108 protein-coding genes and 1 pseudogene (2 of these 109 only partly in view) are annotated in these 113234 nt (G+C 61.2%); 37 read left to right on the top strand and 72 right to left on the bottom strand.

What is annotated here, in order from left to right; genetic code table 11:
* From HJB84_RS03615 to HJB84_RS03595, 5 genes are all read right to left on the bottom strand, one after another.
* Positions 1 to 399, bottom strand: the beginning of a protein-coding gene (locus HJB84_RS03615) for a folate-binding protein YgfZ (RefSeq protein ID WP_221115290.1). 474 nt of this gene lie to the left of the window's left edge; 399 of the gene's 873 nt are visible here — the first part of the coding sequence; the start codon lies at positions 397 to 399; its stop codon lies beyond the left edge, outside the window.
* 100 nt (positions 400 to 499) lie between these two features.
* Entirely contained in the window at positions 500 to 1246 is a 747-nt protein-coding gene (locus HJB84_RS03610) for a hypothetical protein (RefSeq protein WP_221115289.1), read from the bottom strand.
* Between the two features lie 18 nt (positions 1247 to 1264).
* Positions 1265 to 1522, bottom strand: a complete 258-nt coding sequence (locus HJB84_RS03605) for a hypothetical protein (protein WP_003578293.1) — start codon at positions 1520 to 1522, stop codon at positions 1265 to 1267.
* A 103-nt stretch (positions 1523 to 1625) separates the two neighbouring features.
* Positions 1626 to 2069 (bottom strand): TIGR02301 family protein, encoded by a 444-nt coding sequence (locus tag HJB84_RS03600; protein ID WP_207583629.1) that lies wholly within the window; start codon positions 2067 to 2069, stop codon positions 1626 to 1628.
* 71 nt (positions 2070 to 2140) lie between these two features.
* Positions 2141 to 2566 carry an NUDIX hydrolase gene (locus HJB84_RS03595; RefSeq protein WP_207583630.1) on the bottom strand — a complete coding sequence of 142 codons (426 nt, stop codon included), beginning with the start codon at positions 2564 to 2566 and terminating at the stop codon, positions 2141 to 2143.
* A 129-nt stretch (positions 2567 to 2695) separates the two neighbouring features.
* On the opposite strand from HJB84_RS03595, the gene HJB84_RS03590 reads away from it, so the two are divergent.
* Together HJB84_RS03590 and HJB84_RS03585 are read left to right on the top strand one after the other, a co-directional pair.
* Complete coding sequence (locus HJB84_RS03590) at positions 2696 to 3016, top strand: YnfA family protein (RefSeq protein WP_207583631.1); 321 nt, start codon at positions 2696 to 2698, stop codon at positions 3014 to 3016.
* 41 nt (positions 3017 to 3057) lie between these two features.
* Positions 3058 to 3822, top strand: a complete 765-nt coding sequence (locus HJB84_RS03585; RefSeq protein ID WP_207583632.1) for an SOS response-associated peptidase — start codon at positions 3058 to 3060, stop codon at positions 3820 to 3822.
* Between the two features lie 287 nt (positions 3823 to 4109).
* Here HJB84_RS03585 and HJB84_RS03580 read toward each other — a convergent pair whose 3' ends face one another.
* From HJB84_RS03580 to HJB84_RS03560, 5 genes and pseudogenes are all read right to left on the bottom strand, one after another.
* On the bottom strand, positions 4110 to 4256 hold the full coding sequence (locus HJB84_RS03580) for a hypothetical protein (RefSeq protein ID WP_207583633.1): 147 nt from the start codon (positions 4254 to 4256) through the stop codon (positions 4110 to 4112).
* A 279-nt stretch (positions 4257 to 4535) separates the two neighbouring features.
* Complete coding sequence (gene pssA / locus HJB84_RS03575) at positions 4536 to 5381, bottom strand: CDP-diacylglycerol--serine O-phosphatidyltransferase (RefSeq protein ID WP_003587548.1); 846 nt, start codon at positions 5379 to 5381, stop codon at positions 4536 to 4538.
* A gap of 121 nt (positions 5382 to 5502) precedes the next feature.
* Positions 5503 to 6216, bottom strand: a pseudogene (locus HJB84_RS03570) (phosphatidylserine decarboxylase); the annotation flags it as partial.
* A 118-nt stretch (positions 6217 to 6334) separates the two neighbouring features.
* Entirely contained in the window at positions 6335 to 8212 is a 1878-nt protein-coding gene (locus tag HJB84_RS03565; protein WP_207583635.1) for an ABC transporter ATP-binding protein/permease, read from the bottom strand.
* Between the two features lie 210 nt (positions 8213 to 8422).
* Positions 8423 to 10444 (bottom strand): LysM peptidoglycan-binding domain-containing protein, encoded by a 2022-nt coding sequence (locus tag HJB84_RS03560; protein WP_221115288.1) that lies wholly within the window; start codon positions 10442 to 10444, stop codon positions 8423 to 8425.
* A gap of 154 nt (positions 10445 to 10598) precedes the next feature.
* On the opposite strand from HJB84_RS03560, the gene HJB84_RS03555 reads away from it, so the two are divergent.
* Positions 10599 to 11222 (top strand): TIGR00730 family Rossman fold protein, encoded by a 624-nt coding sequence (locus HJB84_RS03555; protein WP_018241422.1) that lies wholly within the window; start codon positions 10599 to 10601, stop codon positions 11220 to 11222.
* An 18-nt stretch (positions 11223 to 11240) separates the two neighbouring features.
* Here HJB84_RS03555 and rarD read toward each other — a convergent pair whose 3' ends face one another.
* The 7 genes from rarD to cysS form a co-directional block, all read right to left on the bottom strand.
* A complete protein-coding gene (gene rarD / locus HJB84_RS03550; RefSeq protein ID WP_207583637.1) occupies positions 11241 to 12155 on the bottom strand; it encodes an EamA family transporter RarD in 915 nt (304 codons plus the stop codon).
* 173 nt (positions 12156 to 12328) lie between these two features.
* Positions 12329 to 13945, bottom strand: coding sequence for a citramalate synthase (gene cimA / locus HJB84_RS03545; protein ID WP_221115287.1), 1617 nt, complete (start codon positions 13943 to 13945; stop codon positions 12329 to 12331).
* 87 nt (positions 13946 to 14032) lie between these two features.
* Positions 14033 to 14995: a prolyl aminopeptidase gene (pip, locus tag HJB84_RS03540; RefSeq protein WP_207583639.1), complete on the bottom strand. Its 963-nt coding sequence runs from the start codon at positions 14993 to 14995 to the stop codon at positions 14033 to 14035.
* Positions 14992 to 15468 carry a GFA family protein gene (locus HJB84_RS03535; RefSeq protein WP_207583640.1) on the bottom strand — a complete coding sequence of 159 codons (477 nt, stop codon included), beginning with the start codon at positions 15466 to 15468 and terminating at the stop codon, positions 14992 to 14994. Before HJB84_RS03535 ends, pip begins: the two co-directional genes overlap by 4 nt.
* On the bottom strand, positions 15465 to 15953 hold the full coding sequence (locus HJB84_RS03530; protein WP_221115286.1) for a GFA family protein: 489 nt from the start codon (positions 15951 to 15953) through the stop codon (positions 15465 to 15467). Before HJB84_RS03530 ends, HJB84_RS03535 begins: the two co-directional genes overlap by 4 nt.
* The gene (locus tag HJB84_RS03525) at positions 15950 to 16426 is read right to left on the bottom strand and encodes a GFA family protein (RefSeq protein ID WP_221115285.1); all 477 of its coding nucleotides are present in this window, start codon (positions 16424 to 16426) and stop codon (positions 15950 to 15952) included. The genes HJB84_RS03530 and HJB84_RS03525 overlap by 4 nt, the downstream gene beginning before the upstream one ends.
* A 64-nt stretch (positions 16427 to 16490) precedes the next feature.
* Entirely contained in the window at positions 16491 to 17882 is a 1392-nt protein-coding gene (gene cysS, locus HJB84_RS03520; protein ID WP_221115284.1) for a cysteine--tRNA ligase, read from the bottom strand.
* 353 nt (positions 17883 to 18235) lie between these two features.
* Between cysS and HJB84_RS03515 the strand changes: the two genes are divergently transcribed.
* On the top strand, positions 18236 to 18985 hold the full coding sequence (locus HJB84_RS03515) for a GH25 family lysozyme (protein WP_207583644.1): 750 nt from the start codon (positions 18236 to 18238) through the stop codon (positions 18983 to 18985).
* Between the two features lie 2 nt (positions 18986 to 18987).
* On the opposite strand, the gene HJB84_RS03510 is transcribed toward HJB84_RS03515, so the two are convergent.
* The 4 genes from HJB84_RS03510 to radA all read right to left on the bottom strand — a co-directional run bounded on the left by HJB84_RS03510 (position 18988) and on the right by radA (position 23555).
* Positions 18988 to 19728 carry an SDR family NAD(P)-dependent oxidoreductase gene (locus HJB84_RS03510; RefSeq protein WP_207583645.1) on the bottom strand — a complete coding sequence of 247 codons (741 nt, stop codon included), beginning with the start codon at positions 19726 to 19728 and terminating at the stop codon, positions 18988 to 18990.
* Between the two features lie 77 nt (positions 19729 to 19805).
* Positions 19806 to 21296, bottom strand: a complete 1491-nt coding sequence (gene purF, locus HJB84_RS03505; protein WP_207583646.1) for an amidophosphoribosyltransferase — start codon at positions 21294 to 21296, stop codon at positions 19806 to 19808.
* A 150-nt stretch (positions 21297 to 21446) separates the two neighbouring features.
* Positions 21447 to 22064 (bottom strand): CvpA family protein, encoded by a 618-nt coding sequence (locus HJB84_RS03500; protein ID WP_164008666.1) that lies wholly within the window; start codon positions 22062 to 22064, stop codon positions 21447 to 21449.
* 90 nt (positions 22065 to 22154) lie between these two features.
* The gene (gene radA / locus HJB84_RS03495; RefSeq protein ID WP_221115283.1) at positions 22155 to 23555 is read right to left on the bottom strand and encodes a DNA repair protein RadA; all 1401 of its coding nucleotides are present in this window, start codon (positions 23553 to 23555) and stop codon (positions 22155 to 22157) included.
* A gap of 165 nt (positions 23556 to 23720) precedes the next feature.
* Here radA and HJB84_RS03490 point away from each other — a divergent pair, with 165 nt between their 5' ends.
* A complete protein-coding gene (locus HJB84_RS03490; RefSeq protein WP_221115282.1) occupies positions 23721 to 24356 on the top strand; it encodes a LysE family translocator in 636 nt (211 codons plus the stop codon).
* An 8-nt stretch (positions 24357 to 24364) separates the two neighbouring features.
* Here HJB84_RS03490 and alr read toward each other — a convergent pair whose 3' ends face one another.
* From alr to HJB84_RS03455, 7 genes are all read right to left on the bottom strand, one after another.
* The gene (alr, locus tag HJB84_RS03485; RefSeq protein ID WP_405048987.1) at positions 24365 to 25537 is read right to left on the bottom strand and encodes an alanine racemase; all 1173 of its coding nucleotides are present in this window, start codon (positions 25535 to 25537) and stop codon (positions 24365 to 24367) included.
* 87 nt (positions 25538 to 25624) lie between these two features.
* Entirely contained in the window at positions 25625 to 27121 is a 1497-nt protein-coding gene (locus HJB84_RS03480) for a replicative DNA helicase (protein WP_207584280.1), read from the bottom strand.
* A 328-nt stretch (positions 27122 to 27449) separates the two neighbouring features.
* Positions 27450 to 28028, bottom strand: a complete 579-nt coding sequence (gene rplI, locus HJB84_RS03475) for a 50S ribosomal protein L9 (protein WP_207583650.1) — start codon at positions 28026 to 28028, stop codon at positions 27450 to 27452.
* A gap of 22 nt (positions 28029 to 28050) precedes the next feature.
* Positions 28051 to 29037, bottom strand: coding sequence for a DUF2232 domain-containing protein (locus tag HJB84_RS03470; RefSeq protein WP_221115281.1), 987 nt, complete (start codon positions 29035 to 29037; stop codon positions 28051 to 28053).
* Between the two features lie 148 nt (positions 29038 to 29185).
* Entirely contained in the window at positions 29186 to 29434 is a 249-nt protein-coding gene (gene rpsR, locus HJB84_RS03465; RefSeq protein WP_003547038.1) for a 30S ribosomal protein S18, read from the bottom strand.
* A gap of 14 nt (positions 29435 to 29448) precedes the next feature.
* Positions 29449 to 29907 (bottom strand): 30S ribosomal protein S6, encoded by a 459-nt coding sequence (gene rpsF / locus HJB84_RS03460; RefSeq protein ID WP_207583651.1) that lies wholly within the window; start codon positions 29905 to 29907, stop codon positions 29449 to 29451.
* Between the two features lie 334 nt (positions 29908 to 30241).
* Positions 30242 to 31285 carry an aldo/keto reductase gene (locus tag HJB84_RS03455; RefSeq protein ID WP_221115280.1) on the bottom strand — a complete coding sequence of 348 codons (1044 nt, stop codon included), beginning with the start codon at positions 31283 to 31285 and terminating at the stop codon, positions 30242 to 30244.
* A 214-nt stretch (positions 31286 to 31499) separates the two neighbouring features.
* Here HJB84_RS03455 and fabD point away from each other — a divergent pair, with 214 nt between their 5' ends.
* From fabD to gmk, 7 genes are all read left to right on the top strand, one after another.
* Positions 31500 to 32444, top strand: coding sequence for an ACP S-malonyltransferase (fabD, locus tag HJB84_RS03450; protein ID WP_207583653.1), 945 nt, complete (start codon positions 31500 to 31502; stop codon positions 32442 to 32444).
* A 54-nt stretch (positions 32445 to 32498) separates the two neighbouring features.
* Complete coding sequence (gene fabG, locus HJB84_RS03445; RefSeq protein WP_207583654.1) at positions 32499 to 33236, top strand: 3-oxoacyl-[acyl-carrier-protein] reductase; 738 nt, start codon at positions 32499 to 32501, stop codon at positions 33234 to 33236.
* 285 nt (positions 33237 to 33521) lie between these two features.
* Positions 33522 to 33758 (top strand): acyl carrier protein, encoded by a 237-nt coding sequence (locus HJB84_RS03440; RefSeq protein ID WP_003547058.1) that lies wholly within the window; start codon positions 33522 to 33524, stop codon positions 33756 to 33758.
* A 93-nt stretch (positions 33759 to 33851) separates the two neighbouring features.
* Positions 33852 to 35114 (top strand): beta-ketoacyl-ACP synthase II, encoded by a 1263-nt coding sequence (fabF, locus tag HJB84_RS03435; protein WP_207583655.1) that lies wholly within the window; start codon positions 33852 to 33854, stop codon positions 35112 to 35114.
* 175 nt (positions 35115 to 35289) lie between these two features.
* The gene (gene mltG, locus HJB84_RS03430; protein ID WP_207583656.1) at positions 35290 to 36507 is read left to right on the top strand and encodes an endolytic transglycosylase MltG; all 1218 of its coding nucleotides are present in this window, start codon (positions 35290 to 35292) and stop codon (positions 36505 to 36507) included.
* Positions 36508 to 36525: 18 nt separating this feature from the next.
* Positions 36526 to 37413, top strand: coding sequence for a YicC/YloC family endoribonuclease (locus HJB84_RS03425; protein WP_207583657.1), 888 nt, complete (start codon positions 36526 to 36528; stop codon positions 37411 to 37413).
* A 3-nt stretch (positions 37414 to 37416) separates the two neighbouring features.
* Positions 37417 to 38079, top strand: a complete 663-nt coding sequence (gene gmk / locus HJB84_RS03420) for a guanylate kinase (protein WP_207583658.1) — start codon at positions 37417 to 37419, stop codon at positions 38077 to 38079.
* A gap of 127 nt (positions 38080 to 38206) precedes the next feature.
* Here the strand turns inward: gmk and HJB84_RS03415 are convergent, their stop codons facing one another.
* The 4 genes from HJB84_RS03415 to HJB84_RS03400 all read right to left on the bottom strand — a co-directional run bounded on the left by HJB84_RS03415 (position 38207) and on the right by HJB84_RS03400 (position 41228).
* Positions 38207 to 38998 (bottom strand): amino acid ABC transporter ATP-binding protein, encoded by a 792-nt coding sequence (locus HJB84_RS03415; protein WP_207583659.1) that lies wholly within the window; start codon positions 38996 to 38998, stop codon positions 38207 to 38209.
* Entirely contained in the window at positions 38995 to 39663 is a 669-nt protein-coding gene (locus HJB84_RS03410; RefSeq protein ID WP_207583660.1) for an amino acid ABC transporter permease, read from the bottom strand. The genes HJB84_RS03415 and HJB84_RS03410 overlap by 4 nt, the downstream gene beginning before the upstream one ends.
* Complete coding sequence (locus HJB84_RS03405) at positions 39660 to 40301, bottom strand: amino acid ABC transporter permease (protein WP_164008695.1); 642 nt, start codon at positions 40299 to 40301, stop codon at positions 39660 to 39662. The genes HJB84_RS03410 and HJB84_RS03405 overlap by 4 nt, the downstream gene beginning before the upstream one ends.
* A 99-nt stretch (positions 40302 to 40400) precedes the next feature.
* A complete protein-coding gene (locus HJB84_RS03400; protein ID WP_207583661.1) occupies positions 40401 to 41228 on the bottom strand; it encodes a transporter substrate-binding domain-containing protein in 828 nt (275 codons plus the stop codon).
* Positions 41229 to 41452: 224 nt separating this feature from the next.
* On the opposite strand from HJB84_RS03400, the gene HJB84_RS03395 reads away from it, so the two are divergent.
* The 3 genes from HJB84_RS03395 (at position 41453) to HJB84_RS03385 (ending at position 44576) form a co-directional block, all read left to right on the top strand.
* Complete coding sequence (locus HJB84_RS03395) at positions 41453 to 42196, top strand: UTRA domain-containing protein (RefSeq protein ID WP_207584281.1); 744 nt, start codon at positions 41453 to 41455, stop codon at positions 42194 to 42196.
* The gene (locus HJB84_RS03390) at positions 42193 to 43125 is read left to right on the top strand and encodes a LysR family transcriptional regulator (protein WP_207583662.1); all 933 of its coding nucleotides are present in this window, start codon (positions 42193 to 42195) and stop codon (positions 43123 to 43125) included. Before HJB84_RS03395 ends, HJB84_RS03390 begins: the two co-directional genes overlap by 4 nt.
* Before the next feature lie 113 nt (positions 43126 to 43238).
* Positions 43239 to 44576, top strand: a complete 1338-nt coding sequence (locus tag HJB84_RS03385) for an LLM class flavin-dependent oxidoreductase (protein WP_207583663.1) — start codon at positions 43239 to 43241, stop codon at positions 44574 to 44576.
* Here HJB84_RS03385 and HJB84_RS03380 read toward each other — a convergent pair whose 3' ends face one another.
* Positions 44577 to 45740 (bottom strand): aminotransferase, encoded by a 1164-nt coding sequence (locus HJB84_RS03380; RefSeq protein WP_207583664.1) that lies wholly within the window; start codon positions 45738 to 45740, stop codon positions 44577 to 44579.
* 129 nt (positions 45741 to 45869) lie between these two features.
* On the bottom strand, positions 45870 to 46919 hold the full coding sequence (gene speB, locus HJB84_RS03375) for an agmatinase (protein ID WP_221115279.1): 1050 nt from the start codon (positions 46917 to 46919) through the stop codon (positions 45870 to 45872).
* A gap of 696 nt (positions 46920 to 47615) precedes the next feature.
* Between speB and HJB84_RS03370 the strand changes: the two genes are divergently transcribed.
* Both HJB84_RS03370 and hisC read left to right on the top strand, forming a co-directional pair.
* Positions 47616 to 48167 carry a flavin reductase family protein gene (locus HJB84_RS03370; RefSeq protein WP_221115278.1) on the top strand — a complete coding sequence of 184 codons (552 nt, stop codon included), beginning with the start codon at positions 47616 to 47618 and terminating at the stop codon, positions 48165 to 48167.
* Positions 48168 to 48237: 70 nt separating this feature from the next.
* Positions 48238 to 49365, top strand: a complete 1128-nt coding sequence (gene hisC / locus HJB84_RS03365; RefSeq protein WP_221115277.1) for a histidinol-phosphate transaminase — start codon at positions 48238 to 48240, stop codon at positions 49363 to 49365.
* 115 nt (positions 49366 to 49480) lie between these two features.
* Here the strand turns inward: hisC and rsmA are convergent, their stop codons facing one another.
* From rsmA to HJB84_RS03330, 7 genes are all read right to left on the bottom strand, one after another.
* Complete coding sequence (gene rsmA / locus HJB84_RS03360) at positions 49481 to 50341, bottom strand: 16S rRNA (adenine(1518)-N(6)/adenine(1519)-N(6))-dimethyltransferase RsmA (RefSeq protein ID WP_207583668.1); 861 nt, start codon at positions 50339 to 50341, stop codon at positions 49481 to 49483.
* A complete protein-coding gene (gene pdxA / locus HJB84_RS03355; RefSeq protein WP_207583669.1) occupies positions 50341 to 51369 on the bottom strand; it encodes a 4-hydroxythreonine-4-phosphate dehydrogenase PdxA in 1029 nt (342 codons plus the stop codon). The genes rsmA and pdxA overlap by 1 nt, the downstream gene beginning before the upstream one ends.
* Positions 51370 to 51375: 6 nt before the next feature.
* Positions 51376 to 52320 (bottom strand): peptidylprolyl isomerase, encoded by a 945-nt coding sequence (locus HJB84_RS03350; protein ID WP_207583670.1) that lies wholly within the window; start codon positions 52318 to 52320, stop codon positions 51376 to 51378.
* A 188-nt stretch (positions 52321 to 52508) separates the two neighbouring features.
* Complete coding sequence (locus HJB84_RS03345; protein WP_207583671.1) at positions 52509 to 54836, bottom strand: LPS-assembly protein LptD; 2328 nt, start codon at positions 54834 to 54836, stop codon at positions 52509 to 52511.
* Complete coding sequence (gene lptG / locus HJB84_RS03340; protein WP_207583672.1) at positions 54836 to 55924, bottom strand: LPS export ABC transporter permease LptG; 1089 nt, start codon at positions 55922 to 55924, stop codon at positions 54836 to 54838. Before lptG ends, HJB84_RS03345 begins: the two co-directional genes overlap by 1 nt.
* Positions 55921 to 57102: an LPS export ABC transporter permease LptF gene (lptF, locus tag HJB84_RS03335; protein ID WP_207583673.1), complete on the bottom strand. Its 1182-nt coding sequence runs from the start codon at positions 57100 to 57102 to the stop codon at positions 55921 to 55923. Before lptF ends, lptG begins: the two co-directional genes overlap by 4 nt.
* A 100-nt stretch (positions 57103 to 57202) precedes the next feature.
* On the bottom strand, positions 57203 to 57976 hold the full coding sequence (locus HJB84_RS03330) for a phosphatase PAP2 family protein (RefSeq protein WP_221115276.1): 774 nt from the start codon (positions 57974 to 57976) through the stop codon (positions 57203 to 57205).
* Between the two features lie 144 nt (positions 57977 to 58120).
* Between HJB84_RS03330 and HJB84_RS03325 the strand changes: the two genes are divergently transcribed.
* On the top strand, positions 58121 to 59611 hold the full coding sequence (locus HJB84_RS03325; RefSeq protein ID WP_207583675.1) for a leucyl aminopeptidase: 1491 nt from the start codon (positions 58121 to 58123) through the stop codon (positions 59609 to 59611).
* Positions 59611 to 60060, top strand: coding sequence for a DNA polymerase III subunit chi (locus tag HJB84_RS03320; protein ID WP_221115275.1), 450 nt, complete (start codon positions 59611 to 59613; stop codon positions 60058 to 60060). The genes HJB84_RS03325 and HJB84_RS03320 overlap by 1 nt, the downstream gene beginning before the upstream one ends.
* Before the next feature lie 158 nt (positions 60061 to 60218).
* Here the strand turns inward: HJB84_RS03320 and HJB84_RS03315 are convergent, their stop codons facing one another.
* The 6 genes from HJB84_RS03315 to HJB84_RS03290 form a co-directional block, all read right to left on the bottom strand.
* Positions 60219 to 61145 (bottom strand): Gfo/Idh/MocA family protein, encoded by a 927-nt coding sequence (locus tag HJB84_RS03315; protein ID WP_207583677.1) that lies wholly within the window; start codon positions 61143 to 61145, stop codon positions 60219 to 60221.
* 94 nt (positions 61146 to 61239) lie between these two features.
* Positions 61240 to 63282, bottom strand: a complete 2043-nt coding sequence (locus HJB84_RS03310; protein ID WP_221115274.1) for a prolyl oligopeptidase family serine peptidase — start codon at positions 63280 to 63282, stop codon at positions 61240 to 61242.
* Positions 63283 to 63351: 69 nt separating this feature from the next.
* Positions 63352 to 64191, bottom strand: coding sequence for a polysaccharide deacetylase family protein (locus tag HJB84_RS03305; RefSeq protein WP_221115273.1), 840 nt, complete (start codon positions 64189 to 64191; stop codon positions 63352 to 63354).
* A 173-nt stretch (positions 64192 to 64364) separates the two neighbouring features.
* Positions 64365 to 66248 carry an ABC-F family ATP-binding cassette domain-containing protein gene (locus HJB84_RS03300; RefSeq protein ID WP_221115272.1) on the bottom strand — a complete coding sequence of 628 codons (1884 nt, stop codon included), beginning with the start codon at positions 66246 to 66248 and terminating at the stop codon, positions 64365 to 64367.
* 85 nt (positions 66249 to 66333) lie between these two features.
* Positions 66334 to 67383: a diguanylate cyclase gene (locus HJB84_RS03295; RefSeq protein WP_221115271.1), complete on the bottom strand. Its 1050-nt coding sequence runs from the start codon at positions 67381 to 67383 to the stop codon at positions 66334 to 66336.
* A 140-nt stretch (positions 67384 to 67523) separates the two neighbouring features.
* Positions 67524 to 68033: a DinB family protein gene (locus HJB84_RS03290; RefSeq protein ID WP_221115270.1), complete on the bottom strand. Its 510-nt coding sequence runs from the start codon at positions 68031 to 68033 to the stop codon at positions 67524 to 67526.
* A 139-nt stretch (positions 68034 to 68172) separates the two neighbouring features.
* Between HJB84_RS03290 and HJB84_RS03285 the strand changes: the two genes are divergently transcribed.
* Together HJB84_RS03285 and ndk are read left to right on the top strand one after the other, a co-directional pair.
* Entirely contained in the window at positions 68173 to 68862 is a 690-nt protein-coding gene (locus tag HJB84_RS03285) for a glutathione S-transferase family protein (RefSeq protein WP_221115269.1), read from the top strand.
* Positions 68863 to 68941: 79 nt separating this feature from the next.
* Complete coding sequence (gene ndk, locus HJB84_RS03280) at positions 68942 to 69364, top strand: nucleoside-diphosphate kinase (RefSeq protein WP_179610847.1); 423 nt, start codon at positions 68942 to 68944, stop codon at positions 69362 to 69364.
* A gap of 88 nt (positions 69365 to 69452) precedes the next feature.
* Here ndk and HJB84_RS03275 read toward each other — a convergent pair whose 3' ends face one another.
* Positions 69453 to 69956 carry a hypothetical protein gene (locus HJB84_RS03275; protein ID WP_221115268.1) on the bottom strand — a complete coding sequence of 168 codons (504 nt, stop codon included), beginning with the start codon at positions 69954 to 69956 and terminating at the stop codon, positions 69453 to 69455.
* Positions 69953 to 70498 (bottom strand): CGNR zinc finger domain-containing protein, encoded by a 546-nt coding sequence (locus HJB84_RS03270; protein WP_221115267.1) that lies wholly within the window; start codon positions 70496 to 70498, stop codon positions 69953 to 69955. The genes HJB84_RS03275 and HJB84_RS03270 overlap by 4 nt, the downstream gene beginning before the upstream one ends.
* Before the next feature lie 65 nt (positions 70499 to 70563).
* Between HJB84_RS03270 and HJB84_RS03265 the strand changes: the two genes are divergently transcribed.
* Positions 70564 to 71460, top strand: a complete 897-nt coding sequence (locus HJB84_RS03265; protein ID WP_207583685.1) for a branched-chain amino acid ABC transporter permease — start codon at positions 70564 to 70566, stop codon at positions 71458 to 71460.
* Between the two features lies 1 nt (position 71461).
* Here the strand turns inward: HJB84_RS03265 and HJB84_RS03260 are convergent, their stop codons facing one another.
* The 5 genes from HJB84_RS03260 to HJB84_RS03240 form a co-directional block, all read right to left on the bottom strand.
* Complete coding sequence (locus HJB84_RS03260) at positions 71462 to 71923, bottom strand: molybdenum cofactor biosynthesis protein MoaE (RefSeq protein WP_221115266.1); 462 nt, start codon at positions 71921 to 71923, stop codon at positions 71462 to 71464.
* 261 nt (positions 71924 to 72184) lie between these two features.
* Positions 72185 to 72439, bottom strand: coding sequence for a molybdopterin converting factor subunit 1 (gene moaD, locus HJB84_RS03255; protein WP_207583687.1), 255 nt, complete (start codon positions 72437 to 72439; stop codon positions 72185 to 72187).
* Positions 72436 to 73026, bottom strand: coding sequence for a CDP-diacylglycerol--glycerol-3-phosphate 3-phosphatidyltransferase (gene pgsA, locus HJB84_RS03250; protein WP_164008748.1), 591 nt, complete (start codon positions 73024 to 73026; stop codon positions 72436 to 72438). Before pgsA ends, moaD begins: the two co-directional genes overlap by 4 nt.
* A gap of 211 nt (positions 73027 to 73237) precedes the next feature.
* Positions 73238 to 75280 carry an excinuclease ABC subunit UvrC gene (gene uvrC / locus HJB84_RS03245; RefSeq protein ID WP_207583688.1) on the bottom strand — a complete coding sequence of 681 codons (2043 nt, stop codon included), beginning with the start codon at positions 75278 to 75280 and terminating at the stop codon, positions 73238 to 73240.
* Positions 75277 to 76044 carry an SDR family oxidoreductase gene (locus HJB84_RS03240; protein WP_207583689.1) on the bottom strand — a complete coding sequence of 256 codons (768 nt, stop codon included), beginning with the start codon at positions 76042 to 76044 and terminating at the stop codon, positions 75277 to 75279. The genes uvrC and HJB84_RS03240 overlap by 4 nt, the downstream gene beginning before the upstream one ends.
* A gap of 365 nt (positions 76045 to 76409) precedes the next feature.
* On the opposite strand from HJB84_RS03240, the gene HJB84_RS03235 reads away from it, so the two are divergent.
* The gene (locus HJB84_RS03235) at positions 76410 to 77045 is read left to right on the top strand and encodes an outer membrane protein (protein WP_207583690.1); all 636 of its coding nucleotides are present in this window, start codon (positions 76410 to 76412) and stop codon (positions 77043 to 77045) included.
* Positions 77046 to 77147: 102 nt separating this feature from the next.
* On the opposite strand, the gene HJB84_RS03230 is transcribed toward HJB84_RS03235, so the two are convergent.
* Complete coding sequence (locus HJB84_RS03230; protein WP_207583691.1) at positions 77148 to 77744, bottom strand: glutathione S-transferase; 597 nt, start codon at positions 77742 to 77744, stop codon at positions 77148 to 77150.
* Between the two features lie 60 nt (positions 77745 to 77804).
* Complete coding sequence (locus HJB84_RS03225) at positions 77805 to 78677, bottom strand: 23S rRNA (adenine(2030)-N(6))-methyltransferase RlmJ (protein ID WP_207583692.1); 873 nt, start codon at positions 78675 to 78677, stop codon at positions 77805 to 77807.
* A 16-nt stretch (positions 78678 to 78693) separates the two neighbouring features.
* Here HJB84_RS03225 and HJB84_RS03220 point away from each other — a divergent pair, with 16 nt between their 5' ends.
* Both HJB84_RS03220 and HJB84_RS03215 read left to right on the top strand, forming a co-directional pair.
* Positions 78694 to 80898 carry a molybdopterin-dependent oxidoreductase gene (locus tag HJB84_RS03220; RefSeq protein WP_221115265.1) on the top strand — a complete coding sequence of 735 codons (2205 nt, stop codon included), beginning with the start codon at positions 78694 to 78696 and terminating at the stop codon, positions 80896 to 80898.
* Positions 80895 to 81485, top strand: coding sequence for an NUDIX domain-containing protein (locus HJB84_RS03215; RefSeq protein ID WP_207583694.1), 591 nt, complete (start codon positions 80895 to 80897; stop codon positions 81483 to 81485). Before HJB84_RS03220 ends, HJB84_RS03215 begins: the two co-directional genes overlap by 4 nt.
* A 67-nt stretch (positions 81486 to 81552) precedes the next feature.
* On the opposite strand, the gene HJB84_RS03210 is transcribed toward HJB84_RS03215, so the two are convergent.
* Together HJB84_RS03210 and HJB84_RS03205 are read right to left on the bottom strand one after the other, a co-directional pair.
* Positions 81553 to 82851 carry an NAD(P)/FAD-dependent oxidoreductase gene (locus HJB84_RS03210; RefSeq protein WP_221115264.1) on the bottom strand — a complete coding sequence of 433 codons (1299 nt, stop codon included), beginning with the start codon at positions 82849 to 82851 and terminating at the stop codon, positions 81553 to 81555.
* Between the two features lie 4 nt (positions 82852 to 82855).
* Positions 82856 to 83476 (bottom strand): PadR family transcriptional regulator, encoded by a 621-nt coding sequence (locus HJB84_RS03205; RefSeq protein ID WP_259669589.1) that lies wholly within the window; start codon positions 83474 to 83476, stop codon positions 82856 to 82858.
* Positions 83477 to 83697: 221 nt separating this feature from the next.
* Between HJB84_RS03205 and HJB84_RS03200 the strand changes: the two genes are divergently transcribed.
* Together HJB84_RS03200 and HJB84_RS03195 are read left to right on the top strand one after the other, a co-directional pair.
* Positions 83698 to 84867, top strand: coding sequence for an alpha-D-ribose 1-methylphosphonate 5-triphosphate diphosphatase (locus HJB84_RS03200; RefSeq protein ID WP_207583697.1), 1170 nt, complete (start codon positions 83698 to 83700; stop codon positions 84865 to 84867).
* A 363-nt stretch (positions 84868 to 85230) separates the two neighbouring features.
* On the top strand, positions 85231 to 86325 hold the full coding sequence (locus HJB84_RS03195; protein WP_221115262.1) for an acyltransferase: 1095 nt from the start codon (positions 85231 to 85233) through the stop codon (positions 86323 to 86325).
* Positions 86326 to 86459: 134 nt separating this feature from the next.
* Here HJB84_RS03195 and purN read toward each other — a convergent pair whose 3' ends face one another.
* Positions 86460 to 87131: a phosphoribosylglycinamide formyltransferase gene (gene purN, locus HJB84_RS03190; RefSeq protein ID WP_207583698.1), complete on the bottom strand. Its 672-nt coding sequence runs from the start codon at positions 87129 to 87131 to the stop codon at positions 86460 to 86462.
* A complete protein-coding gene (gene purM, locus HJB84_RS03185) occupies positions 87128 to 88201 on the bottom strand; it encodes a phosphoribosylformylglycinamidine cyclo-ligase (protein ID WP_221115261.1) in 1074 nt (357 codons plus the stop codon). The genes purN and purM overlap by 4 nt, the downstream gene beginning before the upstream one ends.
* A 246-nt stretch (positions 88202 to 88447) precedes the next feature.
* Between purM and HJB84_RS03180 the strand changes: the two genes are divergently transcribed.
* From HJB84_RS03180 to ppx, 4 genes are all read left to right on the top strand, one after another.
* Positions 88448 to 89572: an AI-2E family transporter gene (locus HJB84_RS03180; RefSeq protein WP_221115260.1), complete on the top strand. Its 1125-nt coding sequence runs from the start codon at positions 88448 to 88450 to the stop codon at positions 89570 to 89572.
* Positions 89565 to 90278 carry a DnaA regulatory inactivator HdaA gene (gene hdaA / locus HJB84_RS03175; protein WP_221115259.1) on the top strand — a complete coding sequence of 238 codons (714 nt, stop codon included), beginning with the start codon at positions 89565 to 89567 and terminating at the stop codon, positions 90276 to 90278. The genes HJB84_RS03180 and hdaA overlap by 8 nt, the downstream gene beginning before the upstream one ends.
* 66 nt (positions 90279 to 90344) lie before the next feature.
* A complete protein-coding gene (locus HJB84_RS03170; protein ID WP_221115258.1) occupies positions 90345 to 92549 on the top strand; it encodes an RNA degradosome polyphosphate kinase in 2205 nt (734 codons plus the stop codon).
* An 11-nt stretch (positions 92550 to 92560) separates the two neighbouring features.
* Positions 92561 to 94081 (top strand): exopolyphosphatase, encoded by a 1521-nt coding sequence (ppx, locus tag HJB84_RS03165; protein WP_221115257.1) that lies wholly within the window; start codon positions 92561 to 92563, stop codon positions 94079 to 94081.
* 298 nt (positions 94082 to 94379) lie between these two features.
* On the opposite strand, the gene HJB84_RS03160 is transcribed toward ppx, so the two are convergent.
* The 4 genes from HJB84_RS03160 to HJB84_RS03145 form a co-directional block, all read right to left on the bottom strand.
* Complete coding sequence (locus HJB84_RS03160) at positions 94380 to 95738, bottom strand: esterase-like activity of phytase family protein (protein WP_221115256.1); 1359 nt, start codon at positions 95736 to 95738, stop codon at positions 94380 to 94382.
* A 105-nt stretch (positions 95739 to 95843) separates the two neighbouring features.
* Entirely contained in the window at positions 95844 to 96905 is a 1062-nt protein-coding gene (locus HJB84_RS03155; RefSeq protein ID WP_221115255.1) for an adenylate/guanylate cyclase domain-containing protein, read from the bottom strand.
* A 132-nt stretch (positions 96906 to 97037) separates the two neighbouring features.
* Positions 97038 to 98183: a ribonuclease D gene (gene rnd, locus HJB84_RS03150; RefSeq protein WP_221115254.1), complete on the bottom strand. Its 1146-nt coding sequence runs from the start codon at positions 98181 to 98183 to the stop codon at positions 97038 to 97040.
* A 159-nt stretch (positions 98184 to 98342) separates the two neighbouring features.
* Positions 98343 to 99731, bottom strand: coding sequence for a multicopper oxidase family protein (locus HJB84_RS03145; protein ID WP_207583707.1), 1389 nt, complete (start codon positions 99729 to 99731; stop codon positions 98343 to 98345).
* Between the two features lie 257 nt (positions 99732 to 99988).
* Here HJB84_RS03145 and aspS point away from each other — a divergent pair, with 257 nt between their 5' ends.
* Positions 99989 to 101779 (top strand): aspartate--tRNA ligase, encoded by a 1791-nt coding sequence (gene aspS / locus HJB84_RS03140; protein WP_221115253.1) that lies wholly within the window; start codon positions 99989 to 99991, stop codon positions 101777 to 101779.
* Between the two features lie 62 nt (positions 101780 to 101841).
* Here aspS and HJB84_RS03135 read toward each other — a convergent pair whose 3' ends face one another.
* Positions 101842 to 103011 carry a serine hydrolase gene (locus tag HJB84_RS03135; protein WP_221115252.1) on the bottom strand — a complete coding sequence of 390 codons (1170 nt, stop codon included), beginning with the start codon at positions 103009 to 103011 and terminating at the stop codon, positions 101842 to 101844.
* A 66-nt stretch (positions 103012 to 103077) separates the two neighbouring features.
* On the opposite strand from HJB84_RS03135, the gene HJB84_RS03130 reads away from it, so the two are divergent.
* Positions 103078 to 103719, top strand: a complete 642-nt coding sequence (locus HJB84_RS03130) for a TetR/AcrR family transcriptional regulator (protein WP_207583710.1) — start codon at positions 103078 to 103080, stop codon at positions 103717 to 103719.
* An 88-nt stretch (positions 103720 to 103807) separates the two neighbouring features.
* On the opposite strand, the gene HJB84_RS03125 is transcribed toward HJB84_RS03130, so the two are convergent.
* Positions 103808 to 104995, bottom strand: a complete 1188-nt coding sequence (locus HJB84_RS03125; RefSeq protein WP_221115251.1) for a hypothetical protein — start codon at positions 104993 to 104995, stop codon at positions 103808 to 103810.
* Between the two features lie 235 nt (positions 104996 to 105230).
* Here HJB84_RS03125 and parC point away from each other — a divergent pair, with 235 nt between their 5' ends.
* Positions 105231 to 107486: a DNA topoisomerase IV subunit A gene (gene parC / locus HJB84_RS03120; protein ID WP_207583712.1), complete on the top strand. Its 2256-nt coding sequence runs from the start codon at positions 105231 to 105233 to the stop codon at positions 107484 to 107486.
* Positions 107487 to 107709: 223 nt separating this feature from the next.
* Entirely contained in the window at positions 107710 to 108168 is a 459-nt protein-coding gene (locus HJB84_RS03115) for an SRPBCC domain-containing protein (protein ID WP_207583713.1), read from the top strand.
* On the opposite strand, the gene HJB84_RS03110 is transcribed toward HJB84_RS03115, so the two are convergent.
* From HJB84_RS03110 to hemB, 6 genes are all read right to left on the bottom strand, one after another.
* On the bottom strand, positions 108158 to 108547 hold the full coding sequence (locus HJB84_RS03110; protein WP_221115250.1) for a type II toxin-antitoxin system death-on-curing family toxin: 390 nt from the start codon (positions 108545 to 108547) through the stop codon (positions 108158 to 108160). The genes HJB84_RS03115 and HJB84_RS03110 overlap by 11 nt on opposite strands.
* Complete coding sequence (locus tag HJB84_RS03105; RefSeq protein ID WP_221115249.1) at positions 108547 to 108768, bottom strand: AbrB/MazE/SpoVT family DNA-binding domain-containing protein; 222 nt, start codon at positions 108766 to 108768, stop codon at positions 108547 to 108549. Before HJB84_RS03105 ends, HJB84_RS03110 begins: the two co-directional genes overlap by 1 nt.
* Positions 108769 to 108825: 57 nt before the next feature.
* Positions 108826 to 109713 (bottom strand): DMT family transporter, encoded by an 888-nt coding sequence (locus HJB84_RS03100; protein WP_207583716.1) that lies wholly within the window; start codon positions 109711 to 109713, stop codon positions 108826 to 108828.
* A complete protein-coding gene (locus tag HJB84_RS03095; RefSeq protein WP_207583717.1) occupies positions 109714 to 110490 on the bottom strand; it encodes an arginyltransferase in 777 nt (258 codons plus the stop codon).
* A 207-nt stretch (positions 110491 to 110697) separates the two neighbouring features.
* On the bottom strand, positions 110698 to 111156 hold the full coding sequence (locus tag HJB84_RS03090; protein ID WP_207583718.1) for an RDD family protein: 459 nt from the start codon (positions 111154 to 111156) through the stop codon (positions 110698 to 110700).
* Positions 111157 to 111228: 72 nt separating this feature from the next.
* A complete protein-coding gene (gene hemB, locus HJB84_RS03085) occupies positions 111229 to 112242 on the bottom strand; it encodes a porphobilinogen synthase (RefSeq protein ID WP_207583719.1) in 1014 nt (337 codons plus the stop codon).
* Positions 112243 to 112470: 228 nt separating this feature from the next.
* On the opposite strand from hemB, the gene HJB84_RS03080 reads away from it, so the two are divergent.
* Positions 112471 to 112908, top strand: a complete 438-nt coding sequence (locus HJB84_RS03080; RefSeq protein ID WP_207583720.1) for a DUF6163 family protein — start codon at positions 112471 to 112473, stop codon at positions 112906 to 112908.
* A gap of 128 nt (positions 112909 to 113036) precedes the next feature.
* Positions 113037 to 113234, top strand: partial view of a transcriptional regulator LdtR gene (gene ldtR / locus HJB84_RS03075; protein WP_007626316.1) — the 5' portion only. It continues 318 nt past the right edge of the window; only the first 198 of its 516 coding nucleotides appear in the window; its start codon is at positions 113037 to 113039; its stop codon lies beyond the right edge, outside the window.

Raw genomic sequence — 113234 nt, 5'->3', positions numbered from 1 at the left:
CGTGACGCCCGCCTTGGCGAAGCGACTGTCCCGGGCGCCCTGGCTGCCCCGGGCGCCCTGGGCGCCCTGGCTGGCGTCGGCATCATCGCCCCAGCAAACGGTGACGCCCTCCTCTGCGCGAAGGGCAAGCGTGACGGCGGCACGCAGCTTGTACATCGTCAGTCGCTTCAGCAGGCCATCGCGCTGGCTGGCGTCCGTTTCGATCGTATAGCCATCGCCCTCCTGCCAGATCATGAAGTCGAACAGGATCTTGCCTTGCGGCGTCAGCAGCGCCCCGGGCCGCACCTCGTCGGACCCGAGCGAGATGATATCGGTGGTGATCAGATTCTGCAGGAAGGATTGGGCTTCCGCACCGCTGACAAAGAGCAATGCGCGGTCTTTCAGGAATACGGCTGGCATGGCGGAACCTGTCGCGTTGGTCATCGCTCACAGGTATGTCTTCATGAGGGGGATCGCAAGCGCCTCATGCGAAACGCGAGAGGAGCAAGCGAGGTGGGCGTCAGTCGCCCGCCGTGAAGAATTTCCATTTGCCCTGAGGCGTAATGCCGAGGCGGTAGAAATTATATCCGCCGAATTCCTGCATGTCGGAAAGATCGCCGGCGGTGACGATGCGCAGTAGCTCGACGCGCTCCGGCGGCGTCAGCGACTTCAAGTCCTTCTCGGCAAAATACGGCCACACATACATATCGTCTGCCGTACCCTGGCCGACATGCACGAAGCCGGTCGAGATGATGTCGAGCATGATGGCGAGGATCTCGTCTCCGTCAGGGTCGCCCGAAAGATCCTTTAGCGTGCCGATCGGATCGTCTGTGGGCTCACCCACCGTCACCTGCGTCTGCTCAGTGCCGGCGCCCATCAGCGGCCGCAGCCGTTCGAGATCGCCGGAGGCGGCCGCCTCGACGATTTGCTCGCGCATCTTGCGAACCGGCTCGGGTACCTTGCTGATGTCGTAAATCACTTCGGCGGGCTTGGCAGCATCCTGGGCGCCTGGCGTCTTGTCGACACCCTGATTATTCTGGCTGTTGACCAGCGGATCCGCCATGGGAACGCCGGGAGCGGCTCCGCTTTGCGGTTGGCTCTGTCCCTGAGCGGCCGGGGCGTCGTTGGTGGGCTGGCCTGGGACCTTGTGCAGTTCGGAAAGCGCGTACGCTGCCGGCGCGAGGAAAACATTGCCGGCGGCGAGGCTGAACGCAAGCAGCACCGGCGCGAGCGGAATTCGCGATACTTTCTCTTTACCGGTGCGCATCAAACTCTCTGATAATAATTATTGCAGGGTGCGGTTCGCGGAGAATTCGCCGGCAAGCATGCGCTCACGGAGCGAATCCAGCAGGGCCTCTGCGCTGCTTTCCCCGTGCAATCTGATGGTCTCCCGCAGTGCATGCGCAATGGCGGCATCAGCGATGATTTCAGGCTCGATTCCGTCCGCCATGCCGTCGGCCCAAGCCTCGTTCTGGTACTCCAGAGCCGCCTGCATCTTTTCGTGGACGATCATGTCGTCGATCTCGTTGAGGCTTGCTTCCATTGTCTTTTCCTCAGAACTTCTCATGTCTTACTGCACCGTTAACAACACTAACAGCCTTTTCCCAAAACGACACGTCCGCATGCGAAAACAGGTTAATTAAACGTCAATTTCCAAAACGCGAGGTAATTTCTGTGGCGAGTGTTGCACCTTCGTTACGGTAGCGCTCTTCTGCCACGATGGCCGCTGCGGTGCAATCCGTATAGACGGAGGCGAACGCGCGGTAGCCGCGATTGAAGGCTGCAGTCAGCCTTTCCTTGCGCAGCTGCTCGTTGCCGGTCTCCGAATCGAGCAGCTGCTGCATGCCGTTGCGCCACTCGTCGGCGTCTGCCGCCTTGCAGAGCGTTCTCAAATAATGCACCGAACCCAACACCTCGGCGAGCCGCGCCAGCTTGTCGTCATAAGGCACGATCACGGCGGGCGGCGGCGTAATCTCCTCCTGTGGAGGCGGCGAATTCTTGCCCTGCGCCATGGTCGGACCGGCCAGGACGAGCAGGGACAAGAAAATGCGTCGAACGGGAATCATGCTCTCAGTTGATACGTTGAGCATGACGGCAACAAGGCGGGCCTGAGAGTTTCCACTTCTATTCGCCGCCCGCCAGGACATGATGCCCAAAAGCGTCAGCGGTTTTCGGCATCCTGTTCTAGCCGCTCGGCGCATTCGAGCACGCTCTGCGGTACGGGCAATCGCCGGATTTCCTCCACCGTGTACCAGCCGACGGCGGCCGCATCGTCGGCGGCTTCCGCCACCACATCCCTATCCGCCTCGACCCGGAAGACCGAGAGCAGGAAATGGCTGTTGACGCTGCCATCGGCCGCATGGGTCTTCAGATCATAGGTCGAAAGCAGCCGCGGATTGCGTGCCGAAATGCCGGTCTCTTCACCGAATTCTCGCAAGGCCGTTTGCTCCGGGGTCTCGCCAGGTTCAGCGCGTCCGCCGGGAAAGGCATACATGTCGGCGGAAGGCGGATTGCGCCGCAGCACCAGCAGGAATCGTCCGTCGCGTTCAAGAATGGCGGATGAGGCGGCTTTGGCGGTGGAGGTCATCGGGGCTGCTCTTGGGGCTCTTGGCTCGGATCGCCCATCCTATCCGATGAACCGATATTTGCATGCCGCCGCTGCTTGGCTTCCCCAGTTTTCGCTGGGATAGTGGTGACGGATTCGAAAGGTGCTTTCGTGACCTACATCATTTACGCCTTCGCCGCCGTCTTCGAGATCGCCGGGTGTTTTGCCTTCTGGGCGTGGCTGAAACTCGAAAAGCCGATCTGGTGGCTGGCGCCGGGCATGGTCTCGCTGGCGCTTTTTGCCTGGCTTCTGACGCTGGTGCCGAGCGAGGCGGCCGGCCGCACCTTCGCGGCCTATGGCGGCATCTACATCGTCGCCTCGCTGCTCTGGCTTTGGCTGGTCGAAAGCCGCATGCCTGATCGTTACGACATCGGCGGGGCGTTGATCTGCCTTGCCGGGACGAGCATCATCCTCTTTGCGCCGAGAGGCTGAAGCGCCTTGACCGGACTCAGGCCCGGTGAAAAGACAAGCCGATGTGTGGACGTTTTGCCCTGACAATCACTAGCGCCGGCCTGCGCGACATTTTCTCCGGTCTGGATTTCGACGAATTTCCGGCGCGCTACAATATTGCGCCGACGCAGCCGATTCTCGTCGTCATTTCAGGCGAGGGCAGGGAGCAGGGCAGCAACTTGGCCGACCGGCGCGCCGTGCTCGTGCGCTGGGGCTTCACGCCGGGCTGGGTCAAGGATCCGAAGGAATTTCCGCTGCTGACCAATGCCCGCTCCGAGACCGCGATCGGCAAGGCTTCTTTCCGGGCGGCCATGCGCCATCGCCGCGTGCTCATCCCGGCCTCCGGCTTCTATGAATGGCATCGTGCATCAAAGGATAGCGGTGAGAAACCGCAGGCCTATTGGATCAGGCCGCGTCAAGGCGGGGTCGTCGCTTTTGCCGGCCTGATGGAGACATGGTCCTCGGCTGATGGTTCCGAGGTCGATACCGGCGCGATCCTGACGACATCAGCCAACTCAGGCATATCCTCGATCCACGATCGCATGCCGGTCGTCATCAAGCCCGAAGACTTTTCGCGCTGGCTGGATTGCAAGACGCAGGAACCGCGCGAGGTGGTCGACTTGATGCGGCCCGTTCAGGACGATTTCTTCGAGGCCGTCCCGGTCTCCGACAAGGTCAACAAGGTCACTAATATGGGGCCTGACCTGCAGCAGCCGGTCGTCATCGAAAAGCCGCTGAAGGCTCCCGAGAAGCGAAGGCCTGACGACGACCAGCTCAGTTTCTTCTGAAGCGGCATCCGCCATTTTTCACTTGGCGGTATAACCGCTTGGTTCGTCTTGTGCGTTGGAGGAGGTTTTGGTGCGGCTTGCTGCAACCGCTCCACGTCAGACCCGCCGCACGGCGGGTTGGAGGATGGCGTGGTCGGCATCGTCTGAGGCTTCCGGCGATAAATCTCAGCATCCGCTTCGTCAGCGGTACCTAACGCATGTCACCCAAAATCACTGCTGTTTTGGGATGACGACATGCGGAGAACCAGACTTGAAGCGCACCGAAGTCCGGTTGGAAGTGTAGCACCTCAAGCGGATTTCTTGACGGTGCCCGGCTTGTTCTTTGCCATCAGCGATGCTGCGACAACGGCCTTCAGGCCAACCGGGCGATAGTTGGCGCTGAGATCAGGCTTGGACGGCTGCTGTTCGCTGCTAATACTCTTTTTCGAGGTCACGATACTCTCCTTACGTGGTTCTTCCCTGGGCATTTTATGATTTGCTGTTTCGTCATAAATAGCGACAAAACAGAGACGCATCCCATCAGGATTTGTAAACGAGCACCATAATTCGCGAGGCTTAACTGAAGCCTACGTTGGTTAATACTTACTGAAGACAGCGGTTCCAACTAAAGTGCGCAGCGGTTTTCGCCGGAGAATCGCGCGTAGCGGTTATCCCGTGGGTGAGAACGTAGAGAGAAGATTTCCCAGGTCAGAAAAATCAGAAATGCGCGGAGATCAGATGTGCCGGCCGATATCGTCGTCGCCGACACCAGGTTCCTCGATCGTCAGCGTCCCATATTTCCGGCGCCATTTCCGTGCGCCGAAGGGAAGCGATATAAGGTAGGCAGCAACGGTAAAGACCATCACCTCCCAGGTGTAGCTCATCAGCAGAGCCACATAGAGCACGACGCCGAGCATCATCGGCAGCACGAGATCGCGCCGCAACCGGTTGCCTTCCGATTTGCCCGACCAGACCGGCAGCCGGCTGATCAGCAGGAAGGCGATAACGACCGTATAGATCGACGAAACATAGGCGAAGGTGCGGTCCGTCGCCAGGCCGAGGAAGCCGAGATAGACCGGCAGCAGCACTAGCATGGCGCCAGCCGGCGCCGGCACGCCGACGAAATATTCCGATTGCCAGCTCGCCTTGTTCTCACGTTCGGCCATGACGTTGAAGCGGGCAAGCCGAAGCCCGGCGGCGATCGCGTAGATCAGGGCGGCGATCCAGCCGAGCGAGCGCGCCTGGTCGAGCGCGAAGACATAGACGACGAGGGCGGGTGCGACGCCGAAATTGACGATATCGGCAAGCGAATCCATTTGCGCGCCGAACTTCGAGGTCGCCTTCATCAGCCGGGCCACGCGCCCGTCGATGCCGTCGAGGAAGGCGGCCACCAGTACCATGGAGACGGCGAGCTCGTAACGGTTCTCGAAAGCCAGCCGGATGCCGGTCAGCCCGGCGCAGATCGCCAGAATGGTGATGAGGTTCGGAAAGACGAGACGGAGCGGGATTTCGCGCAGGCGCGGGCCGCGGGCGGAATCATCCGGACCATTGGGCTCGAAAGGCGGAAAGGGCGTTTCCATATCGCGTTCCAATCTGAACCTGGAGCATGTCGCGCAAAACTGTGCAGCGGTTTGCGATAACGACAGGCGTAAAACAATGGGCTTAAGCGCCAAGAGCGAATCTGAAAGATCGCGACGCGCTTTAGCTGCGGCGGCTGATGACGGGACCCTTGGCGGAGGCAAATTCGGCGATAACAGTTTCCCCGGCAATCGCCACTTGGCCGAGCGAGACGCGTGGCGCGGCACCGGCCGGCAGGAACACGTCGAGCCGCGACCCGAAACGGATCAGCCCGAAGCGCTCGCCGGCATCTAACGGTTCGTTGGGGTTTGCCCAGCAGAGGATGCGCCGTGCCACGAGACCGGCGATCTGGACCACACCGATCTGGCCGTGCCGGGTTTCGATCACCAGCCCGTTGCGTTCATTGTCCTCGCTCGCCTTGTCGAGCTCGGCGTTGACAAAGCTGCCGGAGCGGTAGTTGATGCTGACGATGCGCCCGCGCATCGGCGCCCGGTTCACATGGCAATTGAAGACGTTCATGAACACCGAGATGCGCAGCATCGGCTCGGAGCCGAGATTGAGTTCCGCCGGCGGGGTCACCATCTGGATCGCCGAGACTTTGCCGTCGGCGGGAGAGATCACCAGATCGTCGTCCTGCGGGGTCACCCGTTCGGGATCGCGGAAGAAATAGGCGCACCAGAGCGTGAAGATCATGCCGATCCAGAAGAGCGGCTTGAAGATCCAGCCTAGGATCAGCGACGCGACGAAGAAGGCGGCAACGAAGGGATAACCCTCCTTGTGCACGGGGACGATCGTGTTGCGAACCGTGTTGAACAGGCTCATGCTGCCGGTCTCCTTGCGTTTGCGTTTCTCGCTGGTTAGCGAAAAACCGTCTCCGGGGCAATGCTATGGCCCGCGCCCTGGTTCCGACGCCGGGGTTCTGAACAACAAAAGCCTGTCGGTGCCCTATCCCGGCTCAGCTTGCCGGGGCAAGCCGCGCAATCACGCCGAGGTCGTCGCTTTCTCGCACCTGCTTCAGATGTTCCTCCGCCTGTGTCGCCTCGCGTTGGCGGTTCCACATCGAGGCGTAGAGACCGTTCATTTCGAGCAGGGCGGCATGCGTCCCGCGCTCGGCGATCTCCCCGCTTTTCAGCACGATGATTTCGTCGGCGCCGATGACGGTCGAAAGCCGGTGGGCGATCACCAGTGTCGTGCGGTTCTTCGACACCACGTCGAGCGCGGTCTGGATTTCCCGTTCCGTCGTCGTATCGAGCGCCGATGTCGCCTCGTCGAGGATCAGGATCGGCGGCGCCTTGAGGATGGTGCGGGCGATCGCCACCCGCTGCTTCTCGCCACCCGAAAGCTTGAGCCCGCGTTCGCCGACCTTGGTCTCGAATCCCTCGGGCAGCGTCTCGATGAAATGGGCGATCTGCGCTACCTCGGCTGCCGCAAAGACCTCGCCTTCGCTGGCCGATGTGCGGCCGTAGCGGATGTTATAGGCGACCGTGTCGTTGAAGAGCACGGTATCCTGCGGCACCATGCCGATCACTGAGCGCAGGCTCTTCTGCGTCACTGTGCGGATGTCCTGGCCGTCGACGGTGATTACGCCGCTCTGGATATCGTAGAAACGGTAGAGCAGCCGCGACAGCGTCGATTTGCCGGCGCCCGAAGGACCGACGACGGCAACTGTCTTGCCGGCTGGAACATCGAAAGAAATGCCCTTCAGGATCGGACGGGCCGGGTCGTAGGAAAAGTGCACGTCCTTGAAGGCGATCGCACCCTGGCCGATCCGAAGCTCGGTCGCATCGGACGTGTCTTTGACCTCGGCCTTGACCTCAAGCAAGTCGAACATCTGCTCGATGTCGGTCAAGCCCTGGCGGATTTCGCGGTAGACGAAGCCGATGAAATTGAGCGGCGCGGAAAGCTGCAGCAGCATCGAATTGACGAAGACGAAATCGCCGACCGTCTGCTCGCCGCGCTGGACGGCCAGCGCCGACAGCACCAGCATGATGGTCGTGCCGATGCCGAAGATGACGCCCTGGCCGAAGTTCAGCCAGCCGAGCGAGGTCCAGACATCGGTCGCCGCCTTCTCGTAGCGTTCCATCGATTTGTCGAAGCGTTTTGCCTCCATCTCTTCGTTGCCGAAATATTTGACGGTCTCGAAATTGAGGAGGGAGTCGATTGCCTTGGTGTTGGCGTCGGTATCGCTGTCGTTCATTGACCGGCGGATGGCGATGCGCCAGTCGGATGCTCGGATGGTGAACCAGATATAGGCCCAGACAGTGAAGCCGGTGACGGCGAGATAGGAGAAGCCGTAGCCCCACCAGAAGATCGCCGCCGTCAGCAGGAATTCAATGACTGTCGGGACCGAATTAAGGATCGTGAACCGCACGATCGTCTCGATGCCCTTGGTGCCGCGCTCGATGATGCGCGAGAGACCGCCGGTCTTGCGCTCCAGATGGAAGCGCAGCGACAACTCGTGCATGTGCACGAAGGTCCTGTAGGCGAGCTGACGCACCGCATGTTGCCCGACGCTGGCAAACAGCGCGTCGCGCAACTGGTTGAGGCCGAGCTGAATCAGCCGGGTGATGTTATAGGCGATCACCAGGGCGATGGCGCCGGCCAGCAGCGGCGGCACCGAGCCGGCCAGATCCATCCTGCCGTTCAGCGCATCGGTCGACCACTTGAAGAAATAGGGGACGAGCAGCAGGACGAACTTGGAAATCAGCAGGAAGACCGAGGCCCAGACCACGCGCATCTTGAGGTCCGGCCGGCCGGCCGGCCACATATAGGGCCAGAGGTTGAGAAGCGTCTGCAGCAGGTTGGATTCCGAGACTGTCTTACCGTTTGCCATGCTTGTCTCCAGCCCGGATGGGCTTGCGGCGATTGCCGCGCTTCGATGCCGGCAAGAGCACGGAACCGGGACGTGCCCGAAAGCACTCGCCGCAACCCGCAGCCGCCATCGCCAGATAGGGTGTCGGGCAGACGAATACAACAAATGCGGAGTTCAGGAAAAGACAGGCCGGGCGGTTCGCCCGCCCGGCTTCGTCATCTTGTCTGGCGTTTAGAGGTGTTGGCCGGAAAGGCGCTTGCGGTGCAGCTCTTCGGCATTCGGCAACACATCCTTCGGCAGACCGAAAATCTGACCGGGACGGATGCGGTCTGGATCGACGATCTTGTCTTCGTTGGCGATGTAGATCGTCGTGTAACGAACGCCGAGGCCATAGGTGCGGCGCGAGATCTGCCACAGCGTGTCGCCGCGGCGAATGATGACCGCCGCGTTGTTTGCCGTCAGCGGCGCCTGTTCGATCGTCTTCGGCTGATTGCCTACGACATCGTTTGCAGAGGTCACCGCCGGGGCGGGCGTGGCGGTAAGTTCAGCGATCATGCCACCCAGCCTGTCGAGTGCCGCGCCGACGGACTTCGCGTCCCCAGGCAGGCTCTGCAGCAGCGTCAGCGCATTGCCGGCGACCTGAGAGGCGGCGCCGGACGCTTGCTTGAAGGCATCGGATGCATCTGCCGACGCGCGGAAATCGGCGACCGAGCGCAGTGCGAATTCCGTTGCCGAGCGCGCTGCCGCAAGCTGTTCGGCGCCCGGCAGCTTGCCGTCGGCAAACAGCCCCTTCAGCAGGCCGAAGGCCTTGCCGGTCTCGGCCTTGCGCTTGCCGAGTTCGCCTTCGTCGAGCGGCACCATCGAGGAAGCGCCATTCGGGTCGGCAGGCGCGGATTGGGCGGCGACCCTCACCTGGTCGCCGGCAGGGCGATTGAAATTCACCGCCGCGCGAACGATCACCTTGCCGGAGGGATCGACAACATCAACGCGGATCTTGTGGTCGCCGACCGAAAGCGCCACCACACCGTCGATGACGAAATGGCCGTCCGAGCCGGCGGTGTCCTGGCCGACCAGGCTGTCGTCGGCATAACCGACGACCTTGGCGTTGGCGCGCGCCGTGCCGGCAATGAAGATCTTGTTGCCTTCGATCTCGACGGCATTGACCATCACATCGGGCGCATTCGTCTTGTCGGGTGCGGCGGTGCCGGGGATGGCCGGTGCCGTGGCTGCGGCGCCGGAGGCGGCGTCGGTGAGGTTTGGCGTCTGCAGCGCCAGCTCGCCGGTCGGCGCAGCTGTTGTGGCAGGCGCAGGCGAGCTTTCGCCCGTGGCCGGCTTGTTGGAGGCATCAGCAACTTCGGTTCCGGCCTTCGGCGCGGTGATGATGCGGCTCGCTGTGCCGGGTTTGGATACCATGGCGAGCAGATTGGCACCGTTGCCGTCTTTCGGCACGGAAATGGTCGCGACTTCTTCGGAAAGCGAGCTCTTGCCGTCCTTGCCGGTGAACTTGAGCACCAGCTGGTGGTCGCCCGCTGCAAGCGGCTCGTCGAGAACCGCGGCGAAATCGCCGCTTGCATCGACATTGGCTGTCGTTACGACCTTTTCGCCGTCAAGCACTTCGAGCTTGCCGTTCGGTTCGGCGGAGCCGGCAATCACCGTCGAGCCGTCGGGCTCAACGCGCAAGACGTCGAAGGCGGGAAGCTTCGGGCCGGCATTCGCCGCTGCCGTGCTCGCAGCAGGGTCGGACGCACCGGTCAGCGCAGCCTCGGCCTTGGCGATCGCGGCAAGCGCATCGGCGATGTTCTCCGGCAGCGCCTGGACGATAGCGAGCGCCTTCGCGCCGCCGTCCTTGGCTTTCGTGGCAAGCGTCTGGGTCGCCGGATCGAGGCCCTCGGGGATTGCGAAACCGGCAAGTGCGCCCAGCGCGTTGACGGCCTTGGTCTTGGTGGCGGCGAAGACATCGTCGGCAGGGCCCTTGCCGTCGGCAAACAGCGCCTTAAGTTCGCTGAGCGAGACGCTGGCGCCGGCCGAAAGGCGGCCCACCTTGTCGGCTGTCGCAGCCGCATCCGCCACAGCGGAGCGCGATGTCTTTGCCGACTCGTTAACCGTATCCTTGAGTTCCGTGCTCGCCTGGTTGATCGCGTCGCCGACCTTGCCTGCATCGCCGCCGATGCGCGGCATAACGAAAAACACCATCAGTAGGATTGCGATTACGAGCACTGCAAGGGCCAGCAAGCCGGCACGGTTCTTCATCATTATGTCTCCCAAGGCGGCAATTTGCCGTAGTAACCGAAATTGCTAGCGATTCCCGTTGCTTTTCACAAGCATTCAAAGCAATTCGGCAAGCTAGGCACGCTGCTTTCCAGTCAATTTTCTTGACTGCATTGAAATGGAATAGTTGTTTGCCTCTATGACCGAACAATCTGTATCGATTCGATCCATCTGCGTTTACTGCGGCTCAAGGCCGGGACGCGATCCCTCCCACATGGCGGCCGGGCGCGCTCTCGGACGAGAGATCGCCGAATACGGCCTGCGCCTCGTCTATGGCGGGGGTACCAAAGGCATCATGGGCGCGGTCGCAAGCGGCGTGCTTTCAGGCGGCGGTCAGGTCACGGGCATTATCCCCGAATTCCTGATCGATATGGAGGCGACTCGCCACTCGCTCGGTCAGCTCAACGAACTTATTGTAACCCCTGATATGCATGCGCGCAAACACACGATGTTCGAGCGTTCCGATGCTTTCGTCGCGCTGCCAGGCGGCATCGGCACGCTGGAGGAGATCGTCGAGATCATGACCTGGGCACAGCTCGGCCGCCACGAAAAGCCGATGGTTTTTGCCAACGTCAACGGTTTCTGGGATCCGATGATGGAACTGATGCGCCATATGACCGAAGAAGGCTTCCTGCACACCGCCCACCGGGTGCAGCCGCTCGTCGTCGACGAGATCTCCGGCATCATTCCGGCGATCATGGCCCAGGCAGCCCAACTCGCCGCCGATCGTAACGGCGAGGACGAGGTGATCTCGAAGATGTAGAAGTCCGTACGGGCGCCCTCAGCGCCCGCGGCTTCCCCTCAGCATCGACCAGCTGTAGAGGACCAGCCCTGCCCAGATCAGCGGGAAGGCAATCATGCGCGCCGTGCCGAGCGGCTCCTGGAAGACGAAGACCGCGATCAGGAAAATCATCGTCGGTGCGATATACTGCATGATGCCGATCGTCGAGAGTTTCAGCAGCTTGGCGCCGTTGGCATAGATCATCAGCGGCACAGCGGTAATGACGCCGCAGCCGAGCAGCAGCGTCGTATCTGCAAGGCCGGTGCGGTAGAGGTGGCCCTGGCCGCTGCCGAATTCGAGATAGAGGATATAGAGCAGGGCGGGTCCGCTGAGGATCAGCACTTCGAGGAAGAAGCCCTGGTTCGGCCCGAGCGGCAGCGTCTTGCGGAGCAAAGCATAAAACCCCCACGAGATCGCCAGCGTCAGCGCCACCCATGGAATGCCGCCGCTATCGAATGCGAGAATGGCGACGGCAAGCCCTGCCAGCGCGATCGCGGCGATCTGCAGCGGCTGCAGCTTCTCCTTGAGCAGCACCGAGCCGAGGAAGATGCTGAACAGCGGATTGATGAAATAACCGAGCGCCGCATCGAGCGAATGGCCGGCGCCGATCGCCCAGACATAAGTGCCCCAGTTGACGGTGATCAGCGACGCCGTCAGCGCTGCCATCGCCAGCATGCGCGGCGAGCGCAGCGCAGTCGCGATCTCCTGGGTGCGCCCGAGCACGATCAGAACGATGCCTGCCAGCGGCAGCGACCAGACGATGCGGTGGGCGATCACCTCGGCCGGCGAAATATGCGCCACCGCCTTCATGTAGATCGGCAGGAAGCCCCAGAGCAGATAGGCCGTCAGCGCGAAGGCGAAACCGCGCGGACTGTCTTCGTTCTTGGCCAAGGGAACGGATGCATCGGTCGACATCGGGGTGTTTCCATCTTTGTTCTTCTTCTGATCCGGCCTAGCTTAAGCGCCGTGAATAGGCCAATTCATTTCGTTGAATGAACCTTGAGAGAATTTGAAGCGGAAACGAGGCGACGGACGGATGATGGCGGCAAAGACCGGCAAGGCTTCCTCGCCGAACCGGCGGAAGAGACTTATTCCGCCGCGATCTTGCCTGCCAGCTGCCGGTTCTTCATCAACTTGTAGATGACGGAGTCCATCAGTGCTTGGAACGAGGCGTCGATGATGTTCTCCGAGACGCCGACCGTCCACCAGCGCACGCCGTCGCTGTCGGTGGACTCGATCAGAACGCGGGTGATCGCCTCCGTGCCGCCATTGAGGATACGCACCTTGAAATCGGCGAGCACCAGATCGTCGATCTCGTGCTGGTATTTGCCGAAATCCTTGCGTAGCGCGAGGTCGAGCGCGTTCACCGGGCCTTCGGCATCGGCAACCGACATCAGCGTCTGGCCGTCGATGGTGATCTTCACCACGGCCTCGGAGACGATCTTCACGCGGCCAAGACTGTCGAAGCGGCGCTCGATCATCACCCGGAAGCCTTCGATGGTGAAGAATTCCGGGATCGTGCCAAGCGTGCGGTGCGCCAGCAGCTCGAAGCTCGCATCTGCGCCCTCATAGGCATAGCCGATGGATTCACGTTCCTTGACGATCGAGATCAGCAAGTCGAGCTTTGGATCGTCCTTGGCGACGGTAATGCCGCGCCGCTTCAGCGCATTGATGAAGTTCGCCTTGCCGCCCTGGTCTGACACCATGACCTTGCGGAAGTTGCCGACGGTCTCCGGCGGCACGTGTTCATAGGTCCGCGGGTCCTTGATCAGCGCCGATGCATGGATGCCGGCCTTGGTGGCGAAGGCGGAAGCGCCGACATAGGGCATCTGATGATCAGGCGAGCGGTTGAGCAGCTCGTCGAAGGCATGCGAAAGGCGGGTGAGATTGAGCAGCCGCTCCTCGTCGATTGCCGTTTCGAAACGTGTGGTGTAGGCGCTCTTTAGCGCCAGCGTCGGGATCAGCGTCACCAGATTGGCATTGCCGCAACGCTCGCCGATGCCATTCAGCGTGCCCTGGATCTGCCGGACGCCGGCCTCGACCGCGGCCAATGAATTGGCGACCGCCTGGCCGGTGTCGTTATGGGCATGAATCCCAAGACAGTGGCCGGGAACGCCTGAGGCGATCACCGCCTCGACGATGGCGCGCACCTCCGGCGGCTGCGTGCCGCCATTTGTGTCGCAGAGCACCACCCAGCGGGCGCCGCTGTCATAGGCGGTCTTGGCGCAGGCGAGCGCATAGGCCGGATTGGCCTTGAAGCCGTCGAAGAAATGCTCGCAATCGACAATCGCCTCCTTGCCGCCGCCGACCGCCGCCTTGACGCTTTCGGCGATGCTTTCGAGGTTTTCCTCGTTAGTGCAGCCAAGCGCCACCGCAACATGATAATCCCAGCTCTTGGCGACGAAACAGATGGCGTCGGATTTCGCCTGCAGCAGCCCGGCAATGCCGGGATCATTGGAAACCGAAACGCCCGCCCGCTTCGTCATGCCGAAGGCAACGAAGGCGGCCCGGCTGGTGCGCTTCTCGCTGAAGAAGGCTGTATCCGTCGGATTGGCGCCGGGATAGCCGCCCTCGACGTAATCGATGCCGAATTCGTCCAGCATCGCGGCGATCGCAATCTTGTCCTCGACCGAGAAATCGATGCCGGGCGTCTGCTGCCCGTCCCGGAGCGTCGTGTCGAAGAGGTAGATTTTTTCCTTGGTCACCGCGATGTCTCCGGGGCATTGATTGTTTTTATCCGGAGCTTACCCCCCTTGCCCTGCCGGGCAGAGGGGTAGTCACGGCGTGTAGCATCAGTCCGGCTTCCCGGCAAACTTATCCGTCGCCCGGATCAGCTGGTCGAGAATCCCCGGCTCCGAATAGGCATGGCCCGCACCCTCGATTAGGTGGAGCTCTGCCGTCGGCCAGGCCTTGTGCAACTGCCAGGCATATTTGGCCGGGCAGGGCATGTCGTAGCGTCCATGCACGATGACGCCGGGAATATCCTTGAGCTTGCCGGCATCGCGGATCAGCTGTCCCTCGTCCATCCAGCCGGCATTGACGAAGAAATGGTTCTCGATGCGCGCAAATGCATAGGCGAATTCCGGCTCCTCGAACTTGCCGCTCGTCGAAGGTTCCGGCAGCAGCGTGATCGTTTCGCCTTCCCAGATACTCCAGGCCTGCGCGGCCTTGAGGCGCACGTCTCTGTCTTCGTGCGTCAGGCGGCGATGATAGGCCTGCATCATCTCATGCCGCTCTTCCGACGGAATGGGAGCGATGAAGCGCTCCCACTTGTCCGGGAACATTTCCGAGACGCCGAATTGGTAGTACCAGTCGAGCTCGGCCTTGGTCAGCGTATAGATCCCGCGCAGAATGAGCTCGGAGACGTGCTGCGGATGCGTCTCGGCATAGGCGAGCGCCAGGGTTGAACCCCAGGAGCCGCCGAACACCTGCCAGCTGTCGACGCCGGCCATTTCGCGCAGCCGCTCAATATCGGCGACGAGATGCCAGGTCGTGTTGGCGTTGAGTTCCGCATGCGGCGTCGACCGGCCGCAGCCGCGCTGGTCGAACAGCATGACGTCGTAGAGCTGAGGATCGAAAAGCCGGCGATGAGCGGGCGAGATGCCGCCGCCCGGACCGCCATGCAGGAAGACGGCGGGCTTGGCGCCCGGCATTCCCGACCGCTCCCAATAGATCACATGGCCGTCACCGACATCGAGATGGCCGGAGGCGTAGGGTTCGATCTCGGGATAGAGTGTGCGCAGGATCTCGGTCATATCTTCACGCCTTTCGCGGGCCAGAGCGCGGTGTCGTGATCGGGATGCTGGAAGGAAATGATCGCCTCCTGCCGCGCGTAGAAATCCTGATCCTTCAGCACCGGCGCATCGAAGATCTCTTCGACCCAGGGCAGGCGGGCCTCGTAGTTTACCTGGACCAGCGGTGCGAGATCGCTGCGGTCGTCGAAAGTGCCGATCGCAAGCTCCAGCCCGCCCGGATGACGATAGGTCATCGGCGTGCCGCAATTGCTGCAGAAGCCACGGTCGATATTGACCGAGGACTGGAAATAGCTCGGCTCGCCGCGCGTCCATTCCATCCCCTCCTCAGGCGCAGTGACGAGCGCGGAGAAGAAACCACCGAACTGCTTCTGGCACATGCGGCAATGGCAGATCGAGGGTCGCCCCAGTCCGCCTGAAATGCGGAAGCGCACGGCGCCGCATTGGCATCCGCCTGTTTTTATCGTGTCCGTCATGAGATCTCTCCGAGGGGCCAGCTTTTCGTGTCGTGATCGGGGTGCTGATGGTTGCTTGCCGCAATCGCGTTCTCGCGGTCGGGCGTTTCAGCCTGTGGTTCCAGCGGCAGACCGTCCAGCGCGTGAAACCAGGACATCTTGCGGCCAGTGTTCGATTGCATCACGGGCTTGACCGTGTCGGGATTATCAAGCGAGCCGAGCGTGATGTTGATGAAATTCATCTCCGGAATGTCGTAAAACAGCGGCGTGCCGCAATCGCCGCAGAAGCCGCGCCGCACCAGATCCGATGACTGAAACCATTTCGCCGCGCCGCGCGTCAGCTCGAAATCTTGACGCTTCGCTGCTGCAAGCGGCATGAAATAATTGCCGGCCGCCTTCTGGCACATGCGGCAATGGCAAAGGTGGGGATAACCGAGTTCGCCTTCAGCGCGGTAACGCACCGCCCCGCACTGGCACCCGCCGCTTCTGTCTGCGTGCACTGTCATCGGGGCTCCTTGGGCGGCCATGCCAGCGTCTCATGATCGGGATGCTGGAAGGAGACGAGTTCGAGCACGAAGGGGGCGGCTTGCGCATCCTCTTCCGTCCGGTGCCCCGGCAGTTCGTGCAGATGATCGACGAAGCCGATCTTGCCCTCGATGCCGAATTGCACCACCGGCGGGAGCGCCGAAGGATCGTCGAAGGCGCCCGCGGCAATCGCAACCCCGTCAGGCGCCTCGTAGGAAAGCGGCGTCCCGCAATCGCCGCAGAAGCCGCGCTCGACGAAATTGGAAGAGCGGAACTTTTTCCGCTCTCCGCGCGTCCACGCAAAATCGGCGCCGCGCACCGACACCAGCGGCGCATAATAAGCCCCGAACGCCTTCTGGCACATGCGGCAATGACAGATCGACGAATCCTTGAGTTCGCCGCTGACGCGAAAGCGCACCGCACCGCACTGGCAGCCGCCGGTATAGGTGGTCATGGACAATCCCTCCGCAACAATGTGGGGAGGGGTTGGGGAGGGGCCTTATCCCCAGACACCACTCTCACCGCTTGACCTCCCACGTCGTCACCCGCTCGCCGGTCGCCGTATCCCTGCCGTCCTTCAGCTGGATGTCTTTCGCGGTCAGCTCGTCGCGGATCTTGTCGGCCTCAGCAAAATTCTTCGCCTTCAGCATTTCCAAACGCATGGCGACCAGCGCATCGACTGCCGCTGCGACGGCCGCGTCGATTTCTGCTTTCCTCGGCAGCAGCCCGAGGAGGGCAGCGGTTGCCGCGAAGGCGGCGCCGGCGGCGGGATCCGTATGGGCAGCTTGCGCCAAGGCATGCAATGCCTGCACCGCCGCCACCGTGTTGAGGTCGTCGGCCAGCGCGTTGAGCACGGTTTCATCGGGCGCTGCATCGCCGGCTTCGGTCGCCGGCCATTTGGCGAGCAGACGTTCGGCCTCTTCCAGTCGCTTGATCGAAAAGTCGATCGGCTCGCGATAATGCGTCATCAGCATGGCAAGGCGCAGCACCTGGCCCGGCCATTTGCGGCCGCCGAAGGTTTCCGTGTGCAGCAACTCGTGGATGGTGACGAAATTGCCTTCGGATTTCGACATCTTGCGGCCTTCGACCTGCAGGAAGCCGTTATGCATCCAGACATTCGCCATCACCTCGGTGCCGTGGGCGCAACGCGACTGGGCGATCTCGTTTTCATGATGCGGGAAGATCAGGTCCAGCCCGCCGCCATGAATGTCGAAGACATCGCCGAGATAGCGCTTGCTCATCGCCGAGCACTCGATGTGCCAGCCAGGCCGGCCGCGGCCCCACGGGCTCTCCCAGCCGGGCTCGTTGTGGCTCGACAGCTTCCAGAGCACGAAATCGCCCGGGTTCTTCTTGTGCGCGTCGACGGCGATGCGGGCGCCGGCCTGCTGCTCGTCGAGCGGGCGCTTCGAAAGTTGGCCGTAATCCGCCATGGACTTGGTGTCGAACAGCACTTCGCCGGCTGCGACATAGGCATGGCCATTGCCGATCAGCTTCTCGATGATCTCGATCATCTCAGCGATATTGTCGGTCGCCCGCGGCTCGAAGGTCGGCTCCAGGCAGCCGAGTTCGGCGACATCGGCGTGAAATTGCGTCTCGGTCTTTTCGGTGACCGCGCGGATCGCTTCATTCAGCGGCAGGCCCGGATGATCCCGGAGCGCCCGCGCATTGATCTTGTCATCGACGTCGGTGATGTTGCGGGCATAGGTGACGTGGCCTTCGCCATAGACATGGCGCAGCAGCCCGAACAGCACGTCGAAGACGATGACCGGCCGGGCATTGCCGATATGAGCGAAATCATAGACGGTCGGGCCGCAGACATACATGCGGACATTGTTGGGATCGATCGGCGAAAGAACCGATTCTTCCCGTGTCAGCGTGTTGTACAGCCTCAGTTCCGGCATGCCGCCCATTCCACTCTCCCATCAGTACAATCAGAAATATCGCGACCGGCGGGCCGGGGCGTTTCGCATCTTGACTATTTGGGAGACGAAAACGGCCGGGCCAGCGCTTGCGCTAGCGAATAATCTTTCCGCAGATAATGCAGATAACCGTTTTCATGCCGCGTTTTATGGCGTGGGAATGACGTTTGGTCAAGAGGGGCGAGGAACGATCCCGGCAGCAACTGAAGCGGCGCATCCGGTGAATCGATTGCAAGGCCGAAGGTCCGCGAAGACAAACAGCGCGTCTTCAGATTCGTCTGCCATTTTCGCGGCGCAAATCTTCTATAGCCAGCTGAAACCTGCTGAAAATATGGGAGAAATGTGTGAGGAGCGTGGTTCGGTGGACAATCGGAGCGACCGCAATTGTGGTGGTCGCATCCGCTGCATATCTGGCGTACGATTTCGGAATGCTTCGCTTCAACAATCCGTCCTTGAGCCGCTATCCGATCCAGGGCATCGATGTCAGCCATCACCAGGGTGACATTGATTGGAAGATGGTGGCCGCGCAGCCCAACGTCCGTTTCGCGATCATGAAGGCGACCGAAGGCGGAGATCACAAGGATTCCAGGTTCGCCGACAACTGGCGGCGCGCCGGCGATGCAGGACTGGTCAGGGGCGCTTATCATTTCTTCACCTTCTGCCGCCCGGGCAAGGATCAGGCGCAGAACGTCCTCGCGACCGTGCCGAAACAGCCGGGAACCCTGCCGATCGCCGTCGATCTGGAGTTCGTCGGCAATTGCAACAAGGTCCCGACTGTCGAGGAAATGGCGACTGAGGTGAACGCCTTCTTTACCGAGCTGACAGGCACCTTTCCGGAAAAGCCGATCTTTTACGTCACGCAGGAATTCTTCGATCGCTATCTGAAAGGCAATGAATCCCGCTTCCCCGACCATTTCCTGTGGCTGCGAAGCGTGTTCCAAGAACCGACGCAGGAAGACTGCGGTGGTTGGTCGATCTGGCAATTTGCCGACAACGGCACTGTCGACGGCATTCAGGGAGCGGTGGACCTCAATGCGGTGTGCCCGTCGGAAACGGGCTTCGCACATCTGTTCCCAGCCGTTGCTGTCAAATGACGCTACTCCGGCAGGCGGTAGTCGACGAGCTTGTTTTCCCGCACGATGAACAGTTTGCCCGTGTCGGTCACACCGGGCCCCGTCAATGGCAGGATCGCCTTGGCGATCTCGGAGGGATGCGGCAGCGTCTGCGGATCTTCGCCCGGCACCGCCTGGGCGCGCATCGCCGTGCGGGTGGCGCCCGGATCGACGCTGGTGATGCGCAGCGGCGTCGATTGGCTCTCGCCGGCCCAGGTCCGAGCCAGCGCCTCGACGGCCGCCTTGGAAGCGGAGTAGGCGCCCCAGAAGGGCCGGCACTTGTGGGCGGCACCCGAGGACAGGATGACGGCGCGGCCGGCATCCGAGCGGGTCAGCAGCGGATCGACCGACCGGATCAGCCGCCATGTGGCAGTGACGTTGATGGTCATCACCTTTTCGAACACCTTCGCCTCGATATGACCGATCGGCGAAATGACGCCGAGCACGCCGGCATTGGCGACGAGGATATCGAGTTTGCCCCAGCGCTCGAAGATCGAGCCGCCGAGTGCGTCGATCGCATTCATGTCGGCCAGGTCGAAGGGGACGAGCGTCGCCGTGCCGCCGACCGCCTTGATCGCATCGTCGAGATCCTCGAGCCCGCCGACCGTGCGGGCGCAGGCGATCACATGGGCGCCGGCTTTCGCAAGCTCCAGCGCCGTGAAATAGCCGATGCCACGCGATGCACCGGTGACGAGTGCGATCTTGCCCTCAAGATTGATGTTCATCTGTTCCGGTTCCGGATTTGCTTGCGATGGCGAGGGGCGCACGAGCCCCTCGGAAGGGAAGTCAAAGCAGCGGCGGCTCAGCCGTTGCTGGCAAGCATCGAAAGCTTGTTGCCCATCGACTCGCCGTTCTTGTCGAGCAGGCGGGTCGGATAGTCACCGGTGAAGTAGTGGTCGGTGAATTGCGGCCGGGCAGGATTGCGGTCCTCGCCGCCGACGGCGCGGTAAAGCCCGTTGATCGACAGGAAGGCAAGCGAGTCCGCGCCGATATATTTGGCCATGGCGTCGACATCGGCATACTGGTTCGCCAGGAGCTTTTCGGCATCGGGCGTGTCGATGCCGTAAAAGTCGGGGAAGAAGATCATCGGGCTGGCGACGCGGAGATGGACTTCGCGCGCGCCCGCTTCACGGATCATCTGGACGATCTTGAGAGACGTCGTGCCGCGCACGATGGAATCATCGACCAGCACCACACGCTTGCCTTCGATCATCGCCCGGTTGGCCGAATGCTTCAGCTTCACCCCAAAGGCGCGGATCTGCTGGGTCGGTTCGATGAAGGTGCGGCCGACATAGTGGTTGCGGATGATGCCGTATTCGAAGGGAATGCCGCTTTCCTGTGCGAAGCCGAGAGCCGCCGGCGTGCCGCCGTCCGGCACCGGCACGACAACGTCGGCCTCGACGGGCGATTCCTTGGCGAGGTTCATGCCCATATTCTTGCGCGTCGTATAGACGTTGCGGCCGCCGACGACCGAGTCCGGCCGGGCGAAATAGACATATTCGAACAGGCAGAGCCGTTCCGGCTGCCGCTTGCCGGGCTTGCGGGCATCGATGCTGATCGAGCCGTCGGGCTGGATTTCGCAGATGACGACCTCGCCATTTTCCACGTCGCGGATGAACTTGGCGCCGATGATGTCGAGCGCGCAGGTTTCCGAGCAGAAGATCGGCTTGCCGTCGAGTTCGCCCATCACCAGGGGGCGGATGCCGGTCGGGTCACGCGCGGCAATCAGCTTAGTGCGCGTCATCGCGAGCATCGAATAGCCGCCTTCCATCTGGCGAATGGCGTCGATGAAGCGGTCGGACGTGGAAGCGTGGCGGGAGCGGGCGATGAGATGGAGCACCACTTCGGTATCGGACGTCGACTGACAGATGGCGCCGGTCGCGATAATCTGGCGGCGCAGCGTCAGGCCGTTGGTGAAATTACCGTTATGGGCAATGGCGATCCCGCCTTCCTCAAGTTCGGCAAACAGCGGCTGCACGTTGCGCATGGCGACTTCGCCTGTCGTCGAGTAGCGTGTATGACCGATCGACATGCTGCCGGGCAGGCGGGCGAGCGTCATCGGATTGGTATAGTGGTCGCCGACCAGGCCCATATGGCGCTCCTGATAGAAGCGCTTGCCGTCGAACGAGACGATGCCGGCTGCTTCCTGTCCGCGATGCTGAAGCGCATGCAGACCAAGAGCCGTCAGTGCCGCGGCATCGGGATGTCCCAAAATTCCGAAAACCCCGCATTCCTCATGCAGCGTATCTCCGTCGAGCGGATCGTCGGTCGGGAAGGAATGGGACTGGTTCATTTCTGCGGGCCTCTGCTCTCACAAGAATGGATCGGCATTTCCAGAAATAACTGAAGCCCGGCAGAGCTGGAATGCCCGGCCGGACCCCTTATTTGACATCCCGCTCAAATGGCAATTGCCGGAGGGCGGGTCAAGCTCTTGAACACTGTGTCAATTCGCTGGCTGCTGTGCAGGCGCGGTCGGTGCGTCTTCTGCCGGTGCCTGGTCGCCCGTCGGCGGATTGGTGCCTTCGGCGCCCTGTGCCGGCGGCTGAAGCTTATCACGGATGCTCGCCGGTATCATCTGGGCAAATTGCTCCGGCAGAACCGATTTCAGCTTCACGACCATCGAATCCAGGAAGGGTTTCGATTTTGCTTGGTTGACCCAGGCCGGGCGGTGGTCGACATCGACCAGCCAGTTCCAGAAGGCGACGGCGACGACCAGCAGCAGCACGCCGCGCGCTGCCCCGAACAGGAAACCGAGCGTGCGGTCGAGCGCGCCGACGCGGCTGTCGATGATGAAATCGGCAATCTTCATCGTGATGAAAGAAATGACGATGAGCGCGATCAGGAAGACGACCGCTGCCGAACCGACGATCGCGATGCGGTCGTCATCGGTATATTTCTTCGCGTAGGGCAACAGGTACGGATAGAGGTAATAGGCCGCCGCTGCCGATCCGCCCCAGCTCGCGATTGAGAGGATCTCGCGCGAAAAGCCGCGGACCATCGCCAGCACGGCGGAGAAGAGCACGACGCCGATGACAATACCGTCGAAAATCGTAATGGGCATGTAAATTCAACTCCAGGACTGCCGCTTGGCGGCCGTGTCGTGCCTTATCGTGTGCCTCCTATATCATTACCAATCTTGGCAATGAAAGGATCAAACCTCGTCTTCCACACGCAGCGCTCCCTTCGAGCCGGCGATGCGCGCCACCAGATCCGGCAGGCTTTCGACCTCGCTCCACCGCCCGCCGGAGCCCTTCGGCAGTTCGGCGGAGGCGGATGGAAGCAGTGCTGCGGAAAAGCCCAGCTTCTCGGCTTCCTTGAGGCGCTGGGCGGTGTGCGCAACCGGCCGGATGGCGCCCGACAGGCTGACTTCGCCGAAATAGACGCAATCGGCGGGAAGGGCAATACCGGCAAGCGAGGAAACCAGCGCCGAGGCGACGGCGAGATCGGCCGCCGGTTCGGTGATGCGGTAACCGCCGGCAACATTGAGGTAGACGTCATGCTGGCCGAGCCTGACGCCGCAATGGGCTTCCAGCACCGCGAGGATCATCGACAGCCGGGCCGAATCCCAGCCGACCACGGCGCGCCGTGGTGTGCCGAGCGAGGTCGGCGCCACCAGCGCCTGCACCTCGACGAGAATGGGACGCGTGCCCTCCATGCCGGCAAAGACAGCGGCGCCCGGCGATTTTTCGTTGCGTTCGCCGAGGAAGAGTTCCGAGGGATTGGCGACTTCGCGCAGCCCCTTGTCGGACATTTCGAAAACGCCGATCTCGTCGGTCGGGCCGAAGCGGTTCTTGACCGTGCGCAGGATACGGTAGTGATGGCCGCGATCGCCCTCGAAATAGAGCACGGCGTCGACCATGTGCTCGACGACGCGCGGGCCGGCGATCTGCCCGTCCTTGGTGACATGCCCGACCAGCACCATGGCGGCGCCGGTCTGCTTGGCGAAACGGATCATCGCCTGCACGCCGGTGCGCACCTGCGTCACCGTTCCCGGCGCGGATTCGGCCAGTTCGCTCCACAGCGTCTGGATGGAATCGATAATGACGAGATCCGGCCGCTTGCCCTCGGCAAGTGTCGCCAGAATATCCTCGACATTGGTTTCGGCCGCCAGCATCACGTCGGTATCGGCCGCCGCAAGGCGCTGTGCCCGCAGCCGGACCTGCGCCACAGCTTCTTCGCCGGAGACGTAGATGATCTTGTGGCCACGCCGCGCAAGAGCGGCGGCCGCCTGCATCAGCAGCGTCGATTTGCCGATACCGGGATCGCCGCCGATCAGCACCGCCGACCCGCGCACGAAGCCGCCGCCAAGCGCCCGGTCGAGTTCCGACATGGCGGTATGGATGCGCGGCGCCTCCTCGATTTCACCGGACAGCGCCGTCAGCGCCACCGGCCGGCCCTTCTTCGGCGTCTTGCCGGGGCCGGAGCCGATCCCGCCCATCGGGTCCTCTTCGACGATGGTGTTCCACTCGCCGCAGTTCTCGCATTTGCCGGCCCAGCGGTTGTGGATCGTGCCGCAACTCTGGCAAATGAATTGTGTCCTGGCCTTCGCCATCAATCACTCTTTCAGTCCGGGTTCCCGAGTGAAGCAGTCGCGCCGCTTCATCGAATCATTGTCGTGCTTGAGATAATGGCTATCGCGACGGATCAAAACTAATGATTTTCCCATCAGTGCCTCCCGTGCCTATGCTTTGCCTCTGCTCATTCTGAACGGTGGAAGATGTTCGATTATTCGTTTGCGCACTGGTTTGCATTTTTCTCGGCGGCGGTCCTGCTCAACCTGTCACCCGGCCCCGACATCGCCTTCATCCTCGGTCACACGATGAAAAGCGGAAAACGTGCCGGTTTTTCCGCGCTGTTCGGCGTCTGGTCCGGCGCCTGCCTGCATGTTCTGATGGCGGCGCTCGGCCTTTCCGCCGTGTTCGCCGCTTCGGCCGTCGCCTTCTCCGCGGTCAAATGGATCGGCGCCGCCTATCTCGTCTGGCTGGGCATCCAGGCTTTGCGCGCCGGCGGCGGCAATGGTCTGATAAAGACTGCCGGTGAAAAAATGCCGGCAGCAAGGATCTACCGACAGGGCATTCTGGTTTCATTGCTCAATCCGAAAGTGGCGATTTTCTTCCTGGCCTTCCTGCCGCAATTCGTCGTTGAAGGGGCAGGGCCGGCATGGGCCCAGCTCATGCTGCATGGCGGGCTGATCATCGTCGTCGCTGCCTTCATCGAGCCGCCGCTCGTCCTCCTCGGAGGGCGCCTTGCCGATGCGCTCAGGCATAATCAAAAAATTGGGTTATGGCTCGATCGCGGCCTCGGCGCGCTTTTCCTGGCGCTCGGCGTCCGCCTTGCGCTCAGCAGCCGCTGACGGGTAGGTTATTCCTCGTCGGCGACATAGCGCCGCTCGTGGCGGAGCCCCATGCTGGTCAGGATCTCGTATCCGATCGTGCCTGCCGCCCGCGCCACATCGTCCAGGGCCATGTTCTTTCCGAACAGCTCGACATAATCCCCGGCGCGCACGGCGTTGTCAGGCAGATCCGTCACGTCGAAGATCGTCAGGTCCATCGTGATCCTGCCCGCGACCGGCACCTTACGTCCGGCGATGAAGCCTTGCCCACCCTGCGGTACGGTCTGGCGCAGCGGCACGCCGCCGCTCGACAGGCTGCGCATGTAGCCGTCGGCATAACCGGCCGAAGCGATCGCCAGCCGGCTTTTGCGGCCAAGCTGCAGCGCCCGCCCGTAGCTGACGGTCTCGCCGGCCTCGACGCTGCGCACCTGGATGATGCGGGCTTCCGCGGTTGCCACCGGCCGCATCGGATTGGCCAGGCCGCAGACCGCCTCGGCGCCATAAAGCGCGATGCCGGGACGGGTCAAGTCGAAGTGATAATCCTCGCCGAGGAAAATGCCGGCCGAGGCGGCAAGGCTTGAATCGATGCCTTCATAGGCGGCGCTAACCCTGTGGAATGATTCGAGTTGCTGCCGGTTCATCGCATGGCTGGGATCGTCGGCGCAGGCGAGATGGCTCATGACAAGCACCGGTGCGAAGCTCGCCGGACGTGAGACGTCGTCGGCGAGCGCGATCGCATCGTCCATATGCAATCCGAGCCGATTGAAGCCGGTATCGACATGCAGCGCGCAGGGGTAGTCACCGTAATCGGCAAGTACCGCCATCCAGAAGGCGAGCTGCTCGTCAGAGGAGATCACCGGAACCAGATCGTTTTCGAAGAAGCGCCGCTCGGTGCCCGGCCATATGCCCGAGAGCACGAAAATGCGCGCCTCGGGCGCATAGAGGCGAAGCGTCACACCCTCGTCGACGGTCGCGACGAAGAAGTCGCGGGCGCCTGCCATGTAGAGCGCTTCGCCGGCATCCTCGATGCCCATGCCGTAGGCATCCGCCTTGACGACCGCCGAGGCGCGCGCCGCACCGGAGCGGCGCGCCATGTCGCGCCAGTTCTCCGTCAAGGCCGTCAGGTCGACGGTCAGTCGCAGGCCTGCCGAGGCAAAATTATCGTCTTCGGGGGCGTCGAGAAAATCGCTCATGATCCACATCGAAAAGAGGCCGGAGGAGGATTCTCCGGCCAGTTTAAAGGTCGATTTTGTCAATGGAAAGCCCGGCGCTGCAGCATCGCTGCGCGATCAGTGCTCTTCATATTGGGTGAAGGACGGATCGGCGAGATCGGCAAAGCGGGTGAATTCCGCCTGGAAGGCGAGCTTCACCGTGCCGGTCGGCCCGTGGCGCTGCTTGGCGATGATGACGTCGGCGGTACCCTTCACCTTGTCGAACAGCGCTTCCCATTCCGGATATTTCGGATCGTGGATGTCGCGCGGTTCCGAATTCTTGACGTAGTATTCCTCGCGGAACACGAAGAGCACAACGTCGGCGTCCTGCTCGATCGAGCCGGATTCGCGAAGGTCGGAGAGCTGCGGCCGCTTGTCGTCGCGGCTTTCCACCTGACGCGAGAGCTGCGACAAAGCGATGATCGGAACGTTGAGTTCCTTGCCGAGCGCCTTCAGGCCGGTGGTGATCTGGGTGATTTCCTGCACGCGGTTGTCGCTGGATTTGCCCGAGCCGGTCATCAGCTGAATGTAGTCGACCACAAGCACGTCGAGGCCGCGCTGGCGCTTGAGACGGCGCGCGCGCGCCGAAAGCTGGGCAATCGAGATACCACCGGTCTGGTCGATATAAAGCGGCACCTTCTGCATCATCATCGAGCAGGCGACGAGCTTTTCGAAATCGGCATCGTTGATGTCGCCGCGGCGGATCTTCGAGGAGGAGACTTCCGTCTGCTCGGAGATGATACGGGTGGCAAGCTGTTCCGACGACATTTCCAGCGAATAGAAACCGACGACGCCGCCGTTCTTCGCCTTCGTGCTGCCGTCCGACTGGACTTCGCCTTCGTAGGCGGCAGCGATATTGTAGGCGATATTGGTCGCAAGCGAAGTCTTGCCCATGCCGGGACGTCCGGCAAGAACGATCAAGTCCGAACGCTGCAGGCCGCCCATCTTGGAATCCAGCGAATGGATGCCGGTGGAAATGCCGGAAAGCCCGCCGTCGCGTTCCTTGGCGACGGCCGCCATGTCGATCGCCAGCGCAACCGCATCATTGAAGGCCTGGAAGCCGCCGTCGTAGCGGCCGTTTTCCGCCAGTTCGAAGAGGCGGCGTTCGGTATCCTCGATCTGCGACTGCGGCGGCATGTCGAGCGGCGCGTCGTAGGCGATGTTGACGACATCTTCGCCGATGGTGATCAGCGCCCGGCGCAGCGCCAGATCGTAGATCGCCCGGCCGTAATCCTCGGCATTGATGACGGTGACGGCATTGCTGACGAGGCTCGCCAGATATTGCGAAACCGTCATGTCGCCGACCTTCTCGTCGGCCTTCAGGAAGGTCTTGATCGTCACCGGATTGGCGATTTTGCCCATGCGGATGATATCGCCGGCAACCTCGAAGATCTTCCTGTGCAGCGGTTCATAGAGATGAATCGGCTTCAGGAAGTCCGACACCCGGTAATAGGCGTCGTTGTTCATCAGGATAGCACCCAGAAGCGCCTGCTCGGCTTCGATATTGTTGGGTGCTTCGCGATAATGCTGCTCCGAGGGAGCAACGGCTGCAATCTTTCGAGCGGCGTCGTTCATCATCATCCGTTCTGTCTTTTTCCAGCTCCGGATTTGCAATTCCGGACGCGAAAATCAAGAGGCTGCGAGGGGAGCGGGGGCTCGCTTCGCTTAAATCCTGAACGCTGTGCACGTTGTTCGACTTCTCCACAGTCCTGGGCGACGCAAAGGAGAAATACCGGCAGTGTCACCCGCACGACACGGTATGGCGCCGACTCAGCCCATCCGTTTCGGAGAACTCTATTTTAGCGCGATGCGATAAGGCTCGCAGCAAAAACATCCGAAACATCCCCAACGAAAAAGCCCGGCGCTGTGGCCGGGCTTCCTGTCGTGGATTGCTCCGACGATATTATGCTTCGTCTTCGTCGACGCCGTCGGCTTCCGGATCGAAGAAATCTTCAGGACGCAGAGCGTCTTCGTCGACGCCGTAGATGGCGTCGACCGAGGTGAGTTCTTCGCCCTTGGACTGGCGCTCTGCCTCTTCGGCAGAACGGGCAACGTTCAGCTGGACGTGGATTTCGACTTCGGCATGCAGCTGCAGCTCGACCTTGTGCAGGCCGATCGCCTTGATCGGCGTGTTGAGGTGAACCTGATTGCGCCCGATGTTAAAGCCTTCGGCGGCGAGAATATCGACGACGTCACGGGCAGCGACCGAACCATAGAGCTGGCCGGTTTCGCCGGCCGAACGCACGACGATGAAGGACTTGCCGTCGAGAACGTCGGCAACCTTCTGGGCTTCCGACTTGCGCTCGAGGTTGCGGGCTTCGAGTGTCGAACGCTCGGCTTCGAAGCGGGTCTTGTTGGCGGCGTTGGCGCGCAGCGCCTTGCCGAGCGGCAGCAGGTAGTTACGGGCAAAGCCGTCGCGAACCTTTACGGTTTCGCCCATCTGGCCGAGCTTGGAGATGCGTTCGAGAAGGATGACTTGCATTTTCTTTTGCCTTTCTTGTGTCTCAAATTTTCGTGTCGGATTGTTTGGGGGCATCAGCATCTTTCGTCGGGGTCAGCGCGATCGCCTTGCGCGTATCGCTGAGACCGAGGACGAGGATGAGGAGAGCTGGCAGCAGCATGAGCATCGAAGCCAGGTAGCTAAGGATGAGGGCCGGGATGCGCCAGTCCTTGCCGCGCGTGCGGAAATGCAGCGAGGCGAAACCGGAAAGCACGAAGCCGGCGCCGAAGGTGCCGATCACCGTCGCGCCGACCAGCGCCGGAACGCCGCCGAAGAAGCAGGCGGCAAGCCCGGCGAGGAAGATGAAGATCGAGTTGCGGTTCATGCGCAGCGACGAGGGAATGTCCTCGCGCGGGCGAAGGCCGCGACCTGACGCTGCGACGATGCGCACGGCGAAATAATAGGCGGCAAACAGCATGCTGACCCACATGCCGCCCTGCAAAGCCGGCAGCATCAGCAGGATCAGCGACTTGGTCTGCGCGGTGGCTGCCGGATCGGGCATGAATTCCGGCTGCTGCTGCTTGACCGAGGTGATCAGCAGATCGACGATCGGATCGGTGATCTCCGGCCCATAGCCGATCATCACGCCGATGACGATGACGGCGATCGTCACCAGGCCGCAGAGATGCAGCAGAATATCGGAGAGCGGATACCAGGCAAGCAGGTGGTCAGGGCCGCCGAGTTCGGAGGCGGGGCGAGCGAGATTGGCGAGGTGGCTGAGCCAGCCGGCCGGCAAGAGCGTCACCAGCGTCATGATCAGCGCAAAGGAAGGCGAGGTGAAGATCGCGCCGAGCGCCGCTGCAGTGGCAACGGCCGAGATCGCCGCGGCATTGCCCCAGCCGAGCCCGACGATCAGGATCGGCAGCGCCGAGGCCGTGTAGAGGAGCGCGCTGAAAAACGACGGCTGCACGCTCGCGCCCAGCACCAGCAGGGCGGCGGTCAATCCGGCGAGTGCGCCGATCAGCAGCGTTTTAAGATCCGGTCGTTTCAAGGTCGCTGTCCTGCTTCATCAAGCAGTTAGAGGATGTTGCTGAATCGAATTCAGAAACGTCTCAACATGGGTTTTAAGAGTTCCGATCCGCGCCCATCGCAGAAGGGAGGCAACCCCCAGATCAGGAATCCGGGGGTCACATATTCTATTAGGCTACGACGTAGGGCAGCAGGCCGAGGAAACGGGCGCGCTTGATCGCCTGGGCGAGTTCGCGCTGCTTCTTCTGGGAAACAGCCGTGATGCGCGACGGAACGATCTTGCCGCGCTCGGAAATGTAGCGCTGCAGCAGACGTACGTCCTTGTAGTCGATCCGCGGCGCGTTGGCGCCGGAGAACGGGCAGGTCTTGCGGCGGCGATGGAACGGGCGGCGGACCGGAGCGGAGGAAGTTTCAGACATATCTCGGATCTCCCTTATACACGGTCTTCGCGCGGACGGCGCGGACGGTCGTCGAAGCCACCTTCACGCGGCGGACGCGGGCCGCGGTCACGATCGCCGAAGCCGCCTTCACGCGGGCCACGGCCGCCTTCGCGCGGACGGTCGTCGCGGTCGCGCTTCTGCGTCATGGCAGACGGCCCTTCTTCATGCTTCTCGACGGCGATCGTCATGTAGCGAAGAACGTCTTCGCTGATGCGCATCTGACGTTCCATTTCCTGGACGGCAGCAGCCGGTGCATCGATGTCCATCAGGGCGTAGTGCGCCTTGCGGTTCTTCTTGATGCGATAGGTAAGGGACTTGAGGCCCCAGTTCTCGATACGCCCGACTTTACCGCCGTTAGCTTCGATCACACCCTTGTACTGTTCTACGAGGGCATCGACCTGCTGAGCGGAAATATCCTGCCGGGCAAGGAATACATGTTCATAAAGAGCCATGACAGCTTTGCCTTTCTTGCGTTTGGTTCAACCCGATATTCGGCGGCTAAGCCTCAACGACTGCTCCTGATTGGGCGGACCCAGGCAAGAAAGCGTTTCCGAGACGGTCGAGAGCGGAGACACGGGAGGCTGGAACGCTTCCGTTCCGAACGATTTCCAACAGGAAACCGGCCCTCCGTTCAGCCACCAGCCAGAAGACCGGGTTAACGAACAGGGCGGCTTATACGGATTTTTCGGGCAAACGCAAGCTCAATCGGACACTCGAGCCCGACGCAGACCAATCGGTAGCGTCTGGCTATTGCATAATTCCTTAAATCGAAATCAAGGAATATAATCAGAGCGGCAGCGGATACTGCCGATGCACCTTGGCGATCTCCGCCAGCACGTCGTTAGAAAGCGTCAGCTCGGCCGCGCCGATATCGACTTTCAGCTGCTCCATCGAGGTTGCGCCGATGATGGCCGAGGCCATGAAGGGCCTCGACAGGCAGAAGGCGATCGCCATGGCCGTTGGGTCGAGGCCGTAACCGGCCGCGATCGCCAGATAGGCTTTGGTCGCCGGCTCCTGCAGCGGCTGCAGGCGGCCGCCGATATCGTGGTTGATCGAGCCGCGCGAACCTTTCGGCCTGAGGCCATCGACATATTTACCGGACAGGATGCCGCCGGCGAGCGGCGAATAGGCGAGCAGCCCGACATCCTCATGGTGCGAGAGTTCGGCGAGATCGAGGTCGAAATGGCGGTAGAGCAGATTGTATTCGTTCTGGACGCTGGCGACGCGCGGCAGGCTCTTCTGTTCTGACAGTGTCAGGTATTTCTGGATGCCCCAGGTGGTTTCGTTGGAAAGGCCGATCGCCCGGATCTTGCCTTCCTTCACCAGTGCGCCGAGGGTTTCCAGGATGTCGAGCATATTGGCGACGGTCTGGTCGCGATCCTGGTTGAAGGGATTGTAGCTCCAGTTCTGGCGGAAATGGAAATGACCGCGGTTCGGCCAGTGGATCTGGTAGAGGTCGACGTAATCCGTCTTCAGCCGCGTCAGGCTGGCCTCGAGCGCCAGCCGTATATTCCTGGCATCCGCACCTTCGCCGCCGCGCAGATAATCGCGGCCGCGGCCGGCGACCTTGGTGGCGAGCACGATATCTCCTCGCTTGCCTGATTTGCCGAACCAGCTGCCGATATAGTCTTCGGTCCGGCCCTGTGTTTCCGGCGAAACGGGCGTGGTTGGGTAGAGTTCGGCGGTATCGAAGAAATTGACGCCCTTTTCGACGGCGTAATCCATCTGCGCGTGAGCGTCGGTTTCGCTGTTCTGCGAACCCCAGGTCATGGTGCCAAGGCAAATCTCTGAAACGGAAATGCCGGTGCGGCCTAGTGAATTGTACTGCATGGGAAAACCTTGGGAGAGAGGTGAAGCCTTAGGGAGGGTCCGCGCAAATCTAGGCTCGATTTGGCGGAGCGCAAGAGCAAAAACCTGGCTTTTGCGCCGGGGAGAAAGGCTTTGCGGAGAATGAGCCGCCACTTGACTCTGCCCGAAAGAATGTCAATTGGAGGCAAAACAGCCTCATGGGGCGCAATCAGGGGCATCAGCCAGGGACACGAGAATGACCATTGCTTTCACTTTTCCCGGTCAGGGCAGTCAGGCCGTCGGCATGGGCAAGGATCTCGCCGAGAATTTCGCCGAAGCCCGCGTCGTTTTCGAAGAGGTCGATGCGGCGCTCGGTGAAAAGCTTTCGGACGTCATGTTCAGCGGTCCCGAGGATACGTTAACCCTGACGGCGAACGCCCAGCCGGCGCTGATGGCTGTCTCGATCGCCGTCGTCCGCGTCCTGGAGGCCAAAGGGCTGGATCTGAAGTCCAAGGTCGCCTACGTCGCCGGTCACTCGCTCGGCGAATATTCGGCACTTTGCGCCGCCGGAACCTTTTCGCTCGCCGACACCGCGCGGCTGTTGCGCATCCGCGGCAATGCCATGCAGGCGGCCGTCCCTGTCGGTGCCGGTGCTATGGCCGCGATCATCGGCCTCGAACATGCCGACGTCGTCGCCGTCTGCGAGGCAGCGGCCGTCCTCGGCGCCTGCCAGATCGCCAACGACAATGGCGGCGGCCAGATCGTCATCTCGGGTGAGAAGACAGCTGTCGAAAAGGCCGCCGGCCTGGCGACCGACAAGGGCGCCAAGCGCGCCATTCTGCTGCCGGTCTCCGCTCCGTTCCATTCGACACTGATGGCGCCCGCCGCCGAGGCCATGCGCGAAGCGCTGGCAACGGTCGCCAAGGCCGATCCCGTCGTGCCCCTCATTGCCAATGTCCGTGCCGCGCCCGTGACCAGCGCCGATGAGATCGCCGGCCTCCTAGTCGATCAGGTGACCGGTCAGGTGCGCTGGCGCGAGACGGTGGAATGGTTCGCCGGCAATGGCGTGACGACGCTTTATGAACTCGGCTCCGGCAAGGTGCTGACCGGCCTTGCCCGCCGCATCGACAAGACGATCAACGGCATCTCCGTCAACGGTCCGGCGGATATCGACGCGGCCGTCGCCGCCCTCATGGCCTGATTGGTATTTCCAGATATCCAAAGATCCAGATATCCAAAGATAAGGAACGTTTCCATGCTCGATCTTTCCGGCCGCAAGGCTCTCGTCACCGGCGCATCGGGCGGTATCGGCGAGGAAATCGCCCGCCTTCTTCATAAGCAGGGCGCTATCGTCGGTCTGCACGGAACCCGCGTCGAGAAGCTGGAAGCGCTGGCCGCCGAACTCGGCGAGCGCGTCAAGATCTTCCCGGCAAACCTTTCCGACCGCGATGAGGTCAAGGCGCTTGGCCAGAAGGCCGAGGCCGAACTCGAAGGCGTCGATATCCTCGTCAACAATGCCGGCATCACCAAGGACGGCCTGTTCGTTCGCATGAGCGACGAGGATTGGGATGCCGTTCTTGAAGTGAACCTGACGTCGACCTTCCGGCTGACGCGCGAATTGACGCATCCGATGATGCGTCGCCGCTATGGCCGCATCATCAACATCACCTCCATCGTCGGCGTCACCGGCAATGCGGGCCAGACCAATTACTGCGCCTCCAAGGCCGGCATGATCGGCTTCACCAAGTCGCTGGCCCAGGAGATCGCCACCCGCAACGTGACGGTCAACTGCGTGGCGCCAGGCTTCATCGAAAGCGCCATGACCGGCAAGCTGAACGACAAGCAGAAGGAAGCGATCATGGGAGCGATCCCGATGAAGCGCATGGGCACGGGCGGTGAGGTTGCTTCGGCGGTCGCTTATCTTGCGTCCTCCGAGGCTGCCTATATGACGGGCCAGACGCTGCACGTAAACGGCGGCATGGCGATGATCTGAAACGACAAACCGCTGGCATGGGGATATTTCCGCCAATAGCATGTTGAGCAATCACGAACCGTTGATTTTCTCGCTTTGCGGCAGACATAAAGCATGTTAAGCGGGCCATGACTGTCAACAGTCGTCCCGAGAAAGCAGACGGACCGGCCGGCTTTTTGCAAGCCTGGACATCTCTGAAGCCGGGTAAAAGAGTTTGCCGAGGATGTCTGAAAACATCGCAGGCTGAAACAGGGTAGGGGTGCCGCAACGGCATTCCGATCAGGACATAAGGTCGAGGAAACCGACATGAGCGATATCGCAGAACGCGTAAAGAAAATTGTTATTGATCATCTTGGCGTCGATGCCGACAAGGTCGTCGAGAGCGCCAGCTTTATCGACGATCTGGGCGCCGACTCGCTCGACACGGTCGAACTTGTCATGGCTTTCGAAGAAGAATTCGGCGTTGAAATTCCTGACGACGCCGCCGACTCGATCCTGACGGTCGGCGATGCCGTGAAGTTTATCGAGAAGGCCCAGGCCTGATCCTGTAATTTTAAGAAAGGGCGGGCCTGGAGTCCGCCCTTTTCTTTTCGGCATATTTCTCCATAGAACATAAGAGACGGGGGAAAGCACGCGATGAGACGTGTCGTCATAACGGGTACCGGCATGGTATCACCCTTAGGATGCGGAACCGAGGTGACGTGGTCCCGGCTGCTTGCCGGTCAGAACGGCGCCCGCCTGGTCACCGAATTCGAGGTCGACGACCTTCCCGCCAAGATCGCCTGCCGCATTCCCGTCGGCGACGGCACCGACGGCACCTTCAATGTCGATCAGTGGATGGAGCCCAAAGAGCAGCGCAAGGTCGATCCCTTCATCATCTACGGCATGGCTGCCGCCGACATGGCGCTTGCCGATGCCGGCTGGCATCCCGAGACCGATGAGGACCAGATCGCCACCGGCGTGCTGATCGGCTCCGGCATCGGCGGCATCGAAGGCATCGTCGAGGCAGGGTACACACTGCGCGACAAGGGCCCCCGCCGCATCTCCCCCTTCTTCATTCCCGGCCGCCTGATCAACCTCGTCTCCGGCCAGGTTTCGATCCGCCACAAGCTGCGCGGACCCAATCATTCGGTCGTCACCGCCTGCTCGACAGGCGCGCATGCGATCGGCGATGCCGCGCGGCTGATTGCACTCGGCGATGCCGACGTCATGGTCGCCGGCGGCACAGAATCCCCGGTCAGCCGCATTTCGCTCGCCGGCTTTGCCGCCTGCAAGGCGCTGTCGACTCAGCACAACGACGATCCGCAGAAGGCCTCGCGCCCCTATGACCGCGACCGCGACGGCTTCGTCATGGGCGAGGGCGCCGGCATCGTCGTGCTCGAAGAGCTTGAACACGCCAAGGCGCGCGGCGCCAAGATCTATGCCGAAATCGTCGGCTACGGCCTGTCGGGCGACGCCTATCACATCACCGCTCCGTCCGAAGACGGCGAGGGCGCCGGCCGCTGCATGGCGATGGCGCTGAAGCGCGCCGGGCTGACGGCGGCCGATATCGACTACATCAACGCCCACGGCACCTCGACCATGGCCGACACGATCGAACTCGGCGCCGTCGAGCGGCTGGTCGGCAATGCGGCGTCGAAGATCTCCATGTCTTCGACAAAATCGGCAACCGGGCATCTTCTCGGTGCTGCCGGCGCGATCGAGGCGATTTTCACCACGCTTGCCATCCGCGATAATACCGCGCCGCCGACGCTCAATCTCGACAATCCCGAACGCGAGACGGCGATCGATCTTGTTCCGCACAAGGCACGTGAGCGAGAAATCAATGTGGCGCTATCCAACTCGTTCGGATTTGGCGGCACGAACGCGTCGCTCGTCCTGCGCCGTTACGCGCAATAACGGTCCTGTCCGCGCGGTGTAATGGGTGTCTCTTGCGCCGCAACCGTCCTCTGCGTTGCGTAGCGGGGCGCGCGAGCATAACGAGCGGAAGCGCCGTTGAACGGCGGCGGAACCTGCTTTTGCCGCATTGCTTCGCGAAATAGCGAAGTGAGGGTCAAGTTTTAGAGGATTGCCGGTGAGCGATACGACGAACCAGAGCAACGATACCCAGGCGCAGAAGGGGCCGATCATCCCGAAGTCGCCCAGCGAAGCCCTGCGTCCGGAGCGCGTTCCGGAGCCGCCGAAACGGTCCAAGAAAGCCCGCGGCCAGGTGGTTCTTTTCCTGAACTTCATCATGACGATGGCAGTTGTGGTCTGCGTTGTCGCCATCATCGCCTTCTACTACGCCACATCGACCTATCGGAACCCCGGTCCGCTGCAGACCAATACCAATTTCATTATCCGCAATGGCGCCGGTCTGGCCGAAATTGCGACGAACCTCGAACGCAACGCGATCATCGGCGATGCCCGCATCTTCCGTTATCTCACGGCAACGCATCTTTCTGCCGGCGAGAGCCTGAAGGCCGGTGAATATGAGATCAAGGCCAGAGCCTCCATGAGCGATATCATGGAGCTTCTGAAATCGGGCAAATCCATTCTCTATTCTGTTTCCTTCCCCGAAGGCCTGACGGTCCGCCAGATGTTCAACCGCATGCTGGAGGATCGGGTGCTGGAAGGCGACCTGCCGGCCGCCCTTCCGGCCGAGGGCAGCCTTCGCCCGGATACCTACAAGTTCTCGCGCGGCACCAAGCGCTCGGAAATCATCGAGCAGATGGAGGCGGCACAGCAGAAAATCGTCGATCAGATCTGGGACAAGCGCGACTCTTCGCTGCCGCTGCGGTCCAAGGAAGAACTCGTGACGCTCGCCTCGATCGTCGAAAAGGAAACCGGCGTTGCCGACGAACGTGCCCATGTCGCCTCGGTTTTCCTGAACCGCCTCGGCAAGGGCATGCGCCTGCAGTCCGACCCTACGATCATCTACGGTCTCTTCGGCGGCGACGGCAAACCGGCCGACCGGCCGATCTACCAGTCGGACCTGAAGCGGGACACGCCATTCAACACCTATGTCATCAAGGGTCTGCCGCCGACGCCGATCGCCAATCCCGGTAAGGATGCGCTGGAAGCCGTCGCCAATCCCTGGAAGACCCAGGATCTCTACTTTGTCGCCGACGGCACCGGCGGCCATGTTTTCGCTGCTACGCTCGAGGAGCACAACGCCAACGTCAAGCACTGGCGCAAGCTCGAAGCCGACAAGGGCTCGGATCCGAGCATCGCCGTCGACGGCCAGCCGGAAGAACAGCCGGCGGATGACGGCGCGACCGTCGTGCCGCCGAAGAAAAAGAAGATTAACTGATAGTTTCTGGAGGCTCGGATGGCTTTGCAGTCCATGACCGGTTTTGCGCGGCGCGAGGGAACGAGCGGCCGCTGGCGCTGGGCATGGGAACTGCGCTCGGTCAACGGCAAGGGCCTCGATCTGCGGCTGCGCCTGCCACCCGGCCTCGAACGTATGGAGGCAGACGTCCGCCGCCTCGCCGGCGAAAGCTTCAGCCGCGGCAACCTGCAGGCATCGCTGTCCGTCACCGCCGACGAGAACCGCTTCGATGCAGTGCTGAACAAGCAAGCGCTTGCCGCCGTGCTTGCCATGCGCGAACAATTGGACGGGATAATTGATCCGGCGCCGCTGAAGCTCGATACGCTGCTTCTGTTGCGCGGCATCGTTGAATTCCGGGAAAGCGAGGATGGCGAGGAAGCGCTTGCCGCCCGTGATGCCGATATCGCAGCCGGCCTGTTGGCCGCGCTTTCAGATCTGAGAGCCATGCGAGAGCAGGAAGGGGCGGCGCTGACCCGCATTCTCCTCGACCATGTCACGACAATCGACGGTCTGACGCGCACGATCGCGGCCGATCCCTCACGCTCGCTGCAGGAGATCGCCGCACGGCTTGCCGCGCAAGTCGCCTTGTTGATGGACGGCATGGCCGCGCTGGACCGCGACAGGCTGCATGCCGAAGCCGCATTGCTGGCGACCAAGGCGGATCTGCGCGAGGAAATCGATCGTCTGAAGGCGCACGTCGCCGCAGCGCGCGATCTCCTAGTGAAAGATGGCCCTGCCGGGCGCCGGCTCGATTTCCTTGCACAGGAATTTAACCGCGAATCGAATACCATCTGCTCGAAGTCGAATGCCTCGGCGGTTACCGCCGCCGGCATCGAGCTGAAAGTTGTGATCGACCAGTTCCGCGAGCAGGTCCAGAATTTGGAGTAGGACATGAAACCGGCGAAACCCTCGCCCGTCCAGATCGCCCGCCGCGGTCTGATGCTTGTCATCTCGTCGCCGTCGGGCGCCGGCAAGTCCACCATCGCGCGTACGCTGCTGGAGCAGGACAGGCAAATAGGCCTCTCCGTCAGCGTCACCACGCGCCAGCGCCGCCCGAGCGAAGTCGAGGATGTGCATTACCACTTCAAGAGTGTGCGCGAGTTCGAGCGGCTGCGCGATAGCGACGCGCTGCTCGAATGGGCCGAGGTGCACGGCAATTTCTACGGCACGCCGCGTGAGCCGGTCGAGCAGGCGATGGCAGAAGGCCGTGACATGCTCTTCGATATCGACTGGCAGGGCGCCCAGCAACTGCAGGAGAAGATGTCGGCCGACGTCGTCTCGATCTTCGTGTTGCCGCCGACCATGACCGAGCTCCAGTCGCGCCTGCACCGCCGCGCCGAGGATTCCGAGGAGGTCATTCAGACGCGCCTCGCCAACAGCCGCGCCGAGATCGCCCACTGGCGCGAATACGACTACGTCATCATAAACGACGATCTTAATGCCGCGTTCGACGCCGTCCAGTCGATCGTCAAAGCCGAACGCCTGCGCCGCGACCGCCGCCATGGCATGTTCGACTTCGTCCGCGAGCTGCTGGAAGAGACGCCGTCGCTTTAGGGGTAGATCCTGAGAAGCTTGAGCGGTCCTAGCCGCTCTGGGTAAGAAACGTCAGATGCCAGCGACGGCCACCGCTAACGTTACGGCGACGGTTTCACTGAGCCTGTTGCTATAGCTGCAGCTGCGCTTAGAGAAGCATGGACGCGCCGCGATCGAGATAGGTGTCTAGGAACTGCTCCAGACGCGGATTTCGCGGTTTCTTGAACACGTCTTGCGGCGCCCCTGTAAACAGTACCTTGCCATGGTCGAGGAAGATGATCTGCTGACCGACCGTCGCGGCGAAGCCGATCTCGTGTGAGACCACGACCATGGTCATGCCCTCGGCCGCCAGATCGCGCATGACATTCAGCACCTCGCCCGTTAGCTCCGGATCGAGCGAAGAGGTTGGTTCGTCAAACAGCATGATCTTAGGCTTGAGCGCCAATGCGCGGGCAATGGCGACACGCTGTTGCTGGCCGCCGGAAAGCTGCGAGGGATAGTGCCCGGCACGCGCTTCCAGCCCGACTTTCACAAGCTGAGCCAACGCCAGATCCTCGGCCTGTTTGCGGCTCAGCCTGTGAACCATCTTTAGTGCCTCGCTGACATTGCCGAGCGCCGTCATGTGCGGCCAAAGATTAAACTGCTGGAAGACCATGCCGATCTGGGCGCGGATTGTTCGGTTCGTAGCCGCAGGAACGCGCTCCCGCACACCCTCGGCGTTCTCGCTGAAGCCAAGTACCTCGCCATTGATGGCAATCGTGCCGCGGGTTGCCTCTTCGAGAAAGGCCATGCAGCGTAAAAGCGTGCTCTTGCCGGAGCCGGAAGGGCCGATCAGGCAGGAGACTTGTCCCTGCGCTATCTCGAGGTCGATGCCTTGCAGGACAGTGGAATCCCCGAACTTCTTGACAAGATTGTTGACTGCGATTGCGGGAACGCTCATGCGTTGAAAAACCTGAATCTGGAAAGTTTCGTTTCGGCGAGATTGCCAAGCCGGCCGGTGAATTCGACCAGCACCCAATAAAAGAGCGCCAGCGCGGAAAGCGCTTCCACGAAGGCGTATTGCTGCGAGCCTATGGCGCTCAATGTCGCCGTCAGTTCCGGCACGGTAATGATCGACAGTACTGCCGTCTCCTTCATGAGGATCACCGCCATGTTCACCGACGGCGGCAGCACCAGCATGGTCATTTCCGGCAGCAGGATGCGCCTGACGATCTGCCCTTGCGTGAGGCCGACGCATTCACCGGCTTCGATGTGCCCCCTTGGGACTGCCCGAAAGCCGGAGCGGAAAATTTCGCTAAAATAGGCCGCACCATAGATCGAGATGCCGATCAGCCCGGCGGGTAGGGGATCGAGCGACAGACCGACGAAAGGACCGCCATAATAGACTAGGAATATCTGGATCAGGAAGGGTGTACCGCGCAGGACCGCGACAATAAGACCAAGCGCCTTATCGACCACCAGACCGCCATATTGCCTGGCGACAGCCAGCAGAAAGCCAAGGGCGGCGGCGGCAATCGTGCCGAAAACCCAAATCATGATCGTGACGCCCGCGCCGCTGACGATCGCAGGCCATTGCTCGATGAGGACGTTGATGTCGAAGCTCATCGGGGTGCTCCAGGAAGAGAGCGTTCGATCAGGCCGCCGGCCAATGCGACGATCCAGTTGATCACCAGATAGATCAAGCCGGCTGACGCGAAGAGCTGCAGGGGCAGAAAGGTGCTGCCGGCGAGATCCTGCGCCATGCGCGTCAATTCGACAATGCCGACAACGGAGACGAGAGACGACGCCTTGAGAATGAGGATCGCTTCGTTGACGAGGGCAGGCAATGTCAGGCGAAGGGCGGTCGGAACCTTGATGCGGCGAAAGATCTGACCGGGCGTCAAGCCGACCATTTCAGCGGATTCGACCAGCCCGACGGGAACACTGGCAAAGCCGCCCCGCAGGTTCTCCGCTTGATAAGCGGCGGTACAGAGCGACAGGCCAATGACCGCCGCCACAACGCTTGGCACATTGATGCCAATAACTGGCAGAAGATTGTAAATCAGCAGCAATTGCACGAGCAGCGGCACACCGCGAAAAAAGCTGATAAAAATCCGGGCAGGCAGCACCAGATGGCGCCGCAGCGAAAGCAGCATGCCCGACAGCAGGATCGCGATGGCGAAACCGATCAGGATTGATACGACGCTGATCGTGACCGTATAGATCGAAGCCTGCAGCAGCAATTCGAAGAGTTTGAAGGACATGAGGGTTGGATGTCGTCCCCTTGGCGGTCATGAAACCGGATATGCTTCCAATCATGCCCCGGCACATCCGGGGCATGATTGGTGATGACGATCAATCGATCAGAATGCTGGGTCCTTGACCGAATCCGGGGTGTCGAAGGTCGCGCCGAACCACTTCTTCTGCAGCGCGGCCATTCTGCCGTCCGCCTTTATCTTCAGCATCGCGGCATCGATCGCATCCATTAGCGGCGTGTGATCGGTATCCTTCAGGCCGATAAAGCCGAAATAGGATTTTTTGCCGAAGGGCGGCAGCACGACTTCGAAGACACCCTCACGCTGCTTGGCGACGAATGCGATGTTCGGCAGAGAGTTTGCCACGCCGGCGATGCGACCGGCGGCAAGATCGGCATAGGATTCGGTAAAGGCCGGATATTCACGAATGTCCGCTTTCGTCGGCAATGTCTCGGAGAATTCCTTGAGCTGATCGAGCTGCGAGGTTGCCTTGCCGACGCCGATCTTCTTGCCAGCGATGTCTTCCGGCTTGCTGATGGTTTGATCGCCCGCCTTTTTGAGAATGGCTATGGTCGCTTCGGCCAGCGGCGGCGTAAAGCGATAGCGCTCCATGCGTTTCTTGGTAATCGTCGCCGGGCCGGCCACCACGTCGAATTTTCCGGCTTCCAAAGCAGGGAAAACGCCGTCCCAGGGCAACGTCACCCACTCGATCTTCACACCGAGCTCCTTGCCGATCTCATCGAAAAGATCGACGTTCAATCCGACATGCTCACCAGCGTCGATGAAGTCAAAGGGTGCGAAGGCCGTCTCGGTGCCGACCTTCAGGGTGCCGGCGGCCTTGACCGTCGCCAGCGTATCTGCAGCGTGCGCGGAAAGTGTCGCCCCGAGCAGGAACGCGGCGCTCATCAACCCTTTGAGCAATGAATTCTTCTTCATGATCTTCTCTCCAGTTTTGCCCTTCCAGCGGAAGAGTCCAGGTTCCCCAGCGTTTCCCGCCGAACGAGCTTCTCTGGCCCGCTTTTGTCTATACAAATAGATATAGCTCGGCATACAGTGTCAATGTAAAAGTCTTGAAAAGCAAAAAACGTGCCGGACCTTTGGCCGAAGCCGCCTCGCATTGAGGCCAGGATCTGAACGCCGTCGCGGGATCGAGGTGAGTGTTGGTCTCAATTCATCATAGAATCTTCGGAGACATCGAGGCGAAGATCATGAATGGCGACTGGAAACCTGGCCAGCGTATCCCGATCGAGCATGAACTCGCCGACCAATACCAATGCTCGCGGATGACCGTGAACAAGGCGCTGTCGGCGCTCGCCGAGCGCGGCATGATCGTCCGGCGGCGCAAGACAGGCTCCTTTGTCGCCTCGCGGCAGATCGATCGCACGGTCATGGATATTCAGGATATCAGTACCGAGGCGGAGCTTGCCGGACACGAGCACGACCACCGCATACTGAAGCGGCAGATAGAGAAACTGGATACGTCAGGGGCCGTCTTATTGGGTGAAAGTCCGGGTGCGGAGGTTCTCAAGCTGCAATGTCTGCACCTCGTCGACGGTAAGCCGAACGCAATCGAGCGACGCATCATCATGCTTGATGCCGTACCGCTTGCCAGGAATGAAAACTTCGCATCCGTTCCGCCGGCCAAATGGTTGCTGGAGCAGGTGCCGTGGTCGAAGGCAAGGCACATCATTCGCGCCGTTTCCGCAGATCCGGCCACCGCCAGGCTGCTCGAGACCGAGCGTGGTGACGCCTGCCTGACGCTCATTCGCCAGACATGGCAAAATGGCCGGACCGTCACCTATGTCGAAATCACCCATCCCGGCGACCGCTTTCAATTCGCCGGTGACTTTCAGCCGACCGAGCAGGAAATGTCCGACTATTCGTCCCGGAGAAACGCAACGTGAGTGCGCCGCGCCGCTTCAAAGCCATTCCGCTTAAAGGCTTGCAGGCCTTCGAAGCCGTCGGCCGCTGCGGCAGCGTGACGGCCGCTGCCCTGGAATTGAACGTTTCGCCCGGCGCGATCAGCCAGCAGGTGCGCAAGATCGAAAGCTTTCTGGGCGTGACGCTTCTGGAGCGCAACGGCCGCACCACGGAGCTGACCCTCTGGGGCAGGCTTTATCATCAGGAGATATCCAAAGGCTTCGAGCAATTCGCGATTGCCGAACGCATGCTGGAGCGGGCACGCAATGAAAATGCCCTCGTCCTGAGTGCCTTGTCTTCCGTCGTCAATAAGTGGATCGGCCGGCTTATCTTCGGCTGGCAGGCGCTTCATCCGGATGCCCATGTCCGGATCATCGGTCGCGACAGTGAGCCACGTATGGGCTTCGACGAAATCGACTTTCGCATCAGCTACGGATCGAACGTGCTGCAGCACGAGCATTACAGTGAACTATTCCGCGACTGGGTCGTGCCCGCCTGCTCGCCGGCGCTCATTCAAGAGCGTAAGCCGTCGGCATTTGAACTTTTCGACTATCCGCTATTGCATGTCGAATGGGAAAGGCACTTCACCCCGTACCCCAGTTGGGTCGACTTCGCCGCGAAAGTGGGCGCGACTCTCAGGGAAACGACGCCTGGACTGTCCTTCACCTTATCAAGTAGCGCGATCGACGCTGCCGTCAAAAAACGTGGCATCGTCCTCGCGCAAATGTCGATGATCGCCGATGAGCTGGAAGCTCAGGCGCTGGTCATCCCCCTCGATATCCGGATCCCGCTTCGCGAAAGCTATTTCCTGGCCTGGGATAGGTCAGCGCTGCAGAAATCCCATGGTGCCGCCTTCCGCGATTGGCTGATGACGATTTCGCGGCAGCAGGCGCGGATTTCCGCCCCGCAATGAAAATCTTGCCAATCTTTTAGAAAAACTAAAATGAAAGATAGTTCAGCACTATTGCTCGAAAAATCGGCGCGGCGATAATTTGCACAATCATCAATCTTGGAGGCTGGAATTTTATGGCGCGTAAGATGAAGCTCGGCACCTTTGTCTACACGTTCGGCTTCCATCCGGCATCGTGGCTTCATCCTGCCAGCGATATCAACGGCGCCAACGACTTTGCCCATCTTCTTGAGGTTGCCAAACGGTCGGAGGCGGCAAAGTTCGACTTCATGTTCATGGCGGATTCACCCGCCGCAGCCGTCGGCGATCCTGATGCTCTCGCCCGTATTCCCACTAAGATGAACCGCTTCGAGCCGCTTTCACTGCTATCGGCGCTTTCGGTCACCACACGGAACCTTGGTCTGGTCGCAACCGTGTCGACGAGCTACTACGAGCCTTATAACGTCGCGCGCCTCTTCGCCTCGATAGATCATCTGAGCGGCGGCCGCGCCTGTTGGAATGTCGTCACCTCCGACCATGACGAGACCGGCTACAATTTCAATCGCGAGGGCCTGGATCCGCATGCCTTGCGCTATGAGCGAGGCAACGAATTCGTCGATGTCGTCTTCGGCCTGTGGGATAGTTTTGAGGACGGCGCCCTACTTCTCGACCGCAAGAACGGGGTCTATTACGACAAGACTAAGCATCATACGCTGAACCACAAGGGTAAGCATTTCCAAGTGCGCGGTCCCCTCAATATCGCCCGGACACCCCAGGGCCGCCCGGTTATCGCGCAGGCCGGTGGCTCCGAACCCGGCATGGAAATGGCGGCGCGCACGGCGGAGATCGTCTTCAGCCTCGCGTCCAACATCGACCGCAACCGGGCCTTCTATGAAAATGTGAAAAAACGTATGCCGGCCTACGGACGCGACCCGAATGATCTCAAGATCATGCCGGGCGTCGTCATCAATGTCGGTGAGACCAGAGCCGAAGCGCAGGCGAAGGTCGATTATCTGATCGACAAGATGCATCCCGATGTTGGTCGCCTGATGCTTTCGGAATTCCTGGAGGCGGATCTGCGCGGCGTGCCTCTCAACAAGCCTTTTCCGATGGACCGGCTGCCGGACGCGCCGAAGGGCTCGCGGGCGCTCTTCGACGAACTGGTCGACTTCGTCAAGAACGGCCGCACCGTAGGAGAACTCATCCGCCATTATGCGGAAAAGCATACGGGCAACGGCATGACCGGCACGCCGGCCGAAATCGCTGACTTCATGGAGGAATGGTTCGAGACGCGCGCCGCCGACGGCTTCATCCTGATGTTCCCGACCTTGCCGGCAAGCCTCGACGATTTCGTGACGCTTGTCTTGCCGGAACTGCGTCGCCGCGGATTGTTCCGCGAGGAATATGAAGGTTCGACACTTCGCGAGAATCTCGGGCTCTCCATGCCCGCAAATCGGTTCGCGACCCCCGCCTGATCAGCGCAGGCGTTCACCGAGCAGGCCGATCGAAGCCGTATCGGCGTTGGCAAAGGCCAGGCGCAGATATCGCTCCTGCCCTTCGCCGAAATAGGCGCCGGGGATCGAAATGATACCTGCCTGTTTTGCAAGCCGCTCGGCGACCACCGTGGATGGCTGATCGGCGAACGGATGGCGGATGAAAGCAAAATAGGCGCCGATCGCGGCGATATCCCAGCCGGGCAACTCAGCGATCACCGCCTTCAACGCATCCGCCCGCCTGGCGATTTCCAGCCGGTTGTCGGCCCGCCAGGTGGCCAGCACCGGCAAGGCCTCGGCGACGGCATGCTGCGCTGAGCGCGGCGCGCAGATCTGCATATTGTCCATGACCTTGGTGATCTCGGCGAGCAGCTTCGGTCCCGCCGTAATTGCGCCGAGCCTGTGGCCGGGAATGCAGAAGGACTTCGAGAAGCTGTAAAGGAGAACGAGCGTTTCCTTCCATCCGGGCTCGGAGAGCAGCGCGTGCGGAGGCCCGTAACCCGCCGCCAGGAAATCGCGATAGGTCTCGTCCAGGATCAGCCAGGCGCCGTGTTTCCGGCACAACAGGAACAGATCATGCAACAATGCCGGCGGATAGACTGCGCCGCTCGGATTGTTGGGCGTGACGATCGCCAGGGCGCGCGCTCCGGCAGCCAGCGCTTGTTCGGCGGATGCGAGATCGGGAAGAAATCCATTGGCCGCATCACATGCGACCAACGCACGCTTGATCCCGAGCATTGCCAGTGTCGTATCGTGATTGAAATAGAAGGGATTGGTCAGTGCTACGGTTTCGCCGGCGCCTGCAAGTGCGATGGCCGCGCACATGAAGGCTTGATTGCAGCCGGAGGTGATATGGACATTCTCAGCACCGACGGGCGCACCGTAAAGCCCGCTCACATGTCGCGCATAGGCCGTCCGCAAGACCGCCTCTCCCTCGATCGGTCCGTAGCCGGTCATGGCCTGCGATGCGGCGGCCTCGCCGAGCAGTCGCAGCATCTCCGGATGCGCTGGATAGCCCGGCACTGCTTGCGAGAGATCGATGAGCGCGCCCTTTCCACCGGTATATTCGCGGCTCCAGGCGATGACAGAGGGAATTGGTGGGGGTGAAAGACGAGCAACGAGCGAATTGGCGGCAGCGATAGGCATATCGATTATCCTTTTGAAATCGATTGCTACACCGATATCGATCGCCTTCTCAACCGCTTTGTCGAAGACCATAAGACAGGCGCTCACAAGCCCGCCGCTCATTCCATTTCCACCCGATGTTGCCCCGCGCTATTTCACCGAGGGGCTGAAAACCATCAGGCTCAGGATTTCGAACAGCGTCTGCGCGCCCGCGTGGGCCGTGTTGGTCGTCGCATCATATTGCGGCGCCACCTCGACCACATCGCCGCCAACCAGATTGATGCCTTTCAGGCCGCGGATGAGCTCCAGCACCTCCCGGGTGGTCAGACCGCCGACCTCCGGCGTTCCGGTGCCAGGCGCAAAACTCGGATCGAGGCTGTCAATATCGAAGGAAAGATAGGTCGGGCCGTCGCCGACGATCTGTCTGGCCTTCTCGACGATGGCCGGGATGCCGAGGCCGGTCACCTGTTCTGCATGAATGACCGTCATGCCGGATTCATAGGAGAATTCCCAAAGATATTCCGCCGATCCCCTAATCCCGATCTGGATCGTCCGCGTCGGGTCGAGCACGCCGTCGAGGACGGCATTTCGGAACGGACCGCCATGATGGAACTTCGTCTGGTCGAAGGAGCCGGCGGTATCGCAATGGGCGTCGATATGAATAAGACCGACCGGCGCCTTCTTGCCGACGGCCTTCAGGATCGGATGCGTGATCGAGTGATCGCCGCCGACGGACAGCGGCAGCACGCCGGCATCGACGATCTGGTTGATGCGCTTTTCTATATCGTCTTGGCTGAGTTCGAGACGATAGCGGCTCTGGAACGGAACATCGCCGATATCGGCGACGTTGAGATCGAAAACGGGCGCGCAGCCGAGAACGTGATTATAGGGACCGATGCGCTCGATAGCGCGCAGCGCGCGCGGTCCAAAGCGGGAACCGGGCCGATTGGTCACGCCGAGATCCATCGGCACGCCCAGGATCGCGACCTGCAGATTGCCAAACTCCGGATTTTCCGCATAGGCCGGCATATGGGGTGCCGACAGGAAGGTCGGGATGCCGGCATATGGCGCAAGCCGGGTGCCGCTCTTCGAGAAGATCTTATCCGCCACGTTACGGAAATTGGCATCGAAAAATTCTCCGCCGTGGCTTTCGCCATACTTCTTGCGCAGAGCGATTAATTTTTCCTCATTGAATGTCATCGATTACCTCGGTCAATTGATCGCTGTCTCTTGGTATCTGGGCATTGGCATTTGATCAAAGTTCAATCCGGCCTACAGCTCGGAACCCTTGTACGTGGATCTCACTTGACGCTCCGCCGTTACAGAGGGTGATTAGCTCGTCACCAACCAGCTCAAAGGCAAAACCGACGCCTGTTGTTCGCTGTGCTCGCACAGGTCATGGGTCGCAACCAAGGGCGTGTCATGGATGCTCACGCGTCTCCCGACGTTTAGAAAATCTAAAAATGAACGCATTTGTTGCCGCCTTGTTGCCTTGGCAGGCGCAGCCTATTGAATGTCATGGGAGCTGCCGAAGACGATCAGCAACCCAAAGTCTCTGAAAGGTGATTGCATGCCTCGGCAGGACAAACCGAAACTTGGCACCTTCGTTTATCATCCGGCTTCATGGCTGCATCCGCAAAGCAATGTCAAAGGTGCAAATGATTTCAATTACTTGCTGAATGTCGCGGATGTCGGCCGCCGGATGCTGTCTGAATTCCTTGAGGCTAATCTCGGGGCTTGTTCAGAGAGGAGTATAAAGGAAAGACGCTGCAGGAGAACCTGGGTCTCTCTATGCCGGTCAACCGCTACGCCGCCGCACGCAAATCCGTCTGAGCCAGGACGCGATGTCTCGGAGGCTCCGGTCGGGGCTTCCCGAAAGCCTATCGAGGATCCCCGATGACAGTTTCAATAACGCTTCCCGAGATCCCTGCCGAGTTGCAGTTGGTCGACAAGGACCTTTTCAAGGCATCGATGCGCCATCTCGCCGGCGCCGTTAGCGTCATCACCGTGGGTATTGGTGATGACCGGACCGGTTTTACGGCGACATCGGTGTCATCGTTGTCGGCCGACGTCCCCTCCGTCATCGTCATCGTCAGCGTCAATCGCGGATCGTCCTCGTGGCCGGCGCTGCAGCGCCACAGACACTTCTGCGTCAACGTGCTTGCGCATGATCAGCAGAGCGTGGCGCAATCATTTTCCGGTTACGGGGGAAGAAGCGGCGTTCGCCGCTACGAGGGTGCCGCGTGGTCGGCGATTAGCACCGGCGCGCCGATGCTCGACGGCGCGCTGACGGCTCTCGATTGCGAATTCGACGAAGCCATCCCCATGCATTCCCACGCCATATTGATTGGAAGGGTGAGGGCGATCACGCTGCGGAGAGGGGCTGAGCCGCTTCTTTACTGGAACGGCGCCTTTCGCCATCTCGCGGGCGTTGCCCCGGCCTCCTGAACCAAGACTGCCCGCAGCAATCCCGCTCCCCTGGTAACCCGTTCCATGGAAATTCGAAAGCGCTCGATCGATGTCAGTCAATGAATCCGCAAGGCCAGGGATCGTCCCTAATCCGCATATATCGGCCTTGCCGATTTACAATGCGGGCATGAATATCAGGCTTGCGCGTCAGTTGAGCGGCCATGACGACATCGCGGCACTCGCCAGCAATGAAAATCCGAACGGCTGCTCGCCGAAGGTGATGGAAGCAATGGCATCGTCGGCCTTCAACCCGTCGCGCTATTCGGATCCAGCCTGCACAGAACTGAGAAACGCCCTGTCACGCCTGCTTGACCTGCCGCCCGGCCAAATCGTCGTCGGCAATGGCTCGGAGGAGATGGTCGCCGCCATCTCCCGTGCCTTCCTCGTCCAGGGCTCATCGGCATTGACCGTGACGCCGAGCTTCGGCTTGCACGAGATCGAGCCGCTTGCGGCGGGAGCACGGGTCACCAAGGTGCCGATGACATCGGATATGGGCTTCGACATCCCGGCTCTGGAAGCGGCGCTTGCAACCGGCCCGGCGCTTTTCTTCCTTCCCTCTCCGTCGAACCCGGTCGGTGCGGCGCTGACCCGCAGCGAGCTTGACAGACTGGTGGCCGCCACGCGGCCGCAAACGCTCTTCGTGCTGGACGAAGCCTATTTCGAATATATGGAAGAAGGGCAGGCGGACGGGATGGCGCTGGTTCGCAGCGGCAATTTCCCTTCGATCGTGCTGCGAACTTTCTCTAAGGCCTATGGACTTGCAGGCCTCAGAGTGGGCTATGCGACCTGTTCCAACCCCGAGATCGCCCGTATCGTTGCCGCTGCAAAGCCGCCGTTCAACGTGAACGCTGCAGCCCAGGTCGCGGCAGTCGCCGCGCTTGCCGATCAACAATGGATGAAGCAATCCGTCGAGCGCACAAAAACCGAGCGAGCACGGTTGGCGCGAGGTCTGGACGAGCTCGGCGTCTTCACCGCGTCTTCCCAGACTAATTTTCTTTTCTTCCGGACCACCCTTCCGAGCGAGCATGCCGCCAAGGCGCTGCTCGCAGACGGGATCATCGTAAAGCCGTGGCGCGAGGCGGGCTACGAAAATTGGGTGCGCGTCACCATCGGGACGCCCAAGCAGAATGATCGCGTTCTCGCTTCGCTAAACCATATTCTCAATGGTGCATCGTGAATCAGTATCCGAAACTGAATTCGCCTCGAATTTCCTTGCCGAAATTGCGGCAGCCGTCGGCCACAGCCGGTTATTTGGCATTTTTTTGCCGTGGCTTCCAAGAGCCGTCCGAGGCCTAGGTGCCGACTTCGCGGCTTGCCTTCGTCATCACTAAGCTGTTTGCGAGAAGGCAGAATTCCTCGACGGACAGGGTCTCCGCCCGCCGGGCCGGATCGATGCCCGCCTTGACGAGCAGGCTCTCACCGCCGAGCGGTTTCAGGCTTTGACGCAGCATCTTGCGACGCTGGCCGAAGGCCGCCTGCGTCACCTTTTCCAGATTGCTGACAGCGCAGGGGATGGGGTTTTCGCGGGGTGTCAGATGGACGACCGTCGACGTTACCTTCGGTGGCGGCGTGAAGGCCTGCGGCGGCACGTCGAAGGCCATGCGTGCCTCCGTCCGCCAGCCGCAAAGCACGCCGAGGCGGCCATAATGGTCGTCGTCTTCGCAGGCGACGATCCGCTCGCCGACTTCCTTCTGAAACATCAGCGTCAGCGACTGCCAGAATGGCGGCCAGGCTTTCGGCAGCAGCCAGTTGACCAAAAGCTGCGTGCCGACATTGTAGGGCAGGTTGGCAATGATCTTGATCGGGCCTTCCGGCGCCAAGGCCTCGAAATCGGTCTTCAGCGCATCGCCTTCGATCACCTCCAGCCGGCCCGGATAATGATCGGCGATCTCGGCGAGTGCCGGCAGGCAGCGTGTATCCCGCTCGATGGCGATAACCTTCCTGGCGCCGAGCGCCAGGATCGCCCGCGTCAGCCCGCCGGGACCGGGGCCGACCTCGAACACGGTCGCCTCTTCGAGAGCGCCCGCCGTCCGGGCGATCTTCTGCGTGAGGTTGAGGTCGAGCAGAAAGTTCTGCCCGAGCGCCTTGCGCGCGTCGAGGCCGTGACGCTGGATGACATCGCGAAGCGGCGGCAGGCCATCGAGTGCTGCCATCAGCGGCGGCTTTCCGCGCTGCGGCCGAGCTGGGCGGCAAGCTTCAGCGCCGCAACAAGGCTCTGCTCGCGCGCCAGTCCCTTGCCGGCAATGCCGAAAGCGGTGCCGTGATCCGGCGAGGTGCGCACGAAGGGAAGCCCGAGCGTCACGTTGACGCTGTCGTCGAAACCCAGCGCCTTGGCCGGAATCAGCGCCTGATCGTGATACATGCAGACGGCGACGTCATATCGCGCCCGCGCCTCGTCATGGAACATCGTATCGGCGGGAAGGGGGCCGATCGCATCGATGCCCTCGTCGCGCAGGCGCTCGATCGCCGGGCGAATGACATCCTCGTCCTCCTTGCCGATCGTCCCGCCTTCGCCCGCATGCGGGTTGAGGCCGGCAACCGCGAGCCGCGGCGCCTCGATGCCGAAGCGTTGCCTCAGGTCTTCATGAGCGATCCGGCAGGTTTCCACGATCAGTTCGCCGGTCAGTGCCTGCGGCACGTCCCGAACCGGGATGTGGATGGTGACGGGAATGGCCCTGAGCTTCGGTCCTGACAGCATCATCACGGGCGTCACCGGCCTGCCGGTTGCCCTGGCGGCGAGATCGGCGAGAAATTCGGTATGGCCGGGAAACCGGAAACCTGCCTCGTAGAGCACGGCTTTGGAAATCGGGTTGGTAACGACCGCGAGCGCCTCGCCGTCGATGACAAGCGAGACGGCTTTTTCGATTGCCGCGATCGTGCTCTTAGCCGTTGCCGCATGCGGCTCGCCGGCCACCACTTCGATACCGACAGGTACTGTCATGACGGGCAGCGCCTCGGCAAACATCCCGGCGGCCTCGCTGGCCTTATCCGCCTCGCCGATCGAAACCGAAAGGTTGAGCTGGCGGGCTCGCAACGCCAATACCTCGGGATCGCCGATCAGGAAGAAAGGCGGCAGCCCGAGTTCACGCCGCCGCAGCCAGGCCATCAGCGTAATATCCGGCCCGATGCCGGCGGGGTCGCCCTGGCTCAGCGCAAGCGGTCGCGAAAACGGTATCGTCATCGTCGGTCAGCGATAGGCGATCTGCGCCTTTTTGCGCAGTTCATCCAGATACTTCTTGCTGTTATCGTTTTCCGGGCTGGCGTCCTTGTCGGCCTTGGACTTGCCGAGATCTTCCTGACGGAACACCATTTCGGCCGCCTGGTCGTCGGAAACCTGGCGCTGGCTGCAGATTGCCAGATATTCGACGCCCTTGTCGGTGACGCGGGTCCCCGTCGTATTGCCTTTGGCCTGCTCGACCAGCGGCTTCCAATCCGGCGGGATCTCAGGGGCGAGCATGCGGCCGAGATCGCGCACGGAAACGTCGCGCATCGTTGCGGCAAAGACCTTCGCCTGATCGCAGCCCGGAAATTTCGAGCGCGACGCCTCGGCCTCACCCTTGCGCTTGCCGGTGATGGCATTGCGCTTGGCTTGCGGAACGACGAAGATGATCTGCTGCAGCATATATTCGGTGGTCACCGGCTTCTGCTTGTTGTTCTGCATCATGCGCGAGACGAGATCGTAGTTCGACAGCCGCGAGGTCGAACCGTATCGCGCGTTGACGACCCGCGGCCAGCTCATCTGCACGGCGATGAAACCCTTGAAATGGTCGACGCCAACGCCCGCGCGATCGAGGATCTGCGACATCTGCTCGACGGAAAGCTTGTTGCCGCTCGAAAAGCGGGCGAAAGACGCGTCGACGTCCTGTTGCGAAACCGACATATGGACTCGGGAAACTTCCTGGCGCTTGAGCGCCTCGTCGATCAATTGCTCCTCGGCAGCCTTGGCATCGGGTTTCGTATGCTGCAGGCGCATAAAGGCCTGGCGCTTGGCGACATCGCCGCTGGTGATGGCGGTACCGTTCACCACGGCCTTGACCTCACTTGCTGCAAGCGCTGGAGCGGCAACACCCGTCAGCAAGGCAATCGCTGCCCCGGCGAGGAACGTAGCTATAGCTTTTTTTGCGTCAATCATCTGTTGTTGACCTCCCAATAGCGCCGCGAGACGTTGTTCGCGGCGTTCTTACCATAGTGCGAGACACGCGGACATTCGCTTCCATCACGGCGCGAATCCCCTATGCCTCAGATATCGACTGGCGGCAATGTCCTGCACAGGCTTACGGCGAAAGAATGGCTTCAGGCCATGTTTGCGCTGTCCGCCCATCACTCGAGGGTGTCTGAGCCGATCTTGATGTCGCCGAGCGTGCGGAAGGTCAGCCGTGCGCCGATCGTCCAGTCGCTTGCCGTCTCGTCGCCGGAATCCCTGCTGTCGGTATACGCAATCGTGAAGATCGTGCATTCGTCGTCATAGGACAGGCCAAGCGTCCGGCGGCTGATCACATCATTATTCAGATCCCAGGCGATGCCGCCGAAAATCGACCAGTAATCCTTGAACTTGATTTTGCTGCTGGTCTGGAGCTCGTCATTGTCCGAGGCAAAGCCATATTCCGGCTGGGCGCTGAGATGGGTGAATGTCATCTGCGTGGAGAAGGTGTCGTTCTGGTAGGCCGTCGTCAGGTCGCCGCGGCGGAACTCGAAATTCTTCTCGTCGAGCCTGTACGAGCCCGTTACGGAAACGCCGAACGGTGTCTCGATACCGCCGAGGCCGACATAGTCGGAGCGAGTGGTTTCAAGGCCCGAATCCGCGCCGACATTGACAAGATCGTCGGTGGCAAACGAGTTCTGGCCGGCAATCTGATAAGACTGGCCGAAGATGCCGTGCAGCTTGTAACCGCTGTCAAACGTACCGGTGTACTGGACGCCGAGATTGGCGCGGGTGCCACCTTCGACGCGGTCGTAGCCCGAGAATTTGTCGCGGTCGAACAGTGAGGTGGCGTCGAAGACGAAGCTCTGCGCATCTTCGTTCGGCAGGCGGCCTGCGAGCTGCTCGTCGGGGCGGGCATAGATCTGCGCGATCGGCTCGAGGATATGGGTGCTGTTATCCGTCGTCATCAGGATCGGATAACGCATCTCCAGCCCGGCGGTGAACATCGAGCGGGTGGCGGAATTTCCGTCGCTGTAGTTGCCGGCGTAGCCTGTGGGGTCGTCCATATTCAGCGCGAAGGCGTCGCCGCGCGCCGCAAGCAGCGGCGTGATGACCAGGCCGGTCGGCGTGACGTAGGTGCGCTTCCACTGCAACTCGGTGGTCAGTCGCGACGTCTGGCCCTTCAGGCCGCGGAAGCGATCGAATCCGTCGACGGTATAAAAGTCGTCATGGGTGCGCGAAATATTCGTCAGGTTGACATCAGCCGACAGTTCGCCGCCTGCAAGCGGCTGCGGCGCTACATAGTGATAGTCGAGCGAGGGATAGACGATCGCCTGCTGTTTTTCGGCCGTGTTCGTTCGATCGGCATCCTGGACGTCGAAATAGAACGCCCGCATGTCGAAATAATTGCGTTTGCCAAGTCCGGTCAGGTAGATCTGGTTGGTGCGATCCGTGCCGGTGAAGTCCCGCAACTTGTAGGTTTTCGAGAAATTGTTGTCGCTCTGCATCATGACGTCCCAACCGAACGTCCAGCGCGGATTGATACGGAATTCGGCCTTCGAGGCCACCATGCCACGCTGACTGGCTTCGGCATCGCTGGTGCCGGAGCTGAAATTGTCCGGCTTTGCCTGATCTATGCCGGCGACGCGCAGGATATGCGTGCCGTTTTCGAAGCGCTGGCGGAATTCACCTTCGATGAGGAAGCCCTGGGCGGTGTAGCCGGTGCCGGTCACCGTCGCGTCCATGCTCGGCGAGATCACGTAATAATAAGGAACGGAAAGACCGAAGCCGAGATTCTGCGACAGGCTCATCGTCGGGAAGAGAAAGCCCGACTTGCGCTTCACCGTATTGTCGGGAACTTCGATGAACGGCAAGAAGGCGATCGGATGGCCGAGCAGCTCGAAGCGTGCCCTCTCCAGACGGATCGTGTGCGTCACGCCGTTCTGGATCACGCGCTTGGCCTTGACCTGCCAGAACGGCGCGCGCTTCGGATCTTCGGCGCAGGGAAGGCAGGCGGTGTAAACGCCCTTGTTGAGAATCATCATCGTGCCGCCGACGCGCTGGCCGCTTTCAGCGACTATGCGGGTATTGTCGGCGGTTTCAATGCGCAGCGAGTTCAGGAACCCGTCGGCAAAATTGTCGGTCACGTCTAGGTTGTCGGCATAGATGCGGTTGCCGTCGGGGCTGACCAGCTCGACATTGCCGACCGCCATCATCCGGCCGGTCTTCTGATTGTATTCGACCTTCTGCGCGACCATTTTGTAGCCGGCATAATTGATCTGCACGCCGCCGACCGCCGACACCAGATCGGCGTCACGGTTATAGACGAGTTCATTGGCCGAAAGCAGAAGCTTGGCCTCTGCAGGAATTTTCTTTCCAATCGTTTGGTCGGGCGCGCTGACCTGGCCGTAGGAGACCGGGGCGCTGCCGAAATAGGAATATAGAGTCGCGCCGACGAGCAGGGCAACCAACTGTTTACTAAAATACTTGCGGTCGCCTGCCGCCACTAGCCGTCCTCCTGATGAAGCAGAATTGTCGCACCTAAAGCCAGCGCGACGATCACCGGTATCCACGTCGCCACGAAGGGGGGCACAACTCCACTGCTTCCGAATGCCTTTACAAGCACGGTGATGACATAAAGCATGAAGCCCGAAAGGATGCCACCCAGAATCACGGAGCGAGATTGGTTGAACCGGCTAAATTTCAGGGACACTGTTGCGGCAATGAAAGTCATCGCCACCAGCAGCAATGGCTGGGACAACAGAGAGTTGAATTGCGTCTCCAGCGCCTTGGTCGAGATACCGAAGGATTTGGCCGCGGCAATGCGGTTGGAAAGGTCAAAGAAACCAATTGTTTCCGGCGCCGTCAGCCGCTCCTGGACGAAGTCCTGTTTCAGATTGGTGCGAAGTTGAACCGAAGCTTTACGCACGGGGATTTCGCCAGCCTTACGCTCGACAACGTTGTTAAGTTGCCAGTAACCATCTTCCAATTTTGCCGTCGCGGCGTCCTGTCTCAGAATGACCTGGCCGCTTGAATCGAAATGGATCAGCACCGCGTCGATCAGCTTGGTTCCGTTCTCCTGAACCGTCTGGGCGCCGATGATGACGTCGTCCCGGCCACTGATCTGGCGCAGCCACGGAATCTGCGGCGCCTTGCGCAGAACCGCGTTCTCACCGCGCCAGTCCGATTCGACCAGCAGCGCCTGGCGTTGTCCCCAGGCGGCAAGCGGATTGAGCGCCGTCATCGTCAGCAAACCAAGCAGCAGCGACCCGGCGATGAAGGGGAACATGAACTGCCAGACCGAAATACCGGCTGCGCGCGTGACGACAAGCTCATATTTGCGGTTGAGCCCGATCAGCACCGTCATGCCGACGAACAGCGCGATGAAGGGTACCGTCTGCTGCAGGATAAGCGGCAGGCGCACGGCGGTCATCAGAATGCCGCCGCCGATCGTGTAGCCGGGCAGGCCGGACATGCGGCCTGCCGTCTCGCTGAAATCGAGGAGGAAAGAAATCGCCGAGACGCCGATCAGGAACCAGCCCATCGTCACCAAGTAGCGGCGAAAGAAATAACGCGACAATGTCCCGAATATCATTGGGCCGTATCCCCGTCGGTCCTGCCGGTCGCGGCAAGCAGCCTTTCCTGTCCCCGTCTCCAGAAAGACGAAATCCGGTCCCGGATGAACGATGGAATGGCCAGTCGTTTGTGCAGGCCGAGGAAGACGATCGAGACGATGCCGCTGACGATCGGTATGGCATAGAGAACGACGATATATTCAGGGTCGGTGTCGATCTGATTGGCCGCATAAAATGCCGCCCATCGCAGCGCGAAGGCATAGGCGAGCGCGCTCACCATCGGATGCAGCCGCGCTTCGCGGTGCGAGCGCGCATCGCCGGCGATCGCCAGCGAAAACAGGGCAAAGACGACAGGCAGGATCCAGTCCGTCAGCCGGCGATGCAGTTCGGCGGTGTAGCTCAGCGGCCGGATCGTATAATCCTTGTCGGCCGGATCCGGATTGATCAGGAACCACAGGTCACGGTCGCTGGCGCGCAGCGTCGCCTGGCCGCGGCTTTCCGTCATGTCCGAGAGGTCGAAGGAATAGGAATCGAAATTGATCACCGAGACATTGCCGTCGGGCGTTTTGCGGTGCACTTCACCCTCATGCATGATCAGCGTCGTGCCCGTATCGTCGACGGCCCCTTCCTTCGCATAATACACCAGCTCGTAGGCGGGGTCGCGCTCGTCGGCGACGAAAAGTCCCTTCAGCATGCGGCCGGCCATCCGCTTCGAGATCTGCACATAAAGGCCTTCATCAAGCTTGCGGAAGGTCTTTTCTTCGATCACCGAAGACAGCAGGTCGGCATAGGTCTCGGCGATCATCTGGCGCACGACGGTTTTTGCGCGCGGCTCGACGACGTTGTCGACAAAGAAGGAAAAGACGCTGACGACGGCGGCAAGCAGCAGGATCGGGCGGATCAGCACGCTGCGCCGCGCCCCGGCCGCGTCGATGACGGTGAGCTCGGAATCATTGTTCATCGTCGTCAGCGTCTGAGTGATCGCGATAACGAGGGCGAAGGGCAGCACGACGGGAATGATCGACGGCAGGATCATCGTCGCGAGCTTGGCGAACGTGCCAATCGACTGGCCGCTGTCGGTGACCAGATTGATGCGCTGCAAAACCTGAGTCGTCCAAATGATCGCCAGAACGGGCAGGAGCGCCACGAGAAACATCTGGCCGACGCGCCGCAATATGTATGTCTCGAGTAGTTTCATGCCTGCCCTTGAAAGCACCTGCAAGCCCAAACGGCTTTGCAGGAGAATCCCTCTACGCTCTTTGTCGCGCTTTTGCGACAAGCTGGTGTCAAAAATTCATTCAAATTTCAGAATTTTTTCGATGCTGTTGCGACTCAGTTAACGCCAGCAACGCGGCGAAGACGACAAGCGACGAAAGCCATCCGAGAACGACGTCGGAGAGGTAGTGCGCGCCGAAGGATAGCCGCATCGCCGGAGTGAGAATCGCGATTGCCGCCACAGGTGCAGCCAGTGCATAACGCAGGGATTTTGGAACGAAGAGCAGAAGGCAGAAAAGCCATCCGGCGCTCGCAGCCTCACCTGAGATGAACGAGCAGTTCGAAACGCATTTTCCGGCAAGCGAACCGGCTTCGACGAAATTCAGGGCACCGCCAAAAATGTCCGTCTGTATCGGCCTCGGCCGACCCCAATGTTCCTTGAGGACAACATTGACGAGCAGCACCGGCCCAATCAGCAGCGTTCCGAGCGCGACGTTCAGTTTGCGCGCCCGTTCGGCGTTGAAGGTTGCGCCATGCTGCTGGTGGCATTCGATGAGTTTCCACACCATCACGATCGCCACGACATAGGGCAGACGGAAGAAGACGGTGCGCAGAAGGTCGAAGTTCCCCGAGTCGCGATAGGGAAAGCCGCCGCAGATGCTGCCGGCGGCGGCAGCCGCGTCGCAATCTGCACGCACGAAAAAAAGCTGGGAAAAATAGATGTCTATCCCGGGGAAGGCGCGGAAGACGATAAGCAGCGCCCACCACGTCCAGAACAGCAGCACGAATGCACCGAAAGTCGTTTTCGGCAGGCGGATTGCTGGGCCCCGCCATCGATTTTTCGAAAAAATTGTCAACGCGAATATCTATGAAACTGACGAAAACACGAAGGCCCTGATGGCCGCGGGCGACCATAACAATTGTCGCAAGCCATTGACAGACCCGCCAAACGCGAAATTATCCGCCATGGACGGATTTCAAAGAATCCCAGCGGAGAAGACATGTCAGCAAAGTTCGAAATTGCATTCTCAAAATCGGCAAAGCTCAATGGCGGCCTGGCGATCCTGTTGAAGACTGCGGAGGCCGACAGCGCCGCAGGCACCGAAACGGTCGACCCTGCAGGCGTGATCGCCAAGGCTGCTAGGATCGCCCGATTCTCCGCGAAATCCATGAGCGCGCTCGATATCGTCGCCCCGGAAGGCGCATCCGTCGAGCGCATCGTCGTCATCGGGCTTGGCAAGGCCGCCGACCTCACCGCCCATGACTGGCTGAAGGCCGGCGGTATTGCGGCAGCGAGAATCAAGAATACCGACAAGGCCGCCGTCTTCATCGACGTGCCTGGCCTTGAGACGAGCGCGCGGGCAGCTGCCGATTTCGCGCTCGGCATGCTGCTGCGCGCTTACAGTTTCGATACCTACAAAACGAAGAAGAGTGACGACGAGGAAAAGGCGGCGAAATCCGTCAAGGTGACGATCGTCACCGCCGATCCGAATGGTCCCAAGAAGGCGTTTTCCGATTCCGAAGCGATTGCCGGCGGCGTCAATCTTGCCCGTGATCTCGTCAACGAGCCACCGAACGTGCTCGGCCCCGTCGAGTTCGCCGCTAAAGCGAAGGAGCTGGAAAAGCTGGGCGTCGACGTGGAAATCCTGACGGAGAAGGAGATGCGCCGTCTCGGCATGGGCGCCCTTCTCGGCGTCGCCCAGGGCTCCGTGCGTCCGCCGCGCCTGGCGGTCATGCAGTGGAAGGGCGGCAAGGGCAAGGATCGTCCCATCGCCTTCATCGGCAAGGGTGTCGTCTTCGATACCGGCGGCATTTCGATCAAGCCGGCCGCGGGCATGGAGGACATGAAGGGCGATATGGGCGGTGCCGCAGCCGTCACCGGCCTCATGCATGTTCTCGCCTCCCGCAAGGCCGCCGTCAATGCCATCGGCATTATCGGCCTGGTCGAGAACATGCCTGACGGCAACGCCCAGCGTCCTGGTGATATCGTCACCTCGATGTCCGGCCAGACGATCGAGGTGATCAATACCGATGCCGAAGGCCGCCTCGTGCTCTGCGATGCCCTCTGGTATTGCAACGATCGTTTCAAGCCGCAGTTCATGATCAATCTCGCCACGCTGACCGGCGCCATCATCGTGGCGCTCGGCAATGTGCATGCCGGCCTGTTCTCCAATGACGACCAGCTTTCCGCCCAACTGACGGCAGCCGGCCTTTCGACCAACGAGAAGCTCTGGCGCATGCCGCTTGGCAAGGACTACGACAAGCTGATCGATAGCAAGTTCGCCGACATGAAGAACACCGGCGGCCGACAGGCCGGCTCGATCACCGCGGCGCATTTCATCAAGCGCTTCGTCCAGGACACACCCTGGGCGCATCTCGATATCGCCGGCACGGCGATGGGCTCGCCGCAGGATGAGATCAACCAATCCTGGGGTTCCGGTTTCGGGGTGCGCCTGCTCGACGAGCTCGTTCGCGCTCATTATGAAGCCTGATGACCGACGTTCTCTTCTATCATCTGACCGAAACCAGGCTGGAGGACGCGCTTCCGCCGCTGATCGACAAGAGCGTCGAGCGCGGCTGGCGTGTCGCCATCCAGACGCGCGAGCCGGCGCGGCGCGATGTTCTCGACGCGCATCTTTGGACGTTCCGCGAGGAGAGCTTCCTGCCGCACGGCACCGACGAGGGCGATTTCGCCGAAAGCCAGCCGGTACTTTTGACGGTGACACCTGATAATGCCAATGCTGCGACCGTGCGTTTTATCATCGACGGCGCCGAGCCGCCGCCGGTCGATGGCTATGAGCGCGTGGTCTTCATGTTCGACGGTCACGACCAGGAGCAACTGGAGGCCGCGCGTGCACAATGGAAGAAGCTGAAAGGCGAGGGGCATAACCTCACCTATTGGCAGCAGACTTCGGAGGGACGGTGGGAGAAGAAGGCTTGAGCGGTTCACCGCGGTGGTGGCGCGTTACCGCCTCGAGCCTTTGTCGTCGTCGAGATTCGTGAGGATATTGAGCGGCACGATCCCCCCCGGCTGGGGTGAGCCAGGCCGTTGCCCGTCGCTGTTGACGGGCAACTCCTCGGCAAAGATTGCCAAATGGCTCAGTCGTGGAACGCGTCCACGAACTTCCGCTTGCCGAGCATGAAGGCGTCGGCGACGTGGCGCAGCGGCGCGAGATCGACATCCGAATTGCCGGCTTTGATGATTTCGGCGAAGCGACGGTAGAGCGAGGGATATTCCTGCTCCGGCTCGGCGAATGTCAGCGCTCCATCGATAGAAAGCTTGGCGCCGCCCTCGGCGAGAACCATCTGGCCTGCTGCCGTGTCCGCCACGATGTCCCAGCTCTGCTTGCCGGTCTGGCGCCAGTCGAATTCGGCATGAACCGGCAGGCCGTCGGCATCGCGGAAGCGAATGTCGGAAGCGATCGGCGCGTCGCGGTTGTCGGGAAATTCGAGCACGGCCTCGGTGATGAAGATCGGCCGCGGCAGGATGTGGGTGACGATCGACAGCGCGTTGATGCCGGGATCGAAAACGCCGAGGCCGCCGGCCTGCCAGATCCAATCCTGGTTCGGATGCCAGTGGCGGACATCCTCCTTCCAGATCACGTGCACGCTTTTGATCGTCGTCGAAGCCAGAAACGCCTTGGCCGCCTCGACGGCCGGCGCATAGCGCGAATGCCAACTGGCAAACAGCGACGCACCCTGCTTGCTCGCAAGCGCCTCGAGATCGGCCACTTCGCTCAGCGTTGCGCCGGGCGGTTTTTCCAGGAAGACGTGTTTGCCGGCGACGAGGGCCTTATAGGCTGCCTCATAACGATATTGCGGCGGCATGCAGAGCGAGACGGCATCGACCGACGGCTCGGCGTCGAGCATCGCCTCGATCGTCGTATAGCTCCTGATGCCTTCGACCGTGCCGTGGCGGCTCGCCGTGGCGACAAGCTCGAAATCCGCGTTCTTGGCGATGGAGGGGAGGTGCTGGTCGCGGACGATCTTGCCGACGCCGACGATGGCGAGGTTGATTGGGGACATGGTATTTTCCAGCCTGTATGAAAAGTATGATTTATTGCGCTTTGTAGCAGAAAGAGGCGTGCCGACAAGCTCTCCTCCTCCATTCTGTTGGATACTAGCCCATGATGGTCTGGCGAAGGAAGCTGTAACCCATTGCCGCGCGGGCGGCGCGTTCTTCGGAATTGCCGTCGCCGCCATGCCCGCCTGAGCCGAATTCATGGAAGAGCGGCCGGTGTCCTTCTTCCTCCAGCCGCGCGGCGAAGCGGCGCGCATGCGAGGGATGCACGCGGTCGTCATTGGCGGAGCTTTCGATATAAATCGGCGGGTAGGTGATCTCGGTCGCCGGCCTGACATTGTGAAGCGGCGAATAACCGAGCATGAAATCCCGGTCCGCCGGCGTCTCCGGATCGCCGTATTCGTCCATCCAGGCTTGCCCTGCGCTGAAAAGGTGAAAGCGTGTCATGTCGAGCACCGGTACCTGGCACCAGACGGCGCCGAAATCTTCAGAGTAACGCGTCAGCATCACGCCCGTCAGCAGGCCGCCATTGCTGCCGCCCTGGCAGGCGATCCGCGACGGCACGGTATAGCCGCGGTCGACGAGGTCGCGGGCGATGGCGACGAAATCGGCAAACGCCCGGTCTCGCCCCTGCCGCTTGGCACTGCGATACCAGTCGGGCCCGAATTCGCCGCCGCCGCGGATATAGGCCTGCACATAGGCGCCGCCTTGTTCCAGCCAGCGTCCCGTCACCCCGGAATAGTTCGGCGACAGCGAGACGTCGAAGCCACCATAGCCGTAAAGCAGCACCGGCAGCGCCCCCTTGGTCCACTGCTTCGGCAGGACCAGCCGGTAGGCAACCTTGGTTCCGTCCTCGGAAACGGCCTCCAGCAGTTCGGATGACATACCGGTCGCATCGAAATAGCTGGGCGCCGCGGCGACGAAAATCGGCCCGGCCTCCTTGCTGCGGTCCGACAGCGCGAGGCGGTAACAGGCCGGAGCCTGCAGGAAACCCTGGCCAACGATGCAGAGCGTATCGTCGCCAAGATGCAGATCCGCATAGAGCGGCCTGAAATGAGCCGTCTGCATGTCCGCCGGCAGCGCGATCTCGCGCTGTTCGGCATCGGGCTTTGTCAGGTCCAGCACCAGGAGACGCGGACGAAGCCGATCGGAGATGATGAAGACGCACCACTCGCGCATCAGCATCATCTGCGAGATCGACTGGCCCTCGCCAGGCTGAAACAGGATCCGCGCCGGCCCGAGCGGAACCGTCTCCGAACTCGGATCGAAGCGCTGCAGCACGAGACTGCCGGTGGCAACGCGCTCATCGGTCTTTGCCCGCCAGAGGCAATGATCATGATTGAACTGGAAGTCCGCCTCCTTGGGCAGATCGATGCGCCGCCGCGTGCCGTCGTCGCCGATCAGGAACGCGCTGGCCACGCCGATCTCATGGGCGGCGACGAAAATGTCGATCAATCCGGCATCCGCCGAAGCGCCCGACAGGGCCGGGTCGATGACGAGATTAAAGCCGTAGACGTCCTCGTTTGCGGCTTCGAACATGGCGGTGGCATCTTCTGGCCGCTGCCCGCGCTTCAATCGCCGCCCGACCCGTGGCCATCCGGAGCGGGTCGACGAAAATCGGTCGATGGAGCCGAAATAGCAGATCTCGTCGCGGCTCAGCCAATTGGCATGCGATCGTGCGGTCGGCGTATCGAAACCGCCCTCGACGATCTGCTTGCTCTCGGCGTCGAACTCGAGCAGCCGGTTAAGGTCGGAGCCGCCGTCGGAAAGCGTGAGCAGCACCCGCGTCGGCTCCCACGGGCAGGTAACCGCGCCGCGCCAGCTCCAGCGCTTGCCTTCACTGGCACAGAAGGCATCGAGATCGAAGACCGGCTCCCAATCGGCGTCCGGCAGCGGTTCCTGGTCGGCAGGCAGACGGAGCCAGACGCCGAGAGGATTGTCCTTGCTCTGCCGGAAATCGAACAGCCAGTCGCCGCGGCGCATCGGCACGATCAGCCTGTCCTGCCGTTCGATCAGCGCCTTGATCGCGTCCCGATCCCTGACGAATTCAGCTGTTCTGAGTGCAGCGTCGGACACCCGGTTATGCTCGTCGATGAACTGGCGGGTGCGCGGATCGTCGTCCGTTTCGAGATGAAGGTTCATGTTCGACCTGCCGGTTTCCGTTGACGTCGCTCAGATCTAGGCAGCCGGTCCAGGCTTGGCAACCCGGCTTTAACGGGTCGTCACGAAATCGGCCGAGGCAACGAGATTGTTCGGCGCCTGCGTCTTCTTGAACTTCAGCGTCACCACCTTGTAGCCTTCGGCTTCAAGGTCCGAAAGCAGGGTCGGCAGCATCGTTGCGGTGCGCTTGTGGATGTCATGCATCAGAATGATGCCACGGCCGCGCTTGCGCAGCAGGTCCATCGTCCGCTGAGTCACGGAGGCCGGTGTTGTGGCGAAATAGTCCTTGCTGTCGATATCGACATCCATGACTACCAAATCGCGCATGGCGATCGCGGCGCGCAGTCTGTGGTTCTCGGAAAGATAGGGGAAACGGAAAAAGGAAACGTCGGTCCCCGTCGCCTTGGTCACCGCCAATTCGCCCTTGATCACCTCGGCCATCGCCGCGTCGAAATCAAGCGCACTCAGGTTGGCGTGGTCATAGGTGTGACTGCCGATCGTGTTGCCGTCCTCAGCGACCTTGCGGGCCAGCGCCGGATGCATTTCGGCCATTTCGCCGACCATCATGAAGGCGCCCTTGACGCCGAACTGGTCGAGGATCGCCAGCACCTTGTCGGTCCGGCCGGGGATCGGGCCGTCGTCGAAGCTCAGGATCACCTCCCTGTCCTGCAGCTTGAGATCGGCGAGCGACGAGACTTCCAGCATCCGTCCGGCCAGATGGTGCCAGCCGGTCATGCGCGGCGGCGCATTGTCGCCGACATAGGCAAGTTTCCGCTCCTCGGGCGCGATCACCGAGGAGGTCTTGATCGATGTATCCGGGGCTTTGGTGGTGGTGCAGGCAGATAGGGTGGCCGTAAGGGCCATGCAGGACAGAATGAAAAAACGATACATCGAAAGGGCTCAACAAATCGGTAACGAATGTTGAGACAACCTTTCGGATTATGGTTAACGATTGGTTGATGGTGGCCGGAATTGTGCCGGTCCGCGGCACTTCCCCACGCTTTCGTTAGAGCATGATGCCGGAAAAGTGTGAGCGGTTTTCGGGCGGCATCTTGTTCTAAGGCCTATCCCGCCATCGCTTCTTCGTATTCGGCCGAAAGCATCAGCCAGTCTTCCTCGGCGGCAGCCAGTTTTGCCGCAGCCTCGCCGCGCTGCTTGACCTTCTCGGCAGCCTTGGCGGGCGTTTTCTCGTAAAGCGCGGGATTTGCAAGTTCCGCGTCAAGCGCCTGAATCTGTTTCTCCAGCTTCGCCGTCAAGGATTCGATTTCGTTGATCTTTTTCCTGAGAGGCGTCAGCGAGGCGCGACGTTCGGCATTGAGCTTGCGCTGGTCGGCCTTCGATGTCGCGTCTTCAGTTAGCTGCGGCTTTTCTTCTTTTTTTTTACCTGAACTGACGATGAGGTCGCGATACTCGTCCATATCGCCTTCGAAGGTCGTCACCGTACCGCCATTGACCAGCCACAGCCGATCGACCGTCGCCTCGATCAGATGACGATCGTGCGAGATCAGGATGACGGCGCCTTCGTAATCGTTCAGGGCCTCGATCAGCGCACGGCGGCTGTCGATGTCGAGATGGTTTGTGGGTTCGTCGAGGATCAGCAGATTGGGCGCATTGAAGGCGGCAAGCCCCATCAGCAGGCGGGCCTTTTCGCCGCCGGAAAGATCCTTGGCGGCGGTCGCCATCTTCTCGGTGGCAAGCCCCATCTGGGCGACGCGGGCGCGCACCTTGGGCTCCGGCGCGCCGGGCATCAGCCGGCGCACATGCTCCACCGGCGATTGCTCGGGGATGAGATCGTCGAGTTGGTGCTGCGCGAAGAAGCCGATCTTCAGGCTCGGCGCCAGCTTCACTTCGCCGCTTTCCGGCGCAAGCCGGCCGGAGATGAATTTGGCGAAGGTCGATTTGCCATTGCCATTGGAGCCGAGCAGGGCGATGCGGTCGTCATTGTCGATGCGCAGGTTGAGGTTCTTCAGGATCGGATTGCCGGGCTCATAGCCGACGGCGCCGCTCTGGATCGCGACGATCGGCGAGGCCGGCTGCTTTTCCGGCTCGGGAAAAGTGATCGGCTGTACGTGGTCCTCGATCACCGCGGCGACCGTTCCCATGCGCTCGAGCGCCTTGACGCGCGATTGCGCCTGCCGGGCCTTGGAAGCCTTGGCCTTGAAGCGATCGATGAAACCCTGCAGATGTTTGCGGGCCGCGTCGTTCTTGGCCTTGGCCTTGGTCTGCAGCTCGTCGGCTTCCGCCTTCTGTCGCTCGAACTGGTCGTAACCACCGCGATAGAAGGTCAGCTTCTTCTGGTCGAGATGGACGATTGCATTGACTGCATTGTTCAACAGGTCGCGGTCATGGCTGATGATGATGACAGTGTGCGGATAGCGCCGGACATAGTCTTCCAGCCATAGTGTACCTTCGAGGTCGAGATAGTTGGTCGGCTCGTCGAGCAGCAGCAGATCCGGCTCGGAAAACAGCACGGCGGCAAGGGCGACGCGCATGCGCCAGCCGCCGGAAAAGGAGGAGGCGGGGCGGGCTTGCGCCTCCTGGTCGAAGCCGAGGCCGGCAAGAATGCTCGCTGCGCGCGCTTCGGCGGAATGCGCGTCGATATCGACGAGCCGCATCTGGATTTCGGCGATGCGGTGCGGATCGGTCGCCGTCTCCGCTTCGGCAACGAGGGCCGCGCGCTCCTTGTCGGCTGAAAGCACGATCTCGATCAGCGCGTCCTCGGTCGCCGGCGCTTCCTGCGCCACCTGGCCGATGCGCGCGGCTTTCGGGATCGACACCGACCCGGTCTCCGAGCCGAGATCGCCGGTGATGACGCGAAACAGCGTCGACTTGCCGGCGCCGTTCCGCCCGACGAGCCCCGCCTTCGTGCCCGAGGGCAGCGAAATGCTGGCATTATCGAGAAGCAGGCGCCCTGCGATGCGGGCGGAAATATCGGTGAGCGTGATCATGGCTGGCGTTTTGGCCGAAAGCGTCCGCCAAGGCAAGAGCGCTTGTTCCGCGGTCGTCCCGTTCGGCAGCGTGTCGTCCGCGACTTCAGTGTCCGAAAGCCTGCACCGGCCGTCGCGGATTGGACTGCGCGGCGAGAAGCGCCACCCGGGCATTGGCCTGCAACTGTCCCGGTGTTGCCGCATCGGTGCTGAGCGCCACGCCGATCGAGATGGTCAGCCTGCCGTGATCGGCGTTGTCCGAGGTTGCGAACACGAGATTGTCCTCGACGGAGGCGCGCAGCCGCTCGGCGATCGTCATGGAATCCTGCATGCCGACATTGGAAAACAGCAGCGCGAACTCGTCAGCCTCGGTGCGGGCGACGAAGTCGTTCTTCTTGACCGACTTGCGGAAAAGCCCGGCGAGCTTCTTCAGCAGCTTGTTGCCTGCCTGGGCGCCGTATCTTTCATTGAGATCGGAAAAATTGTCGATATCGACCATGATCAGCGCACTGCCGGCAAAACCTTCTTCGCGCTCATAGAGATCGGCTATCTCCCGGTTCAGCGCGATGCGGTTCGGGAGCCCGGTGACCCTGTCGGCGACGGCGGCCGATTGCATCGCCGAAATCCCGCGTTCCAGAGTTTCCAGCCTCTTGATGTCATCCTGCAGCTTAGCCGCGATCTCCGTCTCCGCCGATAGCACCGTCGCAAGCGAGGCGGAGAGGTAGTCGACCTCGCCGAGGAAGGCGGCAAGGCTCTGGTCGTTATAATCGGAAACCGATTTCAGGATCGTGCCGCAGGCGCGTGCAAAGGCGTCCTTGTGCCTCAGTCCTTCGGCAAGCCTGTCCGCTACCTCACGCAGCATGCGGCTCGCCTCGTTCCTCGACGTCTCACCCGCCAGCCCGCAATGGCCGACGAGGCGATATTTCAATCCGAGTTCGTCGAGCATCGCCTGTTGCGGCTGGGACCCGAGCGCGGCGATATCCTGCGCAAGACCGGCATTCAGCCCGATAATCGCCTCGTGGAAGAGTTCGTAGTTGCGCGGCAAGGCGACGACGTTCAGGCGCGCCAGATGCTGGGCGATCTTCTGAATGTAGGCGGTGGGCGCTGGGCGCGCCGCCTCGCGCGGCATCAATGCGTTTGCGCTTGCATTCTGCATGATAATCCCTCGCGGCCGGGCTTCTTCCCTTCATTCCGCTATGCGCGCAAGGCTTTTAAGAGAGGCTGAATCTTTGGACGGAAAGCGCCGGCTTGGCAGTGGAACCGGCAAAGGCGGTTAATGCAGTCTTGAAGGCTGCCTCACATCCACTCGCGGCCCTCACTGCGCAGGAAGTAGATGAGATCGAGACTGAGGCTCGGCTTGCCGAGCGCCGTCAGCGTCATGTGGCACTGGCCGCGATGATGGCTCTGGTGGTTGAAGAGATGCGCCAGCGCCGGCGACAATGGCTGGGTGATCTCGATCGGCTGCGTCACCGGCGAATACGTGAAGTCGGCGGCAAGGGCTTTCTCATCCAGCATGCCCGTCCAGGCAATGATACGCTCGTCCTCAGCCTTGCGTGCGGTTGCAAGCGCATCGAATTCCTCGAAGAGCACGGCATCGAGTGTCGCCGGCGCGTCGCCGGTGCCGGTGAAGCGCTTCATCCAGATCCGGTCGGCGACGAGCAGATGATTGAGCGTGCGATGCAGCGACCCGAAGAAGGCGCCGCGGTCGCTGCGGAATTCCGCGTCGCTGAGTTCGGCCGCGACGGCATAGATCTGGGCGTTGGCCCAGCAATTATAGGCGGCAAACATCCTGTAATGTCTGAGCATGCAGTCCCTCCTGTCGTGGCAGCGGCAATTTATCCCGTTTCACCAGAAATCGCAGTGATGGCGCCATGAAATTTCCTGATTTGATCGCAGGCGTTTTCTGTCGTGGAATGCTCGGCGTTGTGACCACGAAAGGACCGTTATGACCCGAGCCCTCTATTCCCTCTGCGGCGCCGACGAACGGCGCTTCTTCTCGCCCCATTGCTGGAAGGCGGTGATGGCGCTGGCGCATAAGGGGCTGGATTTCGAAGAGATCCCGACGACCTATGCCCGCATCCGCGCAATCGGCGGCGGCGTCTCGCAGACGGTGCCCGTTCTCGACGATAACGGCCGGCTGGTCTCCGACAGTTTCGACATCGCCCTCTATCTGGAGGAGGCCTATCCCGAGCGGCCGTCGCTATTTGCCGGCGAGGGCGGCAAAGCGCTGTCGCGCATGGTGGAAGGCTATTCGCAGATGATCATCCATCCGGCGATCATGCGCATTGCTCTTCTCGACATTCATGCGAACCTCGACGAGGGAGACAAGGCGTATTTCCGTGAGAGCCGCGAGGTCAGGCTCGGCAAATCGCTGGAGGTGGTTGCCGCCGACAGCGAAGCGGAGAAGGCCGCCTTCGGAGCCAAGCTTGAGCCGCTCAGGCACATGCTGAAATTCCAGCCCTTCATCGGCGGGCAGACGCCGCTCTTTGCCGACTATATCGTCTTCGGCGCGCTGCAATGGCTGCGCGTCTCCGCCGGCCTCGCCATGCTGGCCGCCGACGATCCCGTCATGCTCTGGTTCGAGCGCTGCCTCGATCTCCATGAAAGCCGCGGCAGGACTGTGACAGCGGCGTGAAATTGCCGTCGACCCCTTGTTTTCGGGCGTTGGGGCGGGTAAAGACCGCCCACTTTTCCCGAAAACAGAGGATTTGACTATGGCGATTGAACGCACCTTCTCGATGATCAAGCCGGATGCAACCAAGCGCAATCTGACGGGCGCCATCACCAAGATGCTCGAAGATGCCGGCCTGCGCGTCGTCGCCTCCAAGCGCGTCTGGATGAGCCGTCGCGAAGCTGAAGGCTTCTACGCCGTTCACAAGGAGCGTCCTTTCTTCGGCGAACTCGTCGAAGGCATGACCTCCGGCCCGACCGTCGTTCAGGTTCTGGAAGGCGAAGGCGCCATCCTCAAGAACCGCGAGATCATGGGCGCGACCAACCCGGCAAACGCTGACGAAGGCACGATCCGTAAGGTTCATGCCCTGTCGATCGGCGAAAATTCCGTTCACGGCTCGGATGCTCCGGAGACGGCTGCCCAGGAAATCAAGTACTGGTTCTCCGATACCGAAGTCGTCGGCTGAGGCCACGCTTCGGCATTGCCCGGCAATGCCTTGAATTGACTCTCGAAAGCCGGGGCCTCGCTCCGGCTTTTTCCATGCCGAATAGCCTCTATGCGGGGCACTTGTCGGTATTCGAAAAATCGACGCTGCCGTCAGGCTTGAAGACCTCCGGGTTCTTGTCATAAAGCGCACCGAGGACCAGCGGCTTGCTCGGCAGCACGGTCTGGTCGAGATCGGAGCGGAACTGCGTCTTCAACTCCTGCAGCACCTTGCCGTCCTTGTCGACCAGCCGGACACTGACGGAATAGGGACGGTCCTTGCGCACGCAGTGCAGTTTTTCGCTCTGCAGCGCAATTTTGTCGTCGATCGGGTAGATTTTCTGGTTCAGTACCAGCGGATCGCCGCCCTGAGGATTTTCAAATTCGGCGATGATGAGAGAACCGTCGGGAATAGGACCCGTCTTCTTCAGCGTCAGCAGATAGGTGGCGCTTGCCACCCGATAGTTGAAGACGAAGAGATGGCCGGTGACTTCGACCAGGTCTTCAGCCTGGCGTTGGCAGGCAGACAGCAGAAGGCCAATTGTTGCTGCCGTCAGGATCAGATATTTCCTCATGGCGTCTCCTCCTTCTTGCGGCGATAATGCCGGTTCGCCTTGGCGCGGTTGCCGCAGACCGCCATGTCGCACCAGGCGCGGCTCCTGTTCTTGCTGCGGTCGATGAACAGCCAGCCGCAATTGCCGCAGATCTTCATGCGTTCCGGATCGGGCATGGTGATCAGCCGCAGCACCGAATGCGCGGTGGCCGCCGCCAGGCTGCCGGAGCTTGCTTCGCGCAACACCTTCGCCAGCGCTTCCAGCAGCAAGGCCAGCAATTGGTCATCGCCGCCATCCAGTATACGCTTGCGGAAATAGAGGTCGATCGCTTCCCGCAGCGCGATGAAATCCGTCTCGTTTTCCGCCGCCACCGGGGCGATATCGCCGAACAGGGCGCGTTCGGCGCAGAATTCGGCGGCGGCATGCGGAAAGTCCCGCATCTGGTCCCGAACCGCGAAGCGGTCGATCCGCCGCGCTGCATCATGGCGCAGCACGACGCTGTTGGCGACATCGAGCGCCAGGGCGCCGCCGGCAAAGCGGTGAGGGGTCCAGGAAAAGCTCATGGTGAAATTATAACTGGTGAAATAACTTTTGCCAGTTATAATTTTGGTGACGTGGAGTGTCTGGAATGGCCTATCTTCTGCAGCAGTTGGCGAATGCGGTTCCGCTCGCTGCTCTCTATGCCGCGCTCGCCTTCGGTTATGCCGTAGCCTTCGGCGTGACGAAGCGGGCCGATATCACCTATGGGGCGATTTTCGCCTTCGCAGGCCAGATCCTGCTGCTCTTCACCGAACTCGCCTTCAACCGCCTCTGGCTGGTGCTGCCGGCCGCCCTTGCCGTCGGCGCCTGCGCTTCCATCGCCTATTCGCTGGGGGCGGGCTTGTGGATCGGCCGGTCGATCATGCTGCCGCTGGTCAACAAATCGCCGAATACGGTCATCGTCGCCGCCCTCGGCATCATGATCGTGCTGATGGAGACCGCCAGGCTTGCCGCCAATACCCGCACCATCTGGCTGCCGCCGTTTCTGAACGATACGGTGATCTTCTGGAGTGACGGCCCGTTCAAGGTAACGCTCACCTATATCCAACTGATCGACACCGCGCTGATGTCAGCCATCGTCGCTGTTGGAACGCTGATCCTCAGGCGCACAGCCTGGGGCCGCATCTGGCGCGCCGTCACCGACGACCCGCTGGCCGCCGAGCTCTGCGGCACCAGCGCCAACCGCGTCTTTCTCGTCGCTTATGCGGCAGCTAGCCTCGTCGCCACGATTTGCGGAATCCTCGCCACCTTCTATTACGGTTCGATGGATTTCGGCGCCGGCCTGATGTTCGGGCTGAAGGTGCTGCTGATTGCGGCTGTCGGCGGCTATTCCGATCCGCTACGCTCGGCAGGCGGCGCCGCCGGCCTCGCCGTCGTCGAGACCATGTGGGGGGCCTATGGCCCCTTTGTCTGGCGGGATCTGGTGATCTTCTCGCTGCTCGTCCTGGTCTTGGTCATGAGCCGCAGGGAGCGAGTCACGCTCTAATTCATTTCCACTTGTCGCGCGCCGCGTCGTCGGCGTCTCTCGCCGTGACCCACTCGCCGGTGGCGCCATCCCGACCATGCTCCTTCTTCCAGAAGGGGGCTGCGGTCTTCAGGAAATCCATGACGAAATTGGCGCCGTCGAACGCCGCCTGCCGGTGCGGCGCCGCTGCAATGACGAGCACGATATTCTCGCCCACGGCGATCTTGCCGTAACGGTGGATGGCGGTGAGGCCGAGAAGCCCGAAACGGGCAATGGCGAGATCGCCGATGCGGGCCATCTCCGCTTCGGCCATGCCGGGATAATGTTCGAGTTCGAGCGCCGAGAGCGCCCCGCCTTCATCGCGGCAGAGGCCGGAAAAGGTGACGACGGCGCCGATGCCGGGCCTGTCCTTGGAGAGGCGGTCGACCTCGGTTTGAAGGTCGAAGTCCTCATGCTGGACGCGGATGGTGGGGGTGATGATCATGATAACATCCCCAACTGTTTTGATGCAGTAGCGGAAACTATGGAGAGGGCGTGCCCTGCCAACCCTCCTCTGCCTTGCCGGGCATCTCCCCCACAAGGAGGGAAATTACGGGCGGCTTGACCATCGTGCCCATCTTCTGTTTTTCCGGGCTGCGAGGTTGATTGGTTGGGGAAATTCGTGCTTCCAGCCAATCTCGCTCCTTGTGGGGGAGATGTCCGGCAGGACAGAGGGGGGTAGCGACACGGCACCACCATCACTGTCTCACCCCCCCGTCATCGGAGGAAATATCCCGATCTCGCGCGCGCCTGATATCGGCTCGTCATGCTCGACATGCTCCATGTCGAGCGCCACGCGGATCACCTCGGGATATTGAAGCGCGGTCTCATATTCTTCGCCCAGCGTCTTCAAATGATTCAAGAGATCGGTAACGGTAACGACGGAGGAGGGGAGGTCGATATCCTCCTCGCTCTTGCCGATGCGCTCACGCACCCATGCGAAATAGACCAGCCGGGTCATTCCTCGTTATCCACGATATGTTTCACCCCGGCGCGGAAATAATCATAGCCGGTATAGATGGTCAGCAGCGCGGCGATCCATAAGAGCGCGATGCCGGTCTGCGTCGTGTAGGGGAAAATCTCGTCGCCGGCCGGGCCGGCGAGCAGGAAGGCGATGGCGACGAGTTGCAGCGTCGTCTTCCACTTGGCGATGCGCGTCACCGGCACGCTGACCTTCAGCGCTGCCAGATATTCGCGCAAGCCCGATACCAGGATCTCACGGCAGAGAATGGTGATCGCAGCCCAGATCGACCAGCCGGCAATCGTCTGGTCGGCGGCGACCAGGAGAAGGATCGAGGCGACCAGCAGCTTGTCGGCGATCGGATCGAGCATGCGGCCGATATTCGACGTCTGGTTCCAGATGCGCGCGAGATAGCCGTCGAGAAAATCGGTGATCGAGGCGATGACGAAGATCCACAGCGCCACCCAGCGCGCCGTGTTGCTGATCGACAGCTTACCCTCGATGAAGAAGCAGAGAACGATCAGCGGTACGGCGAGAATACGGCCGTAGGTCAGAAGATTGGGAATGCTGTACGCACGCGATGCCATGGGATCGTTTCTCTGAATTGATGCGCCGCTACAGCGCCGCGCGGCTTTTCAGACGCGCAAAGGACGCTGTAACACTTTGAACCTGCGCATCGTGCTTTCCAATCGATTCCGATTTTCGGGCCGATGCGGTAGATGACGGCTTTGGCTGCGGACCGTCAACATTCTTTCTGTCTTTTCACTGCCTTTGCGTGGAATTTGCGACGGACACCGGTTATTTCGCGGCGTCGTCGTGGAAATGGTTATAGACCTGCTTGGCGACGGCTTCCGATATGCCTTCGACCGTCATCAGGTCGGAGAGCGCCGCGCGAGAAACCGCCTTCGCCGTGCCGAAATGCTGGAGCAGCGCGCGTTTGCGCGATGGCCCGATGCCGCCGATCTCGTCGAGCGGGTTCTTGATCATTTCCTTCTTGCGCCGTGCCCGGTGCGAGCCGATTGCGAAACGATGCGCCTCGTCGCGCATGCGCTGGACGAAATAGAGCACCGGATCGCGCGGCGGCAGGGTAAAACTCTCGCGTCCCGGCGGGAAGAAGCGCTCGCGCCCGGCATCGCGGTCGACGCCCTTGGCGATGCCGATCGCCGTCACGCTGTCGGTGATGCCGAGCTCGGTGAGGATGGCGCGTACCGCGGTCATCTGCCCCTGGCCGCCGTCGATCAGGATCACATCGGGCCAGGCCGGGAAGGGCATGTCGGCGGCGTCGGGCGCGGCGGTCTGCGCCGTCCGGTCGGGAATGCCTTCGTCCTTGATCAGCCGCGAAAAGCGCCGCGTCATCACCTCCTTCATCATGCCGAAGTCGTCGCCGGGGGTGATGTCGGTCGATTTGATGTTGAACTTGCGGTACTGGTTTTTGACGAAACCTTCCGGCCCCGCGACCACCATGCCGCCGACGGCATTGGTGCCCATGATATGCGAGTTGTCGTAGATCTCGATGCGCTGCGGTGCATAGGCAAGCCCGAACGTGTCCTTGAAACCTTCGAGCAGCCGCGATTGCGACGCCGTCTCGGCGAGCTTTCGCCCATGCGCCTCGCGCGCATTGCCGACGACATGGTCGACCAGATCGCGCTTCTCACCGCGCTGCGGCACCAGGATCGAAACCTTGTGAGCGGCCTTTTGGCTGAGTGCGGCCGCGAGCAGTTCCATCTCCTCGATCGTTTCCGACAGCATGATCTGCTTCGGCACAGGCTTGTCGTCGTAGAACTGAGCGAGAAAGGCATTCAGCACTTCGGCGCCGGAAAGCTGCGGATCGGCCTTCGGGAAATAGGCGCGGTTGCCCCAGTTTTGACCGGTGCGGAAGAAGAACACCTGGATGCAGGAAATGCCGCCCTCATGGTGGATGGCGAAAACATCCGCCTCCTCGACGCCGGCTGGATTGATGCCCTGATGGCTCTGCACATGCGAAAGTGCTGCCAGTCGATCGCGATAGATCGCCGCCCGCTCGAAGTCGAGGTCCTCGGCCGCCTGGTTCATGGCCTCAGCCATGTGCGACTTCACCTTCTGGCTCTTGCCGGAGAGGAAGTCCTTCGCCTCCTGCACCAGTTCGCCGTAACCCCCGTCGCTGACCTCGTGGGTGCACGGCCCGGAACAGCGCTTGATCTGGTAGAGCAGGCAGGGGCGGGTGCGCGTTTCGAAGACGCTGTCGGTGCAGGTGCGGATCAGGAAGGCACGCTGCAGCGAATTGATCGTCCGCCCGACCGCGCCGGCCGAAGCGAAAGGTCCGAAATAGTCGCCCTTTCGCGCTCTCGCACCGCGATGCTTGAAAATGGCCGGCGCCCGATGGTCGCCGGTGATGAGGATATAGGGAAAGGACTTGTCGTCGCGCAGCAGCACGTTAAAGCGCGGCCGCAAGCGCTTGATCAGATTCGCTTCCAGCAGCAGCGCTTCGGTTTCCGTGCGCGTCGTCACGAATTCCATGTTCGCCGTCTGGCGCACCATCTGGGCGATGCGGTTGGAATGCACGCGGCCGACGGCGTAATTGCCGACGCGCTTCTTCAGGCTGCGCGCCTTGCCGACATAAAGCACGTCGCCGTCGGCATTGAACATGCGGTAGACGCCGGGGCTGTTCGGCAGCCGCTTGACGAATTCGCCGATCAGTTCCGCGCCGATGAGCCCGGTCTCGTTGAGGCTGCCCGCGTTCCAGTCGACCGCAGTCGCAAGCGGGGCGGCGGCGGAAACATCGCCTTCCACCTCGATATCGTCTTCGCTCTCATCCGTATCATCGTAGAGAACGCCGCCATCCGGCAGCTTTCGTCCGTTCATTCCGTAATCTCCGCCACATCGGGCGTCTGCCAGGCGAGGTGCTGGCCGCCATCGAGGGCAATCATCTGGCCGGTGATCGAGGGCGTGTCGAAGAGAAAGCGAATCGTCTGTCCGAACTCGCCGAATCCCGGCCCCGCCTTCATGATAAGCCCGTCGATCTGTGCCTGGAAGTCCTCTTCCGACTGCCGCGCGCTACGCACCGTCGGACCGGGGCCGATGGCGTTGACGCGCAGCTTCGGCGCAAAGGTCTGTGCCATCGTCTGCGTCGCCGTCCAGAGTGCGCCCTTCGAAAGCGTGTAGGAATAGAAGCCGGGGTTGAGCGCCCAGACCCGCTGGTCGATGATGTTGACGATCAGTCCGTTCGCATCGTCGGGCAGTTGTTCGGCAAAACCCGCAGCGAGAATCGAGGGCGCCCGCACATGGATGTCGAAATGCTGCGCCCATGCCTGCGCATCGAAACTGCGGGCCGAATCCTGGCGGAAGATCGAGGCGTTGTTGACGAGCAGGTCGATCGGCCCGAGAGCTTCTGACGCTCTTTTCATGAGCGCGCTTGTTTCGCCGATATCGGTAAGATCGGCCATAAGCGCGATCGCCCGATATCCCTTCTGCCGCAATTCCGCCGCCAGCTCTTCGGCTTCATCGATGGAGCCGTTCGCGTGGATCGCAACGGAAAAGCCATTTGCAGCAAGGTCTTCGGCGATTGCCCTGCCTATTCTTTTAGCGGCCCCAGTTACAAGGGCCGAGCGAAGTCTTTTGTGGTTCAAAATCCTGCCTTCTGATCCCGCGAGTCTGTCTGCTGACTATATAGGCGCGGGCGGAGATTATATAAATAGGCCGTCGCGGTTGCGTCCGTGAGCAGGATATTCTATGTATTATTTAAGAATGCGATTTCTTAAAATAAGTATTTTAAGATTAACTCTTCGGTATGGTTAATGAAGTGTATGTTGCACTCAAGCAACATCGAATTTCGGCCACGCGGCAGCCACAATGATATCACAATTTGGCTCTTTCAAATCCGCATTTGAGTTCCAATTTCAGTCTCGATCCGGAAGGGACATCTGGCAATATCCCGCCAATGCTTCACTGATAGACAGATGGCAAGCAAAGCGGGACTGAAAGGAGACTAAGTATGCGTGTACTCATTGCTGGCCTCATGGCCTCCGTTTTTGCAATTGCGGGCGTCTCGGCAGCTCAGGCGGCCGATGCCGTCGACCAGGTTCCGGAAGCACCGGTCGCCCAGGACGCTCCGGTCAAGCCGGCCGGTAGCTGGGAAGGCTTTTACCTCGGCGGCGCCGGCACCTACAACATGGGTGACTTCGGTTCCGACCGTCACACCTATGGTTTCGGCGGCCAGGTCTTCACCGGTTACAACTGGCAGCAGGGCCAGATCGTTTATGGCGTTGAATCCGATCTCGGCTACAGCGGCGACGACGTCTCCTCAGACGGCGTCAAGAACAAGTATGGCTGGAACGGCTCCGTCCGTGGCCGCGTCGGCTACGACATGAACCCCTTCCTGCTCTACGGCACCGCCGGTCTTGCCCTCGGCAACGTCAAGGTTTCCGACGGCACCTCGGATGAAAGCAAGACGAACTACGGCTATACGGTCGGCGCTGGCGTCGAAGCCTTCGTGACCAACAACATCACGACGCGCCTCGAATATCGCTACACCGACTACCAGAGCAAGGACTACGACCTCGACTCCGGCAGCTTCTCGCGCGGTTACGACGAGAACAGCGTCAAGCTCGGTATCGGCGTCAAGTTCTAAGCCGAACAGAACCGTCCAAGCATGGAAAAGCCGGGCACGTTGCCCGGCTTTTTGCTGCTTCCTTGTTGTTGCCGGCGCTCACGCCCGACGAGCCGACTGCTCTCAGCCCTGGGCTTTCAGTTCGCCATGGGCGGGGAATTTCTTGTCGAACTGCCGCAGCCAGTCGACCAGCGGCGCATGATCGGCTTCCCACTGGTCCTTGAAGCGCAGCTCGAGATAATCGAGCGTCGCGGCCAGCGCGAAATGCCCGCCGCTGAGCTTCTTGCCGAGCTTCGGCGGATCGGCGCTGAGGTGAGCAAGCCCGCTCGTCGCCTTTTTCCATTGCCGGTCGATCCAGGGCTGATGGACCTTTTCCTCGTCGCGGAAGCGTCGCTCGTAGATGATGGCGAGCAGGCAGTCACAGATGCCGTCGCAAAGCGCCTCGAGGATTTCCGCATCCGTGCGCTTGCCCTTCTTCGCAGGATAGAGCTTGCCCTTCGTCAGCCGGTCGAAATAATGCATGATCGCCACGCTGTCGTATATCGACACTCCGTCATCGGTCAGCAGCGTCGGGATCTTGCCGAGCGGATTGTTGTCCACCAGGATCGCCGGTCCGGTATTGGTGTCGACCCGAATGGCGTTCACCCCTAGGCCGAGAAAATGCGCGGCCATCCGCACCTTGTTGGAATAGGGCGAGGCGGGCGAACAGAGCAGCTTCATGGGATACCTGATCAGATTGTGGACCTGTGGCGCGGACTATTCCCGAACCCGGTTGCCGGGTCAATCGTCCTTGATCGCCGCCTTGTTCTCGCCGCGCAGCCAGAAGGCCCGGTGCGAGGCAAAACGGTCTTGCGCCAGATGGTCCTTCAATGCCGGCAGCAATTGATGCAACTCGTCCTTCAGCGTGAAGGGCGGGTTGACGATGACGAGGCCTGAGCCCGTCAATCCGGTGATGCCGCGGTCGCTGCGGACCGCGAGTTCGGCGCAGAGCATTTTCGGGATGTCGAGCGCCTGCAGCGCCTCGTGGAATTCCTTGATCGGCGCACCCTTCTTCAGCGGATACCACAGGCAATAGGTGCCGCCGGGAAAACGGCGATAGGCCTTTTCCAGTCCCTCGGCGAGGCGCTGATATTCGTCCTCTTCCTCGAAGGGCGGATCGACGAGCACGATGCCGCGCTTCTCCTTCGGCGGCAGGTGCGCGCCGAGCGCCAGCCAGCCGTCGAGCTCGGTGATGCGGGCGTGGTGATCGCCCTCGAACAGCCGGTGCAGCCTGACGAAATCTTCGGGATGGAGTTCCATTGCCGACAAGCGATCCTGTGGCCGGAACAGCAGCCGCGCAAGTTTCGGCGATCCGGGATAGAAACGGACGCCGCCCTCAGGGTTGAGTTCGCGGATGGCGGAGAGATACGGCTCCAGCAGTTCGGAAACCTGAGGGCCGAGATCGGCCTCCATCAGCTTGCCGATGCCTTCGAGCCATTCGCCGGTTTTCTGCGCTTCTTCGGACGAGAGGTCGTAGAGCCCGATGCCGGCATGCGTGTCGAGCACGCGGAATGCCCCATCCTTCTTTTGCATGTAGCGGATCAGCCGCGCCAGCACGGCATGTTTCAGCACATCGGCAAAATTGCCCGCGTGATAGATGTGGCGGTAGTTCATTTTCGCTGATGTCCGTATGAATTCGCGTCATGGGGAAGTTTTGTGGCTTTTGGCCGTGCAAGCCTTGGAATATACAAATGCCATGAACATTGCGACCCCCATCCACGCCAAATCCCCGAAGTCGGACACCAGGGTAGGCCACACGGCCTGTCCGCACGACTGTCCCTCCACCTGCGCGCTGGAGGTCGATATAGCAGAGGATGGCCGCATCGGCCGCGTGCGCGGCGCCGGCGACCATTCCTATACCTCCGGCGTCATCTGCGCCAAGGTCGCCCGTTATGCCGAGCGGCTCTACCATCCCGAGCGGCTGATGCATCCCTTGCGCCGCGCCGGCGCCAAGGGGGCAGGGCAGTGGCAGCAGATTTCCTGGGACGATGCGCTGGATGAGATCGCCGAAGCCTTCGTGAAGGTCGAGGCAAGGGACGGCAGCGAGGCGATTTGGCCCTATTTCTATGCCGGCACCATGGGCTGGGTGCAGCGCGATTCGATTGATCGCCTGCGCCATGCCAAGCGCTATTCGGGCTTCTTCTCTTCGATCTGCACCAACCCCGCCTGGACCGGCTTCACCATGGCGACCGGCACGCTGCGCGGTCCCGATCCGCGCGAGATGGGCCGCACCGATTGCGTCGTCATCTGGGGTACCAACGCGGTCTCGACGCAGGTCAACGTGATGACCCACGCCATCAGGTCGCGCAAGGAGCGCGGCGCGAAGATCGTCGTCATCGACATTTACGACAATCCGACGATGAAGCAGGCCGACATGGCCTTGATCGTCAAGCCGGGCACCGATGCGGCACTTGCCTGTGCCGTCATGCACATCGCCTTCCGCGACGGCCATGCCGACCGTGACTACATGGCGAAATATGCCGACGATCCCGCGGGGCTCGAAGCGCATCTGAAAACCAGGACGCCGCAATGGGCAGCAGATATCACCGGCCTTTCGGTCGAGGAGATCGAAGCCTTCGGCCGCCTCGTCGGCACAACGAAAAAGACCTTCTTCCGCCTGGGCTATGGCTTCACCCGCCAGCGCAACGGCGCCGTAGCCATGCATGCGGCCGCCTCGATCGCCACCGTTCTCGGTTCCTGGCAATATGAGGGCGGCGGCGCCTTCCATTCGAACAGCGATATCTTCCGCATGAACAATGCGGAGCTGACCGGCCGGCCGATGAAGGATGCCGATATCCGCATGCTCGATCAGTCGCAGATCGGCCGCGTGCTCACCGGCGATGCTGTGGCGCTACGCCATCGCGGCCCGGTGAGAGCAATGCTGATCCAGAACACCAACCCGGCAAACATCGCTCCCGAACAGCGCCTCGTCAGACGCGGCTTTGCCCGGGACGACCTCTTCGTCGCCGTGCACGAGCAGTTCATGACCGAGACGGCTGATATCGCCGACATCGTCATCCCGGCGACGATGTTCGTCGAGCATGACGACATCTACCGGGCCGGTGGCCAGAACCATATCCTGCTCGGGCCGAAGCTGGTCGAGCCGCCACCTAGCGTGCGCACCAATCTCTTCGTCATCGAGGAACTGGCCAAACGCCTCGGCGTCGCCGATCGACCCGGCTTCGGTTTTTCTGCCCGCGAAATGGTCGACCGCGTCCTCGAATCGAGCGGCCTGCCGGATTACGACCATTTCCTCGAACACAAATGGTTCGATCGTCAGCCCGCTTTCGAGGAGGCGCATTATCTGAACGGCTTTGCCCATCCGGATGGCAAGTTCCATTTCCGCCCGGACTGGATCAATCAGCCGGCGCCGAACAAGCCGCCGGCGGCGATCGGCGTGCTCGGGCCGCATGCCGAGCTTCCGGCTTTCCCCGATCAGGTCGATGTCATCGAAGTTGCCGATCGCGAACATCCCTTCCGTCTCGCCACGTCGCCCGCCCGCAATTTTCTGAATTCGAGCTTCTCCGAGACCAAGACGTCTCGTCAGAAGGAAGGCCGTCCTGAGGTGATGATCAATCCCGCCGACGCTGAAGCCAATGGCATCGCCCACGGCGATCTCGTCCGCATCGGCAACAGTCGCGGCGATCTGCGCATCCACGCCCGCATCACCACCGAGGTGAAACCTGGCGTTTTGATCGCCGAGGGCCTCTGGCCGAACAAGGCGCATGTCGATGGCGAGGGTATCAACGTCTTGACCGGCGCCGACCCGGTCGCGCCCTATGGCGGGGCGGCCGTGCATGATAACAAGGTCTGGCTTCGCAGGGACGCAGCATGATGCAGCCGAAATCGCGGGTGAAGATCGTCAGCGAGGAAACGCTGTCGAATGGTTGGACAAAGCTGAGCAGTTATCTGCTCGATTATATCGACCGCAAAGGCGCGACCCAGCGCTTGAAGCGGGAGGTTTATCACCGCACGCCCGCCGCCTGCATCCTGCTTTATGATCCGAAGCGGGATCTCGTCGTTCTCGTCCGCCAGTTCCGGCTTGCCGTGCATCTGAACGGCGATCCGGCCTGGATGATCGAGGTGCCGGCCGGCCTTCTCGATGACGACCATCCCGAACAGGCGATCCGCCGCGAGGCGATGGAAGAAACCGGTTACCACCTGCGCGATGCGCGTTTCCTCTTCAAATGCTACCCGTCGCCGGGCGCGGTCACCGAAGTCGTCCACTTCTTCGTCTCCCTGATCGACATCGCCGACCGGGTCGCGGAAGGCGGCGGCCTGGACGAGGAGCACGAGGATATCGAGGTTCTCGAAGTCCCGCTCGACGAAGCCGCCGGAATGATCGAAGACGGCGAGATCTTCGACGCCAAGACGATCATGCTGCTGCAATGGGCCATGTTGAACAGGAATGATCTTCGATAGCGGATGCGGCGATCGAGGCCTCGTTCGCCAAATTGCCTGCGGGGCGATCCCATTACCCGCGATCGTCTTAGTTTTCGCCGCGAACTCGCATCATCTGCCGAAAGGCACGTCGCTTTAATACAGGTGTTGCGTTGATGATGCGCATGACGCCGCGCATGGCAGCGAGCTGGACTGTGCCGACAATCGGCCGATGAGCCGGATCGCTGGCATCCATATGCCTTTTCGATTCGAGTACTGCTTCGGTACTGTAGCGAAGCATTTCGGCTTCATAGGCGTGTATGGCTTCGACGAGCGGCTTTTGACCTCGGTCCGCCTCGACCAGCATATGCCCAAGCAGAGCGGCATCGCGAAGCGCCGTATTGGCGCCGGCGCCGCGTCCAGGTGTCATCGTATGGACGGCGTCACCGAGCAGTGTGACGTTCGAACTCGTCCAAGGTTTCAGCGGCACGGAAGTCCTGACCTTGACATCGTGGATGGTCGCGGGCTCCGTCATACGGATGAGCGCGCGCAAGTGCGGATGCCAGTCCCGAGCAAGCTCCAGGCCCAATTCTCTCAATTGCTCTCCGCTCAGGCCGGCCGTATCCCGCGGGCAATTCTGCCGAGCGCCCCAGATGCCCCAGCCGATACTGTCCTCGTCGAGCGCTTCGACGAAATCCGGCCAGCGAGCGGCAAAATCAGGGTTGCTGCGGCTGTCGGCGAACTCGAGCGAGTGAATAATCGCGCCGAACCCCATCGGCGCCATAATCATCGACATGCCTTTCAGCATCTTGTCCGACAGCAGAGCTTTCGCCTCGACCGTCATAGGAATTTTGCCCCCGAGCGACACGATCCCCGTGTCTTCCAGACGCGCTTCCGGCAAGTATTGCCTGCGCACAGCAGAGTTCGTGCCGTCAGCGCCGACCAAAACATCTCCCGTCGCCAGACTTCCATCCTGAAAGCAAGCGGTGACGGACCCGTCGGCGTTACGTCCGTACCCCTGAAGCGCTTTGCCGAAGGAGACGTTGTCTTCAAGCCCCCTGAGCAGAACCCGCCTCAGCGTCTTTCGAACGACGTTCTTTTCACCGTCAAGAGTATTCGCAGCCGCATCACCGATGTCGAAGCTCAGCACCTCACCAAGCTGTTCCGTCAACATGTTGAAATAGCATGGCGACCTGGCGCATGTGGTAAGATAGAGGTCGTAGAGTTCGTTGGGTATACAGGCCTTTAGCGCTCGGCTCCCAGCCGGGCTGATACCGACGCGATAGCCGCCGGTGTCGGCGTTCGGTGCGATGTCGCGCTCATACACCGCAATGCAAACGCCAGCCTGTTTAAGCAGATGAGCGAGTGCCAAACCGCCAGTCCCGGCGCCGATAATCAAAACCTTCATGGTGCTAGTCCTTGTCGAGCTTGGAGTGGGTGGAGAACTCGACGGCAATCTGCCTGAGCCACTCGTCTGTCCAGGTGATGCGCCCGGCGCGCAGGTCCCCGATGACGCCATTGACCCAAGACAACTCGGTCGCGTGAAGCGCTCGGAGATATTCCATCTCAAGTAGGAAGAGCCTTGGTACGGCCTGCGCCTCCCGCAGGAGCCCGTCGATCCGCCGAAGTTCCGACTCGATGGCTTTTGCCCGGTGCTCAAGCAGACCCAACACATCGTTCGGCGTCAGCAGAGCAAGAAATGATACGGCTGCGGGGAATTCCGGATATTCCCGCGTCAAGGTCGACAACATCTCGCGGATCCATGCCAGCGCAACGTCGCGGCCCTTTTCGGTGATCTCGTATACGGTCCGCTCGGGACGCTTGTCATCCCGGACTGTTTTCTGCTGGGCAATCAATGCCTCGCGCTCGAGCCGATGGATGGTTTGATAAAGGCTCGCCCTCTGCGTGACGTTGATCACTTCATCCTTGCCGCGCTCCTTGATGAGCCGCTGCATTCGGTAAGGATGCAGCGGCTCTTCCATGAGCATTGCAAGGACAGCGAGCGCGACTGGTGAGCGTTTGATTAAGGTCATAGTCATAGTATTACTAGTTAAGTTATAACTAGTCAACTGGCTGTTGGACAGGGTACTCGGTTGGATCGGTGACCGTGAATTCGTGGAGCGGCGCATCGGACCATTTCCAAAGCGCAAGTTTCCGCTTTAAGGTGAGTGTGCTCGAAATTTCATACGACTGTCACGAAGCGGTTCTATCCGCTGCGGTCTGTCAATCATCCGATGCGGTCAGGAGAAAGCCCATGTGGCTCAGCAATTTCACCCTCGTTCTCCCAAACGAGGTGGTGAGCGAAGGTTCCGTGCGTGTTGAGGACGGCGTCATTGCCGAGATCAGGCCGGAGCCGGTTGCCGGGGCGGCGATCGACGGCGGCGGCCGGCTGCTGATGCCGGGCTTCGTCGATCTGCACGGCGACATGATCGAGCGCGAGATCGCGCCGCGCCCGAACGCGACGATGCCGATCGATTTCGGCATTCATGAACTCGACAAGAAGCTTGCCGCCGCCGGTGTCACCACGGCCTTTGCCGCCGTCTCCTTCGCCACCGAAAGCGTCTATGGTCACGTCCGCTCGTTGGAGACGACCTCGGCGGTCATCGAAGGCATCAACCGCTTGCGCGACAATCTGCTGATCGATCACCGCGTTCACGCCCGCTACGAAATCACCAATGTCGGCGCCGCTCCGGCGCTCGAACGCCTGCTGAATGCCGACCAGATCGACATGGTTTCGCTGACCGACCACACGCCGGGCCAGGGCCAGTACAACAACCTGCAAAGCTACATCCTCAGCATTTCCGAGCGCCGCGCCGTCTCCGAGGAAATGGCAGCCGAGATCGTCGCCAAGCGCATCGCCATGCGCAACAATCCTGACATCGAGGCCAAGCTGAAGGAGATCGTCGCGCTGTCGCTGAAGCACAAGCTGTCGCTGGCCTCGCATGATGATGACAGCGTCGAAAAAGTCGCCGAGATGCACGACCTCGGCGTCACCATCAGCGAGTTTCCGGTGACGGCGCCCGCCGCAGAGGAGGCGCGCCGGCGCGGCCTCTGGACGCTGATGGGAGCGCCGAACGCGCTGCGCGGCCAGTCGATGTCGGGCAATCTCAGCGCCCTCGATGCCGCAAGGGCCGGTCTCCTCAGCGTCATCGCCGCCGACTATCACCCGGCCGCCTTCGTGCCGGGCATCTTCAAGCTCGCCGACATGGTGGAGGGTGGACTGCCGGCCGCCGTCGCCATGGCCACCGGCAATGCCGCCCGCTCCGCCGGCCTCCTGGATCGCGGCGAAATCGCCATCGGCCAGCGCGCCGATCTGGTCGTGGTTGAGCCAGGCGAGGTCCATCGCATCCGTGCGACGTTCCGCGCCGGCCGCTTCGTCTACAGCGACGGCACGCTGCATCCTATACATGCGCTGGCGGCATAGCTCAACTCCCTGCTGAGGTGCCTGGAACGTCTGCGAAGTCACGGTGCATCACTCGTCCAGTGAGCGCATAAATTTCACTTGCAATTGAAAATTCAATTTGTAATCTACGCTCGTCGACAACGGTTACCGCAATTGCAACTTCAGGGCGCTGGATTCCGTCCGGCGGGCCACTGGGCTGGGGAAATATGAATAGCTTTGGGACCGGCAAACGTTGAGTCCGAATGCCTCGATCGAGAGAGTCGACGCCGTCGACGATTCTGACTTGTCACACGGCATCACTATCCCAGCGCCAGCTGATGGGGATCTCGATATGATGAGCCAAGGTTTGGGTGAGCCATTGCCAAGTCCCGGTCGGACTGCACGATGGTGGCTCAGCGTACCATACGGTTTGGTGATGCGAGTCTCGCTAGCAAGGCTCGCAAATTGAAGAACTACTTTTTCTTTCTGGATGAACTTCGGGGGGTAGCTGCGCTATCCGTGGTTCTCTTGCATGCCAGCCAGGCTTTCGGATTCGGCCTTAATTCCCACGCCTCTCTGGCCGTGGATTTCTTTTTTTGCCTTAGCGGCTTCGTTCTCGCTCATAGGTACGATCAAAAATTAAAGTCGGGCGTTCTGCGGAGCAGTGCATTCTTCCTGAAGCGTCTATTGCGCCTTTACCCCTTGATCGTGGCTGGTGTCGGCTTGGGCGTTGTCGCGTCGCTATTTACTTCAACACCGAGTATCCCACTCGCCGACGTCCCGATTCTGGCTCTAGGTGCACTACTCCTATTGCCGTTAGGGCTTCTGGCGGGGCAAGAGGCGTTCGCGATCAACAACCCACTTTGGTCGCTCTGTTTTGAGATGTTCGCCAGCGGGGTGTACGGATCAGCCGCTCGCCGGAGAATTCGTTTCCAGCATGAGGCAGCGGCGCTCATATTATTGGCAGCAGCGCTTTTCCTGGTCGTCACCATCGAAGGTTCTATTGGTCCGGTCGGCTTTGCCAGCTGGCAAGCGTTCCTTGAAGGATTTGTCAGGGTCGGCTTTTCGTTCCTTGGTGGTGTTCTGATTTTTCGCTGGAAAATCAGTCGTCTTGTCGGAACGGTTCCACCTCAGATCCCGCTTTTCATCCTGATAGGGGTTTTATTTTTCCCCTTTGCTGTCTCCAAAAACATGTACGATTTCTTCTGTATCGCTATCATAATTCCGATCGTGGTCGTGCTAGCGGTTGCAGTTCCGCTGAACAAGGAGCGGCCGTTAGCGGCATATCTGGGACGGTTGTCCTATCCGCTCTATATTGTTCATCAGCCCATCATTCGACTCGGCGCTGAGTTCCAAAACCTTGGCGACGGAAGTGTGCCATTGCCGATTGCGGTAAGCGGCACCCTCTTAGCTGCCGTTGGGGCGGCACATTTTCTATCCACCCGTTTCGATGAACCGATTCGCGCCTACATCGGTCGGAAATTTTCGACAGAGATATAAGTGACGCCTTTGAATAGGAAGTTGACGGCGGTCGCCCTCAGCATCGTCGTCCTGCTTGGCAGTGTAGCGGCAGGTCTCGCCGCCGCGACACATCCTTCGGCGCCGTCATTGCCTCTGGAACGGTCGTTGTTGCCCTAAGCGCGGTCGCCGATCAGCGAAATCAGTTGGGCCTGGGGCGCAGCGGCCGAAGCTTCGGCGCCGACGGCCTTGCCGCCTTCCATCGTCACGCGGCCTTCGGCAAAGAGCCGCAGCCCTTGCGGATAGATCTGGTGTTCGATGGTGAGCACGCGCGCGGCAAGGCTTTCGGCCGTGTCGCCTGTGAGAATCGGGACGGCGGCCTGGCCGATCACCGGCCCTTCGTCCATGCCTTCGGTGACGAAATGCACCGTGCAGCCGGCGATCCGCATGCCGGCGTCGATCGCCCGCTGATGTGTATGCAGGCCCGGAAACAGCGGCAGCAGGGAAGGGTGGATGTTGAGCATCCGGCCTTCATAACGCTGGATGAAGGTAGGCGTCAGCAGCCGCATGTAGCCTGCCAAGCAGAGAATGTCGGGGGACAGCGTGTCGAGCGCGGCAAAGATCGCCGCCTCGTGCGCTTCCTTGCTGGCATAATCCTTGCGGGGAAAGGCGAAGGTGGCGATACCCTCGGCTGCCGCCTTGGCGAGCCCGCCGGCATCGGCCTTGTCGGAGATCACGCCGACGATTTCTGCGGGGTAGTCGGCGGCCTTCGCCGCCGCAATCAGCGCCATCATGTTCGAGCCGCCGCCGGATATGAAGACGACGGCGCGTTTGCGCGGCGAACTCATATGGCAAGCGTGCCCTTATAGACCGTGCCGGCAGAACCCTCATCGCGGGCGATCATGCGCCCAAGCGTGACGACGGTCTCGCCCTCGGCTTCGAGTGCGGCGGAAACGGCCGCGACATTCTCGGCGGCGACGACGGCGATCATGCCGACGCCGCAGTTGAAGGTGCGCAGCATTTCATTCGCTTCGACGCCGCCGGTCTTGGCGAGCCACGAAAACACCTTGGGAACCCTGACGGCGGCAAGATCGATCTCGGCCGCCAAATGCTTCGGCAGCACGCGCGGAATATTTTCCGGGAAGCCGCCGCCGGTGATGTGCGCCAGCGCTTTGATGGCGTCGGTCTCGCGGATCACCTTCAGAAGCGGCTTCACATAGATGCGGGTCGGCTCAAGCAGGGCCTCGCCGAGCTTCTTGCCGTCGGCGAACGGCGCCGGCGCATCCCAGTCGAGACCGGACAGTTCGACGATCTTTCGCACCAGCGAGAAGCCATTCGAATGGACGCCGGAGGAGGCAAGCCCGAGGATCACGTCGCCCTCGGCGATATCGCCGGAGGGGAGCAGCTTGCCGCGTTCGGCAGCACCGACGGCGAAACCGGCGAGATCGTAGTCGCCGGAGGAATACATGCCGGGCATTTCGGCGGTCTCGCCGCCGATCAGCGCGCAGCCGGCCTGCCGGCAGCCGGCGGCAATGCCGCCGACGATGGCCGCGCCCTGGTCGGGGTCGAGCTTGCCGGTGGCGAAATAATCGAGGAAGAATAGCGGCTCGGCGCCCTGCACGACGAGATCGTTGACGCACATGGCGACGAGGTCGATGCCGACGGTGTCGTGGTAATCGGCATCGATGGCGATCTTCAGCTTTGTGCCGACGCCGTCATTGGCGGCGACCAGAACCGGGTCGGTAAAGCCGGCGGCCTTGAGGTCGAACAGCCCGCCGAAGCCGCCGATCTCGCCGTCGGCGCCGGGGCGGCGCGTCGAGCGCACCGCCGGCTTGATCTTCTCGACGAGGAGGTTGCCGGCATCGATGTCGACGCCCGCATCGCTGTATGTCAGGCCGTTTTTCCCAGACTGGCTCATGCTGGTCTCCGATGGCTATTTCTGGCGGCAGACGCGCCGCGTCATCTGCCGGTCGCAATTGCATGACAGGGGCCTTTATGCAAGCGCCGCATGGCAAAAGCCCCCAATTTCCCGCGTCTTCCCCGAGCCTTTTCGGGATTTGGCGCGGCAGGGTTGACCATCTTTGCGCCTGCATCCTATGTGCTGAATGGCCGCTTCGGTTCGGATGCGGCTTTTGGTCGGCGGCGAGCGAACAGCGGGGAAGCGATGCCACAGCAAGTCAGCGGCAACAGTCTCAAGCGTCAGATATTCTTCTGGCTGGCAGTGCTCGTCTTCTTCATCGTCTTTCTCTATGTCTTCAGCTCGATCCTGCTGCCTTTCATCGCCGGCATGGCGATCGCCTATTTCCTCGATCCGGTGGCCGATCGGCTGGAGCGTCTGGGCCTGAGCCGCATGATGGCGACGGTCGGCATCCTCATCTCTTTCGTCATTATCTTTGCGCTGGCGCTGATGATCCTCATTCCCGTGCTCGTCAGCCAGTTCAACGATTTCGCCGAGCGTCTGCCGACTTATATCAGCCAGCTGCAGCAGTTCATCAGCCAATCGCAGAATTCGCTGCTGCCGGATTGGGTCAAGAGCCAGGCCGGCACGATCAAGGACAATTTCTCCGGCATTCTCTCCGAAGGCATGGGCTTCTTGACCGGGCTCTTCGCGCAGATCTGGAATTCCGGCAAGGCGATCGTCGACGTCATATCGCTGCTTGTCGTCACCCCCGTCGTCGCCTTCTATATCCTGCTCGATTGGGACCGCATGGTCGACAAGGTCGATCAGTGGATCCCGCGCGACTATATCAGCGATGTCCGCCAGATCGCCAAGGAGATCGACCAGGCGATCGCCGGCTTCATCCGCGGCCAGGGCTCGCTCTGCCTCATCCTCGGCATTTATTATGCTGCGGGCCTGTCTCTCGTCGGCCTGAACTTCGGCCTGCTGATCGGGCTCTTTGCCGGCATGATCAGTTTCATTCCCTATGTCGGCTCGATGGTCGGCCTCGTTCTCGCCATCGGCGTGGCGATCGTGCAGTTCTGGCCGGATTATCCCTGGATCGGCCTGGTGCTCGCCGTCTTCTTCAGCGGCCAGTTCCTCGAAGGCAATATCCTGCAGCCGAAGCTCGTCGGCTCCAGCGTCGGCCTGCACCCGGTCTGGCTGATGTTTGCGCTGTTTGCCTTCGGCGCGCTCTTTGGTTTCGTCGGTCTTCTGGTCGCCGTGCCGGCCGCCGCCGCCGTCGGCGTGCTTGTTCGTTTCGCGCTTTCGCGTTACCTTCAGAGCGATCTTTATTTTGGCGTGTCGCCCACTGGCCGCACCCGAAAGACGAAATCAGTTCCCAATGAATGACGGGAACAACGCTGATCCGAAGCGCAAGGCCGGAGAGCAGCTACCGCTGGTCTTTTTACACGATGCTGCAAGCGGGCGCGACGACCTCCTGGTCTCGGAGCGTCTCGCCGCCGCCGTTTCGATCGTCGATGCCTGGCCGGCATGGCCATCGCCGGTCGTCGTGCTCGCCGGCCCGGTCGGTTCGGGAAAATCGCATCTCGCCCGCATCTGGCGGGAACTGAGCGGCGCAGTCGACATCCATCCCGAACTTGGCTCAGACGCCGCGGTTGCTGCCGCCGCCGGTCCCGTACTGTTCGAGGACGCCGACCGCCTTGGCTTCGACGACAATGCGCTGTTTCACGTCATCAACAGCGTGCGCGAAAATGGCACCGGGCTGTTGATGACCAGCCGTCTCTGGCCGATGTCCTGGCCGGTTTTGCTGCCCGATCTGCGCTCGCGCCTGAAAGCTGCAACCGTCGTCGAAATCGGCGAACCCGACGAGGCGTTGTTGTCGCAGGTGATCGTCAAGCTCTTTGCCGACCGGCAGCTTTATATAGATGACAAACTCGTGCTCTATATCGTTAACCGGATGGAGCGGTCGCTGAATGCCGCCCAGACGATCGTCGAAAGGCTTGACCGGCTGGCCCTGTCGCGGGGCACGAAAATCACCCGGTCTCTGGCCGCCGAAGTATTGAATGAATTGGGAAATTCGGAGCCGGCCGATTGACTGTCACAGTTCCGTCGTGAAACTGATATAATTGCCTTCGGCGATTGAGAACGGGGTAAACGGTCTATGGATAGCGCAGTCGCAGAACATCAGGAACTTACTCCGCAATCCAACGACAACACTCCCCCGCTGGAAGAGCTGCTTAAGAGCCCCGAGCGCTTCATCAACCGAGAATTCTCTTGGCTGCAGTTCAACCGCCGCGTCCTGGAAGAAACGTTGAATACCGAGCATCCGCTGCTCGAGCGCGTTCGCTTCCTGTCGATCTCGGCCGCCAACCTCGATGAATTCTTCATGGTGCGTGTCGCCGGCCTCGAGGGTCAGGTGCGCCAGAACATCGTCATCCGCAGCCCCGACGGCAAGACGCCGGCCGAGCAGCTCGATTCGATCCTGCAGGAAATCGACCATCTGCAGATGGAGCAGCAGGCCTCGCTGGCCGTGCTGCAGCAGTATCTCGCCAAGGAAGACATCCTGATCGTCCGCCCCGGCGCCTTGAGCGATGCCGATCGCCAGTGGCTGGCCGCCGAATTCGAACAGGCGATCTTTCCCGTCCTGACGCCGCTGTCGATCGATCCGGCCCATCCGTTCCCGTTCATTCCAAATCTCGGCTTCTCGATCGGCCTGCAGCTCGTCAGCAAGAACGGCCGCGACCCGATGACGGCGTTGCTGCGCCTGCCGCCGGCGCTCGACCGCTTCGTCCGTTTGCCGGATGATGGAAACACGATCCGCTACATCACCCTGGAAGATGTCGCCAACATCTTCATCCACCGGCTCTACCCGGGTTACGAGGTGCAGGGCTCCGGTACGTTCCGCGTCATCCGCGACAGCGATATCGAAGTCGAGGAAGAGGCCGAGGATCTTGTCCGCTTCTTCGAAACGGCGCTGAAGCGGCGCCGCCGCGGCAAGGTCATCCGTATCGAGACCGACTCGGAAATGCCGGCCTCGCTGCGCCAGTTCGTCGTTCAGGCGCTTAATATCCCTGACAATCGCGTCGCCGTTCTGCCGGGCCTTCTGGCGCTGAACACTCTGTCCGAGATCACCAAGGCGCCGCGCGAGGATCTCAGGTTTCCTTCCTACAATGCGCGATTTCCCGAGCGCGTCCGCGAACATGCCGGCGATTGCTTCGCTGCCATCCGCGAAAAGGACATGGTCGTCCATCACCCCTACGAATCTTTCGACGTGGTGGTCCAGTTTCTTCTCCAGGCTGCGCGCGATCCTGACGTCCTGGCGATAAAGCAGACGCTGTACCGCACCTCCAACGACAGCCCGATCGTCCGCGCGCTGGTCGACGCCGCCGAAGCCGGCAAGTCGGTGACGGCGCTGGTCGAGCTCAAGGCTCGGTTCGACGAAGAGGCGAACATCCGCTGGGCGCGCGATCTCGAGCGCGCCGGCGTGCAGGTCGTCTTCGGCTTCATCGAACTCAAGACCCACGCCAAGATGTCGATGGTTGTCCGCCGCGAGGAAGGCAAGCTCAGGACCTATTGCCACCTCGGAACCGGCAACTACCACCCGATCACCGCGAAGATCTACACTGACCTGTCCTATTTCACCTGCAATCCGGTCATCGCCCACGACATGGCGAACATCTTTAATTTCATCACCGGCTATGGCGAGCCGGAACAGAGCATGCAGCTCGCCATCTCACCCTATACGATGCGCCCGCGTATCCTGCGCCACATCGACGAAGAGATTCAGCACGCCACGAACGGCGCCCCGGCGGCGATCTGGATGAAGATGAATTCGCTTGTCGATCCCGACATTATCGATGCGCTCTATCGCGCCAGCCATGCCGGCGTCGAGATCGATCTCGTCGTGCGCGGCATCTGCTGCCTGCGTCCGCAGGTGCCCGGCCTTTCGGAAAAGATCCGCGTCAAGTCGATCATCGGCCGCTTCCTCGAGCACAGCCGCATCTTCTGTTTCGGCAACGGCCACGGCCTGCCGTCCGACAAGGCGCTGGTTTACATCGGTTCGGCCGACATGATGCCGAGAAACCTCGATCGCCGCGTTGAAACCATGGTTCCGCTGACGAATCCGACCGTTCACGAGCAGGTCTTGTCACAGATTATGCTCGGCAACGTGATTGACAATCAACAAAGCTACGAGATATTGCCCGACGGTACGTCGCGGCGCATGGAAGTGCGCAGGGGCGAGGAACCGTTCAATGCGCAGCAGTATTTCATGACCAATCCGAGCCTGTCGGGCCGTGGTGAAGCTCTGAAGTCCAGTGCGCCGAAGCTGATCGCCGGCCTGCTCGAAGGCCGCAACAACAAGTAAAACTGGACCAAATGGTTGAATCTGAAGCCCAGGGGCGCCTTCCGGGGATCGCCCCGGTCTCCGTCGTCGATATTGGATCGAATTCCATTCGTCTAGTCGTCTACGAAGGCATGTCCCGTTCGCCAACCGTCCTCTTCAACGAAAAGGTTCTCTGCGGCCTCGGCAGGGGTATTGCCCTTAGCGGCAAGATGGATGAAGACAGCGTCAGTCGGGCTTTGGTGGCGCTGCACCGTTTCAAGGCGCTGTCCGATCAGGCGCGCGCCGCCACCATGTATGTATTGGCGACGGCCGCCGCGCGCGAGGCGAGCAACGGTCCTGATTTCATCCATCAGGCCGAAACCATCCTTGGCCGCAAGGTCCGCGTGCTCTCGGGCGAGGAGGAGGCGAAATTCGCCTCGCTCGGGATCATCAGCGGCTTTTACAATCCCGATGGCATCGCCGGCGATCTCGGCGGCGGCTCGCTGGAGCTGATCGATATCAGGGGCAAGGAAGTCGGCAAGGGCATCACGCTGCCGCTCGGCGGCCTGCGCCTGTCGGAATATGCCGGCGGCTCGCTGTCCAAAGCCCGGACCTTTGCCCGCAAGCAGGTGAAGACGGCAAAGCTGCTGTCGAAAGGCGAGGGGCGCACCTTCTACGCCGTCGGCGGCACCTGGCGAAATATCGCCAAGCTGCACATGGAGCTCACCAACTATCCGCTGCACATGATGCAGGGCTATGAGGTCTCGCTCGAAGCGATGATGCTGTTCCTCGAACAGGTGGTCAGCGCGCGCGATTCCAAGGAGCCGGCGCTGCAGGCGGTGTCGAAGCACCGCCGTTCGCTGCTGCCCTTCGGCGCCGTCGCCATGAAGGAAGTGCTGAGCGCGATGAAGCCGTCGGTGATTTCCTTCTCGGCGCAGGGTGTGCGTGAGGGATATCTCTATTCGCTGCTGTCGGAGGGCGAACGTCGCCTCGATCCGCTGCTTGCCGCTGCCGGCGAACTGGCAATCCTGCGTGCGCGTTCGCCGGAGCATGCCCGCGAACTGGCGGAATGGACCGGCCGCATGATGCCTCTCTTCGGCGTCCAGGAAACGCAAGAGGAAAGCCGCTACCGTCAGGCCGCCTGTCTGCTTGCCGATATCAGCTGGCGTGCCCATCCCGACTATCGCGGCCTGCAGGCGTTGAACGTCATCGCCCACTCTTCCTTCGTCGGCATCAGCCATCCCGGCCGCGCCTTCATCGCGCTCAGCAACTATTACCGTTTCGAAGGGCTACACGACGACGGCGCAACAGGCCCGTTGGCGCAGATCGCCACACCCCAGTTCATCGAGCGCGCCAAGCTGCTCGGCGGCATGCTGCGCGTCGTCTACCTCTTCTCGGCCTCGATGCCCGGAATCGTCAAGAACCTGACCTTCCGCAAGTCGTCGAGCTCGGACATCGACCTCGAATTCGTAGTACCCCCGGAATATCGCGATTTCGCCGGCGAACGCCTGGACGGTCGCCTGCAGCAGTTGTCGAAGCTGACGAACAAACGGCTGGCGTTTCTGTTCGAGTAGGGGCAGTGCAACGGTCGTTGTGCCGTGGCCGCCCCCTCTGGCCTGTCGGCCATCTCCCCACTGGCGGGGAGATCGGCTGGGCGCACTGGGTTCCCAAAACAATTGCCGTTGCAGCGCGACGAAACTGTAGATGAGCAGGAAGCGTGGGCCACTTGTAATCTCCCCACCTGTTGTAAAGCCTGTGGGGGAGATGCCCGGCAGGGCAGAGGGGGCGGCGCTGCACACCATCAGATGCATCACTTACCAAACAAAAGGGCGGCGCTCACGCACCGCCCCTCCATCTCCCATCAAACCCAAATTACTTCGCGTTCAAAAACTCACCAACCTCAAGCAGGCTGAACTCATTATTATCGGCCTTGTCGACGGCGCGGCCGGCTGAGAAGGGCAGGTTGTTGTCGTTGCCGATGATGATGTGGGTGGCGTCGACGCGGTCGACGTTTTCGATCGTCACGAACGGCATGTCGTAGACGCCATCCTTGCTGCCGGCCTTCTTCTTGTTGTCGGGGTCCTGAATATTCAGGAGGTCGATATAGCCGATCTTGCGGACGGCCTTGCCAACATTGGCGTCGTTGAACTCGATCTTGTAGACACGCTTCAGCTCGGCCGGGGCTTCGAAGCAATCCGGCTTTGGCTGCTTCGGGTCGGCGCAGGCCTCGTCCTTGGTGCCGGCGCCGCTGTCGCGCTCGATGACGAGAGCGGTGCTGTCGTCGAGCATGTTGAAGTCGCCGATCGACACGCCCTTGTCTTCGAACGGATAGAGCCAGTTGCGGCCGGTCCACTTCTTGGCGGCGACGTCGAACTCGATCACGCGGACGGCGGTGTGGCCATCGGCCGTTTCCATCTGGCCGTCATCCTTGTAGATGGCGCCTTCGAGCAGGCCGTAGAGCTTGGAGCCATCCCTAGACATGGCGAGGCCCTCGAAACCGCCGGAGCGCTTCAGGTTGAAGACCGGCATCTTCGCGGTCGGGTTGCCCGGAAGCTGGATCAGCGGATTGTCGGGCGAAAGCACCGGCTTGCCGTCGAGCGTCGTCGCGATGACGTCGGTGAGGCGGCCTGCCGTGTCGAACTTCAGGATATAAGGACCGAATTCGTCGCCGAGCCAGAAACCGTCGGCAACCGGCTGGATCGATTCGATGTCGAAGTCGGCGCCGGTGAGATAACGCGTGTCGGTGCCTTCGAGCACGATCGGGAAGGGGGCGATCTTGTTGGGATCGGAGAGGAAGAGGTTCTTGACGACGTCAGCCTTGTTGGTCGCCCAGTCGAATTTCATCTGGTGCAGGAAGAGCATGGAGTCGGAGGAATTGGCCTTCGAGCCGAAGCCGTTGTCCGTGAGCGTCCAGAAGGTGCCGTCGGCCATCGTCTTGATGCCCGAGAAGCCTTGGATCGCTTGACCGTCGAAGGGAAGCTTCAAGTCGGTGACGCGTGCGCCATCCTTGCCGGGCACCGTGCCGAGCGCCTCGGTGCGCTTGCGGTCCGCCGTCGTGAACTTGCCGGAATGCTTGAGGAACTCAGGAGCATCGGCCGGAGCTGGAACCATGGTGTTGGCAGGAAGGATCGCCTGGCCGGCGAGCTTGGCCGGGAACTGCTGTTGGTCGGCGTAAGCGGAGCCCGCGACCAGAATGAAAAGCGATACGGAAGCAAAAAGAATGGTCTTCATAATATCCCCATGGAACGGATGCGAATGGCTTCCGCTTAGCAGGGCTTCCGTGTCAGCGAATTGACGGTTGGGTGAAGCTTTGGTGACGCGCAGCAGAACGGTCGCTCAGCCGTGCAGAATGACCGCCGGCTTATTCAGCACGGTGACCGCACGCGAAGAAAGCGCCATGACGCCGAGCGCCTGGCCGCGTCCCTTGACGGCATGGGTGCCGAGATCCTCGCAAGCGATGTCGTCGGGAAAGTTCATGCGTCGGGCAAGCTCAGTGGAGATCAGCACCGGCCGGTTCAGAGTGCGGCAGAGCGTCTCCAGCCGGGCGGTGGTGTTCACCGTATCGCCGAAATAGCTGATCTTGTGATGGTCGACGCCGATTTCGGCGGTGATGATCTCGCCGCCGTGAAGAGCGGCCCGCAGCTTCGGTACATGTCCATAGCTTTTCCGCCAGCCGGCGGCATTGGCTTCGATATCGGCGAGGATGTCGAACATACAGCGCACGCAACGCGCATTCTTGACGCCGCGGGCAAGCGGCCAGGTGATGATCGCCGCATCGCCGACATAGTCGTTGATCATGCCCTTGTGGCGCCTGACCGGCTCGGCGAAGGTCGCAAACAGCGAGCTCAGCAGCTGCTGCGCGCGGAGGTCGCCATGCTTTTCGGCAAAAGCAGTCGAATCGACCAGATCGATGAAGAGGAATACACGCTCTTCCCTGACCGGATTGCGATAGCGGCTGACCAGCATGCTGAGGAATACCTCGCGGCCGAGCAGTTCCCGCACGCGCAGGATGAAGATCAGCGCCGAGCAGACGGCAAGCGCATAGAGGAAGACCTCGTAGGGCATGATGACGAGATCGAGGAACGACGTCGGCTTCACGATGCCGACTGCCGAGAGCAGCAGTGCGGCGCAGGCAAAGCCGAGGCTCATCAGGATTTCGTAGATCACCAGTTCGCTGATGATGAAGGCGAAGGTCGGCAGCCTCTGGATACGTCTGTACATCCCGCGGAACAGCGCCTTGCGCTCGAAGGCGACGATCGGCATGCCGATGAACAGCGCGAAGATTGCGCCGACAACGGGCGTCTGATTGGAGTAGAACATCAGATCATAGACGACGCCGCTGGCGGCCAGAACGATCGTGATCAGGATCCAGTTCTGCGTCGGAGATATTTCCCGCATGCCGTCCTTCGCCAAATAATGGTTCTTCCAGCCATTGTTTCAGCTGGGAAAAAAGCGTCAAGCGAATTCGATGCGGTCTTACAGCGCCGCGCGTCAGACAGACGTGCGGAGCTGTAACACTTTGAAATCACGCTAGAGGCTGATGGTCTCGACCTTCCGGTCGACGAAGCGCAGAGCGATCTCACCCTGGATTAGTTGCAGCGCCGGCTCGCCGAAAAGATTGCGCCGCCAGCCGTGCAGGGCAGAGACTTCGGCCTTCTCGCCTTCGGCGGCGATCCTGTCGAGATCCTCGCTGTTGGCGATCACCTTCGGCGCCACCCCGTGCTTTTCCGAAATCAGTTTCAACAGCACTTTCAGCAGTTCGACGGCAGCAGCGGCCCCTTCGGGCGCCTGCGCCTGGCGCGGCACATGTGGCATATCGGCCTTCGGAAGAGCGAGTGCTGTGTTGACGGCCTCGATGACGGCGGCGCCGGAGGTCGAGCGCTCCCAGCCTTTCGGAATGGTACGCAACCGGCCAAGCGCCTCGGTATCCTTGGGCTGCTGCTGGGCGATCTCGTAGATCGCATCATCCTTCAGCACCCGCGAACGCGGCACATTGCGCGCCCGCGCCTCGCGTTCGCGCCAAGCGGCAACATATTTCAGGATCGCCAGTTCCTGCGGCTTGCGCAATCGCATCTTCAGCCGCTGCCAGGCATCGTCGGGATGCATGTCGTAGGTTTCGCGCGCCTCGAGAATGTCCATCTCCTCGGAGAGCCAGGAGGTGCGGCCTTCGCGATCGAGTTCCGCCTTCAGCGACAGGTAGACATCGCGCAGATGGGTGACGTCGGCCAGCGCATATTCCAGCTGTTTGTCGGAAAGCGGCCGGCGGCTCCAGTCGGTGAAGCGCGACGACTTGTCGATGTGGACGTTCTTGATCCGGCTGACCAGCTGGTCATAGGAAACGCTGTCGCCGAAACCGCAGACCATGGCGGCGACCTGCGTGTCGAAGATCGGATGCGGAATGAGATTGCCGCGATTGAAGATGATTTCGATATCCTGACGCGCCGCGTGAAAGACCTTCAGCACCTTCGGATCGGCCATCAGCTCGAAGAAGGGGGTGAGGTCGATGCCCTTGGCCAGCGGATCGACGAGAACTTCGGTTGTCGGGCTTGCCATCTGGATCAGGCAAAGCTCCGGCCAGAAGGTCGTCTCGCGCAGGAATTCGGTGTCGATGGTGATGAAGTCGGACTTGGCCAGCTCTTTGCAGGCGGCCGCCAAATCGGCGGTGGTTTCGATCATATCATTTCATTCGCAAGGAAAAGGTCGGTTGAACCTTCCTTCTCCTTTCGCTTCGATATGTCAATACAACAGCATACGCTTCGAGCATTGCTGGGCAAGAATCACGTCGAAACTGAGGCAAGGCCAAGACCGCCGCCGTCGCAACGAGCGCACGCTGCCTCAACTCACCCTGAGATAGCTGGTCATCCCGGTTTTCTGATGCTCGATGATATGGCAATGCAGCAGCCAGTCGCCCGGATTGTCGGCGACGAAGGCGAGCTGCACCTTCTCGTCAGGCTGGATGAGATAGGTATCGGAGACGAGCGGCATCACCTGCCTGGTCGAGGAGATCACCGTGAAGCTCATCCCGTGCAGATGGATCGGATGTGCGTGCGGCGTGGTATTCTCTAGGTTGAAGACATAGCTCTTGCCGAGCTTCAGTTCCGCCAGCGGTGCTGTCGGATCGGGCGTGTCGCCCGGCCACGGCACCTTGTTGATTGCCCAGAAACTGTAGCCGAGCGTGCCGCAGATGCTCTCGACGGCGGTGTTCTCGGCCGTGGCGCTCAGCACCAGCGGGATCTGCTCGGCGGCGGAAAGATCCGCCTTCGCCACCGGATTTTCGGCAAGCGGCCCGAGATCGCCGATATCGCGCTTCAACGATGATCCGACTGCGCGCAGGCTGGCGATCGTCTTCGGCGTGGTGCCGCGTATATCTTCGAGCGTCGCGACAGCGCCTTCGCTGTCCGGTATGCGCACGGCAAGATCGAGCCGCTGACCTGGGCCGATCTGCAGGAGATCGAGCGGAAAACGCTTCGGTACCGGATTGCCGTCGATCGCAATTACGCTCGCAACCGCCCCTTCCATCTTCAGTGAAAAGATCCGCGTCACGTCGGTGACGGCGATGCGCAGCCGCACCAGCCCGCCCGCGGGCGCGTCATATTGCGGCTCCTGCTGCCAGTTGGCGGTGCGCACGGTGCCGTAGGTCCCCGATTTGGCAGCGTCGCGCGGCTTGAAAGCGGCGATGAACTGCCCGTCGCCGCCGAGCCGCCAGTCACGCAGGTTCAGCACTATTTCCGCATCGAATGCTGGATCAGCCGGATCTTCGACGACGATGACGCCGGTCATGCCATGGCCCATCTGCGTCAGCGTGTTGCAATGCGGATGGTACCAAAACGTGCCGGCATCGGGCGGCGAGAAGGCATAGTCGAAGCTGTCGCCGGTATAGATGTAGGGCTGCGTCATGAACGGCACGCCGTCCATGCGGTTGTCGATGCGAAGCCCATGCCAGTGGATCGTCGTCGGCTCGTCGAGTTCGTTTTTCAGCCGCGCCGCATAGGGTCGCCCCTTTTTCATCCGGAGAACCGGCGGCATGCCGTCCTGGCCCCAGCTCATAATGTCCCGGGTCGGTCCCGCCTCGGTCAGCATGGCCTCGGTCTTTACCGCCGTCAGCAGCTGCGGCTCGGGGGCTGCCTCGGCAAGCCCGAATTTACCGGCAATGCCGATACCGACGCCATAGGCGCCCGCGACAGCGGATGCCTTGAGAAGGTTGCGGCGGGTCAGGAGAGGCATGCGGAGGCTCCACAGTGATAATGCCAAATCCTTTTAAAGTTGACCCGCTCCTTCATCAATACGGGAAGTGCGGCCAATCTGCCGCGGCATATGGGGCGCGCCCCCGCCACAAACGGGTGCCAAACGCGCGGGTGGCACGCGCCAAGCCTTGACAAATCGGAGCGTCCATGCGCTTTTCCGCCCGATTTTCTTGTCGGCGCTTGAGGGTTCTTGGAGCCCTTGCTGCCGTCTTAAGCCACATGCCAGGATTTGAGATCATGCATCGCTATCGCAGCCACACATGCGCCGCCCTCCGCAAGACGGATGTCGGCTCGACCGTCCGCATCTCCGGCTGGGTCCACCGGGTCCGCGACCATGGCGGCGTTCTCTTCATCGACCTTCGCGACCATTACGGCATTACCCAGGTCGTCGCCGATCCCGACAGCCCGGCCTTCAAGATGGCGGAGACTGTGCGCGGCGAGTGGGTGATCCGCATCGACGGCCTCGTCAAGGCCCGCACCGACGACACCGTCAACAGGACCATGGCAACCGGCGAAATCGAGCTCTACGCTCAGGAGATCGAAGTGCTCTCCGCCGCCAAGGAATTGCCGCTGCCGGTCTTCGGCGAGCCGGACTATCCGGAAGACGTTCGCCTCAAGTACCGCTTTCTCGATCTTCGCCGCGAAACGCTGCATAAGAACATCGTCAAGCGCACCCAGGTCATCTCGGCGATGCGCCGAGAAATGGGCAATGTCGGCTTCACCGAATATACGACGCCGATCCTGACGGCCTCTTCGCCGGAAGGCGCACGCGACTTCCTCGTACCCTCGCGCATCCATCCCGGTACCTTCTACGCTCTGCCGCAAGCGCCGCAGCAGTATAAGCAGCTGCTGATGGTGGCGGGTTTCGACCGTTACTTCCAGATCGCGCCGTGCTTCCGCGATGAAGACCCGCGCGCCGACCGCCTGCCGGGCGAATTCTACCAGCTCGACCTCGAAATGAGCTTCGTCACCCAGGAGGACGTCTGGGACACGATGGGCCCGCTGATGACAAGCGTGTTCGAGGAGTTTGCCGAAGGCAAGCCGGTCACCAAGGAATGGCCGCGCATCCCCTATGACGAGGCGATCCGCAAATATGGTTCGGACAAGCCGGACCTGCGCAACCCGATCGTCATGGAAGCCGTGACCGAGCATTTCGCCGGCTCCGGCTTCAAGGTCTTCGCCGGCATGATCGCCTCGAACCCGAAGGTTCAGATCTGGGCGATCCCGGCCAAGACCGGCGGCTCGCGCGCCTTCTGCGACCGCATGAACGCCTGGGCGCAGAGCCAGGGCCAGCCCGGCCTCGGCTACATCTTCTGGCGCAGCGAGAACGACAAACTCGAAGGTGCCGGCCCGCTTGCCAAGAACATCGGCGAGGAGCGCACCGACGCCATCCGCACCCAGCTCGGTCTCGGCGATGGCGATGCCTGCTTCTTCGTCGCCGGCGAGCCGGAAAAGTTCTACAAGTTTGCCGGCGAGGCTCGCACCAAGGCTGGCGAGGAGCTGAACCTCGTCGACTGCGACCGCTTCGAACTGTGCTGGATCGTTGATTTCCCCTTCTTCGAATGGAGCGAGGAAGACAAGAAGGTCGATTTCGCCCACAATCCGTTCTCGATGCCGCAGGGCGGCCTAGACGCACTGCAGAACCAGGATCCGTTGACGATCAAGGCTTTCCAGTATGACGCCGTCTGCAACGGCTTCGAAATCGCCTCGGGCTCGATCCGTAACCAGTCGCCGGAAACCATGGTCGCCGCCTTCGAGAAGGTGGGCCTCAGCCAACAGGATGTCGAAGACCGATTCGGCGGCCTCTACCGCGCCTTCCAGTACGGCGCACCGCCGCATGGTGGTGCTGCCTTCGGTATCGACCGCGTTGTCATGCTGCTCGTCGGCGCGAAGAACCTGCGCGAGATCTCGCTGTTCCCGATGAACCAGCAGGCCCAGGATCTGTTGATGGGCGCGCCGAGCCCGGCAGCGCCGACACAGCTGCGTGAACTCTCGATCCGGCCGATCCCGCCGGTCAAGAAGGACTGAGGATCGTCTGATCCCCAATGCAAATGCCCGGCGACCGATGTCGTCGGGCTTTTTGCTGTCGTTCACAATGCCGCGTAGATCGCCTCGCGTAGATCGACCGTGAACTTGCCCCACATGCCCTCCAGCGTCGTGTTCGTCAGCGCAACGACGGTCAGCCCGTTGACCGGGTCGATGAACCAGCTGTGGCCATAGACGCCGCCCCATTTCAGCGTGCCCTTGGGGAAGGGGACGCCCGCCTCGGCCGGATCGGTGATGACAGACCAGCCGAAGCCAAAGCCGGAGCCGGGTTCGTGCTGCTGGCGGTGCCCGCCGGCCTGGTCCGTCATCATTATCCGTACGGTTTCCGTCGATAGCAGCGGCGCGCCACCGCTACGGATGGTTTCGAGTACGGAAAGCACGTCAGCCGCCGTTCCCGCCATGCCGGCGCCCCCGGAATGATAGGAAGCGGGGTCGAAGATGCGGTTCGGCGCGAAACGGATGGGACCCATCTGCGACATCACCAGCGCATTCTCGCCCATCAGCGCCGGTTCCGGCGAAGCGTCCATATAGGCCGCCGCAAGCCGGTTGCGGTGACGAACCGAAAATGCGGTGCCGGCAAGCCCAAGCGGTCTCGTCACCAGTTCGGCAACGGCCCCACCCAACGGCATGCCGGTTTCCGCCTCGATGATGCCGCCGACAACATCCATGGCAAGGGAATACTGCCAGTCGCTGCCCGGCGCGAAACGCAGCGGCACGCTGGCGATCCGCCGCAGATTTTCGGCGAGCGGCAGTCCCGGTTGATCGAGGCCGTCGGAAATGCCGGCGCTGATATAGGGGCCGCCGTCCTCTTCGGAGAAGCCGTAGCCGAGGCCTGATGTGTGGGTCAGCAGGTGGCGGATGCGAATGGTTGCTTCGCTGCCGTCGGGCAGCCTCGGGCGGAACTCCGGCAGCCATCGGGTCACCGGGTCGTCGAGCCCGATTCTCGCCTGCTCGACGAGCCGCATCGCAGCGATGGTGACGATTGGTTTGGTGATGGAGGCTAGCCTGAAAATCGTGTCCTCGCCCATCGCCAAATCGTTTTCGCGGTCGGCGAGGCCGGCTGCGCGGCGATGGATGATCTCTCCGTCGCGGGCGACGAATACGACCGTCCCGACCAGCCGCTTTTCGTCGAGCGCGTCTGCTATTGCCGTATCGACGGCAGCCGAAAGCAAGGTATTCCTGTCGGCATTCGCCGTTTCGAGGGGAAGACTCATCAGATCAAACCTTCTATAATCACAATGACCATTCCTGAATTAGACAAGTGGAGCGGAATTTCTAGAGTGATCGTTGTGAAAAATAGTGCAGACATGAAAAATCCTACCGCCCGCCGCCGCGGTCGCCCTCCCGCCTTCGACCGTGAGACGGTTCTTTCAGCCGCCCGCGAGACCTTCTGGGCGCACGGATACGAGGGCGCCTCGATTGCCGATCTGACGGCGGCCATGGGCATCACGCCGCAAAGCCTCTATGCCGCCTTCAACTCGAAGGCCGATCTCTATCGTGCGGCGCTGGAGCAATATCGGGCGCTGGGCGCCGAAACCTCTTCCGCGCTCGGCGAGCCGATCGATACCGTCTCCGCCTTCGAGCGGATCTTGCGGGGCTCGGCCGCAAGGTTTTCGGCGCCGGAACATCCGAAAGGCTGCATGATCTCGACGGCTGTGCTGAACTGCGCCAGCGAGAACGATCTGATCGCCGACCACGTGGCGGCGCTGCGTCGTCGGTCGCTGGAGGCCTATGCGGCAAGGATCGAGCGCGGCATTCGCGAGGGCGACATCAGCGCCGAGGCGAAGCCTCGCGCACTTGCGCGGTTCCTCGGCGCTATCGTCCAGGGCATGTCGGTGCAGGCGAGGGACGGCGCATCGCTTGAGGAATTGCTGGAGATCGCAAGTCTCGCCATTGCCGAACTCGCCCGCCACCGCGCCTGAAAACGATAAGGCCCGACAGATCGTGACTGACACCAGCTATTGGGGTCAGTCACGCACTGCCGGGCCTTTCGTCATCAGATCGATGCGATCAGTCGTTGGCCGAAACCTTGACGCCGAGCACCTGCGGCAGCGTATTCGGAGCGCCCATGGCGGCACCGACGATCGTCGGGAACGGCACCGGCTTTTCAGGAGCGGCCTTGACAGTCAGGCTCTTCGGATCGTCGAGGAAGGTATTGACCGCTGCCGAAACGGCATTCTGCAGTTCCGGGATATTGAGCTGCGCCAGCATGATCGGCGTCATCGCCTTCAGCGAATCCGCCATCTGCTTGCCCGACATGTTCTGCTGCGAGCCGGCATAATCCAGCGCACGCTTGGTGATCGAGGCATCTTCGAAACGCACCTGCGCGGCCTCGAAGGAAAGCTGCTGCATCAGGCCGAGCATGGCGAGGCCCAGCGCCTGCTGCGACTGGTCCTTGTTCGCACCAGCTTCGGATTCCTTCATCGCATCCTGCATCGATTTCATGAAGGCCATCGTATAGCCCGAGATCTTGAAGCCGAGGTTCAGCTTGCCGACGTTGGTGACGTCGAAGGCGAATTCCGAAACGTCGATCGTGCCGGGGGCGAGTTCCCAGGCGCCCTTCATGGTGATGTCGCCCTGGACGTGTTGCAGGGCGAGCTTCTCGATCGCATCCTTGCTCTGCGCATCCTCGGTCTTGGTGAGATCGGCCTTCATGCTTTTGAAGGCGCCGTCGAAATCGAAGCCGGATTCGTCTTCGCGCAGCGTCAGGTTCATGTTGGTTTCGAGCAGCGAGAACACTTCCGCCCCGTCCTTGACCACCTTCACCGGGCCGGTGTGGGCGGTTTCATAGAGCATCATCGTGTCGAGCGTGTCGCCGCCCGCCGTTGCCGGCACGGAGATGCCGCCGAGCGTCAGCTCCTGCGCCGTCACGGTAACGCCGTCTCCCGTCTTGTTGATGTCGGGGAAGGCCGCTTCTTCGATGTAATAGCCGCCATCCTCGTCTTCTTCGACGCCGGAAAGGGTGATTTCGCCGATCGGCAGGCTTTCGCCACCGGTCGGCTTGACGGTGACATTCTTCAACGTCACGGTCGTGCCGTCGATATCGACGGCCTCAGCGGCAATCGTCCCGCCCTGGGCGGCATAGGCGGCATTGATCTTTTTCAGCAGATCGGTGCCATCGAGAGCGAAAGCCGAGCCGGCGAGCGAGAAAATGGCGGCGCCCGACAGCATCAGCCGCGTTGTCCGGTAAAAGTTCATGGGGTGATTCCTCTGGTGGCGTGATGGCGGTTGGAAATCTGCAGTTACGCTACTACGGATTGGGCCTGCTTTATATTTGCGGACTTCTAAATTTCCGTTGAAAGGAACGGCAAACGAAATCCGAATTGCGGCGGAACGTTTGTCTCATCCTTTGATGTCGGTGCCAAGACTTCATCCACAGCTGCTATGACCTGGATTCCTTGCCCAGCAGCCTCTTCTGGGCTAGTCAGAACCTATGGGACAAGAGATTTTGCCGCCTTCCGGCGGAGACGACGATCACATCCAACCGGTCGACCTCAAGGCGGCGCTCGAGCAGCGCTATCTCGCCTATGCGCTGTCGACCATCATGCACCGCGCCCTGCCTGACGTGCGCGACGGTCTGAAGCCCGTTCACCGCCGCATCGTCTATGCGATGAACGAGATGGGCTTGCGGCCGACTTCGGCCTTCAGGAAATGCGCCAAGATCGTCGGCGAGGTGATGGGTAACTACCATCCGCACGGCGACCAATCGATCTACGACGCGCTTGCTCGTCTCGCCCAGGATTTCTCGCAGCGCTACACGCTGGTCAACGGCCAGGGCAATTTCGGCAATATCGATGGCGACAGTCCAGCCGCCATGCGTTACACTGAATCGAAGATGACGGCGGTCTCCGAACTGCTGCTCGAAGGCATCGATCAGGATGCCGTCGATTTCCGCGATACCTACGATGAGTCGAATTCCGAGCCGGTCGTCCTTCCCGGCGCCTTCCCGAACCTGCTCGCCAACGGTTCCTCCGGCATCGCCGTCGGCATGGCGACCTCGATCCCGTCGCACAATGCCCACGAACTTTGCGACGCCGCACTGCATCTGATCAAACATCCCGATGCGACCGTCGAAAAGCTCGTCGAATTCATTCCCGGCCCGGACTTCCCGACCGGTGGCATCATCATCGACAGCCGCGACAGCATCATCGAGAGTTACCGCACCGGCCGCGGCGGTTTCCGCGTACGGGCGAAATGGCAGACGGAAGATCTCGGCCGAGGTGGCTACCAGATCGTCATCACCGAAATTCCCTTCCAGGTGCAGAAATCGCGGCTGATCGAGAAGATCGCCGAACTGCTGATCGCCCGCAAGCTGCCGCTGCTGGAAGATATCCGCGACGAATCGGCCGAGGACATCCGTGTCGTCCTGGTGCCGAAGACCCGTAGCGTCGATCCGACGATCCTGATGGAATCGATGTTCAAGCTGACGGAGTTGGAAAGCCGCTTCCCGCTCAACATGAACGTGCTGTCCATGGGCCGCATCCCGCGGGTCATGGCGCTGAACGAAGTGCTGAAGGAGTGGTTGGATCACCGCCGCGAGGTCCTGCAGCGCCGCTCGCGCTTCCGCCTGGCGGCGATCGACAGGCGCCTCGAAATCCTCGGCGGCCTTCTGATCGCCTATCTCAACATCGACGAGGTGATCAAGATCATCCGCGAGGAGGATGAGCCGAAGCCGGTGATGATGGCGCGCTGGGATCTCAGCGACATTCAGGTCGAGGCGATCCTCAACATGCGGCTGCGCGCCTTGCGCAAGCTCGAGGAGTTCGAGATCCGCAAGGAATTCGACGAACTCACCAAGGAAAAGGGTGAGATCGAGGCGCTGCTTGCCTCCGACGACAAGCAATGGCAGACGGTCGCCTGGGAAATCGGCGAAGTGAAGAAGAAATTCGCCAAGGCGACCGAGGTCGGTCGCCGCCGTACCCAGTTTGCCGACGCACCCGAAACCGACGAGGAAGCAATCCAGCAGGCGATGATCGAGAAGGAACCGATCACCGTCGTCATTTCCGAAAAGGGCTGGATCCGCGCGCTGAAGGGCCATATCGCCGATACGGCGACGCTGACCTTCAAGGAAGGCGACGGCTTGAAGCTGGCCTTCCCGGCGCAGACGACGGACAAGATCCTGATCGTCACCACAGGCGGCAAGGCCTTTACGCTCGGCGGTGACAAGCTGCCGGGCGGTCGCGGTCACGGCGAGCCGCTGCGCATCATCATCGACATGGACAACGACCAGGCGGTGCTGACCGCTTTCGTTCACGATCCCTCGCGCAAGCGGCTGATCGTCTCCACAGCCGGCAACGGCTTCGTCGTTCCGGAGGCCGAGCTGGTCGCCAATACCCGCAAGGGCAAGCAGATCATGAACGTCGCGCTGCCCGAGGAAACGCAGCTGCTCGTGCCCGTCGGCGGCGATCATGTCGCCGTCGTCGGCGAAAACCGCAAGCTGCTGGTCTTTCCGCTGGCGCAGGTGCCGGAAATGTCGCGCGGCAAGGGCGTGCGTCTGCAACGCTACAAGGATGGCGGCATTTCCGACGTCCGCTGCTTCGCGATATCAACCGGCCTCGTTTGGGAAGACAGCGCCGGCCGCACCTTCACGAAGAACAAGGACGAGCTTGCCGAATGGCTGTCCGACCGCGCCACCGCCGGCCGCACCGTGCCGAAGGGTTTTCCGCGCAGCGGTAAATTTGCCGGCTGAGGCGAGACGTTTTGGCTGTAACGCTTTGATTTTCTGCATAATTCTTTAGATCAGTACCGATTAGAGGAATTATATTTCCGTGCCCGGCTCTTGGCGGGCGTGGCAAATCCTCTATCTAATTCCTGTCAGCAAAAATAGGATAAGGCCGGTTTTCGCAGGCGGGCGAAATGGCCGCGACCCGTGCACTTGAAAAAGTGCGCGCGCCCTTACCGGAGGAAAATCGATGCCCGCCAGCACCATCAAATTGCATGTGAGCCAAACCTACAGCGTGCCGCCGTCTGTGGTGTACGACGCCTGGCTCAACCCCGAAATCGCCCGCCGCTTCCTGTTTGCCACCGACGACGGTCATGTCATCCGCGCCGATATCGATCCGCATGTCGGCGGTCGTTTCTTCGTCGTCGACCGCCGTCCCACAGGCGACGCCTTTCACCAGGGTGTCTTCCTGGAACTGAAGCGCCCGCAACGCATGGTCTTCAGCTTCTCCGTCGAAGAGCATGATCACAATTGCGACCGTGTCGAAATCGACATCGAGCCTCTCGGCGGCGGCAGCCGTCTGACGCTGACCCACGAAATGTGCGCCGAGTGGGCCGAACACGAGGAGAAGACCCGGCGAGGCTGGGCGCATGTGGTCGAAGGGCTGGGCAGGGAGCTGGAACAGCAGCAGATGAAGGCTACGGGTTGAGCGGTACGCTGAAATCCCTGAGGAAGCGGGCAGCACCTTCTTCGTCGATCTCGCCGGTGGCGACGGCAAGCACGAAGGCGTAGAGATTGGCGTCGGTCGTTTCGATCTCGTAGCCGTTTTCGAGAAGGAAAACACCTGCAGTTACGATCGTAATCCGCTTGTTACCGTCTACGAAGGCGTGGTTGCGGGCAAGGCCGAAAAGATAGGCGGCGGCGAGTTCGATGACGTCGTCGCAGCCACAATGCGCCTTGTGCATCGGCCGGTCGAGAGCAGACCCCAGCGCGCCATCGTCACTCAATCCAGCAAGTCCGCCGAAGCGATCGATCTGCATTTTCTGCAGGCTCTCGACCAAGGGCCTCGTCAGGAATTTGAAGGCCATTATTCGGCGAGCTTTTTCAAAGCGACCTTATACTTGTCCATGAAATATCGTGCGGCCTCGAGCTGACGCGACAAATCCTCGTCAGTCGGCTTCAAAGTGATGCCGCCATTTTCAACCTGCATTTCCAGCGAATCACCGGACTTCAATCCAAGCCGGTCGAGAACCTCCTTGGAGATGATAATTCCCTCGGAATTGCCGATCCTACGGATCGTGACGTTCATCGTTTTACCCTCAGTGTAATAACGACGTTATAACATGGAGACAAAGAGACGACTCATCTACTCCGCCGGTTGCGGGATGCTTCTCCGCCGCGCCATCCAGACCGAATGTGCCGCGATCGCCGCCACCAGGATGCCACCACCGACCAGGGTCATGGTTGCCGGGGTTTCCGCAAAGATCAGCCAGACCCAGATCGGTGCGAGCACGGTTTCGAGCAGGTAGAACATGCCGACTTCGGGCGCGGAGAGGTAACGCGGCCCCGTCGCCAGACACCAGAAGGCAAGCGGCATCACGACCGCGCCGTTAAAGAGGATCCAACCGGGATGCTCGATCGAAAAACCGCCGGCCGGCATGACCAAGGCGAGTCCGACCGCCGCCGGCAGCACCGTCGAAAGCAGCGAGGCAAAGCCCATGTCGCGGCGGGAAGCGCGGCTGATGGTGATGGCGGCGGCAATGATGAAGGCGGTCAGCAGCGCCATGATGTCGCCGAACAGATGGCCGCCCGAAAGCCCGTCCCGCACGATCAGGCCGACGCCGAAGATCATCGTCGCCATGGCGATCAGCGTTGCCGGCGCCGGCCGTTCTTTCAGGAAAATCCAGGAAAGAAGGGCGGCGAACATCGGATTGAAGGCGACGATGAACACGACATTGGCCGTCGACGTGTTGAAGACGGCGAGAAGAAAGATCACCGTCGTCAGTCCGTAGAGCAGGCCGGTGACGAGGCCCGGCCAGCCCGGCACGAGCAGCGGCCAGCGCCCGTTCAAGATCCGCAGCACTGCGACGACCAGCAACGTCACACCCAGCGTCGCGATGCTCCTCGCGGCAAGGATCGACCACAGCTCGCCGTCCGCAAGCCGCATCAGCGGAATATCCATGGAAAGCGCCAGCCCGCCGATCGCCGTCAGCAGGAGGCCCTTCCGGTGATCGGAAAGAGCGGTGGAGAACATTCAGTCGTGGGGGCTTTCGGGCATGGATGCGGGATCGAAACGTTCCCAGCCGCGCGGCGTCAGATGTTCCTGCGGCTGGAAGCGTGTCTTGTAGTCCATTTTTCGCGATCCTTGAACCCAGTAGCCGAGATAGACATGCGGTAGGCCGAGCGCCTTCGTGCGCCTGACATGGTCGAGAATCATGAAGGTGCCGAGCGAACGCCGCTCGAGATCGGGATTGAAGTAGGAATAGACCATCGATAGCCCGTCGCTCATCGTGTCGGTAAGAGCGGCGCCAAGCAGCTCGCCCTTCGGCCGCTGCTCCAGTCCGGAGCCTTCTTCACGCTGGCGGTATTCGACGATTCTCGTATTCACATGCGTGTCTTCGACCATGATCGCGTAGTCGAGCACCGTCATGTCTGACATGCCGCCCTGCTGGTGGCGATAATCCAGATAACGCCGGAAAAGCGAATATTGCTCGCTGGAGGGCTGGGCTGTAAATTCGGTGGCGATGACATCGGAGTTGGCGGCAAGCACCCGCTTCATCGATTTTGTTGGCTCGAATTCCTGGGCGAGAATGCGCACGGAAACGCAGGCGCGACAGGATTCGCAGGCCGGGCGGTAGGCGATATTCTGGGAGCGGCGGAAACCGCCCTGCGTCAAGATGTCGTTCATCTCGGCAGCGCGGGGCCCTACCAGATGGGTAAACACCTTACGCTCCATCTCATGCGGCAGATACGGACACGTAGCCGGAGCCGTCAGATAAAACTGCGGAGATGGCGTTGTCTGCGTATTCATCTGTCGCGGAAATTTCCTTTGTCGAGACCGTGCCGTTTCCTGACAGCATGACCTAAGAATAAAAAACGTCAACAGCGGGACGGTTCTCGCCGTTCATATCGGTCTTCTAATTTTAGATATGGAGCGCTCGCGCCCCCGGGCAAAGAGAAAGCGGAGACTTTATTTCGTCTCCGCCTAGTGGTTTCAGCCGTGATCTCGGCCCAACGCTCAGGCCGTGCGGACCGTTGCGGTGCCGACCAGCAGGTCGTGGATGAGACGGCTGCGTTCGGTAAACAGGCCGGCAAGCAGGATGAGCGGCGTCAGCACCGAGTTGAGGATCCAGAACAGCGCCAGATGCACGATTGCCGTCAGGAAATCCATCGGCCGACCGTCGACGCGCACGATGGCGATCCCCATTGCGCGCATGCCGAGCGAGGCCTGGCTCCGCCCGCCGACAGTCAGGCCGAAGTAGATGCCGGCGACGATGACGAAGAGGGCAGGGTAGAGCAGGAAGCCGAGCCCGAGCGTGACGATCGACAGGAAGAACAGCACGATCGCCGCGGGGATGCACAGCAGCAGCACGATCAGATAGTCGAGGATGAAGGCGAAGACACGGCGGCTCAACACGCCGCTATAGGTGCGCCAGTCCTCCGGTGCGGCATAAAGCGGATTGGGGTTGTAGCTCATCTCAATCTCCTGCGGAAAAGCGATGCCGCAGATATGGTATCGGCAGAACCAAATACAACATTTCTGCCGGATTCATCGCCTGCTGAGGATTTTCGCCACCTCGATCGCGAAATAGGTGAGGATACCGTCGCATCCCGCCCGCTTGAACGACAGCAGCGTTTCGAGCATTGCCCGTTCGCCATCGATCCAGCCGTTCATCGCCGCCGCCTTGATCTGGCTGTACTCGCCGGAGACCTGGTAGGCGAAGGTCGGCAGGCCGAAGGCCTCCTTCATCCGCCAGCAGATGTCGAGATAGGGCAGGCCGGGCTTGACCATCAGCATGTCGGCGCCTTCCTCGACGTCCAGGGCCGCATCGCGGATCGCCTCGGTGCCGTTGGCCGGGTCGATATAATAGGTCTTCTTGTCGCCTTTCAGCAGCCCGCCGGTCGAGATCGCCTCGCGATAGGGGCCGTAGAAGGCGGAGGCGAATTTCGTCGCATAGCTCATGATGCCGACGCTCTGGTGGCCGGCCGCATCGAGCGCCATGCGGATCGCACCGATGCGTCCGTCCATCATCTCCGATGGCGCAATGATGTCGGCGCCCGCATCCGCCTGCATCACCGCGGCACGTGCTACCTGATCGACCGTCTCGTCGTTGACGATCTCGCCGTCTCTCAGAATACCGTCATGGCCGTGGCTGGTGAAGGGATCGAGCGCGACGTCGGTGATGACGCCGATATTGGGCACCGCCTTCTTGATCGCCGCCGTCGCCTGATTGATCAGATTGTTGGCTTCGAGGCTGTTCGAGCCGGTCTCGTCGCGCAGTTCCATCTCGATGTTCGGAAAGGTGGCAATCGCGGGAATGCCGAGGCCGGCCGCTTCGCGTGCGGCCTCGACCGCCTTGTCGATGCTCATGCGGTTGACCCCCGGCATGGCCGCGATCGGATCGACGATGCCGGAACCTGGCACGATGAAAATCGGCCAGATCAGGTCGTCGACCGTCAGCCGGTTTTCCTGCACCAGCCGGCGTGTCCAGTCCGACTTGCGGTTGCGCCGCATGCGGCGATGGCCGGTGATGTCGTCGACGAGATGCGTCCTGTCCTGCATGATATCTGCCCCCTGGGCCATTCCATTTATTGGAGCGCTCATTATCATGGCGCCTTGAAAATCCAAACCGGGCGATTGGCCGCGGCGGAAAAACCTGGCGCATAATGCCGAAATCAAAGTCGATTTTTCGGCATTATGCGCGCACTCGATATGATAGAGCGTCGTTTGCGCGTCGACAGACGCGTGGCGCTCTTTAAGAAGATGCAACCCCAAACCGATGTCTGCGCTATGGAAACCGATTCCCCGACGATACCGAAACGCACACTGGCGGATATCCTCTTCATTCTCTTTCTGAGACTGGTTGCCATATCCTGCTTCTGGTTCGGCCTGCAATATTGGGCAATGCTCGTCGGCTATTCGCTGGTCGGCGCCGGCCGCTTCGATCTTTTGAGCCTGCCATGGAAGGTGGCGAGCACCAGCCTCGCCGTACTTTTTCCCGTCGCCTCCCTCGGCCTCTGGCTCACCGTCTCCTGGGGTCCGGTCATCTGGGTGCTGGCTGCCGGCGGGCAAATCCTGATGTATGGCCTGTTGCCGGATATTTTCGGCCCCAACAGGCTGATCATCCTGCTGCATGTCATTGTCGCCGTGGTTTACTGGATTTTCCGCCTGCTGCTCTGGTTGGAAAAGCGCCGCCATCGCCGCCAGGTAAGTGTTGATTTACCCTGAGACAACGTGGGGTTACCGGTAAGGCTCCGTTAAGCCTGCGGTTTAAGTCGAATTTTATATGTATTCGATAGGGTCTCACTCAAGGCGGGAAGAAAACACACCGCCAAACAAACAGTGAGGCAGTCAATATGAACACGAAAATCAAGCCGCAGGCGGTATCGAACTTCCGTGACCAGCAGGATCAGGGCATCCGTGATCTTTACATGGAATCCCTTCATCTTGTTGAACGTCTTCACCGCCGTCTTCTCGACGTCATCAAGGACGAGTTCGACCGTCAGGGTCGCAGCGACGTCAACGCCATCCAGGCGCTGCTCCTTTTCAACATC

The organism is Rhizobium sp. NZLR1b (assembly GCF_019685155.1).
In the GTDB taxonomy this organism is placed as follows: domain Bacteria; phylum Pseudomonadota; class Alphaproteobacteria; order Rhizobiales; family Rhizobiaceae; genus Rhizobium.
This window is presented reverse-complemented; position numbering and strand designations above follow the sequence as displayed.

Excerpts from the sequence above, each read along its gene's own strand:
- HJB84_RS03295 (WP_221115271.1), bottom strand. The coding sequence starts at position 67,383 with ATGCAGAATGCAAGCGCAAACGCATTGATGCCGCGCGAGGCGGCGCGC.
- HJB84_RS03115 (WP_207583713.1), top strand. The coding sequence starts at position 107,710 with ATGCCCGCCAGCACCATCAAATTGCATGTGAGCCAAACCTACAGCGTG.
- lptG (WP_207583672.1), bottom strand. The coding sequence starts at position 55,924 with ATGATATTCGGGACATTGTCGCGTTATTTCTTTCGCCGCTACTTGGTG.
- HJB84_RS03265 (WP_207583685.1), top strand. The coding sequence starts at position 70,564 with ATGGCCTATCTTCTGCAGCAGTTGGCGAATGCGGTTCCGCTCGCTGCT.
- HJB84_RS03230 (WP_207583691.1), bottom strand. The coding sequence starts at position 77,744 with ATGAAGCTGCTCTGTTCGCCCGCCTCGCCCTATTCCAACAAGGTGCGG.
- HJB84_RS03400 (WP_207583661.1), bottom strand. The coding sequence starts at position 41,228 with ATGAAGAAGAATTCATTGCTCAAAGGGTTGATGAGCGCCGCGTTCCTG.
- fabF (WP_207583655.1), top strand. The coding sequence starts at position 33,852 with ATGAGACGTGTCGTCATAACGGGTACCGGCATGGTATCACCCTTAGGA.
- hdaA (WP_221115259.1), top strand. The coding sequence starts at position 89,565 with ATGAATGACGGGAACAACGCTGATCCGAAGCGCAAGGCCGGAGAGCAG.
- uvrC (WP_207583688.1), bottom strand. The coding sequence starts at position 75,280 with ATGAACGGACGAAAGCTGCCGGATGGCGGCGTTCTCTACGATGATACG.
- HJB84_RS03530 (WP_221115286.1), bottom strand. The coding sequence starts at position 15,953 with ATGACAGTGCACGCAGACAGAAGCGGCGGGTGCCAGTGCGGGGCGGTG.
- HJB84_RS03555 (WP_018241422.1), top strand. The coding sequence starts at position 10,599 with ATGACCGAACAATCTGTATCGATTCGATCCATCTGCGTTTACTGCGGC.
- HJB84_RS03510 (WP_207583645.1), bottom strand. The coding sequence starts at position 19,728 with ATGAACATCAATCTTGAGGGCAAGATCGCACTCGTCACCGGTGCATCG.
- HJB84_RS03385 (WP_207583663.1), top strand. The coding sequence starts at position 43,239 with ATGGCGCGTAAGATGAAGCTCGGCACCTTTGTCTACACGTTCGGCTTC.
- HJB84_RS03135 (WP_221115252.1), bottom strand. The coding sequence starts at position 103,011 with ATGAGTCTTCCCCTCGAAACGGCGAATGCCGACAGGAATACCTTGCTT.
- HJB84_RS03155 (WP_221115255.1), bottom strand. The coding sequence starts at position 96,905 with ATGCGGGAAATATCTCCGACGCAGAACTGGATCCTGATCACGATCGTT.
- aspS (WP_221115253.1), top strand. The coding sequence starts at position 99,989 with ATGCATCGCTATCGCAGCCACACATGCGCCGCCCTCCGCAAGACGGAT.
- rnd (WP_221115254.1), bottom strand. The coding sequence starts at position 98,183 with ATGATCGAAACCACCGCCGATTTGGCGGCCGCCTGCAAAGAGCTGGCC.
- pssA (WP_003587548.1), bottom strand. The coding sequence starts at position 5,381 with ATGGAAACGCCCTTTCCGCCTTTCGAGCCCAATGGTCCGGATGATTCC.
- HJB84_RS03605 (WP_003578293.1), bottom strand. The coding sequence starts at position 1,522 with ATGGAAGCAAGCCTCAACGAGATCGACGACATGATCGTCCACGAAAAG.
- HJB84_RS03325 (WP_207583675.1), top strand. The coding sequence starts at position 58,121 with ATGTCAGCAAAGTTCGAAATTGCATTCTCAAAATCGGCAAAGCTCAAT.
- HJB84_RS03225 (WP_207583692.1), bottom strand. The coding sequence starts at position 78,677 with ATGAACTACCGCCACATCTATCACGCGGGCAATTTTGCCGATGTGCTG.
- HJB84_RS03220 (WP_221115265.1), top strand. The coding sequence starts at position 78,694 with ATGAATTCGCGTCATGGGGAAGTTTTGTGGCTTTTGGCCGTGCAAGCC.
- HJB84_RS03160 (WP_221115256.1), bottom strand. The coding sequence starts at position 95,738 with ATGAAGACCATTCTTTTTGCTTCCGTATCGCTTTTCATTCTGGTCGCG.
- lptF (WP_207583673.1), bottom strand. The coding sequence starts at position 57,102 with ATGAAACTACTCGAGACATACATATTGCGGCGCGTCGGCCAGATGTTT.
- HJB84_RS03310 (WP_221115274.1), bottom strand. The coding sequence starts at position 63,282 with ATGAACCTTCATCTCGAAACGGACGACGATCCGCGCACCCGCCAGTTC.
- hemB (WP_207583719.1), bottom strand. The coding sequence starts at position 112,242 with ATGCAGGACAGGACGCATCTCGTCGACGACATCACCGGCCATCGCCGC.
- moaD (WP_207583687.1), bottom strand. The coding sequence starts at position 72,439 with ATGACCCGGCTGGTCTATTTCGCATGGGTGCGTGAGCGCATCGGCAAG.
- HJB84_RS03260 (WP_221115266.1), bottom strand. The coding sequence starts at position 71,923 with ATGATCATCACCCCCACCATCCGCGTCCAGCATGAGGACTTCGACCTT.
- HJB84_RS03535 (WP_207583640.1), bottom strand. The coding sequence starts at position 15,468 with ATGACGGACACGATAAAAACAGGCGGATGCCAATGCGGCGCCGTGCGC.
- HJB84_RS03170 (WP_221115258.1), top strand. The coding sequence starts at position 90,345 with ATGGATAGCGCAGTCGCAGAACATCAGGAACTTACTCCGCAATCCAAC.
- HJB84_RS03610 (WP_221115289.1), bottom strand. The coding sequence starts at position 1,246 with ATGCGCACCGGTAAAGAGAAAGTATCGCGAATTCCGCTCGCGCCGGTG.
- pdxA (WP_207583669.1), bottom strand. The coding sequence starts at position 51,369 with ATGACGATACCGTTTTCGCGACCGCTTGCGCTGAGCCAGGGCGACCCC.
- pgsA (WP_164008748.1), bottom strand. The coding sequence starts at position 73,026 with ATGGCATCGCGTGCGTACAGCATTCCCAATCTTCTGACCTACGGCCGT.
- HJB84_RS03320 (WP_221115275.1), top strand. The coding sequence starts at position 59,611 with ATGACCGACGTTCTCTTCTATCATCTGACCGAAACCAGGCTGGAGGAC.
- HJB84_RS03560 (WP_221115288.1), bottom strand. The coding sequence starts at position 10,444 with ATGATGAAGAACCGTGCCGGCTTGCTGGCCCTTGCAGTGCTCGTAATC.
- HJB84_RS03315 (WP_207583677.1), bottom strand. The coding sequence starts at position 61,145 with ATGTCCCCAATCAACCTCGCCATCGTCGGCGTCGGCAAGATCGTCCGC.
- HJB84_RS03455 (WP_221115280.1), bottom strand. The coding sequence starts at position 31,285 with ATGCAGTACAATTCACTAGGCCGCACCGGCATTTCCGTTTCAGAGATT.
- HJB84_RS03350 (WP_207583670.1), bottom strand. The coding sequence starts at position 52,320 with ATGATTGACGCAAAAAAAGCTATAGCTACGTTCCTCGCCGGGGCAGCG.
- purN (WP_207583698.1), bottom strand. The coding sequence starts at position 87,131 with ATGAGTTCGCCGCGCAAACGCGCCGTCGTCTTCATATCCGGCGGCGGC.
- HJB84_RS03405 (WP_164008695.1), bottom strand. The coding sequence starts at position 40,301 with ATGTCCTTCAAACTCTTCGAATTGCTGCTGCAGGCTTCGATCTATACG.
- speB (WP_221115279.1), bottom strand. The coding sequence starts at position 46,919 with ATGACATTCAATGAGGAAAAATTAATCGCTCTGCGCAAGAAGTATGGC.
- HJB84_RS03275 (WP_221115268.1), bottom strand. The coding sequence starts at position 69,956 with ATGAGGAAATATCTGATCCTGACGGCAGCAACAATTGGCCTTCTGCTG.
- ndk (WP_179610847.1), top strand. The coding sequence starts at position 68,942 with ATGGCGATTGAACGCACCTTCTCGATGATCAAGCCGGATGCAACCAAG.
- rplI (WP_207583650.1), bottom strand. The coding sequence starts at position 28,028 with ATGCAAGTCATCCTTCTCGAACGCATCTCCAAGCTCGGCCAGATGGGC.
- HJB84_RS03110 (WP_221115250.1), bottom strand. The coding sequence starts at position 108,547 with ATGGCCTTCAAATTCCTGACGAGGCCCTTGGTCGAGAGCCTGCAGAAA.
- HJB84_RS03095 (WP_207583717.1), bottom strand. The coding sequence starts at position 110,490 with ATGAATACGCAGACAACGCCATCTCCGCAGTTTTATCTGACGGCTCCG.
- HJB84_RS03410 (WP_207583660.1), bottom strand. The coding sequence starts at position 39,663 with ATGAGCTTCGACATCAACGTCCTCATCGAGCAATGGCCTGCGATCGTC.
- radA (WP_221115283.1), bottom strand. The coding sequence starts at position 23,555 with ATGGCGAAGGCCAGGACACAATTCATTTGCCAGAGTTGCGGCACGATC.
- HJB84_RS03595 (WP_207583630.1), bottom strand. The coding sequence starts at position 2,566 with ATGACCTCCACCGCCAAAGCCGCCTCATCCGCCATTCTTGAACGCGAC.
- HJB84_RS03080 (WP_207583720.1), top strand. The coding sequence starts at position 112,471 with ATGGAAACCGATTCCCCGACGATACCGAAACGCACACTGGCGGATATC.
- HJB84_RS03425 (WP_207583657.1), top strand. The coding sequence starts at position 36,526 with ATGGCTTTGCAGTCCATGACCGGTTTTGCGCGGCGCGAGGGAACGAGC.
- gmk (WP_207583658.1), top strand. The coding sequence starts at position 37,417 with ATGAAACCGGCGAAACCCTCGCCCGTCCAGATCGCCCGCCGCGGTCTG.
- HJB84_RS03105 (WP_221115249.1), bottom strand. The coding sequence starts at position 108,768 with ATGAACGTCACGATCCGTAGGATCGGCAATTCCGAGGGAATTATCATC.
- HJB84_RS03305 (WP_221115273.1), bottom strand. The coding sequence starts at position 64,191 with ATGTATCGTTTTTTCATTCTGTCCTGCATGGCCCTTACGGCCACCCTA.
- HJB84_RS03370 (WP_221115278.1), top strand. The coding sequence starts at position 47,616 with ATGACAGTTTCAATAACGCTTCCCGAGATCCCTGCCGAGTTGCAGTTG.
- HJB84_RS03600 (WP_207583629.1), bottom strand. The coding sequence starts at position 2,069 with ATGCTCAACGTATCAACTGAGAGCATGATTCCCGTTCGACGCATTTTC.
- HJB84_RS03195 (WP_221115262.1), top strand. The coding sequence starts at position 85,231 with ATGGTGGCTCAGCGTACCATACGGTTTGGTGATGCGAGTCTCGCTAGC.
- HJB84_RS03480 (WP_207584280.1), bottom strand. The coding sequence starts at position 27,121 with ATGAACGACGCCGCTCGAAAGATTGCAGCCGTTGCTCCCTCGGAGCAG.
- HJB84_RS03490 (WP_221115282.1), top strand. The coding sequence starts at position 23,721 with ATGTTCGATTATTCGTTTGCGCACTGGTTTGCATTTTTCTCGGCGGCG.
- rpsF (WP_207583651.1), bottom strand. The coding sequence starts at position 29,907 with ATGGCTCTTTATGAACATGTATTCCTTGCCCGGCAGGATATTTCCGCT.
- HJB84_RS03090 (WP_207583718.1), bottom strand. The coding sequence starts at position 111,156 with ATGAGCTACAACCCCAATCCGCTTTATGCCGCACCGGAGGACTGGCGC.
- purM (WP_221115261.1), bottom strand. The coding sequence starts at position 88,201 with ATGAGCCAGTCTGGGAAAAACGGCCTGACATACAGCGATGCGGGCGTC.
- hisC (WP_221115277.1), top strand. The coding sequence starts at position 48,238 with ATGTCAGTCAATGAATCCGCAAGGCCAGGGATCGTCCCTAATCCGCAT.
- HJB84_RS03285 (WP_221115269.1), top strand. The coding sequence starts at position 68,173 with ATGACCCGAGCCCTCTATTCCCTCTGCGGCGCCGACGAACGGCGCTTC.
- HJB84_RS03215 (WP_207583694.1), top strand. The coding sequence starts at position 80,895 with ATGATGCAGCCGAAATCGCGGGTGAAGATCGTCAGCGAGGAAACGCTG.
- ppx (WP_221115257.1), top strand. The coding sequence starts at position 92,561 with ATGGTTGAATCTGAAGCCCAGGGGCGCCTTCCGGGGATCGCCCCGGTC.
- alr (WP_405048987.1), bottom strand. The coding sequence starts at position 25,537 with ATGTGGATCATGAGCGATTTTCTCGACGCCCCCGAAGACGATAATTTT.
- rarD (WP_207583637.1), bottom strand. The coding sequence starts at position 12,155 with ATGTCGACCGATGCATCCGTTCCCTTGGCCAAGAACGAAGACAGTCCG.
- rpsR (WP_003547038.1), bottom strand. The coding sequence starts at position 29,434 with ATGTCTGAAACTTCCTCCGCTCCGGTCCGCCGCCCGTTCCATCGCCGC.
- purF (WP_207583646.1), bottom strand. The coding sequence starts at position 21,296 with ATGAACCAGTCCCATTCCTTCCCGACCGACGATCCGCTCGACGGAGAT.
- pip (WP_207583639.1), bottom strand. The coding sequence starts at position 14,995 with ATGACCGAGATCCTGCGCACACTCTATCCCGAGATCGAACCCTACGCC.
- cysS (WP_221115284.1), bottom strand. The coding sequence starts at position 17,882 with ATGGGCGGCATGCCGGAACTGAGGCTGTACAACACGCTGACACGGGAA.
- HJB84_RS03100 (WP_207583716.1), bottom strand. The coding sequence starts at position 109,713 with ATGTTCTCCACCGCTCTTTCCGATCACCGGAAGGGCCTCCTGCTGACG.
- HJB84_RS03180 (WP_221115260.1), top strand. The coding sequence starts at position 88,448 with ATGCCACAGCAAGTCAGCGGCAACAGTCTCAAGCGTCAGATATTCTTC.
- HJB84_RS03525 (WP_221115285.1), bottom strand. The coding sequence starts at position 16,426 with ATGACCACCTATACCGGCGGCTGCCAGTGCGGTGCGGTGCGCTTTCGC.
- HJB84_RS03440 (WP_003547058.1), top strand. The coding sequence starts at position 33,522 with ATGAGCGATATCGCAGAACGCGTAAAGAAAATTGTTATTGATCATCTT.
- HJB84_RS03585 (WP_207583632.1), top strand. The coding sequence starts at position 3,058 with ATGTGTGGACGTTTTGCCCTGACAATCACTAGCGCCGGCCTGCGCGAC.
- HJB84_RS03200 (WP_207583697.1), top strand. The coding sequence starts at position 83,698 with ATGTGGCTCAGCAATTTCACCCTCGTTCTCCCAAACGAGGTGGTGAGC.
- HJB84_RS03235 (WP_207583690.1), top strand. The coding sequence starts at position 76,410 with ATGCGTGTACTCATTGCTGGCCTCATGGCCTCCGTTTTTGCAATTGCG.
- HJB84_RS03380 (WP_207583664.1), bottom strand. The coding sequence starts at position 45,740 with ATGCCTATCGCTGCCGCCAATTCGCTCGTTGCTCGTCTTTCACCCCCA.
- HJB84_RS03415 (WP_207583659.1), bottom strand. The coding sequence starts at position 38,998 with ATGAGCGTTCCCGCAATCGCAGTCAACAATCTTGTCAAGAAGTTCGGG.
- rsmA (WP_207583668.1), bottom strand. The coding sequence starts at position 50,341 with ATGGCAGCACTCGATGGCCTGCCGCCGCTTCGCGATGTCATCCAGCGT.
- HJB84_RS03565 (WP_207583635.1), bottom strand. The coding sequence starts at position 8,212 with ATGGCAAACGGTAAGACAGTCTCGGAATCCAACCTGCTGCAGACGCTT.
- parC (WP_207583712.1), top strand. The coding sequence starts at position 105,231 with ATGGGACAAGAGATTTTGCCGCCTTCCGGCGGAGACGACGATCACATC.
- HJB84_RS03500 (WP_164008666.1), bottom strand. The coding sequence starts at position 22,064 with ATGCCCATTACGATTTTCGACGGTATTGTCATCGGCGTCGTGCTCTTC.
- HJB84_RS03300 (WP_221115272.1), bottom strand. The coding sequence starts at position 66,248 with ATGATCACGCTCACCGATATTTCCGCCCGCATCGCAGGGCGCCTGCTT.
- HJB84_RS03210 (WP_221115264.1), bottom strand. The coding sequence starts at position 82,851 with ATGAAGGTTTTGATTATCGGCGCCGGGACTGGCGGTTTGGCACTCGCT.
- fabG (WP_207583654.1), top strand. The coding sequence starts at position 32,499 with ATGCTCGATCTTTCCGGCCGCAAGGCTCTCGTCACCGGCGCATCGGGC.
- HJB84_RS03125 (WP_221115251.1), bottom strand. The coding sequence starts at position 104,995 with ATGAACTTTTACCGGACAACGCGGCTGATGCTGTCGGGCGCCGCCATT.
- HJB84_RS03205 (WP_259669589.1), bottom strand. The coding sequence starts at position 83,476 with ATGACCTTAATCAAACGCTCACCAGTCGCGCTCGCTGTCCTTGCAATG.
- HJB84_RS03270 (WP_221115267.1), bottom strand. The coding sequence starts at position 70,498 with ATGAGCTTTTCCTGGACCCCTCACCGCTTTGCCGGCGGCGCCCTGGCG.
- fabD (WP_207583653.1), top strand. The coding sequence starts at position 31,500 with ATGACCATTGCTTTCACTTTTCCCGGTCAGGGCAGTCAGGCCGTCGGC.
- HJB84_RS03145 (WP_207583707.1), bottom strand. The coding sequence starts at position 99,731 with ATGCCTCTCCTGACCCGCCGCAACCTTCTCAAGGCATCCGCTGTCGCG.
- HJB84_RS03290 (WP_221115270.1), bottom strand. The coding sequence starts at position 68,033 with ATGCTCAGACATTACAGGATGTTTGCCGCCTATAATTGCTGGGCCAAC.